We start from the raw sequence: 110,791 nt of genomic DNA on the forward strand, positions 1-110,791 counted from the left end.
CCGGCTTCGACGGGCCGGTCAACTTCGCCGCCGGCGGCTATTATGAGAATAATGACCGCGACTTCTATGTCGGCGGCCACCTGACCTATCTGCCCGCCGATCCGGCGACCAACCAGCGCAACGCGACCGACTTCAAATATCTCAACAAGAGCCACGCCGTCTCGGCCTTCGCCCAGATCAACTGGAAGCTGCTCGACAATCTCGAGGTCGCCGGCGGCGCGCGCTACACGCGGGAGACCAAGAAGGTCGATCTCAGCAGCATCTATATCCACCCGCTGCGCGTGGCCGCCTTCATCCCGGTCGGCAAGCATCTGACCGGCAAGCGCACCGAGGACAATGTCTCCCCCGAAGCGACGGTCAGCTGGCATGTCGATCGCAACCTGATGCTGTTCGGTGCCTACAAGACCGGCTATCTGTCGGGCGGCTTCTCCAACCCGGGCACCATCTCCTCGACGCTGACGATCCAGAGCGACACCTTCGATTCCGAAAAGGCGCGCGGTTTCGAAGGCGGCGTCAAATTCTCCAGCCCGTCGACCGGGTTCAGCGGATCGCTTGTCGCGTTCGACTATAAATATAAGGGCCTGCAGCTCACCTCGTTCGACGCCGTGGCGGTGAGCTTCACCACCAAGAACGCGGCCAACACCCGCTCGCGCGGTGTCGAGCTGGAAGGGCGTTACCGCGCTTCCAACGCGTTCCAGCTGCGCGGCTCGGTCAATTACAACCGCGCCCGTTTCGTCAACTTCTCCGACGCGCAATGCTATGCCGGCCAGACCACGGCGCAGGGCTGCGTGTTCGCGCCGGGCAGCACCACGGTGAAGATCCAGAACCTGTCGGGCAAGCCGGTTTATCGTTCGCCCGAATGGATCCTGACGGGCGGCGCGACCTTCACCCAGCCGGTGGGCGACACCAAGAAGCTGGTGTTCGACATCGACGCGCGCAGTTCGTCGAGCTATTTCGCCGGGCTCAACCTGAACCCGACGTCGTTCCAGAAGGGCTATGTCACCTTCAACGCCAGCGCCCGCCTGGCCGATATCGACGACAGATGGTCGGTCGCCGTGATCGGCCGGAACCTCACCAACCGCCACTATGCGCCGCTGGCGATCGACACGCCGGGCGGCAATGGCGAGGCCGAGACCATCGCCAACGAGCCGCGCGCCGTGATGATCCAGCTCGAACGCCGCTTCTGATCCGAAGCGACCCCAGGACGAAGCGGATGCCGGGACCCCCGCCGGGGGCTTCCCGGCATCCGTGCGTCCGGCAACATGTTAGGATGGCACCGCCATGAAGCTTGCCCGCATCGGACTGGACAACCGCTATTATGCGCTGTTCCTGTTCTTCATCGTCGCCATCTTCAACTATATCGACCGCTCGATCCTCACCGTGCTGCAGGTGCCGATCAAGGCCGAGCTGGGGCTGAGCGATACCCAGCTGGGGCTGCTCACCGGCCTCGGCTTCGCGCTGTTCTACACACTGATGGGGCTGCCGCTGGCGCGGCTCACCGACCGGGCGGTGCGCAAATATATGATCGCCGGGGCACTGGCGACCTGGAGCCTGATGACCGCGCTGTCCAGCCTCGCCACCGGCTTCGGCTCGCTGCTTACGCTCAGGATCGGCGTCGCGGTGGGCGAGGCCGGCAGCGTGCCCGGCACCCATTCGATGATCTCCGATTATTTCCCGCCCGAACGCCGCGCCTCGGCGATCGCGCTGTGGGGGCTGGCGGTTCCGATCGGGACGATGATCGGCATCGCCAGCGGCGGCTGGCTGGCGACCCATGTCGGCTGGCGCCAGGCCTTCCTGATCGTCGGCGTCGCCGGGATGCTGCTCGCCCCGGTCGTGCTGCTGACCCTGCACGAACCGAAGCGCGGCCGCCTCGATCCGCCCGGGCTGACCAATGCCGCACTACCCTCGATGGGGGAGGCGATGCGGCTGCTGTGGCGGCTCAAGGCGTTCCGCTACCTCTCGATCGGCGGCGCGACCCATGTCTTCGCCCAGGCCGCCATGCAGAGCTGGGCCGCGCCCTTCTACACCCGCGTCCATGGCATGGCGATCGGCGAGGCGGCGCTCTATGTCGCGCTGCTCAACGGCCTGTTCGGCGGGGTCGGCATCCTGGCCGGCGGCTGGCTCTCCGAACGCTGGGGGCGGCGCGATCCCGCCGGCTATCTGCTGGTGCCCGGCATCGCCAGCCTGATCGCCGCGCCGACCGTGATCGCCCAGCTGCTTGCCCCCACCCAGCAGATATCGCTGATGATCGGCGTGATTCCGGCGATCGCGGTCGCCTGCTATGTCGCGCCGGTGACGGCGGTCTCCCAGTCGCTGGTGCCGCCGCAGATGCGCGCCCTGACGGCGGCGATGCTGATTCTCACCATCAATCTCGTCGGCATCGGCCTGGGCCCGTCGGTCACCGGCGCGGTCAGCGACGCGCTGTTGCCGCATCTGCCCCAGCCCGGCGCCTCGCTGCGCTACGCGCTGTGCCTAGCGACGGCGGCGGAGCTGATCTCGGTCTTCTTCTTCTTCAAGGCGGCGGGGCATCTGCGGCGCGAGGCGGCGGCCAGGGCGCGATAAGGCCTGGCCTCGCGCCGCGCCTCATCGCGGCGCGAGGGCGAAGTCGACCTGGACGGACACAGCGCTGGGGGTCTGGCCGGGCATGAAGCGCCCCACCGACGCGGCCGCGTTCGACTGCTCGACCGCGACGGCGACTGGTGGCGGCGTGGCGCCGGGGAGATAATGATTGCCCTGCATTCCCCCCGCGTCGCGGATCGTGAGCACGCGGGCGATTTTCATCCCGGCTGCGTCCGCATAGGCCTCGGCGCGGGCGCGGGCCGCCTTATAGGCAGCGGTATAGGCCATGTTCGCCGCCTTTTCCGGATCGGCCAGCCGCAGATCGGGGCCGCCCAATATATTGGCGCCGGCGCTCGTCACCACCGTCACCGCCTCCCCCGCCGCAGCAATGTTCCGCACGGTGACGTTGACGATGTTGCTGGCCTGATACTCACCCTTGTGATCGCCCCAGTCGACCCGCTGGACGGTAACGGCACGGGTCTGAATATCACGCTCGGGAATTCCGGCGCGTTCGAGCGCGCGGACGATCTCGGCGATCTTGGCGGTGTTGGCGGCACTGGCCGCCCGGGCGCTGGCGTTCCAGCTGTTGACGCCGGCCTGGAACTGGGCCTGGTCGGCGCGCGTCTCGGTCTGGCCGGTGGCGCTCACCGAAAGCAGCGTTTCGTCAGGGCGCACGCCACGCGGATCATGGCCCGCCCTGCCGCAGGCGGAGAGGATGAGCAGCAGGGCGGTGGCGAGGGGCAGGCGGATCGCGGACATTCGCATCTCCATAGGCGGTCGATCGACGGCGAGATTGGCGAAGCCGAGGTGAAGGAAAGCTGACCGGGCCTTGCGGGGCGAGGGTCGCGGGAACCATCGGTGCGATCGGCATTTCATTGTGCCGCCGGTTCATCGAAGACGGAGGAAGGCCATGAAGCGCTTAGCGTTACTATTGCTGCTCGGGGCGGCCTTGGCGCCATCGGGCGCCGCCGCCCAGGCCCTGTCGCCGGTGCCGGTGGTCGCTCCGGGCAATGCGGTGCTGACGGTGTCGGTGGAGGGAAAGTCGCTGCAGGCGCCCGATCTCGCGATCTTCAACGCGGGGGTGACGACGCAGGGTAACACCGCTGCGGCCGCGCTCGCGGCGAACTCCGCCGCGATGGAAAGGGTGATCGCCCAGCTTCGCCGCGCGGGCATAGCCGAGCGCGACATCCAGACGAGCAACCTGACCGTCGAGCCCGTCTATTCGGACCCGAACCGCGATGCCGCCCTGGCCGCGCGCTATAGCGGCCAGCCTTATACACCCCCGGCGGCCGACGCAGCGGTTCCCAAGATCATCGGCTATCGCGCGAACAATGCTGTGGCCGTCCGCCAGCGCGACCTGAAGAATTTCGGGCGGGTGATCGACACGCTGGTCACGGCTGGCGCCAACCAGGTCAACGGCCCCTCCTTCACGATGGACAATCCCGAACCCGCGCTGGACCAGGCCCGCACCCAGGCCATCGGGCAGGCGCGGGCCCGGGCCGATCTCTACGCGCGCGCCGGCGGGCTGAAGGTGATTCGCATCCTCTCGATCTCGGAGAGCGGCGGCTTCTACGGACCGCCGCCGGTGATGTTCGCACGCGGCAGCATCGCGGGCGCGCCATCAGCCCCACCGCCCCCTCCGGCGCCGATCCAGCCGGGCGAACTGCAGATGACTGTCAACGTGACGGTGCTGTTCGAGCTGGCGCCGGCCTGAGGGTCAGCCGGCGGGGCTCTGCCGGAACGGCAGGTCGACATGGAAGATCGTCCCCACGCCTTCCTGCGTGTCGACATGGATCTGCCCGCCATGCCCCTCGACAATGCTCTTGCAGATGGCAAGGCCGAGGCCGGTGCCGATCTGGCCATGTTCGGACGAGCGGTTCTCCTGCGCGAAGCGGGTGAACAGGCGGCGGCGGAATTCCTCCGACATGCCGCGCCCCTTGTCGATCACGCTGATCCGCAGATCGGCGGTGCCCGGCGTCAGCCGGACGCGCACCCGGCTGCCCACCACCGAAAATTTCGCCGCGTTGGACAGCAGGTTGCTCATTACCTGGAGCAGCCGGTCGCGGTCCACCTCGGCGGTGACGGGCCGGTCGGGCAGTTCCAGGGCGAGCGCGATGCCCAGCCCGTCGGCATAGGGGCGGTTCTGTTCCACCGCGGCGGTGAGCAGCACCCCCATCTCGTTCGGCTCGAACCGGAAATCGGGTGCGCCCGACTGGAGCTTGTCGATGTCGAGCAGGTCGTTGACCAGCCGGGCGAGCCGCTCGCTATTCTTGTGGGCGACCTCGATCAGCTCGCCGGAATGCGCCTCGCCGGCCGCCGTCCCGGCGCGCAGCAGCGCCAGGGCGCCGCTGATCACGGTCAGCGGGGTGCGCAGTTCGTGGCTGACCGTGGCGATCAGCTCGTCCTTGAAGCGGGATGCGTTGCGCTCGCCGGTCACGTCGCGCAACCGGAACAGGAACCAGCCGCCATCGAGCGGAATCCACTGCGCGGCGATGATGCTGCCATTGGCCATCTGGCGCTCGCCCTGGGCGGCCGTGCGGGCGCGGACGGCGGCGGCGATGCCATCGGCCAGCGCCGCCGGGTCACCGGGGCCGTAATCGCCGCGCTCGGCGAGATGGCGGATCAGCGGCGCAATCACGCCGCCGTCGACGAACATCTCCCGGGGGATGTCGAGCATTTCATGATAGGCCCGGTTCCACAGGCGGATGCGGTCGTCCCGGTCGAGCAGCAGCACGCCTTCGTCGAGCTGGTCGAGCAGCAGCCGGACCAGCGACGGAAAAACCGGCGATGCCGCATCCCGTGCGTTCGCCCGATCGGCCCTGCCATGCTCCGGCACGCACACTCCCCCCGAATCCCTAATATATCCGTCCGGCGCCGGCGACTGTCGATCCGGGCTAATACGGGTGGCCCGCCCCGCGCAACAGGCCGGCAAGGCGGTCGAGCAGCGCCTCCTCGCTGGTGTAGAGGCCGAGCGAGGTCTTGATGCCGCCGACGACGAAGGCGTTGAGCGCCCAGCTCTGATTGTCGACGTCGGCCTTGGCCGGATCGGGCAGGGTCGACAGGCGGATGTCGGTGGCGAGGCCGATCACGCCCAGATATCTGGCCGGGTCCACATGCCGCGCCAGGCAATCCATATAGCCCGCCTCCCACGCCGTGCCCGAATCCTCGGAGAGCTGGCACAGGAAGATGTTGGCGGTCATCAGCTCATCGATGTCGGCCTGGTAGATGCGCTCGCCGGTGATGTCGGTGCGGCTCTTGTCGTTGATCGAGGCATTCTCGTTCGGGCAGTAGACATCGTAGCCGAGCGCGCGGATCTTCGCCGCCAGCGCCAGATTGTAGCGGACATTGGGCAGATCGAACATCGGCCCGCCAAGATAGAGTTTCATCCACCGCCTCCCCGGCGCCGATCGCCGGGACGAAGCTTAAGCCGGCCCGCGCCCGTAGGAAAGGCCGCCCGCATCACGCGGATCGGCGTCTTTACCGCATTGCAGCACCTTGCCAGTCCAGCCCGGTTGGCGTACCGGAACCCCCGTCAGCCCAGGGCCGGATTCAACGCCGGCCGGTGGCGTCGCGCCGGGGCTTCATGCACTTCATAGGGGTGGGAACATTATGAGCGTCTACCTGGATTATCTCGCCGAAATCGAAAGCAGGAGAATTCAGGGGCTCTCGCCCAAACCGATCGACGATGGCGGCCTCATCTTCGAGATCATCGCCATCATCAAGGAAGCCGGCAACGAGCACCGCGCCGACGCGCTCAAATTCTTCATCTACAACACGCTGCCCGGCACCACGAGCGCCGCGGCCGTCAAGGCGGGCTTCCTGAAGCAGATCATCCTGGGCGACGTGACCGTGCCCGAGATCACCCCCGCCTTCGCGCTGGAGCTGTTGTCGCACATGAAGGGCGGCCCCTCGGTCGAGGTGCTGCTCGACATCGCGCTGGGCGATGCCCCTGCGATCGCGCAGGCGGCAGGCGAGGTGCTGAAGACCCAGGTCTTCCTCTACGACGCCGACATGCACCGGCTGAGCGAAGCCTTCAATGCCGGCAACGCCGTCGCCAGGGATGTGCTGGAAAGCTATGCCAAGGCGGAATTCTTCACCAAGCTTCCCGAGGTCGAGGACGAGATCAAGGTCGTCACCTTCGTCGCCGGCGAAGGCGATATCTCGACCGACCTGCTCTCCCCCGGCAACCAGGCGCATTCGCGCTCCGACCGCGAACTGCACGGCCAGTGCATGATCTCGCCCGAGGCCCAGCAGGCGATCGTCGCGCTCAAGGCGCAGCACCCCGACAAGCGCGTGATGCTGGTCGCCGAGAAGGGCACGATGGGCGTGGGCTCGTCGCGCATGTCGGGCGTCAACAATGTGGCGCTGTGGACCGGCAAGCAGCAGAGCCCCTATGTCCCCTTCGTCAACTATGCGCCGGTCGTCGGCGGCACCAACGGCATCTCGCCGATCTTCGCCACCACCGTCGACGTGACCGGCGGCATCGGCATCAACCTGAAGAACTGGGCCAAGCAGACCGGCCCGGACGGCAATCCGATCATCAACAATGACGGCAATCCGGTGCTCGAGGAGAAATTCTCGGTCGAGACCGGCACCGTCCTGAAGATCGACGTGAAGAACAAGAAGCTGCGCAGCGAGGACGGCACCGAACTGGTCGACGTCGCTTCCGCCTTCACCCCGCAGAAGATGGAATTCATGAAGGCGGGCAGCTCCTATGCCATCGTCTTCGGCAAGAAGCTCCAGACCTTCGCCGCGCGCACCCTCGGCATCGAGCCGACCCCGGTCTATGCGCCGAACAAGGAGATCACCGCGGAGGGCGTCGGCCTGACCGCGGTCGAGAAGATCTTCAACCGCAATGCCGTGGGCGTCACCCCGGGCAAGGTGCTGCACGCCGGCTCCGACGTCCGCGTTAAGGTGAACATCGTCGGCTCGCAGGACACCACCGGCCTGATGACCGCGCAGGAGCTGGAAGCGATGGCGGCCACCGTCATTTCGCCGCTGGTCGACGGCGCCTATCAGTCGGGCTGCCACACCGCATCGGTGTGGGACAAGAAGGCCCAGGTGAACATCCCGAAGCTCATGTCCTTCATGAACAATTTCGGCCTGATCACCGCGCGTGACCCGAAGGGCGTCTATCATGCGATGACCGACGTCATCCACAAGGTGCTGAACGACATCACCGTGGACGACTGGGCAATCATCATCGGCGGCGACAGCCACACCCGCATGTCGAAGGGTGTCGCCTTCGGCGCGGACTCGGGCACCGTGGCGCTGGCGCTGGCGACGGGCGAAGCGACCATGCCGATCCCGCAATCGGTCAAGGTCACCTTCAAGGGCGCCATGAAACCCTGGATGGACTTCCGCGACGTCGTCCATGCGACGCAGGCGCAGATGCTGGCCCAGACCGGCGGCGACAACGTCTTCCAGGGCCGGGTGATCGAAGTCCATATCGGCACGCTGCTCGCCGACCAGGCCTTCACCTTCACCGATTGGACGGCCGAAATGAAGGCCAAGGCCTCGATCTGCATCTCGGATGACGAGACGCTGATCGGCTCGCTGGAAATCGCCAAGGCGCGCATCCAGATCATGATCGACAAGGGCATGGACAATGCGGCCGGCACCCTCGCGAACCTGATCGCCAAGGCCGACACCCGCATCGCCGAGATCCGCCTGGGCGAGAAGCCGGCGCTCAAGCCCGACGACAATGCGCAATATTTCGCCGAGATCGTCGTCGACCTCGACGTGATCGACGAGCCGATGATCGCCGACCCCGACGTCAACAACGCCGACGTGTCGAAGCGCTACACCCACGACACGATCCGCCCGGTATCCTATTATGGCGGCGCCAAGAAGGTCGATCTGGGCTTCATCGGCTCGTGCATGGTGCACAAGGGCGACATGAAGATCCTCGCCCAGATGCTCAAGAATGTCGAAGCGGCCCAGGGCAAGGTCGAGTTCAAGGCGCCGCTCGTCGTTGCCCCGCCGACCTACAACATCGTCGACGAGCTCAAGGCCGAGGGCGATTGGGAGATATTGCAGAAATATTCGGGCTTCGAGTTCGACGATGCGAACCCGAAGCAGGCCAACCGCACCGAATATGAGAATATCCTCTATCTCGAGCGGCCGGGCTGCAACCTGTGCATGGGCAATCAGGAGAAGGCCAAGAAGGGCGACACCGTCCTCGCCACCTCCACCCGCCTGTTCCAGGGCCGCGTCGTCGAGGACACCGCCGAGAAGAAGGGCGAGTCGCTGCTCGCCTCGACCCCGGTCGTGGTGCTGTCGACGATCCTGGGCCGCACGCCCAGCGCCGACGAGTATAAGGCGGCTGTCGATGGCATCGACCTGACCAAGTTCGCGCCGCCCAAGGCGGCGTAAAGCGAAAGCAGGCCGGCAGCGTCCGGCCCGACTTCGGCCATAGCTGTTACGAAAAAGGCCGGCCCGCGCTCTGCGGACCGGCCTTTTTTCTCCCCTCCCGCTTGCGGGAGGGGCCGGGGTGCGGCTGCGACCCATGATCAAAGTGGGCGCTCGCGGATAGCGCGAAGCCCACCCCTAACCCCTCCCGCAAGCGGGAGGGGGATTGAAGTCGTTACGCTGCCAGCTTCCTCAGCACGTACTGAAGAATCCCGCCGTTGAGGAAATATTCCAGCTCGTTGACGGTATCGATCCGGCAGCGCGTCTCGAACGTTTCGGTCGATCCGTCGGCGCGGGTCAGCTTCACCGTCACGGGCTGGCGCGGGCGCAGGCTGGCGACGCCCTCGATCGTGAAAGTCTCGCTGTCGTCGAGCTTCAGCGTGTTGCGGTCGACCCCTTCGGCGAACTGGAGCGGCAGCACGCCCATGCCGACGAGGTTCGAGCGGTGGATGCGCTCGAAGCTCTCGGTGATGACCGCGCGGACGCCGAGCAGGTTGGTGCCCTTGGCCGCCCAGTCGCGTGACGATCCGGTGCCATATTCCTTGCCGGCGATGACGACCAGCGGGGTTCCCTCGGCCTTGTACTTCATCGCGGCGTCGTAGATCGCCATCACCTCACCGGAGGGGATGTGCTTCGTCATGCCGCCTTCGATGCCGGGGATCATCTGGTTCTTGATGCGGATGTTGGCGAAGGTGCCGCGCATCATGATGTCGTGATTGCCGCGGCGCGCACCATAGCTGTTGAAGTCGGCCTTCGCCACCTGATGCTCTGTCAGGAAGCGGCCCGCCGGGCTGTCGAGCTTGATCGAGCCCGCCGGGCTGATGTGGTCGGTGGTGATCGAATCGGCAAAGATCGCCAGCGGCCGCGCCTCGATGATGTCCTGGACCGGGGCCGGGGTCATCGACATGCCCTCGAAATAGGGCGGGTTGGCGACATAGGTGGAGCCGGCGCGCCATGTGTAGGTGTCCGAGCCCTCGACGTTGATCGCCTGCCAGTTCTTGTCGCCCTGGTAGACATTGGCGTAGCGGCTCTTGAACATCTCGCTGTCGATCGCGGCGGCGACGGTGTTGGCGACCTCGGCCGTGGTGGGCCAGATGTCCTTCAGATAGACCGGCTTGCCCTCGGCGGACTCCCCGATCGGATCGACGGTGATATCCTTCGCGGTGGTGCCGAACAGCGAATAGGCGACGACCAGCGGCGGCGAGGCCAGATAATTGGCGCGCACGTCAGGCGAGACGCGGCCCTCGAAATTGCGGTTGCCCGATAGCACGGCGCTGGCGACGAGATCATTGCCGTTGATCGCCTTCGAGATCGGATCGGGCAGCGGACCCGAATTGCCGATGCAGGTGGTGCAGCCATAGCCGACCAGATCGAAGCCGATCGCGTTGAGATCCTTCTGGAGCCCGGCCTTTTCGAGATAGTCGGTGACGACCTGGCTGCCGGGGGCGAGCGAGGTCTTGACCCAGGGCTTGGCCTTCAGGCCCAGCGCGTTGGCCTTGCGCGCCACCAGCCCGGCGGCGACCATCACCGACGGATTCGAGGTGTTGGTGCAGCTCGTAATCGCGGCGATCACCACATCGCCATGGCCAAGATCGAAGCTTTCGCCCTCAACGGGCACGCGCTTGTCGGCCTCGTCGCCCTTCTTGTAGCCCGAGGCCAGTTCGCTGTTGAAACCGTCGTCGACCGAGGCGAGCAGGACGCGGTCCTGCGGGCGCTTCGGGCCGGCGAGCGAGGTCTGGACGGTCGACATGTCGAGGTGAAGCGTGTCGGTGAACACCGGATCGGGCGCGGTCGCGTCGCGCCAGAAGCCCTGCTCCTTGGCATAGGCCTCGACCAGCGCGACGCTCTCGGCCGAACGGCCGGTGAGGCGCAGATAGATCAGGGTGGCGTCGTCGATCGGGAAGAAGCCGCAGGTCGCACCATATTCGGGCGCCATGTTGGCGATCGTCGCGCGATCGGCGAGCGACAGCGCGTCGAGGCCGGGGCCATAGAATTCGACGAAGCGGCCGACCACGCCCTTGGCACGCAGCATCTGGGTAACGGTCAGCACCAGATCGGTCGCGGTTATGCCCTCGTTGAGGGTGCCCGACAGCTTGAAGCCGACCACCTCGGGAATCAGCATCGACACCGGCTGGCCGAGCATCGCCGCTTCCGCCTCGATCCCGCCGACGCCCCAGCCCAGCACGCCCAGCGCGTTGACCATCGTGGTGTGGCTGTCGGTGCCGACACAGGTGTCCGGATAGACGACCTCAACCCCCGAGCCATCGGCCGAGGCCCAGACGGTCTGGGCGATATTCTCCAGGTTGACCTGGTGGCAGATGCCGGTGCCCGGGGGCACCACCTTGAAATTGTTGAGCGCCTTCGAGCCCCAGCGCAGGAACTCGTAGCGCTCGCCATTGCGGGCATATTCGAGCGCGACATTCTCGTCGAACGCCTTGGGGGTGCCGAAGCTGTCGACCATCACCGAGTGATCGATGACGAGGTGGACGGGCACCAGCGGATTGATCTTCTGGGCATCGCCGCCAAGCTTGTTCATCGCATCGCGCATCGCGGCGAGATCGACCACGCAGGGGACGCCGGTGAAATCCTGCATCAGCACGCGCGCCGGACGATACTGTATCTCGCGCTCGGAGGTCCGCTCCTTCTGCCAGTCGACGATTGCCTGGACATCCTCGGTGGTGACGGTGGTGCCGTCCTCGAAGCGGAGCAGATTTTCCAGCAGCACCTTCATCGAGAAGGGCAGACGCGAGATGTCGCCGAGCTTCTCCGCCGCCTTGGCGAGCGAATAATAGGCGTAATGCTTGCCATCGACATTGAGGGTGGAACGGGTTTTGAGAGAGTCCTGACCGACGGCCGTCATCGCTATGCCCCTATGCTGCAAATGCGAGAGTATAGGGATCATATAGGAAGCGGCGCCCCTCAGGAAAAGAGACAAGGGGCCGTCGATTCCGCGTCGGCCCCGCGGAAGCCGGGCCGCGGCGGCGGGTGCGGCGAGGATCGTCAGTCGATCTCGACCGGCCGCCCCAGATCGGCGAAGGCCTGCGCCACCGCCTGCGCGCTCGACAGCACCCCGATCGCGGTTTCGATCCCGCAGAGGCGGCAGAGCCGGTCATGCGCCGCGCGCGGATCGCTGTTGGCGCCCGCGACCGCCCGGACCAGCATCGCTTCGGCCATCGTCATCCGGCAGCAGCAGCTCGGCGCGATCATGATCGACCGCGACGAGGCGCGCGCCAGTTCCGCCATCAGCGCGCGGACCAGCACCAGCGGGCGGCGGAAGCCGAGGCCGAAGGCCCCGATCATCTGGCTGGCCGCGTGGGCATCGTTGAGCCCGCCGACGCCGATGCGCCGTACCGAGAGAAGAAGGAGCCGCGCGCCGCTTTCGTCGGGGGCGCTGTGGGGCAACAGTCGTGCAGTCGATGCGGCGGGCTCGGTCATGGCTCTTTCTCCTCTCGGCGGAACCAGAAAGAGCATCTCTGCTATTGCAAGTCAATCTCAATAATATTCCCCTCCCCCGAACTGGGCGATGGGCGCCCCCGCACCACGGCCCGCCGCACTATTGCTTGCGTGCAACGATCAAGCGCCTAGCCTGTCGCTATTGATATGGGAGGGTCCCTCATGGCCAAGACCTTGCTCGGCGGCGTGTTCGCGGGCGTTGCGATGTTCTTCATCGGCTTCATCTTCTGGGGGACGCCGCTCAGCCAGCTCGCCTTCAACCGGATCGAGCAGCCGCAATCGGCGGCGATCCAGCAGGCGCTGGCCGAGAATCTGACGATAACCGGCACGGGCACCTATGCGATCCCGGCGACAGGATCGGCCGCCGGCGACATCCTCTATGCGCGCGGCCCGGTGGCGATGGTGCATTTCAACACCGGGGGCTTCCCGGTGGTCGACAGCGCCTCGCTGCTATCGGGCTTCGTGCTGGCGATCGTGACCGGGCTGATCATCGCGCTGGCGATGGGCGCGGTCGGCTCGCGCGTGCCCGACTTCTTCAGCCGGGCGCGGATCGCGATCCTGTTCGCGCTGGCCGCCACGCTCTACATCGAGATCGGCCAGCCGATCTTCAACCATTTCGGCTATGGTTACTGGGTCTATCTGTTCCTGAGCGACTTTATCGGCCTGGCGGTCGCGGGGCTGATCATCGCCCGCTGGTTCCTGCCGAAGGGGGGAATCCAGAGCTGAGCGCGAGTCTTTTGTTAGGCCCTCAGGCGCCGGGCGCGAGGCATCCGCCTCGCTTGGCTTTCCTCGCATAAGCTCGGGCGGCCGTTCGGCCTTGCGGATCGCCGTGCGATCCGACGCCGGGCTCTAGGTGTGGAGCCTCAACAGGTTATTCATTGGCTGACGTAGTCGGCTGATGGGCGGTTGTGATTGTAAGCTGCCGTGGGGGCGGTGCCAGTTATAATTATGGAGCCATGGACTGAGGGCGCGTTTGCGGTGCTCGGAGGTTGGATAGGCGCGAGCATATGCCCATTCGCGTAAGCTGGTCTGGATGAAGCGTTCGGCCTTGCCGTTAGTCTTGGGCGTGTAGGGTTTGGTGCGGATGTGCTTGAGGCCGAGTGCTTTGCAGGCGTCGCGGAAGGCGAAGCTTTTGTAGCAGGCGCCGTTGTCGGTCATGACGCGCGAGACAGTGATGCCGAGGCTTTGATAATAGGCGATGGCGGCGAAGAGGAAGGCGGTTGCGCTTTCCTTCTTTTCGTCGGGGAGGATCTGGCTGAAGGCGATGCGCGAGGCATCGTCGATGCAGACGTGGACGAACTCCCAGCCCGCGCCGTAGCGCTCGCCAGCACGGCTGCCGCGAGTGCTGCTCTGCTTTGTCCGATTGCCGGTGATGCGATGGCCGACGCGTTCGAAGCGGCCGAGCTTCTTGATGTCGATGTGGATCAGCTCGCCGGGGTGCGCGCGCTCATAGCGACGGATGGGCTCGGGAGGATCGAGATCGCGCATTCGGCTCAAGCGTGCGTTGCGCAGTATCCGGCTGACAGTGGCTGGCGAGAGCTTCAGCGTGGCGGCGATCTGCTTGCCGCAGAGGCGCTGACGGCGCAGGGCGATGACCTGCTCGATGCGGTCGGCGGGCGTGGCGCGGGGCATGGCGTGTGGGCGCGAGCTGCGGTCGACGAGACCGGCTTCGCCTTCGATCCGATAACGTGCCAGCCACTTGGCTACGGTTCGCTCCGAGACGCCCAGGGCGGTCGCGACCGCCCTGGGCGTCTCGCGCAGAACCATCACGCGCCGGACGATCTCGGCTCGACTGAAGGGCGTGGTTCGGGCATTCTTGTGGATGTTCATCCGGTCGTTCCTCCAGACCTGACGTGTCGCAACATCAGTCTGATCCGGTCACGCCGGATGAACAACCTCCTGAAAGCTCACATCTAGGTCGGAATTGCAGAGGTTCGAAGAGGCAAGCGCGTGCAGCGCGTCCGAGCTTATTGCGAGGAAGCCAAGGCCAGCGGAGGCTGGCCGCCCGGCGTCTGAGGGCCAGCCCAGCGGCGCTGGGCTAAACCAACAACGCCAGGAAGCGGGCACCCGCCTTGAAATCCGCCCGCTTGTTCTCGCGCGCCTGGCGGGCCAATTCGTCCTCGCCCCATTGCTCGATCTGCCACAGCTCGTCGAGATGGGCGGCGGCGAAGGCGCTTTCGACGTCGATCTCTCCCTCAGCCAGCGCCAGTGCGATCACCAGCGAGCCCGAGATGGTGACGAGCGGCTGGAGCGCGGCGAGCGCGAACGCATCCCGCTGGTGGATCGCGGCGGCGAGGCGGGCGACCGTCTCGGGCGGCTGGGCGCGGTGGACGATGCCTTCGGCCAGCTCGAAATGGATGTCATAGCGCTGCTGCGCCCAGTCGAGCAGCGGGTCCCACGCCTCGGCCTGGCTGCCGACCAGCTCGGCCGGGCTTTCGGCGCGGTAGCAGAGCAGGTCGGTCTCGGCATAGGCGGCGAGCCCTTGCGTGAAAGCCGCCGGATCGGGCGCGACCCGGTCGATCGCGGCATTGGCGAGACCGGTGAGCGGCATCGATCGCGGATCGATCTCCTCGGCCTGCGCATCCCATTCGGCGGCGACGGCATGGGCCAGCGCCGATGTCGGCAGGACGAGATCGGCCCGCGCCGGGGTCTTCACCGCGCGGCCGTCCAGCCGGATGGCATGGCCGCCCGCGACCGCTTCGGTGGTGACGGTCTTGTAGAAACGCTTCATCTGTCCATCTCAATCGTCATGCTGAACCTGTTTCAGCATCCACCGGGAGCCCTGGTCGGACATCCCGGTTCTGTTTCAAGGGCCGTGTCTCCGCCAAACCAGTCCAGGCGGCCTGGTGGATGCTGAAGCAATTCCGCATGACGAAAAATCAGGAGGCCCGGACTTCCAGCGCTGTCCGCAATATCTCGGGCAACTGCTCGGGCCGGTCGGCGACGAAATGGGCGCCCTCGTCGAACAGCTCGGCCGCGTCATGATAGCCCCAGGCGACGCCGACCGCGGTACAGCCGGCGTTGATGCCCATGCCGATGTCGAAGCTGGTGTCGCCGATCATCACGCTGGTCTCGGGCGCGGCGCCGGCGTCGGCCATCGCCTGCAGCGCCATCGACGGATGCGGCTTCGACGGATGGCGGTCGGCGGTCTGGAGCGAGACGAACAGTGCCTCGATACCATGAGTTTCCAGACAATGCTGGAGGCCGCGGTCGGACTTGCCGGTGGCGACCGCCAGCATCCAGCCCTCGGTATCCAGCGCGCGCAGCACCTCGGCGACGCCGGGGAACAGCGGCTCCTCGACCTGGCCGCGGCCGCGCATCCCCTGGAAGGCGCGCTTGTAGGTCTCGCCGAGCCGGACATGGAGATCATGGTCGGCCTGGGGCAGCAGCGCCGCCACCGCCTGGGTGAGGCTGAGGCCGACGACGCGGCGGATCGCCGGGTCCTCGGGCGGGGTCAGCTTCTCGACCGCAAAGGCCTCCGCCATCGCCCGGCAGATATTGGCCTGGCTGTCGACCAGCGTGCCGTCGCAGTCGAAGATGGCGAGACGGTTCATGCGCGGTTGCGCCCGCGCCGTTCGCCGCGCCGCGCCTTGCGCGCGTCCTTCGCCTTGTGGGCGAGCGCCCGCTTCTTGCCTTCGGGCGTGTCCGCGAACTTCACCTCGTCGATCGGCAGCGCATCACCCCGCGCCTCCTCGAAACCCAGGTTGCGCAGCGTCTCGGCGAAATGCTCGGGCAGCTCGGCCCGCATGTCGATCTGGCCGCCATCGGGATGATCGACCCTCAGGCGCCGCGCGTGGAGATGCATCTTGCGGCTGATCGTGCCCGACAGGAAGGCCTCCGCCCCGCCATATTTGCCGTCGCCGACGATCGGGTGGCCGATCGCCGCCATATGGACGCGCAGCTGGTGGGTACGGCCGGTATAGGGCTGCAGCTCGACCCAGCAGGCGCGGTTGCCGGCGCGCTCGATCACCCGATAGCGGGTGCGGGCGGGGCTGCCTTCCTTCTCGTCGACATGCATCTTCTCGCCGCCGGTGCCGGGCTGCTTGGCGATCGGCAGCTCGATCATCCCGTCCTCGATCGAGGGAACCCCGGTGACGATCGCCCAATAGATCTTGCGCGCCGTGCGGCTGCTGAACGCCTTGGCGAAATGGCCGGCGGCGCGGGCGTTGCGCGCGACCAGCAGCACGCCGGACGTGTCCTTGTCGAGCCGGTGGACCAGCTTCGGCCGACCTTCCGCCTCGAAGGTCAGCGCATCGAGCAGGCGATCGACATGGACCTCGGTCTTGGTGCCGCCTTGCGTCGCGAGGCCGGGGGGCTTGTTGAGGACGATCGCCGCCTTGTCCCGATGGATCACCATCGACTGCGCCAGTTCGGTCTCCTCCGCGCTCAGCGGGGCGCGCGGCTTGGCCGGGCGCTGCGTCTTGGCGGCGGTGGCGGCGGCGGCCACCTCGGCCGGGGGCACGCGGATGATCTGGCCCGCCTCGATCCGGTCGCCGGGCGCGGCCCGCTTGCCGTCGACCCGGAGCTGGCCGGTGCGCGCCCAGCGCGAGACGATGTTGAAGCTGGTATCGGCCATGTGCCGCTTGAACCAGCGGTCGAGCCGGATGCCATCGTCATCGTCGGCGACGGTGAACTGACGGCCCTCGCCGCCGGCTGCCTTGTCGGAAGTCTCGCTCATGCGACGGCCCTGCCGAGCGCGAGGCCGAAGAACAGCATCAGGATCGATCCCGCCACCGACGAGACCGCATAGGCGGTCGCCATCATATATTCGCCGCGCGACAGCATATCGAAGCTTTCGAGGCTGAACGCCGAGAAGGTGGTGAAGCCGCCGAGCACGCCGACGCCGAGGAACAGGCGAAGCGGCTCGCCCTCGAGCGGCGTGCGCGCGATCACCCCGGCCAGCACTCCCATCAGCAGCCCGCCGAGCAGGTTGACGATCCAGGTGCCGAACGGAAAGCCGGGGCCGAGATTCCTCAGCGCGACGGTGCCGATATGATAGCGGAAGCCGGCGCCGATCGCGCCGCCCAGCATGACGAGGAAAAGCGGGGGCATGGCGCCCCTTTAGCGAGTGGGGCGACGGGACGCCACTTTTTCTCCCCCTCCCGCTCAGGGAGGGGAATCATCCTTCACTTGCCGTCCTGTACCCGGATGCGCCCGCTCGATCCGCCGGCCGCCGGGGCGATGCTGATCGTCACCCGGTCATTGTCCTCCTTGATGGCGCTGAAGGTTGCGGCGGCGCCCTGCCGCGTCACCGCGACGTCGCGGAAACCGGCCGCGCGGCCGGCATCGGCATAATAGGCCGCGACCTTGTCGGGCGCGGCGGGGCTGGTGAAGCGCATGTCGACCTGGCCATTGTCGGGGCCCTCCCGGTCGACGACGTTGATCGCGGAAAGCTCGGTGCCGGGATAGAGCTTCATCCCGTCGATCTCCATATTGTCGCTGCCGAGCCGCATGCCCTTGATGTTGATCCGGCCGCCGAAACCAGGGGTGTCGATCGACACCCCCTCCTTGCCGTCATTGGCCGAGACCGCGATATTGCCGTCGGCGCCGATGCTGACCGAGGCCGAATCGCCGCCCTGGTCGTTCCCGTCCTTGCCGACCTTCAGCTCGCAGCCTGCGAGCAGCAGCATCGGAAGCATCCATCCCAGCACCGCCTTGCGCATCGTCCTTCTCCCGGCGTCATCCGAACCCAAGCTGTATTATTAAAATACTACACCAGTTGCAATCCCGCCCGACATGGAGGATGCTGCCGGCCATGTTCAATCTCGTTTCGCTGGTGATCGGTTTCGTCGCGCTGGGCGGCGCCATTCTCGGCTTCTTCCCCTTCCTGGGCTGGATGAACTGGGCGGTGGTGCCGGTGGCGCTGATGGGTGCCGCCTTCGGCATCCTGTCGCGGCAGGATAGCGGGCGCCGGCTCAACAGCTTCGTGCTGGTGGTCGGGATCGTCCGGCTGATCATGGGCGGCGGACTGTTCTGAGCGATCCCCATGCCCTGATCGAACGGCTGGGCCTGGCCCCGCATCCGGAGGGCGGCTGGTATCGCGAGACGTGGAGAGAGGGCACGGAAGGGCGCGGCCATGCCACCGCCATCTATTTTCTGCTGGAGGCCGGGCAGCGTTCGCACTGGCACCGGGTCGACGCGGCCGAGCTGTGGCTGTTCCACGCCGGCACCCCGATCGACCTGAGGATCGCCCGCGACGGGCAGGGCCCGGTGGAGACGATCCGGATCGGGGCCGACGTGCTGGCGGGCGAGCATCCCCAGGGCCTCGTCCCCGCCGGCTGGTGGCAGGCGGCCGAGACGCGGGGCGGCTGGGCGCTGGTCAGCTGCATCGTCGCGCCTGGCTTCGATTTCGCCGGTTTCGAGCTGGCACCGCCCGGCTGGAGCCCTGCTGTCGGAGACTGATACGGTCTCGAAACCTGCGCCTTCTTGCAGAATCGGCCGGTAGCGCGCAGTTTCGCGGTTCGGGCGACGGGGGCGTTGCCTTGGGGGAGCAAGATGACGCCAGCCGAACTCGCCGCGCAGCTGCCCAAGGGCAGCGTCTTTTCCGAATGCGACGACAGCCAGCTGGCCGATCTGCTGTCGATCGGCACGCTCCAGACCACCAAGGCCAATGAGGAGATATTGCGCCAGGGCGACGAGGGCACCTCGCTGATCCTCGTCCTCGACGGCGTCGTCCGCGTCTCGATGGTGACGCCCAACGGACGCGAGATCATCCTCGACTATGCCGAAGCCGGCGCGGTGCTGGGCGAGATCGCGGTGCTCGACGATCAGCCGCGCACGGCATCCGCGATCGCGATGTGGGCGGGGCGGCTGCTGCGCATCTCCCGCACCCATTTCTTCGGCTTCATCGAGCGGCATCCCAAGGTCGCGATCCGCCTGCTGCGCGAGATGGCCCGCCGCCTGCGCGAGAGCGACATGACGATCGAGAGCGACCGTGCCTTCACCACCGGCCCGCGCCTCGCCCGCTATCTCAAGCGGCTGACCGACCAGAAGGTCCACGGCACCCGCCTGACCCGCGACCTCAGCCAGTCCGAGCTGGGCAGCTTTGTCGGCATCAGCCGCGAGAATATCAACCGCCAGCTCGCCGCCTGGGCCAGCGAAGGCGTGATCGAGCTGACCCAGGGCAAAATCCGGATCATCGATCCGGACTATCTGACCCAGATCGCCGAAGCCGCCGACTGACGGGTTGACGAAGCCGGCCCATCGGCCGACATGGCCGCGATGCAGCGCGTAACCGCCAAGATCTGCGGGCTTTCGACGCCGGAGACGGTGGACGCGGCGATCGCCCATGGGGCGAGCCATGCCGGCTTCGTCTTCTTTCCGAAAAGCCCGCGCAACCTCGCCGCCGATCAGGCACGCGCCCTGACCCTGCGGGTGCCGCCCCATGTCGGCAAGGTCGGCGTGTTCGTCGATGCCGAGGACGAGGTGATCGACCGGGCGATCGGCATCGGCGGGGTCGACACGATCCAGCTGCATGGCAAGGAGCCCCCCGAACGCCTTGCCGCGCTGCGCCGCCGCCATCCGGGCATCGCGTTGTGGAAGGCGATATCGATCCGCACCCGCGCCGATCTCGATGCGGCGAAACTCTATCGGCCGGTGGCCGATCTGATCCTCTATGACGCCAAGACCCCCGAGGGGACGCTCCCCGGCGGCATGGGCCTGCGCTTCGACTGGACCCTGCTCGACGGTTTCGCGCACCCGCAGCGCTGGGCACTTTCGGGGGGGATCGACGCGGGCAATGTCGCCGACGCGGCGGGGCGCACCGGGGCGCGGCTGATCGACACGAGTTCGGGCGTCGAAAGCGCCCCCGGCATCAAGGATGTGGACAAGATCGCCGCCTTCCTCCAACGGGTCGCCTCATTATGACCGCCAACAACCAGACCCCTCGACCCAACACGCTGCGCGGCGGCCCCGACGAGGACGGGCTCTTCGGCCCCTATGGCGGCCGCTATGTCAGCGAGACGCTGATGCCGCTGATCCACGACCTGGAGCGCGAATATCGCGCCGCCCGGGCCGATCCGGCCTTCCAGGCCGAGTTCGACGATCTGATGCGGCATTATGTCGGCCGCCCCAGCCCGCTCTATTTCGCGGAGCGGCTGACCGCCGAGGTCGGCGGCGCGAAAATCTATCTGAAGCGCGAGGACCTGAACCACACCGGCGCGCACAAGATCAACAATTGCATCGGCCAGATCCTGCTGGCCCGGCGGATGGGCAAGACCCGGATCATCGCCGAGACCGGCGCGGGATCGCACGGCGTCGCCACCGCCACCGTCGCCGCCCGCTTCGGCCTGCCCTGCACCGTGTTCATGGGCGCGGTCGATGTCGAGCGGCAGCAGCCCAATGTGTTCCGGATGAAGCTGCTCGGCGCGGAGGTGGTGCCGGTCACCTCGGGCGCGCAGACGCTCAAGGACGCGCTGAACGAGGCGCTGCGCGACTGGGTCGCCAACGTCCACGACACCTTCTACATCATCGGCACGGTGGCGGGGCCGCACCCCTATCCCGAGCTGGTACGCGATTTCCAGTCGATCATCGGCCATGAGGCGCGCGGGCAGATATTGGAGGCCGAGGGCCGCCTGCCCGATCTGCTGGTGGCGGCGGTCGGCGGCGGTTCGAACGCGATCGGCCTGTTCCACCCCTTCCTCGACGATCCTGCGGTGAAGATGATCGGCGCCGAGGCGGCGGGCGAAGGCATGGAGGGCCGCCACGCGGCGAGCATCGGCGGCGGTTCGCCGGGGGTGCTGCACGGCAACCGCACCTATCTGCTCCAGGACGAGGACGGCCAGATCACCGAGGCGCATTCGATCTCGGCCGGGCTCGACTATCCGGGCGTCGGCCCGGAACATAGCTGGCTCCACGATATGGGCCGGGTCGACTATGTCCCCGTCACCGACGAGGAGGCGGTCGCCAGCTTCCAGCGGCTGACCAAGCTGGAGGGCATCATCCCCGCGCTCGAATCGGCGCATGCGCTGGCCGCGGCCGAGCGGATCGCGGCGACCATGGACAAGGATCGGATCATCCTCGTCAACCTGTCGGGCCGGGGCGACAAGGACATTCCGACCATCGCCCAGCGGCAGGGGGTGGCGATATGAGCAGCCGCATCGCCGACACCTTCGCCCGCACCCGCGCCGAAGGCCGCGCCGCGCTGGTCACGTTCGTCACCGGGGGCGATCCGAGCCCGGCGGGCACCGCCGCGATCCTGGACGCGCTGGTCGAGGGCGGCGCCGACCTGATCGAGCTGGGCATGCCCTTCACCGATCCGATGGCCGACGGCCCGGCCATCCAGCGCGCCAATCTCCGCGCGCTGGGCGCCGGCACCACCACCGCCGACCTGCTGCGCATCGCCGCGGCTTTCCGCGCCCGCCACCCCTCGGTGCCGCTGGTGCTGATGGGCTATGCCAATCCGATGCTGCGGCGCGGGCCCGAATGGTTCGCGGCGGAAGCGAAGAAGGCGGGCGTCGACGGGGTGATCTGCGTCGATATCCCGCCCGAGCAGGACGCCGCGCTCGGCCCGGCCTTGCGCGCCGCCGGGATCGATCCGATCCGCCTCGCCACCCCCACCACCGATGCCAGGCGGCTGCCGGCGGTGCTCGATGGCGCCTCTGGCTTCCTCTATTATGTCTCGGTCGCCGGCATAACCGGCATGCAGCAGGCGGGCCAGGCCAGCATCGAGGAGGCCGTCGCCCGCTTCAAGGCGGCGACCGATCTGCCCGTCGCGGTCGGCTTCGGCGTGCGCGGGCCGGAGCAGGCCGAGGCGATCGGTCGGGTCGCCGACGGCGTCGTGGTCGGCTCGGCGATCGTCGATCTGGTCGGCGAGCATGGCGTGAACGCCGCCGGTCCGGTACGGGATTTCACCTCCACCCTCAGCGCCGCCGTCCGCAGGGCGGCGAAGGAGAAGGCCGCATGAGCTGGCTGAATCGAGTCGCCCGCAAGATCCCGTTCATCGCCAAGCGCGAAAGCCCGGACAATCTCTGGCACAAATGCCCGGCCTGCCAGCAGATGATCTTCGCCAAGGAATATGAGGCGAACCTGTCGGTCTGCCCGAAATGCGAGCATCATGGCCGGATCGGCCCCGACGCGCGCTTCGACCAGCTGTTCGACAATGGCGTCTTCACCCCGCTGCCGATCCCCCAGGTGCGCGAGGACCCGCTGAAGTTCCGCGATTCGAAGCGCTACACCGACCGGATCAAGGAAGCCCGCGCCAAGACCGGCGAGCAGGACGCCTTCCTCAACGCGCGCGGCACGATCGAGGGCTTCCGAGCCGTGGTCGGCGTGCAGGACTTCGCCTTCATGGGCGGATCGATGGGGCTGGCGGTGGGCGCCGCCTTCGTCGCGGGCGTGCAGGCGGCGATCGCCGACAAATGCCCCTATATCGTCTTCACGGCGGCAGGGGGCGCCCGCATGCAGGAGGGCATATTGTCCCTCATGCAGATGCCCAAGACGACCGTCGCCATCGCCCAGCTGCGCGAGGCGGGGCTGCCCTATATCGTGGTGATGACCGATCCCACCACCGGCGGCGTCACCGCATCCTATGCGATGCTGGGCGACATCCAGATCTCCGAGCCGGGCGCGCTGATCGGCTTCGCCGGCCAGCGGGTGATCGAACAGACCATCCGCGAAAAGCTGCCCGAAGGCTTCCAGCGGGCCGAATATCTGCTGGAGCACGGCATGCTCGACATGGTGGTGAAGCGCCACGACCTGCGCGCCGAACTCGCCCGGCTGATCGACTATCTCTGCCCCGGCACGGGGAAGAAGGCGGCATGACTTCCCCCTCCCTTTCAAGGGAGGGGGCCAGGGGGTGGGTGAGGCGGTATCTTCGTCTTCCATCCTCATTTCGTGCTTCACCCACCCCCCTTCCCCCTCCCTTGAAAGGGAGGGGGAGCTGATGCCCGACCACGCCATCTCCTCGCACCCCGCCGTCCAGGCCCAGCTCGACCGGCTTTCGCTGCTGTCGCCGGGCGCCGACATCCTCGGGCTCGACCGGATCGCGCGGCTTTGCGACCGGCTCGGCAATCCGCAGCTCTCGCTGCCGCCGGTCCTCCATGTCGCGGGAACCAACGGCAAGGGATCGACCTGCGCCTATCTGCGCGCGGCGATCGAGGCGGCGGGGCTCAAGGCGCATGTCTTCACCAGCCCGCACCTCGTCCGCTTCAACGAGCGCATCCGCGTCGCCGGCAGCCTGATCGAGGATGAAGCACTCGCTACATTGCTCGCCGAGGTGCTCGACGTCGGCGGGGATATCGGCGCCAGCTTCTTCGAGGTGACGACCGCCGCCGCGCTGCTCGCCTTCAGCCGCACACCGGCCGATGCCTGCATCGTCGAGGTCGGGCTGGGCGGCCGGCTCGACGCGACCAACATCATCCCCGCCCCCGCCGCCTGCGGCGTCGCCCAGCTCGGGCTCGACCACCAGGCCTTCCTGGGCAACACGATCGAGGCGATCGCCGCCGAGAAGGCCGGCATCGCCAAGCCGGGCGTGCCGGTCGTCACCCTCCATTATCCGCCCGGCGTCGCTGATCGGGTGGGCGCGACGATCGAGGCGGCGGGCGGCATATGGCACGTCAAGGGCGGCAGCTGGGATGCCGCCGCCTATCAGGGCCGGCTCCATTATCGCGACGTGCAGGGCAAGCTCGACCTTCCCCTGCCCGGCCTCGCCGGCGAGCATCAGGCGACCAACGCCGCGCTCGCGGTGGCGATGCTCCGGCATCAGTCGGCGCTCGACATCCCCGCCTCGGCGCTGCGCGCGGCGATGGGCTGGGCCGACTGGCCGGCGCGGCTCCAGCATCTGCGCGGCGGCGATCTGGTCGAGATGCTGCCGCCGGGATCGGAACTGTGGATCGACGGCGGGCACAACCCCTCCGCCGGCCGCGTGATCGGCGATTTCCTGCGCGGCCATGTCGAGGCCGACCGGCCGCTCCACATCGTCATGGGGCTGCTCGAGAACAAGGATGCCGGCGGCTTCCTGGCGGCGATGGGCCGATTGCCCGCCCGGTTTCACATGGTGCCGGTGCCCGGCCACGACCATCATGCCCCCGCCACCCTGGCCGAGATCGCGCGCCTCGCCGGCTTCGAAGCGTCACCGGCGGCGGGCTTCGAAGGCGCGCTGGCGATGATCGCGGCACAATCGACCCTGAAGCCGCCGGTGGTGCTGATCGGCGGCTCGCTCTACCTCGCCGGCCGCGCGCTCGAACGCAACGGGACGGTGCTCGACTGACAGGAGCGCAGCCGCGCATTTCCGCCGGGCCGGGATTGGCGTAGGATCGGCCCATGTCCGACACCCGCACCGAGACCGACAGCTTCGGCCCGATCGAAGTCCCCGCCAGCGCCTATTGGGGCGCGCAGACCCAGCGATCGATCGAGAATTTCCCGTTCGGACCCGAGGAGCGGATGCCGATCGGCATCGTCCACGCGCTGGCGCTGGTGAAGCAGGCCGCCGCCCGGGTGAACCGCGCCCATGGCCTCGACGCGAACCTCGCCGATGCGATCGAGGCGGCATCGGCGGAGGTCGCCGCCGGCAGGCTCGACGCGCATTTCCCGCTGGTGATCTGGCAGACGGGATCGGGCACCCAATCGAACATGAACGTCAACGAGGTGATCGCCGGCCGCGCCAATGAGGCGCTGTCGGGCACGCGCGGCGGCAAGGCGCCGGTCCACCCCAATGATCACGTCAACATGGGCCAGTCGTCGAACGACAGCTTCCCGACCGCGCTGCACATCGCCGCCGCCCTCGCCGTCCACCGCCATCTCTATCCAGCGCTCGACCACATGCTCGCCGCGCTGGCCGGCAAGGCGCAGGCCTGGGACGACATCGTCAAGATCGGCCGCACCCATCTCCAGGATGCGACCCCGCTGACCCTGGGCCACGAATTCTCGGGCTATGCCGCCCAGCTGGTCGCCTGCCGCAGGCGGCTGGAGGGGGCCACCAAGGGCGGCATGATGAAGCTGGCGCAGGGCGGCACCGCGGTCGGCACCGGGCTGAACGCGGCGCCCGGTTTCGCCGAGGCGATCGCGGCGGAGATCGCCGAACTGACCGGCCTGCCCTTCGTCACCGCCCCCAACAAATTCGAGGCGCTCGCCTCCAACGACCCGCTCGTCCACCTCTCGGGCACGCTTTCGACGCTGGCGGTGGCGCTCACCAAGATCGCCAACGACATCCGCCTGCTCGGCTCGGGCCCGCGATCCGGACTCGGCGAGCTGATCCTGCCCGAGAATGAGCCCGGCAGCTCGATCATGCCCGGCAAGGTCAACCCCACCCAGTGCGAGATGCTGACGATGGTCGCGGCGCAGGTGATCGGCAACCATCAGGCGGTGACGGTCGGCGGCCTGCAGGGCCATCTCGAACTCAACGTGTTCAAGCCGCTGATCGGCGCGGCGGTGCTCCGCTCGATCACGCTGCTGGCGACGGGGATGGAGAGCTTCACCGAACGCTGCCTCGACGGGATGGAGCCCGATCGCGCGCGGATCGCCGATCTGGTCGGCCGATCGCTGATGCTGGTCACCGCGCTCGCACCGGAGATCGGCTACGACAATGCGGCGAAGATCGCCAAGCATGCCCATCATGAGGGGCTGACCCTGAAAGAGGCCGGGCTGGCGCTCGGCCTGATCGACGAGGCGACTTTCGACCGGGTGGTGCGGCCCGAGACGATGGTGGGGCGCTGAACCTTAGGAAAGGAACTTCTGTTCTCTCCGCGCGATTCTCCATCAAATCCGTTCAACAGGGAGATTCGACATGATCGGCAAGCTCATCGGCGCGCTGGTTGGCCGCGAGATCGATCGGCGCGATGGCCAGGGCGGGATGAAGGGCGCGCTGCTCGGCGCCGCCTCGGCCGGAATCCTTCGCCGCGCGGGGCCGATCGGCCTGCTGCTCGGCGGCGCCTATGTCGCCAAGAAGGCGCTCGACCGCCGCAAGGCGGACCGGGCCCGGACGAACGCCATGGCGGGCGACGTGCCGCCCTCGATCTAGTTTCCTGCCATCTCGTCGAGCTTGAGCACGGTGCGCCAGTTGCGCATCGTCACCGGCGATCCCGCGCATTTGTTGATGAAGGCGGGAAGCAGCTTTGATTCGCCGACGCCTTCCCGGAAATCGATCCACAGCGCGTCGCCGCGCACCTCGATGATCTCGCCCAGCGCCGCGCGCTCGGCCAGCTTTTGCGCGACATCGCGGTTCAGCGGCTCCTTGGCCAGGCCGAGATGCACCCTGTTGGCGCGCTCGTCCGCATCGGCGAAGGGCGATCCCTTGGCATAGGCCGCCCATTGCCGCGCGGTCCGCGCGATCGCCTCGGAGGTGAAGCCGAAATGCTTCGCGATCAGGGCTTCGATCCGTTTCTCCGCATCGGCGGCGGACTTTGCCGTCAGCACGAGATTGCCGCTCTGGATATAGGTCTGCACATCGTCAAAGCCATCGGCGCGGCACAGGTCGCGCAGTTCCGCCATCGGCAGCTTGCGCCCGCCGACATTGACCGCTCGGAGCAGGACGATCGTCTTTTCCATCGAAGGACATTGACGCGGGAGGGGGTGCCGGGGCAAGTGCCGCCATGGCCGAAAGCTCGACTCCCCACATCAACCTCAAGCGCCGCGGCGTGCTGTTCGTCCTCTCATCGCCCTCGGGCGCGGGCAAATCAACGATCGCGCGGCGGCTGCTCGCCACCGACGACAATCTGAAGATGTCAGTCTCCGCGACGACCCGGCCGATGCGTCCGGGGGAGGTCGACGGGGTCGATTATAATTTCGTCGACCTCGACCATTTCCGGGCGATGGTCGACAACCACGAATTCCTCGAATGGGCGCATGTCTTCAATCATCGCTACGGCAGCCCCAAGCAGCCGATCGACCAGATGCTCGACAGCGGGCTCGACGTGCTGTTCGACATCGACTGGCAGGGCGCGCAGCAACTCCACCAGACCTGCGGCGGCGATGTGGTCCGCGTCTTCATCCTGCCGCCGTCGATGGCCGAGCTGGAGGACCGGCTGCGCAAGCGCGCCACCGACAGCGAGGAGGTGATCGTCGGCCGGATGCAGCGCGCCTCCGCCGAGGTGAGCCACTGGGACGGCTATGACTATGTGCTGATCAACGACGATATCGATCGCTGCTTCGCGGACGTGCAGCACATATTGCTGGCCGAGCGGCTGAAGCGCAGCCGCCAGACCGGGCTGATCGGCTTCATCCGCAAGCTGACCACGCCGGGGCACTGAACGGCTAGCCTTGGTCGTCACCCTGAACTGGTTTCGGGGTCCACCGCGCCACTGGCTCCGGCGCTCGGTGAATGGTGAATCAGGTTCAGCATGGCGGCCCCTGCGGGCAGCCCGCCCTACTTCTTCCGGGTGAAATCCACCGAGACGACGTTCGAGCCATCCTCGACCGGGGCCGGCGGCGGCACGTCATTACCGGCCGAGCTGTGGCCGGTATCCTCGCTGGCGTCGTCGACCTGCGCCTGGAACTGCAGCGCGAAATTCACCGCCGGATCGACGAAGCCGGTTACCGCCGCGAAGGGGATGATCAGCCGGGCCGGGACCTGGTTGAACGAAAGGCCCACCTCGAATCCGTCGCTGCCCACCTTCAGGTCCCAGAAGCGGTTCTGGATGACGATCGTCATCTCGTCGGGGAAGCGCTCGACCAGATGGCGGGGGATGTCGACGCCCTGGCCCTGGGTCTTGAAGGTGATGTAGAAATGGTGCTCGCCGGGCAGTCCGCCGGCCTTCTCGACCTCGCCGAGGACGCGGCCGACCACCGCGCGAAGCGCCTCCTGGACGATCTCGTCATAGGGAATCAGGCTGTCGGGCGCTTGATCGCTCATGAGCCCTCTGGTGAACGCTGGACCCGGCCGGGTCAAGTCGTGCGTTGCAGCGCGGCGCAACCTCGCTATAGCGGCGCCAACTCCTGTGGGGCTTTTGCCACAGGCAAGGGGACAGGCCATGCGGACGGCTGTGACGCGACGCAAGACGAACGAGACCGATATCTCGGTCGAGCTGAACCTGGACGGCACCGGCGCCTATGAGGTGTCGACCGGAATCGGCTTTCTCGACCATATGCTGGAGCAGCTGTCGCGCCATTCGCTGATCGACCTGAAGGTGAAGATCGCGGGCGACCTGCACATCGACCAGCACCACACCACCGAGGACAGCGGCATCGCGATCGGCGAGGCGTTGGCCAAGGCGCTGGGCGACAAGAAGGGCATCACCCGCTATGGCCATGCCTATGCGCCGATGGACGAGACGCTGACCCGCGTCGCGCTCGACATATCGGGCCGGCCCTGGACGGTATGGAAGGTCGAATTGAAGGGCCCGCGCCTCGGCGAGTGGGACACCGAGCTGATCGACCACTGGTTCCAGAGCTTCGCCCAGGCGGCGGGGATCACCCTGCATGTCGAGAATCTCTACGGCAGCAATCAGCACCACATCGTCGAGAGCTGTTACAAGGGCCTCGCCCGCGCGCTGCGCACCGCGATCGAGATCGATCCGCGCAAGGCCGACGCGATCCCCTCGACCAAGGGGATGCTCTAGGTGGCCGAAACCATCGCGCTGATCGATTATGGCGCGGGGAATCTGAGGTCGGTGGAGAATGCGCTGAAGGCGGCGGGCGGCAGCCCCACCGTCACCGCCGATCCCGATCTCGTCGCCCGCGCCGATCGGGTGGTGCTGCCCGGGGTCGGCGCCTTCGCCGCCTGCATGGGCGGGCTGACCGCGATCCCCGGCATGGTGGAGGCGATGGAACGCGCGGTGCGCCAGCGCGGCGCGCCCTTCCTCGGCGTCTGCGTCGGCATGCAGCTGCTCGCCGATGCAGGGCATGAGCATGGCCGCACCCCCGGCCTCGGCTGGATCGGCGGCGACGTGCGGCTGATGACGCCGGGCGCCGACCATAAGGTGCCGCACATGGGCTGGAACGACGTGGTGCCGACCGGCGATCATCCGCTGATCCTGCCCGGCGAGGCCTATTATCTGCACAGCTTCGCCTTCGACGTGGCGAACCCGTCCGAGCAGCTGGCGACCACCGACCATGGCGGCCCGATCACCGGCGCGGTCGGCCGCGACAATATCGTCGGGGTCCAGTTCCATCCCGAGAAGAGCCAGGCCTATGGCCTTGCCTTCCTCGCCCGGTTCCTGGCGTGGCGGCCGTGACGGCTGCCACGCCCTCCGTTCGTGTCGAGCGAAGTCGAGACACGTCCTCCCAGTCCACGTCCCTCGACTTCGCTCGGGACGAACGGAAGCCTTGCCGGATATCATGAGCATCATCGTCTTCCCCGCCATCGATCTGAAGGGCGGCCAGGTCGTCCGCCTCGCCGAGGGCGACATGGACCGCGCCACCGTCTACGGGAACGACCCCGCCGATCAGGCCCGCAAATTCGCCGAGGCCGGGGCCGACTGGCTCCATGTCGTCGATCTCGACGGCGCCTTTGCGGGCAAGGCGGTCAATGCCGAGGCGGTCGAGAGCATCCTCAAGGCCTTTCCCGGCAAGGTCGAGCTGGGCGGCGGCATCCGCGACCGCGCCGGCATCGATCGCTGGCTCGGCCTTGGCGTCGAGCGGGTGATCATCGGCACCGCCGCGCTGCAGAATCCCGATCTGGTGAAGGAAGCTGCGAAGGAACTGCCCGGCCGGATTGTCGTCGGTGTCGATGCGCGCGATGGCTATGTCGCCACCCATGGCTGGGCCGAGGTCTCGACCGTGAGCATCACCGATCTCGCCGATCGCTTCGCCGATGCCGGCGTCGCCTCGCTGCTGTTCACCGATGTCGGCCGCGACGGGCTGCTCAAGGGCTGCAATGTCGAGGCGACCGTCGCGCTCGCCCGCCACGCGACCATCCCGGTGATCGCCAGCGGCGGCGTCGCCAGCATCGACGACATCCATGCGCTCGTCCCCCATGCCAAGGACGGGATCGAAGGCGTGATCAGCGGCCGCGCGCTTTACGACGGCCGGCTCGATCTCGCCGAGGCGCTGAAGGTGGCGAGAGGATGACCGTCCGGGTCCGCGTCATCCCCTGTCTCGACGTCGCCGGCGGCCGGGTGGTCAAGGGCGTCAACTTCGTCGACCTGGCGGACGCCGGCGATCCGGTCGAGCAGGCGCGGGTCTATGACGCGGCCGGCGCCGACGAGCTGTGCTTCCTCGACATCACCGCCAGCCATGAAGGGCGCGGCACCATCCTCGACGTCGTCGCGCGCACGGCATCGGTGTGCTTCATGCCGCTGACCGTCGGCGGCGGGGTGCGAACCCCCGAAGACGCGCGCGCGCTGCTGCTCGCGGGCGCCGACAAGGTCGCGGTCAACTCGGCCGCCGTGGCGCGGCCCGAACTCTGCGCCGAGATGGCCGAGCGGTTCGGCGCGCAGTGCGTGGTCGGCGCGGTCGACGCGCGCAATGTCGGCCCCGGCAGATGGGAAATCTACACCCATGGCGGCCGCAACCCGACCGGTATCGACGCGGTCGAGCATGCGAAACGCCTTGCCTCGCTGGGCGCGGGCGAAATCCTCCTCACGTCGATGGACCGCGACGGCACCCGCGACGGCTATGACCTGGCGCTGACCCGGGCGGTGTCGGATGCGGTATCGGTCCCGGTGATCGCCAGCGGCGGCGTCGGCAATCTCGGCCATCTGGTCGACGGGGTGGTGAAGGGCGGCGCCAGCGCGGTGCTGGCCGCCTCGATCTTCCACTTCGGCCAGCACAGCGTCGCCGAGGCGCATGCGGCGCTGCGCGAAGCGAGGCTGCCGGTCAGAGCGTAAAGGATCCTCCCTATCGCGCAGTGATGGGGAGGGGGACCGTCCGCGCAGCGGATGGTGGAGGGGTTTGCTACCCTTTCACGCGCATCTCGGTCCGAAGTGTCGAAACCCCTCCACCACGCCTTTGGCGCGGTCCCCCTCCCCACCGCTTCGCGGCAGGGAGGATCTGGGACATCACTTCATCAGGACCAGTTCTTCGGACATCGACGGGTGGAGCGCCACCGTCTGGTCGAACTGCGCCTTGGTCAGCCCGGCCTTCACCGCGATCGCGGCGGCCTGCAGGATCTCCGGCGCGTCGGGGCTGATCATGTGGATGCCCAGAACCACGTCGCTCTCGGGATGGACCACCAGCTTGTAGAGCGACCGCTCCGCCTTGCCGGCCAGGACGTTGCGCATCGGCCGGAAGTCCGAGGTGAAGATCTTGGGCGATCCATATTGCTCGCGCGCCTGGCGCTCGGTCAGGCCGACGCCGGCCATTGGCGGGTTGCTGAACACCGCGCTCGGGATCATGTCGTAATCGACGCGGTGCGGCTTGTTGCCGAATACGGTGTCGGCGAAGGCCTGCCCCTCGCGGATCGCGACCGGGGTGAGCTGGACACGGTCGGTGACGTCGCCGACCGCATAGATGGATGGCACGGTCGAGCGGTTGTCCTCGTCGACGATGATCGCGCCCTTCTCGTTGAGCTCGACGCCGACCTTCTCCAGCCCCAGTCCCTCGATCTTCGGGCTGCGGCCGATCGCGAACAGGATCAGGTCGGTGTCACACTTTTCATGGTCCTTGAAGTGGACGCAGAAGCTGCCGTCGTCCTGCTTCTCGATCTTCTCGAAGCTGGCGTTGAAGATGAACTCGATCCCCTTCTGGGTGGAGATCTGGAACAGCCGGTCGCGGATCTGCTCGTCATAGCCGCGCAATATCTGGTCCGAGCGGTTGACCACCGTCACCTTGGAGCCGAGCGCGTGGAAGATGCCGGCGAACTCGTTGGCGATATAGCCCGCGCCCGCGATCACCACCCGCTTGGGCAGTTCGTCGAGATAGAAGACCTCGTTGGAGGTGATGCCATGCTCGGCACCGGGAACCTTGGGGATCACCGGCCAGGCGCCGGTCGCGACCAGGATGAACTTGGCGGTGACGGTGCGGCCGCTGGCCAGCGTCACCTCGTTCGGGCCCGAAATGGTGGCGCGCTCGCGGAACATCTCGACCTTGTTGTTGTCGAGCGTGTTCGTATAGAGCCCCTCCAGCCGGTCCACATCGGCATTGACGTTGTCGCGCAGCACCTTCCAGTCGAAGCTGGTCTCGCCCAGCTGCCAGCCGAAGCGGGCGGCGTCGTGCAGATCCTCGGCGAAGTGCGACCCGTAGACCAGCATCTTCTTGGGCACGCAGCCGCGGATCACGCAGGTCCCGCCGACCCGATGCTCCTCCGCGACCGCCACCTTCGCGCCATGGGCCGCCGCGACGCGCGAGGCGCGCACCCCGCCCGATCCGGCACCGATCACGAACAGATCATAGTCAAACTCGGCCACGGCGCTGATTCTCCTTCAGTACGGCGCCGATATGGCGATGCGGCAGCGATCCTGCAAACCGATGATGCTGATCAGACAGATCGAGATAGTGGATGAAGCTTTCCGAAGGGAAAGCCGGAGCCCCTAGGGGCTCCGCAAGGCCGAACGGCCGTCCGAGCTTATGCGAGGATCGGAGCCGTTCCGAGGACTGCCGGGGGCAGTCCTCAGGCGGAGATCGGCTCGCTATGCGAGCCGTGGACCAGCGGATGCTGGCCGCCCGGCGTCTGAGGCCCCAAACAAACTAAGCCGCCTTCCTGGCCGGCGTCCCGGCCGCCGCGTCGACCACCAGCCGTTCCAGCGTCTTGAGCCGGCTCGCGCTGGTGATCTTGTCGCCGGTCAGGTCGGCCACATAGAAGACGTCGACCGCGCGCTCGCCATAGGTGGCGATGTGCGCCGAGTGGATCATCACCTTCGCCTGGAACAGCGCGTGCGCCAGCGCATAGAGCAGCGCCGGCCGGTCGCGGGCGTTGACCTCGATCACCGTATAGCGGTTCGAGGCACGGTTATCGATCAGCGCGGCGGGCTCGATCGAGAAGGCGTCGGCGCGCGGCCGGGCGTGCGGCTTGGCGAGCAGCCGGTCGACCAGCCGGGCGCGGTTGGCCAGCGCATCCTCGATCGCGATGGACAGACGCTTCATCCGGTCGTCGCCCTCGAAGGGCTGGCCGAACGGATCCTGCACCAGCAGATTGTCGATCGCCATGCCGTCGCGGGTGGTGTGGATGCGCGCGTCGATCACGCTGGCGCCGGCGAGGTGGATCGCGCCGGCGATGCGGTAGAACAGCCCGGGATGGTCGCCGGCATAGATGCTGACCAGGGTCGCGCCGCGATCGGGATCGGGCGCGGCGGTGATCGACAGCGGCTTGGCGGCCGCATCGGACGTCTCGATCAGCCGGGCATTGCCTTCCAGTATGTCGACGCTCTCGGCCACCCAATAGGCCTCGGGGAAGCGGGTGACATATTTGGCGAAGCGCGCCTCGTCCCAGCCCAGCCGGTCGCGCAGCTGGGCCTGCTTGGCATCGATCCGCTCGCGCCGCCCGGTCTGCTTGTGGCCGAGCCGCAGCACCTCCTCCGCCGCTTCGTAGAGGTCGCTGAGCAGCTGGCGCTTCCAGCTGTTCCACACCCCCGGGCCGACCGCGCGGATATCGACGATGGTAAGCGCGAACAGCAGGCGCAGCCGCTCCGGGCTCTGCACCCTCTCTGCGAAGTCGAGAATCGTCTTGAAGTCGGACAGGTCGCGCTTGAAGGCGGTATCCGACATGACGAGATGATAGCGCACCAGCCAGGCGACCGTCTCGGTCTCGGCCGGGCTCAGGCCGAAGCGCGGACAGAGCTTCTCGGCAACCTCGGCACCCAGCACGCTGTGATCGCCGCCGCGCCCCTTGGCGATGTCATGGAGCAGCACCGCCGTGTAGAGCACGCGCCGCTGGACGATGCCGGGCAGCAGCTTGGACGCGAGCGGATGATCGCCGGCCAGCTCGCCCTTCTCGATCTGGTTGAGCAGCCCGATCGCCCGGATCGAATGCTCGTCGACCGTATAATGATGGTACATGTCGAACTGCATCTGCGCCACGACCCGGCCGAAATCGGGCACGAAGCGGCCGAACACCCCCGCTTCGTTCATCCAGCGCAGCACCGTCTCGGGCGTGTTGCGCGAGGTGAGCACGTCCATGAAATAGGCATTGGCCTGGCGGTCGCGGCGGACCACATTGTCGATCAGCCGCGCGTCGCGCCCGGCGGCGCGCATCGCGAGCGGATGGATTTCCAGCCCGTGCCGGTCGGCGATCGCGAACATCTGCAGCAGGCGGACAGGATCCTGGGCGAAGAAATCGTCCGACGGGATCGCCAGCCGCCCGCGTTCGAGCAGGAAGCCGTCGAGCTTGCTGGGCTTGCGCCGCAGCGTCGGCAGGCCGAAGCGCCGGCCGCGCCCCGCGAAGGTCTCGTCGATATGCGCCAGGAAGATGGCGGTGAGGTCGCCGACCTGCTTCGCCATCAGGAAATAATACTGCATGAAGCGCTCGACCGCCGATTTGCCGGGCCGTTCGGCATAGCGCATCCTCCGGGCGATCTCGGGCTGGACGTCGAAGGTCAGCCGCTCCTCGGGCCGCCCCGCGACGATGTGGAGGTGGCAGCGCACCGCCCACAGGAAATTCTCGGCCTTCTGGAACTGGCGCAGTTCGGCCTTGGTCAGCAGCCCCTTGTCGACCAGCTCGGGCACCGAGCGGACCTGATAGACATATTTGCCGATCCAGAAGAGCGTATGGAGATCGCGCAGGCCGCCCTTGCCTTCCTTCAGGTTGGGCTCGACCACATAGCGGCTGTCGCCCATCCGCTTGTGGCGCTCGTTGCGCTCGGCCAGCTTCTCGGTGACGAAGGCGCGCGCGGTGCCGCGCAGCACGTCCCGGTTGAACAGCGCGCTCGCCTCGTCATACAGCGCCTCGTCGCCCCACACGAAGCGGCCTTCGAGCAGCGCGGTGCGGATCGTCAGATCGCCCTTCGCCATGCGGATCATGTCGTCGAGCGACCGGCTCGAATGGCCGACCTTCAGCCCCAGGTCCCACATCGAATAGAGCATCGATTCGATGACCTGCTCGGACCAGCTGGTCTGCTTCCACGGGGTCAGGAAGGCGATGTCGACGTCCGAATGGAGCGCCATCTCACCCCGGCCATAGCCGCCGACCGCCATCAGGGTCAGCCGCTCGGCGGCCGAGGGATTGTTGATCGGATAGAGCCGCTCGACCGTGAAGTCGTAGATCAGCCGGATCATCTGATCGGTCAGGAAGGCATAGGCCGCCGCAATCTCCGAACCGCGCGTCGGCGTACCGGCCAGCCGGCGCGCGATCTCGGCCCGCCCCTCATCGAGCGCCGCTTTCAGGATCACGGTGCCGCCCGCGCGCAGCGCGGCGGTGTCGTTGCTTCCGGGCAGCAGCGCGGCCAGCCCGTCCGCCACCGCCCGCCGATCGATGATCGCGCGACGCTGGGGAAGCAGATCGAACTTCGTGGCCATGCCGCCCACATAGGGAGGAATGCGGCGAAGGGCTAGGCTTCCCAAGAAGCGTCGCCCCGGCGGAGGCCGGGGCCGGCACGACGCCTGCCACACCCTGCGGCAAAAGCCTCTTGCGGCCCCGGCCTCCGCCGGGGCGACGAAGATCTACCGCTTGGGCGGCATCACCCTGGGGCCGCCGGCGCCATAGGGGCTCCACGGCCGGTCGATCCGTCCCTCGCCCGCCTTGAAGAAGAACTGGCTGCACACCAGCCAGCCCTTCAGCGGACGCAGCGGCAGGATGCAGGTGATCAGCAGGATCGGCCCGCTGACCAGAAGCTGGGTGAGCAGCGAGGCGCTGAACCAGATTTCCAGCATCAGCGCGAAGGTGACGGCGGGCACGCAGCCGAAGCAGATCACGAAGAAGGCGGGGCCGTCGGCGGGATCGGCGAAATCATAGCTGAGGCCACAATGGTCGCAGCCGGGGGCGAGCTTCAGCAGCCCCTGGAACAGCCGCCCCTGGCCGCAGCGCGGGCAGCGGCCGCGGATGCCGGTCTGGATCGGTTCGAGCTTCGGCCACTCGGTCTGGGTTTCGGGCATGGATACCTCGGCGAAACAGCTTGCCGATCAGATAAGCCTTTGTATGGTTCGTACAACCATACATAATCGGCACCTCCTCCATGCAAAGCTGGCTCGACCATCTCGGCGATCATTCCGGTCCCAAATATCTGGCGATCGCCGACGCCATCGAACAGGCGGTGCGGACCGGAACGCTGCGCCCGGGCGAGCGGCTGCCGCCGCAGCGCGAACTCGCGGCGCAGCTTGGCGTCGACCTCACCACCGTCACCCGCGCCTATGGGATGGCGCGCGAGGCGGGGCTGATCGAAGGGGCCGGGCGGCTGGGGTCCTATGTCCGCAATGCCGCCGGCCTGCCGCCCGCCGATCTCAGCGGCGATTCGGGCATGATCATGCCGCCCCAGCCCGGCTTCGCGCTGCTCGGCGACGCGATGCACCGGGGGATGGCCGCGCTGCTGCGCGCCGGGGGCCAGTCGCCGCTGCTGCAATATCAGCCGACCGGCGGCGCGCTGCGCGACCGGCAGGAGGCCGCCGCAGCCTATATCGCGCGCGGGATGGCGACCGGGGCGGATCAGGTGGTGATCGCGGCCGGCGGGCAGAATGCGCTGCACGCGATCCTGGCGAGCGCGCTGGAGCGGGGCGACCGCATCGCCGCGCCGCGCATCACCTATCCGGGGCTGATCGCCGCCGCCCGCCAGCTGGGGCTGGGGATCGACCCGGTCGCGGCCGACACCGGCGGGATCGATCCCGACGCGGTCCAGGCGGCGGCGGTCGCGGGGGCGAAGGCGATCTATGTCGTGCCGACCAACGACAATCCGACGACCGCGACGCTGGACCTCGAACGGCGGCTGTGGCTCGCCGCGATCGTGCGCCGGCACGGGCTGACCCTGATCGAGGATGACGCCTATGGCCTGCTGCCGGCCAAGCCTCTGCCGCCACTCGCCGCCTTCGCCCCCGAACGGAGCTGGCACATCGCCAGCGTCTCCAAGATCGTCTCGCCGGCGCTGCGCGTCGCGCATGTCCGCGCGCCCGATGCCGCGCTGGCCGCGCGGCTGGCCGGCGACATCCATGCCGCGACGGTGATGGCGCCGCCGCTGAACGCCGCGCTCGTCACCCACTGGCTGCGCGAGGGCAGCTTCGCCGACCTGATCGCCCAGGTCCGCGCCGAGGGGATCGCCCGGCAGCGGCTGGTCGCGCCGCTATTGGCCGGGCTCGACCATGCCGCCCATCCCGAAGGCTATCATCTCTGGCTGCGCCTGCCCGGCGGCGCGCCCCGCCCGGCCGAACTGACTGCGCGGCTCCGCCCGCTCGGCCTGTCGATCGTCGCGGGCGAGCGCTTCGCGGTCGATCCGGCGGGCATGCAGCCGGCGCTGCGCATCTCGATCGGCGGCGCGATCGGCCATGAACGGCTCAGGCGCGCGATCGAGGGGCTGCGCGCCCTGCTCTGAACCCGGCAGCTATTGCAGGGCCGGCTTCCGGTCGAGCCCCGACAGCGCCCTGTCGATCGCTTCCAGCGCGGCGGCGCGATCGATCTCGGTCATGCCCGTGGCGCCCGCGACCGAGCTGCGCGCGCTGGCCAGCGCGGCGCGCACCTCACGGCGATGGTCCTGCCCGCAGGTGGCAAGCGCGCCGAAATCGGCACCCGCGGGCATCGTCACGCCCCTGGCCGCGCATCGGGCGGCCATCTGGCGCCGGGTCTCGGCAAGCGTCGCCTCGATCCGGGCGGGCAGGTCACGCATCACCCGCGCCCGTTCGGCGAAGGCGGCATTGCGCGCCCGGGCCGCCTCGGCAAAGGCCTGGTTGCGGGCCTGCCCCGCTGCCGCCATCGCCTCGCGCCGCGCCTCGGCTGCCTCCCGCATCGCCTCGCCTCGCGCCTGGGCGGCTTCGTGCATCGCCTCGCGCTGGGCCTGGGCCGCCTCCCGAGCGGCTTCCCGCGCCTCGGCCATCGCTTCGCGCATCTCGGCCCGCTCCTCAGCGCTCAGCCTGTCCTTGTGGATGATCGCGACGCCGCCGGGCGGAGGGGCAGGCATCGCGGGCGGCGCGGGCGCCGCCGGAACCGAGGGCGGCACCGCGACGGTCGCGATCGGCGCGACGGCCGGAGGCGGCGGCGGCGCGACCGGCGGCACGGGCGGCGCCGGCGGGATCGGGGCGACATAGGGCGCGGTCGGCCCGGCGGCCTGCCCGGCGGCGACCACGCCGACGATCAGCGCCATCAGCGCCGCGCCCGCCGCGAGCCGCCCGGCGCGGCCTGTCTGCTTGCTCATCACGGTCCTCCCTGTCGATAGCGGAAGCGGCATCGCGCCGGCACCGCCACCGGCCAAGCCGGCTTCGACCAACGCACCGCAGCGCTGGACCAGCGGCAGCACGAAACGACGAACGACATGGATATGTCCAGAATGGCCCAGATTTCCGTGACGTAACCCTTCCCAGCGAGTCGCCCCGGCCCTAGCGTCGCGCGAAATCGACGAAGGGGGCTTCATGAAATATCTTGTGGCAGCCGCGCTTGTGGCGGCTGGTCTCTCGGCGCCTGCCAGCGCGGCCGACGACAGCGTGACCTATCGGATCGAGGCACATGGCGGCTGGGACCGGGTCACGGTCGGCGGCGGCGGCGAGGACGGAGCGCTCTACGGCATCGGCATCGGCATCGACATACCGGTGAGCGCGACCGCCTTCATCGGCTTCGAGGGCAATGCCGATCTCAGTTCGGTGAAGGAATGCGTCTCCTTCACTAATCCCCCCTTCTTCGGACGTGTCTGCGATCAGGCAAAACGCGACTTGAGCGCGGTGGCAAGGCTGGGCGCCAATATCGGTGGCGGGCTGAAACTCTATGTGCTCGGCGGCTATACCAATGCGCGGATCAGGGAGACCTCGACGGTCATATTCGGCGGCTTCGGAGGTCCGATCACCACCGTGACCAGCGGGTCCGCCAATGGCGACGGTTGGCGTGCCGGCGCGGGCGCCGAGGTCAAGCTGGGCGGATCAGCCTACACCAAGCTCGAATATCGCTACTCGAACTATGAGGGCGGATTTCAGCGCCACCAGATCGTCGCGGGTCTCGGGCTCGGCCTCTGAGGCCCGATTGTAGCACCCGCTTCAGCGGCCGGGGGCTCCGCACCAAAGCCGACGACAGGATCCTGCAGCTCCGGCTTATCCCCCGTCATGCTGGAACAAGTTGAGCATGACCAACCAGCTATGAGGCGTCCCGGGCGATCGCCTTGAGCTTGTACAGCAGGTCGAGTGCGTCCCTCGGCGAAAGCGCGTCGACATCGATCCCCTCGACCGCGCTGCGCAGCGGATCGGGGGGGGCCTCCTCCAGCTGCGCGGCGGCGGCGAACAGCGGCAGGTCGTCCAGCCCGGCGGCAAGGCCCCCGGTCGCGGCGCGCCCGGCCTCCAGCTTCTTGAGCACCTCCTTCGCCCGGCCCAGCACCGGCGGCGGCAGGCCGGCCAGCTTGGCGACGGCGATGCCGTAGCTGCGGTCGGCCGGGCCGTCGGCCAGCTCGTGGAGCAGCACCAGTTCGCCCTTCCACTCCCGCGCGCGGACATGGTGGAGCGACAGCGCGTCCAACCGTTCGGCGAGCCGGGTCAGCTCGTGATAATGGGTCGCGAACAGGCAGCGGCACCGGTTCATGTCGTGCACCGCCTCGACCACCGCCCAGGCGATGGCGAGGCCGTCATAGGTGGAGGTGCCGCGCCCGACCTCGTCGAGGATCACGAAGCTGCGCTCGGTCGCCTGCGCCAGGATCGCGGCGGTCTCGACCATCTCGACCATGAAGGTCGATCGCCCCCGCGCCAGATTGTCCGATGCGCCGACCCGGCTGAACAGCCGGTCGACGATGCCCAGCCGCGCGCTGGTGGCCGGCACCGGGCTGCCCGCCTGCGCCAGGATCGCGATCGCCGCATTCTGGCGCAGGAAGGTCGATTTGCCGCCCATGTTCGGGCCGGTGACGAGCCACAGCCGCTCCTGTTCGCCCAGGCTGCAATCATTGGCGACGAAGCGCTGCCCGCTCGCCGCCACCGCCGCCTCGACCACCGGATGCCGCCCGCCCTTGACGTCGAAGCAGTTGTTGGCGGCTTCGAAATGCGGCCGGGTCCAGCCGCCTTCGGCCGCGCGCTCGGCAAGCCCGGCCGCGACGTCGAGCCGCGCCAGCGCATCGGCGGTGGCGGCGATCTCCGCGGTGCGCGACAGCGCCGCGCCGATCAGCTCCTCCAGATGCGCCGCCTCGGCCGCCAGCGCATGGGCGCCCGACTGGCCGACCATCATCGCCTGCTCGTGCAGGTCGGGCGCGTTGAAGCGCACCACGCCGGCCAGCGTCTGGCGGTGGGTGAAGCCCGAATCCGCCGCCATCAGCGGATCGGCATGCTTGGCCTGCACCTCGATATGATAGCCGAGCACGCCATTGTGGCGGATCTTGAGCGAGGCGATGCCGGTTTCAGCGCGGTAGCGCGCTTCCAGCGCCGCGATCGCCTTGCGCCCCTCGCCACCCTGGCCACGCAGACCGTCCAGCGCGGGGTCATAGCCCTCGGCGATATAGCCGCCCTGCGCCGCGTCGATCGGCGGCGTCGCGACCAGCGCCCGCCTGAGCAGATCGACCAGCGCTTCATGGCCGACCAGCCTCGGCAGAAGATCGCCCAGCAAGGCCGGCATCGGCTCCGCGCGTTCCAGCATCAGATGGAGCGCGCGTGCCTGATCGAGCCCGTCGCGCAGCTGGCCGAGATCGCGGGGAGAGCCGCGCTTCGCCACCAGCCGGCCGAGCGCGCGGCCGATGTCGGGCAGCGCCCTGAGCGCCCCGCGCAGCCGATCGCGCAGGGCGGCGTCGCCCCCGAACAGCGCGACCAGATCGAGCCGCCCCTCGATCGCGGCGATATCGGTGAGCGGCGCGGAAAGATCGGCACCGAGCAGCCGTGCGCCCGCGCCGGTCACCGTCCGGTCGATCGAATCGAGCAGGCTCCCCTTCCGCATGCCCGACTGGGCGAGGGTGATCTCCAGGCTCTCGCGCGTCGCCGCGTCGATCATCATATGATCGGCGACGACCCGGCGGCGTGGCGGCTGGAGGAAGGGCAGGCTCCCCTGCCCGGCCCGCTCCAGATAGGCGATCAGCGCGCCGGCCGCCGCCAGCTCGGCCCGGGTGAAGGCGCCGAAGCCGTCCAGCGTGGCGACGCCCAGCAGCCGCTTCAGCCGCTCCTCGCCCCGCACCGAATCGAAATGGTCGCGCGGCCAGCGCACCGCGCCCGCCGGATCCTCCTCGAACCCCTCGGGGATGATGATCTCGGCGGCGTCCAGTCGCGCCAGTTCGGCATCGAGGCCCGAGGGGGGCAGCGCCGCGATCTCGAAACGCCCGGTCGAAATGTCGGCGGCGGCGATGCCGAGGCGCCTGTCGGCCCCCTGCCCCGCCGATGCCACCGCGACCAGCCAGTTGGCGGCGCGCGCATCGAGCAGCGCCTCCTCGGTCAGGGTTCCCGCCGTCACCACCCGCACGATCGCGCGGCCGACCAGCGCCTTGGAACCCGCGCGCTTCTTCGCCTCGGCCGGGCTCTCGGTCTGCTCGGCGATGGCGACGCGGTGGCCGGCCTTGATCAGCCGCGCCAGATAGCCCTCGGCCGAATGGGCGGGGACGCCGCACATCGGGATCGGCTCGCCCAGATGCTCGCCGCGCGCGGTCAGCGCGATGTCGAGGCAGGCCGAGGCCGCCCTGGCATCGTCGAAGAACAGTTCGAAGAAATCGCCCATCCGGTAGAAGAGCAGGCAATCCTCCGCCTCCGCCTTCAGAGCCAGATATTGTGCCATCATCGGGGTCGGTGCGGTCACGGAACCATCGCTACGGTTTTTTATGCTTGCGGCCATCGATGCTGCTGATAGCGGCTTGTCGACTCTCCGGCCATGCCCCACAAGCGGGCCGGGCACACATCTCAAGGCACCGAGGGGGGCCGGTTCATGAGCGACGACAAGAGCGGCAACAGCAAGATTCAGTTTTCCGATCGGGAGGCGCTGTTCTTCCACTCGACGGGCAGACCCGGCAAGATCGAGATTGTCGCCACCAAGCCGATGGCGACACAGCGCGACCTGAGCCTCGCCTACTCCCCCGGCGTCGCCGTGCCGGTCAAGGCGATCGCGGCCGACCCCGCCACCGCCTATGACTATACCGCCAAGGGCAATCTGGTCGCCGTCATCTCGAACGGCACCGCGATCCTGGGCCTGGGCAATCTCGGCGCGCTCGCCTCGAAGCCGGTTATGGAAGGCAAGGCGGTGCTGTTCAAGCGCTTCGCCGACGTCGACTCGATCGATATCGAGCTCAACACCGAGGATCCCGAAGCCTTCATCAACGCCGTCGCGCTGATGGAGCCGAGCTTCGGCGGCATCAACCTCGAGGACATCAAGGCCCCCGAATGCTTCATCATCGAGCAGGCGCTCAAGGAGAAGATGAACATCCCGGTGATGCATGACGACCAGCACGGAACCGCGATGATCGCGGCCGCCGGCCTGATCAATGCCGCGCATCTCACCGGCCGCGACCTCAAGGACATGAAGGTGGTCGTCAACGGCGCGGGCGCGGCGGCGATCGCCTGCACTGAGCTGATCAAGGCGGTGGGTGTCTCGCCCGACAAGGTGCTGCTGTGCGACTCCAAGGGTGTCGTCTACCAGGGCCGTACCGAGGGCATGAACCAGTGGAAGTCGGGCCACGCGACCGCGACCGACAAGCGCACCCTGGCCGAGGCGGTCGACGGTGCCGACGTGTTCCTGGGCCTGTCGGTCAAGGGCGCGCTGACCCCCGAGATGGTCAAGACGATGGCGCCGAACCCGATCATCTTCGCGATGGCCAACCCCGATCCCGAAATCCTGCCGCCCGACGCCAAGGCGGTGCGCGACGACGTGATCGTCGCCACCGGCCGTTCGGACTTCCCGAACCAGGTCAACAACGTGCTGGGCTTCCCCTTCATCTTCCGCGGCGCGCTCGACGTGCGCGCGACCGGCATCAACCAGGAGATGAAGATCGCCGCCGCCCGCGCGCTGGCCGAACTGGCCCGCGAGCAGGTGCCCGAGGAAGTCGCCGCCGCCTATGGCGGCACCGCGCCGCGCTTCGGCCGCGATTATATCATTCCGGCGCCGTTCGATCCGCGCCTGATGGAGATCATCCCCGCCGCCGTCGCGCAGGCCGCGATGGACACCGGCGTCGCGCGCAAGCCGATCCTCGACATGGAGGCCTACAAGCACAGCCTGAAGGCCCGCCTGAACCCGACCACCTCGGTGCTGACCCTGGCTTCCGAAACCGCGCGCGCCCATCCCAAGCGCGTCGTCTTCGCCGAGGCGGAAGAGGAGGTGGTGCTGCGCGCCGCGATCCAGTTCCAGAATCTCGGCTATGGCACGCCGGTGCTGGTCGGCCGCGACGATGTCGTCGACAAGCTGCGCGAGCTGGGCGTGGACAATCCCGAAGCCTTCGAGATCCACAACAGCCGCACATCCGATCTGATCGAGAAGATGGTCGACTATCTCTACGAGCGTCTCCAGCGCCGGGGCGTGCTCCGCCGCGAGGTGCAGGGCATGGTCAACCAGGACCGCAACATCTTCGGCGCGCTGCTGCTGGCGCTGGGCGAGGCCGACGCGATGGTGACGGGCGTCACTCGCACCTACGGCCAGACCTTCCGCCAGATCCGCCGCGTGCTCGATCCGGTCGAGGGCAAGAAGCCGCTCGGCATCCACCTGTTCGTCGGCCAGAGCCACACCACCTTCCTCGCCGACACCACCGTCACCGAGCGGCCCTCGGCCGAGGAGCTGGCCGACATCGCCGAGGCGACCGCCGCCGTGGCGCGCCGGATGGGCCATGAGCCGCGCGTCGCCTTCCTAAGCTATTCGACCTTCGGCAATCCGCCCGGCAACTATCTGGATCTGGTGCGCGGCGCGGTGGCGCTGCTCGATTCGCGCGGCGTGAGCTTCGAATATGAGGGCGAGATGGCCCCTGACGCGGCGCTCAACACCACCATCCAGAAGCTCTATCCGTTCAGCCGCCTGTCGGGCCCGGCCAATGTGCTGGTGATGCCCGGCCTGCAATCGGCCAACATCTCGGCCAAGCTGCTGCGCGAGCTGGGCAAGGGATCGATGGTCGGCCCGATGCTGGTGGGCATGGAGAAGCCTGTGCAGATCGCGACCATGTCGTCCAACGCGGCCGAGATCATGACCCTGGCGGTGCTGGCCGCCGCGGGCATCGCGCACTAAGCGGCCGGCCGTCTCCCGCTCCCCTGCCGCAAGGCCGGGGAGCGGCGCCCGTCACCTATCCCAAGGGAGATGTTCCACCGCCATGACGGCGGGGATATGGAAGCCATGCGGAAGCACCTCGCTTCGCGCTGGCGGCGTGCCGCCAGGCTGATATGACATCGCACCAGCTTTCCGGGGGCAGCGCCGTCCATGGACCACGAACAGACCGCCGACCGCCCCTATCTGCGCAAGGTCGTCGGCGCGTCGATGGCCGGCACGATCGTCGAATGGTATGAGTTCTTCCTCTACGGAACCGCCGCGACCCTCGTCTTCGGCAAGCTGTTCTTCCCGCAGACCGGCAATCCGCTCGACGGGATCATCGCCGCCTTCGCCACCTATGCGGTGGGCTTCATCGCCCGGCCGCTGGGCGGCGTGGTGTTCGGCCATTTCGGCGACCGGATCGGGCGTAAGGCGCTGCTCCAGTTCAGCCTGGTGCTGATCGGCGTCTCCACCTTCCTGATGGGCTGCCTGCCGACCTTCGATATGATCGGCTATGGCGCGCCGCTGCTGCTGGTGCTGCTGCGCTTCGTCCAGGGCTTCGCGCTGGGCGGCGAATGGGGCGGCGCGGTGCTGCTCGTCGCCGAACACAGCCCGAACCGCAGCCGCGCCTTCTGGACCAGCTTCACCCATGCCGGGGTGCCGCTGGGCAACCTGCTGGCGACGGTGGTTCTGCTGGTCCTGTCCGCCACGCTCAGCGAGGCGCAGTTCCTGTCCTGGGGTTGGCGGATCGGCTTCTGGCTTTCGGTGATCATCGTCGCGGTGGGCTATTATATCCGCACCCAGGTATCGGATTCGCCGATCTTCGAGGCGGCGCGCGCCGAGGCGGAGCAGCGCGCCGAGGCCGGGGCGGGCGCGGTCGAGGTGATCCGCCGCTATCCGCGCGGGCTGCTCACCGCGATGGGGCTGCGGGTAGGCGAGAACATCGTCTATTATATGATCGTCACCTTCTCGATCACCTATCTGGCGCATATCGGCGTCGACACCACCGAGATATTGACGCTGCTGTTCTGCGCGCACCTGCTGCACGCCATGATCATTCCGCCGATCGGCGCGCTGGCGGACCGGATCGGGCGGCGGGCGGTCTACCTGATCGGCGCGGCGGGCACGATGGCCTGGCCCTTCCTGGCCTTCCCGATGTTCGGTGCCGGCGGCGCGCCCCTCATCCTCGCGGCGATCCTGCTCGGCATGCTGGTCCACGCCTTCATGTACGCGCCCCAGCCCGCGATCATGGCCGAGATGTTCCCGACCCGGATGCGCTATTCGGGCGTGTCGCTCGGCTATCAGGTGACGGCGATCGTCGCCGGTTCCTGGGCACCGCTGATCGGCACCGCCCTGCTGCGCGCCTATGACGACTGGCGGCCGATCGCGCTGTACATCCTGGCCGCGGGCGCGGTGAGCCTGATCGCCGCCCTGGTGATGCGCGAGAGCAGGGGCGCGTCGCTGCTGGCGATCGACCGCGCCGACCGCGAGGCGGTGAACGGGGCGGTCTGAGCGGCCCGGCCGAGCCGGCGGCGCAGGCCGCGCAGCAGCCGAACCGCCCTGGCCGCCTGGAACCGAAGCCGGGGCCAGCGATACTCGAACAGCACGGCCCGGTAGAAGGGATCGCGGGGCGCGAGCCGCACGACATGCCGGGCGACCGCCAGCGCCTCGCCGCGCCGGCCCATCGTCCAAAGGATGTGGGCCAGCGCATGATGCAGATGCGCCTCGCCCGGATGGCGCACCGCCAGGCCCCGAAGCCGCGTCAGGGCCGCCTCCCCGTCGCCGGCTCCGGCAAGTGCCAGCGCATGGGGAAGCGCATAGCAGAGGATGTCGCCTGACAGCTCGCATGCCTTGCGGTGGAAACCCAATGCCTCGCCATGGCGGCCGGCTGCCGACAGTTTCGATGCGAGGACATGGAGCATCAGATCGACCCCGGGCGCCCGGTCGACCGCCTGCCGGGCCAGCGCGATGCCGAGGGCGGGCCGCCAGGCCGGCTGGCGCCGCGCCAGTTCGCTGAGATAGACCGGATCGCGCTTGCGCAGCCGGCGCAGCCGGGGGGCGGCCTCGGCGGGGTCGAAGCTGCCCTCCAATATCGCCGGGACAAGCTCGGCAAGCGCGCCGATCGACTGGAGATAGGTGGTCCCCGGATGCGCGATATAGGGCAGCGCGATGGTGTCGCAGGCGATCTCCGCCTCGATCCGCCGCACGTGCAGCCCATCCTCGCCGATCGGATCGTGGATGATCACCGGCCGCGCCTCGCAGCGGATCGGACCGTCGAGTTCGCGCCGCCAGACGATCCGCTGGGCATCATGCCGCCAGCGCCGCTCGAACGGCACCTTGGCCGGATCGATCGAATATTGCGGAGAGATGGCGAGACACGCATGGGCGCCCAGCGCATCGGCGAAGCGGATCGCGGCATAGCCGCCCATGCTCGACCCATATGTCATCACCCGGCCGCGCCCGAGCATCGCCGCGCGCGCCACCGCCAGCGCCGCGCCCATCTCGGGATATTGATACCAGTCATTGCCGCGCCCCAGGAAGGTCAGCATGGACATGCCGCGCGCGGCCAGGAACTCCTCGGCAAAGCCGGGACGGTCGAAACGGCCGGTGATGCCATGATGATCGAAGGTGACCACCCAGTTGCGCGTGTCGCGCGCAGGCCGCTTGCGCACCAGCAGATTGTGGCTGGCGAAGATGATGTCGTGCCGCTGCTCCATCGCGCCCCTCCCCCGCATTCGCGCGAGACCTGACGGGCGTTTCCGGGCCATGCGACCGCTTCTTCGCGAATGGGCGAACGGGCGGGCGGCCAGCCGCGCATCGCCCCTTGCCGACGCACGCGGCTTGGCACAGAAAACGCCGATGGACGTGGACCAACTGCTCGGACGGCCCGAACGCTGGGCCAGCGTGCTCGGCTGGGCGACGCTGGCCGGCATCGAATTCGGCGTGATCGGCCCGTTCGGCAGCTATGCCTCGCACCTGTCCACCCGCCTGACCTACTGGATCGCGCTGTTCTGGGTGGGCAGCCTGCTGCTGTGGCCCTGCGTGGTCGCGGGGCTGATGCTGGGCCCGCGCCGCGGCTTTCCGCCGCTTTTCTCCAGCGTGGCGGTGGTGCTGGTCGCCTGCGTGCCGCTGGCCGCGCTCGGCGCCGCCGGTACCTGGCTGTTCTGGCCGGGACGCGCGGCGGGCATGCACCTGCTCGAATGGTATGGGCTGACGATCGTCGTCGCGCTGCCGGCGATGATGGGGCTGCTCTGGCTGGAGCTGGGGCGCAAGGCCGGGGCACGATCGCTGTTCCGGCTGGGGCCGGCGCGCCGGACGGTGACCGCGCTGCCCGATCATCTGCTCGCCAATGCGCTCTGCCTGCAGATGGAGGATCATCATGTCCGCGTCCACCTGCACGGCCGGTCGAGCCTGCATTTCGGGGTGATGCGCGATGTCGTCGCCGGGCTCGACCCGCGCCGGGGGCTACAGGTCCACCGCAGCTGGTGGGTGGCGCGCAGCGCGGTGCGGCGCTGGCACCAGGACGGCCGCTCGGTCACGCTGGAACTGGTCAACGGGCTGATCGTGCCGGTGGCGCGCAACCGGGTCGCGCTGCTCAGGGCCGAAGGCTGGCTGGACGAGGACGAGGCGCTGCGCGCCTGACCGTCAGGCCTCGGCCAGCCCGGCCTTCATCCAGTCCGGAATCAGTCCGGCGTCGAGGCCGTCCATCTGGCGCCGCTCGACGCTGCCGTCGGGCAGCATCACCAGCCGCCGGTTGACCTTGTTGCGCCAGTTCATCCGCGCGGTATTCTCCTGCCCGACATAACAGCCCTTGGTGAAGCTGACCCCGTTCAGCAGATCGGCATTGCATTCGAGCCACAGGTTCCTGTCCGACCCCAGCTCCTCAACACCTTCGGGCACGCCGAGCGCGCGACGATGCGCGTGCCAGCCCTGCGCCGCGCCATCGGCCGGGCCGATCCAGCGGCGGCCGAGCGCGGGCAGGCGGGGGTCGGGCGTGCCCAGCACGCCGCCCGGCGCCCAGTGAACCGCGATCGAGTCGTCGCGTGCGATCGTGATCGGCTTGCGCAGCCGATAGAGGGTCAGCCGCTTCGCCAGCGCATCGGCCTGGCTCGCCTCGCAGTCGATCAGCAGATCGCCGCCGGCATCGCCGGGATCCGGCCAGACGATGAAGTCGAACAGCGCCTTGCCCTGCGGGGTCAGCAGCGCCGCCCACACCGGAAGATCGCCGGCCACGTCGTTGGTGACGAGGCCCTGGAGGAAATCGCGCACCCCTTCGCCCGAAAGGCGGATCAGGGCGCGGTCGTCAAGGGTGGTATCGGCCATGGCTCGAAGGTAGGAAGCGGTCGACGAAAAGGAAAGCATCAACCCTTCTCGTCGCCCCGGCGGAGGCCGGGGCCGCCACGGGCTCTTGCGGCAACGGCCGATCTGGAGACGATTGCGGCCCCGGCCTCCGTCGGGGCGACGCCGAGCCGAACGGAAAGCGCCATGGCCACCACCTACGATCTGATCCTCAAGAACGGCACCGTCTGGACGGTGGGCGGCCCCGTCCGGACCAGCGTCGGCGTGACGGCGGGCAGGATCGCCGGAATCGGCGTGGACGGCGATGCGGGCGAGACGATCGACTGCACCGGGCTGGACGTGCTGCCCGGCGTGATCGACAGCCAGGTCCATTTCCGCGAGCCGGGGCTGGAGGCGAAGGAGGATCTCGAATCGGGCAGCCGCGCGGCCGTGCTGGGCGGGGTGACGGCGGTGTTCGAGATGCCCAACACCAAGCCGAACACCGATTCGACCGAGGCGGTGAACGACAAGCTGGCCCGCGCTAAGGACCGGATGTGGTGCGACCACGCCTTCTATGTCGGCGCCACCACCGAGAATGCCGAGCAGCTGGCCGAGCTGGAGATGCTGCCCGGCACGGCCGGCGTGAAGATCTTCATGGGCAGCTCGACCGGCAACCTGCTGGTCGCCGAGGACGAGCATCTCGCCCGCGTGCTGCGGTCGGGCAAGCGCCGGGTCGCGATCCATGCCGAGGACGAGCAGCGGATGATTTCGCGCCAGGGCGAGCGGGTCGAGGGCGATCCCGCCAGCCATCCGGTGTGGCGCGACGACGAGAGCGCGCTGCTCGCCACCCGCCGCATCCTGAAGATCGCGCGCGAGACCGGGCGCAAGATCCACATCCTCCACATCACGACGCCCGACGAACTGGCGCTGATCGCCCGGAACAAGGACATCGCCACCTGCGAGGTGACCCCGCAGCACCTGACCCTGGCCGGCGAGGAGGCCTATCCGCGCCTCGGCACCTATGCGCAGATGAACCCGCCGATCCGGTCGGGCGCGCACCGCGACGGGCTGTGGCACTATCTGCGCCAGGGCGTGCCCGACGTGCTCGGCTCGGACCACGCCCCGCACACGATCGAGGAGAAGGCGAAGACCTATCCGGCGTCGCCCAGCGGCATGCCGGGGGTGCAGACGCTGCTGCCGCTGATGCTCAACCATGTCGCCGAAGGGCGGCTGACCCTCCAGCATCTGATCGAGCTGACCTCGGCCGGCCCCCAGCGCGTCTTCGGCCTGCGCACCAAGGGCAGGATCGCGCTCGGCTATGATGCCGACTTCACCCTGGTCGACCTGAAGGCGCGCTGGACGGTCGAGCAGAGCTGGCTCGCCTCGCGCTGCGGCTGGTCCCCCTTCACCGATATGGCGCTGACCGGCAAACCGGTGGGCACGATTATCCGCGGCAACCGGGTGATGTGGGACGGCAGCCTCGCCAACGCCGCCGTCGGCGCGCCGATCAAGTTCGACAGCGTTCCACTTTGATCGTCACCCCAGCGAAGGCTGGGGGTCCATGTCTGTTTTTTCCCCGATGACGATCGATGGTGGAAAGAGACACGGAATCCTGCCTCGCAGGAATGACAGGAGAGGATGAGTTCAGCGAATCGCTTGTGCGACGCAGCATGGCGATTCGTTGCGGATATGGTCCGTAACGCAACGGGCTTTAGACCTTCGTCGAATCGCGCCTGTGGATAAGTTGCAGGTCACCGTGCGACGAAAACGACTCGCCGCTTGTTAGCATTTTGATAACCCTATCCCCCTTTCCTGCGCGTGAATGTGTTGCCTATCACAGGCTCACGGGACGGGTGGGGAACTACCAGATGACGAAAACGATGCGCGCGATGATCGGTTCCATGCTGCTTGCCTGCATGGCTGTCGCGCCCGCCGCTGCCCACGCGCAGACGATCCAGTGCGCGCCCTTCGCCCGCATGTTCTCCGGCATCCAGCTGTTCGGCGCCGCCGCAAGCTGGTGGAATCAGGCGATCGGCAAATATCTGCGCGGCGATACGCCCGCGATCGGCTCGGTCATGGTGTTCAAGGCGATCGGTTCGATGCGCTCGGGCCATGTCGCGACCGTCACCGACATCGTCAGCGATCGGGTTATCAAGATCACCCATGCCAACTGGTCTGTGATCAACGGCCGCCGCGGCCAGGTCGAGCGCAACGTCACCGTCGTCGACGCCTCACCGAACAATGACTGGAGCCAGGTCAAGGTCTGGTTCGCGCCGATCGGCAAGGTCGGCAACAAGGCCTATCCGGTCAACGGTTTCATCTACAAGAAGCCGGGCACCAGCACGGCGGATGCGGTCGAGACCGTCCAGGGCTGAGTTTCAGCGCCTGATGAGGCGTTCCTCGAGCAGAGCCCGAAAGTCCCGACGGGCATCGGCCACGACGACAACCGTCACATATCGCATATCGCCTTCTTCCTGCAGCCGATAGATCAACCGGAAAGGCGGCAGTGAAAGCTGGCGGTACTTGCGGTGGCCGATCGCTTCCAGTTCCGGTGGAATCGGTCCGCGCGTCGGCCACTCGGCGAGCTGTTCGATTGCGCGCATGATCTGACCGAGCAGTGCCTCGGCACCATCGGGTCCGTCAGGTCCGCGCTGCGCCAGGCGACGTCGATAGATGGCCGACAGGTCCCGCTGGGCCCGAACCGTCAGTCGGACCTGCGCCTTTTCCGCCACGTCAGCCCGCGCGGATACGGTCGGCGAGCCCCTCGATCGGCACGAGATCGCCCCGTTCGATATCGTCCTCGCCCATCGCGAGCAGCTTGAGCAACGCCAGCGTTTCCTGGGTCTGCTCCCAAGTGCCCATATCCATCAGCACCGCGCGGGCTTCGCCATTCTGGGTGATGATGAGCGGGGGGGCGCCGTCGTTCAGCTCGCGGAGCACCTCTGCGCTGTTCGCCTTGAGATAGCTGATCGGCTTGATGCGGTCGTGACGACCCATTTTCAGTTCCCGCTCGAATTCAGTCCGAATATAGTCCTGTCCTGCCGGGTGATCAATCCCAGTCGACGATCGTCCAGCCGCGTGCCTTCGCCACTTGGCGGAGGCCCGCATGCGGGTTCGCCGCGATCGCCTCGTCGGCCCATTCGAGCACCGGCACGTCGGAGACATGGTCCGAATAGAAGCGGATGCGGCATTGCGCGCGGTCCAGCTTCGCCAGCCCCATCCACGCCTCGATCATCCGCAGCTTGGCGGGGCCGTAGCAATTCTCGCCATCGACCTTGTGGCTGACATAATCGTCGATGCCCCGGATCGCGCCCGTCGCGACGATATCGTCCATCCCCAGCCTGGCCGCGATCGGCTCGACCCAGATGCGCGACGAGGCGGTGGCAAGCACCAGGCGGCGGCCGGCCGCGCGATTCTCGGCCAGGCTTTCCAGCGCGCCCTGGTAGACATTGTGGCGCACCATTTTCTCGGCGAAGCTTGCGGCGATCGGGGTCAGCCTGTCGGCGTGGATGCGCCGCCCGATCAGCATCGCCTGGTTGAGCTCCTTGACCCGCTTGCGCTCGATCAGCTTGCAGACATAGGCCAGCATCACCAGCGCCGCGAACGGCACGAACACCAGTCGCCATGGCGCCAGCCGCATCGCCGCATGGATCATGAAGGGGGTGAAGGTGCCGGTCCGGGTGATCGTCCGGTCCATGTCGTAGATCGCAAGCTCGGTCATGCCGGTCCCATAGTCCAATCCCGCCGCACCACAAACCGTCGCCCCGGCGGACAAGGGGAACCTTCGCCTTCTGCGCTCATTCATTTCGGATGCTTGCCGATCTTCCGCTTTTCGGTCACGTCTGGACGCGATGAACGCATCCGCCGATTTCCAGCTCGACCAGGGCGTGCTCCGCTTCCGCGGGGAGCTGACTCTCGCGCGGATCGGCGATCTGCCGCAGCGGCTGGCGGGGCTCGGCGAGGTGCCGTCCAAGATCGACCTGGAGGATGTCGACCGGGTCGACACGGTCGGCGCCTGGCTGGTCCACCGCATCGCCCGCGAGAATCATATCGAGGTGGTCGGCGCCGACGAGGATGTCTGCCAGCTGCTCGAACAGATCGGTGAGGCTGACAAGCCGGTCAAGATCCGCCCCGACGCCAGCCCGCCCCTCATCCGGGTGATGCGCGAGATCGGCGACGCGACGGCCGCCGCCTGGGTATCGCTGCTCGGCCTGCTCGGCTTCTTCGGCGCGACGCTGATCGGCCTGTGGGGCCTCGTCACCCATCCGCGCCGCTTCCGCTACAACGCCATGGCGCGCCAGTTCGAGGTGGTCGGCGTCAAGGCGCTGGCGATCATCGGCCTGATGAGCTTCCTGATCGGCATCGTCATCGCCCAGCAGGGCGCGGTGCAGCTGCGCCAGTTCGGGGCGGAGGTGTTCGCGGTCAACCTGATCGGCCGCATCACCCTGCGCGAACTGGGCGTGCTGATGACCGCGATCATGGTCGCCGGACGCTCGGGCAGCGCGTTCGCGGCACAGCTCGGTTCGATGAAGCTGGCCGAGGAGGTCGATGCGATGCGCACCATCGGCGTATCGCCGATGGAGGCCCTGATCCTGCCGCGCGTGCTGGCGACGGTGGTGCTGATGCCGCTGCTCGGTTTCTACGCGGCGGTGATCGCGATCATCGGCGGCGGCATCTTCTGCTGGATCGACCTGGACATCCCGCCCGTCACCTTCATCCAGCGCATCCGCGAGGTTGTGCCGATGACCGACCTGTGGGTGGGGCTGATCAAGGCGCCGGTGTTCGGCATGCTGATCGCGCTGTGCGGCTGCTACCAGGGGATGCAGGTGGAGGGGAATGCCGAGGAGGTCGGCCTGCGCACCACCGCCTCGGTGGTCCAGGCGATCTTCCTGGTGATCGTCCTCGACGCGGTGTTCGCGGTGTTCTTCTCGTCGATCGGGTGGATCTGATGGGCTTCCTGTCCATCGCGACCTTGGATTCCCGCTTTCGCGGGAATGACGGGGAGGGCGCGGCCTGATGGCGCGGCTCAACATCGCCGAGGGCGAGACGATCATCCATGTCTCGGGCCTGAGGAACAGCTTCGGCGAGCAGGTCGTCCATGACGGGCTGGACCTCGATGTGAAGCGCGGCGAGATATTGGGCGTGGTCGGCGGCTCGGGCACCGGAAAATCGGTGCTGATGCGCTCGATCATCGGCCTGCAGCTGCCCGATACCGGCGAGGTCGAGGTGTTCGGCGAACCGATGATCGGCCGCGAGGAATATGAGGCTAAGCAGGTCCGCAAGCGCTGGGGCGTGCTGTTCCAGGGCGGCGCGCTGTTCTCGACCCTGACCGTGGCCGAGAATGTCCAGGTGCCGATCCGCGAATATTATCCGCAGCTCGATAATCAGCTGCTCGACGAGATCGCCGCCTACAAGGTGGCGATGTCGGGGCTCCAGCCCGATGCCGGCCCCAAATATCCGTCCGAGCTGTCAGGCGGAATGCGCAAGCGCGCCGGCCTTGCCCGTGCGCTGGCGCTCGATCCGCAGCTTCTCTTCCTCGATGAGCCGACCGCCGGGCTCGATCCGATCGGCGCCGCCGCCTTCGACGGGCTGATCCGTTCGCTCCAGAAGACGCTCGGCCTCACCGTCTTCCTGATCACCCATGATCTCGACACGCTGTACGCGATCTGTGACCGGGTCGCGGTGCTGGCCGACAAGCGGGTGATAGCGGTTGGAACGATCCCGGAATTATTGGCGTTGGACCATCCATGGATTCAGGAATATTTCAACGGCCCGCGGGGGCGGGTGGCGGCCGCTGCCGCCGAGCGGGCCGGGGCGCAGGGTGAAGGACGACCGGGGATGAAGAACTGATGGAAACCCGGTCGAACCATGTGCTGGTGGGCGGCGTCGTGCTGGCGCTGCTGATCGCCCTGCTCGCCTTCATCGTCTGGCTGGCCGGCTTCAACACCGCGAGCATCCAGCGCTACGATATCTTTTTCAAGACCTCAGTCGATGGCCTTGCCAAGGGATCGCCGGTCAACTTCTCGGGCGTGCCGGTCGGCAAGATCGAGGAGATCAAGCTGCTGCCCGACAGCCCCGAATTCGTCAGGGTCCGCATCGCGGTGGATGACGACACGCCGATCCTGCAGGGCACGACCGCGACGATCGCCGGCGTGGGTTTCACCGGGGTCAGCCAGATCAACCTCGACGGCGCGGTCAAGGGCGCGCCGCCGATCACCGAGCCCGGGCCCTATGGCGCGCCGGTGATCCCGACCAAGCCGGGCGCGCTGGGCGAACTGCTGAATTCCGCGCCCGAACTGCTCCAGCGCATCTCCGCACTGACCGAGCGGCTGACCGAGCTGCTCAACGACAGGAACCAGAAATCGATCAGCGGCATCCTCGCCAATGTCGACCGGCTGTCGGGCGATCTCGCCGATCGCGGGCCGGAGATCGCGGCCGCGGTCGTCCAGCTCAAGGCGACGATGGAACAGGCCGGGCTCGCCGCCGAACGGGTCGGCAATCTCGCCGAAACCACCAACGGGATCATGGCGAGCGACGTGAAGCCCGCCATGGCGAACCTCAACAAGGCGACCACCGCCGCCCAGCACACGATGGAATCGCTCGATCAGGCGATCACCGACGCGCGCCCGGGCATCAAGGCCTTCTCGAGCCAGACGGTGCCGCAGATCAACCAGCTCGCCCGCAACCTCGCCGAGATGTCCGAATCGCTGAACGCCATTTCGGCCAAGCTCGATCGCGGCGGCGCCGGCGCGCTGCTCGGCGGTTCGAAGCTGCCCGACTACAAGCCAGGAAAGTGAAGGCCATGCCGCGCCGTTCCGTTATCGCCCCCGCCTTCGCCCTGGCCGCCGCCGGCCTGCTCGCCGGCTGCATCAGCCTCGGCGACAAGCCGCCCGCGCGGCTGATGAGCCTGACCTCCGACGCCCGCGTGCCCGCCGGCCAGAGCAAGGTGACCCGCGACACCCAGGCGATCAGCGTCGCATTGCCCGCGCTGCCGGCCGCACTGCGCAACAACCGCATCGCGGTGGAGAGCGGCGGCAGTTTCGCCTATCTGCCCAAATCGGCCTGGGTCGACACGCCCTCCCACCTGTTCCGCACCGTGCTGGCCGAGACGATCGAGGCGAAGACCGGCCGCTTCGTCCCCGATCAGCGCAACGGCGCGATCACCCCCGACACGCGGCTGGGCGGCACCCTCGCGGCGTTCCAGCTGCTCGGCGGCCAGGGCAGGGTGGTGGTGATCTTCGACGGCACATTGTCGAAGTCCGGCAGCGACGAGATCCGCGCCCGCCGCTTCGAGGCCACCGCCCCGGTGGCGGAGGAGGATGCCGCGAGCGTCGCCGCCGCCCTCAACCGCGCCGCCAACGCCGTGGCCGGCGATGTCGCGGAGTGGGTGGCGACGAATTGACCCTTCCTAGCCTCACGCTCCGTCAGCCCGGATAGGGCTCCTTGTCGAGCAGCCTGGCCGTGAGATCCAGTACTCGCTCATATCCGCGCAGGCGGCTCTCGTCGGCGATCGCCACCATGAGCTTAAGCCATATCGTCGATGGCGCGGGAAATTTCTGGGCACATTCGCTAGCGAACAGCAATAATTCCTCCTCGCTGCTTCCGATCGCACGCAACCGATCGAGATCGGTCAGCGAGATTTCGGCATCGAGCTGCGTGCTGAAATAAGTCGCGCCATGCGTCGCCAGCCGCTGACGGGACTGGCGGCGATATTCAGACGCTTCCTCCAAGGCCTTTTCGGCATCCTGACGCAGCGTCGCGGCGGTTTTCATCGACGCGGGGTCGCCGCCATGATCCTGTTCGAGATGGCGGGCCTTCGCCTGGAACGCGCGCGACAGGTTGCGTTTTGCATAGCCTAGCCACAAGGCTTTGGTCGTCTCATGCTTCCCGAAAGCATCACAGGCCGCGACGGCTTGGGACAGATTGGCGATGCTCGCGTCGATGTCGCCAGCCTCGAATATCAGATAGCATTTCCGAAGTTCGGAAAGTCCCGCGAAATTATGGGCCAGCACCTGGAAGATCGCGGTTCGCTCGCCGGAATTCTTGGCCAGCCTCGAAAAATTACGGGCGATCACGCTGAGATCGCGATGATATTTGGCGAGTTTGGCTGGGTCTTTCCGGATGGCCTGCTCAGCCCCGTCGGCGGCGATGCGATCGGTGACGTCGTAGAACGACTCGATTCGACCGAGCAGATCGGTGACTTCGGTCATGCGGTCAAGCTTGTTACCGAGCACCCGTACAATGAATTCCAGGCTGGCGCGCTCCTGCCGATAGAAGGTCGGTTGCACGAGGTGCAGCAAGGCATTCTCGACATAGCGTTCGTTCAGCGGCCCCGGGTCCAAGGCTCTGGCGCGTAGATCGGAAAAAATTTCGTCATAGCGACTGAAAGCGCTGAAGCCGTCGAAATCCTCTTCGAGGAATTCGGCCCTGAATCGCGCGCAGATGTCACGCGCCAACGCCGCGCGCTCGGCCGGATCGCGCAGATCGTTTGCGGTTATCTCGGGAACGTTCGATCCGATCAAATTGCTCGGCAGCGCGTCCCTCTTGGCGTTGATCAGGAAGGGGTGGATGGCTTCCGGGCGCAGCGACCGCAGCAAATAGCCCCATTCCATGAAGATATTAGGCCTGAAGGTCTTTGTCGCTGGATCGGGGGGCGCATATTGAAGCAGGATGATAGCATGCGAACATGTGTCCATCTGGCTCATGATTCGCGGGCCAAAATAGATGTCAGAAACCGAACGGACGTCGCCGATACCACCGACGTACACTGTACGGCCGAGTTCGCTGCGAAGCTGGGCGGCGACCTCGTCTGCAAGCTCCCGGTTCGCGCCCCAGGAAATAAAGATTCCGTCCTTCATTTTTTCCCCGAATGACAACCGTCCATCATCCGCACCAGCGGGGTGGCGTCTCGCCGACGCGAACGTTCACCGACGCCGGGGTGGCCAGCGTTGAACTGCCTCTCCTAGAGGTAAAGTCAACGGCACTATGATCCGATTCGAACGAATCGGCGCCGTGGCGTCACCCCAGGCTCTTGCTCACCTGTTCGAACATGTCCTTGGACAGGCCCGGCGTATCGAGCAGCCGCTGGAGCTGTGCCTTCATCAGGCCGGCGCGGCCCTCGTCGAAGCGGCGCCAGCGGCCGAGCGGGGGGACCAGCTTGGCGGCGGTCTGCGGGTTCAGGCCGTCGACCTTGAGCAGCATGTCGGCGAGGAAGCGGTAGCCGCGGCCGCTGGCATCGTGGAAGATCAGCTGGTTGCCCGACATCGCCCCGACCAGCGAGCGCAGCCGGTTCGGATTGGCCAGGGTGAAATCGGGATGCTGCGACAGCTCCTCGACCCGGTCGAGCGTGTCGGGGCGGATGGAGAAGGCCTGGGTCGAGAACCATTTGTCGAGAACCAGGCCATTGTCCCTGAACCGCTCGTAGAAGGCCGCGATCGCCGCGTCGCGCTCGGGCGCCATGCTGTTGGCCAGCGCCCCGAACGCGCCCTGGCGGTCGGTCATGTTGTCGGCGTCGTGGAACTGGCGCAACGCGATCTCCGGCCCGTCGCTGGCGCCGCTCGCCATGATGAAGCCCAGCGCGATCGAGCGCAGCCGGCGCGCGCCCTTGGCCTGGGGCGACAGCTCGAAGCGGTTGGCCCTGGTCCGCTCATAGGCGTCGCGCCATTCGCCCTCCAGCGCCTGGCCGAGATCGCGGCGCAGCGCCTCGCGCGCCTTGTGGATCGCGACCGGATCGACAACCGCCATCTGGTCGCCGATGAACGCCTCCGACGGCAGCAGCATCGTCTCGCCGATGAAGGAGGCGTCGAGCTTGGGATCGGTCAGCGTATTGCGCACCGCATCGATCACCGGGCCATGATCGGCCTGGCCGGTCGCGACCGCGCCGGTCAGCGTGTCGACCATCAGCTGCTGCATCGCCTCGTAGCGGGCGAAGGGATCGTCATCATGCGCCGACAGGAAGGCGAGGTCGGCGGCCGACCGGTCCGAATCGATCACCACCGGGGCAGAGAAGCCGCGGTTGATCGAGAGGACGGGGCGCTCGGCGATCCCCTCGAACAATATCTCGCAGCGCTCGCCATCGAGGACGACCAGCCGTTCCTCCTCGAACTTGCGCTGCGAACGCTCGCCGAACAGGGCGATCCGCAGCGGCAGCGGCATCGGCTTCTTCTCGGGCTGCCCCGGCGTCGGCGGCACCGTCTGCTCGAGCGTCAGCAGCGCGCGGCCGCCGGCCGGCTCATGGCTTAGCGTGGCGCGGACGCGCGGCGTGCCGGCCTGCGAATACCACAGGCGGAACTGCGACAGGTCGACCCCGCTCGCATCCTCCATCGCCACGACGAAATCCTCGCAGGTCGCCGCCGTCCCGTCATGGCGCGCGAAATAGAGATCGCTGCCGGCCCGGAATTTCTGCGGGCCCAGCATGGTGTGGAGCATGCGGACCACCTCGGCGCCCTTGTTGTAGACGGTCGCGGTGTAGAAGTTCGAGACCTCCATATAGGATTCGGGGCGGATCGGATGGGCCAGCGGCCCGGCGTCCTCCTGGAACTGGGCGGCTCGCAGCAGGCGCACATCCTCGATCCGCTTGACCGCGGCCGATCCCTGGTCGGCGGTGAAGCACTGGTCGCGAAAGACGGTGAAGCCCTCCTTCAGCGAGAGCTGGAACCAGTCTCGGCAGGTGACGCGATTGCCCGACCAGTTGTGGAAATATTCATGCGCCACGACGCCCGAGACGCCGTCATAATCGATATCGGTGGCGGTGTCGGGGTCCGCCAATATGTAGCGCGAGTTGAAGATGTTGAGGCTCTTGTTCTCCATCGCGCCGAAGTTGAAGTCGTGCACCGCGACGATGTTGTACTCGCCCAGATCATATTCGAGGCCATAGACCTTCTCGTCCCAGGCCATCGACGCCTTGAGCGCGGCCATGGCATGGCCGGTCTTGGGCAGGTCGCTCTCCACCACCCAGATGGCGAGCTTCACCTCGCGGCCGCTCTTGGTGGTGAAATGATCGACATTGGCCGACAGGTTGGCCGCGACCAGCGCGAACAGATAGCTGGGCTTGGGGAAGGGATCGGTCCACTCCGCCCAGTGGCGGCCATGCTCCAGATCGCCGCTGCCGGTCAGGTCCCCGTTGGACAGCAGCACCGGGAAGCGCGCCTTGTCCGCATCCATCCGCACCCTGTAGCGGCTCAGCACGTCGGGCCGGTCGAGGAAGAAGACCATGCGGCGGAAGCCCTCGGGCTCGCACTGGCTGCACAGATTGCCGCCCGAGGCGTAGAGGCCCATCAGCTGCGAATTGGCCTCTGGGCTGATCGCCACCTGGGTCTCCACGACATGCGCGTCGCCGGGCAGGTCGATGACGAGGTCCGGGCCGTCCATCCGCCAGGCGTCGGCCTGTGCCTCACCGTCGATCAGCACCTTGAGCGGTACCAGGCCGTCGCCATGGAGACGCAGCGGGCGATTGTGCGCCCCGTTGCGGGTGACGTCCAATCGTCCCGTGACCAGGGCGCGCGCCGGATCGAGCGCGAAATCGAGGAACACGTCGGGCATCAGCCAGTCGGGCTTGCGGTAGTCCTCGCGCCGAATGACGGGCGGATTGGCGGCGGCGGCCTGAACGTCGAGCATTGCCCTTCTATGTCCTCTCGCTGAAGCGGCGATCAAAGGGTGGCAGCGGACCCGAAAGGCCCTAAACACTTGCTATGGCACGCCTTCTGATCTTCGGCCCTGGATATACAGCATCGCATATCGCGGGCGCCTTGCAAGCCCGTGAATTCGTCGTCGAAACGATCGGCCGTGCGACGATCGCGGACGAACGCCGGGTCGCCGACGCGATCGCTTGGGCGACCCATATATTGTCCTCGGTTCCGCCCGAGGCGGATGCCGATCCGGTGCTGGCACGCTACGGCCCGCAGCTGGCGGCCTGCCATGCCGATTGGATCGGCTATCTCTCCTCGACCGGGGTCTATGGTGATACGGGCGGCGCCTGGGTCGACGAAGGCGCGCCGGTCGGCACCGGCCGCCGCACCGCACGGGCGGCGGCGGACGCGATGTGGCAGGCGCTGCATCCGGCGGTCCGCGTCTTCCGCCTGCCCGGCATATACGGCCCCGGCCGCTCGCCGCTCGATCGGGTGCGGGCCGGGCAGGCACATCGCATCGACCTGCCGGGCCAGGTGTTCAGCCGCGTCCATGTCGACGATATCGCCGGCGGGGTGATCGCCAGCATCGATCGCGGCCCGGCCGGCGTCTTCAACCTTGCCGACGATCGCCCCGCCAGCCAGAACCGCGTGATCGAGGCGGCCTGCGAGCTGCTCGGCATCGCGCCACCGCCGCTGGTGCCCCTGGAGGAAGCCGGCCTGTCGCCCGCCGCCCGCGCCTTCTATGCCGAGAATCGCCGGGTCGCGAACGGCAAGGCGAAGCGGCTGCTCGGCTGGGCACCACGCTATCCCGATTATCGCGCGGGGCTGCGGGCGCTGCTCGGCAAGTGACGCGGCTATAACCCCGCGATCGCCCTGGCCAGCGCCTCGACCTCGGCGGCCGGCTGATCCCAGCTGCACACCAGCCGCGCGACGCCGGGCACCCAGTCGTGGAAGAGGAAGCCCTGCGCCCTCAGCGCGGCCGATTCGGCGGCGGTGACGCGCAGGAAGATCTCGTTCGCCTCGACCGGATGGAGCAGCCTTTCGCCCGCCGCATTGGCGATATGGGCGGCGGCAGCGTTGGCGGCGCGGGCATTGCGCAGCCACAGATCGCCTTCGAGCATCGCCAGGATCTGGGCAGCGGCGAAGCGGCCCTTGGACAGCAGGTGGCCGGCGCGCTTGCGGCGATAGCGGGTGGCGTCGGCCAGCTCCGGCCGGAAGAAGACCAGCGCCTCGGCGAACATGCCGCCATTTTTGACGAAGCCGAAGCTCAGCGCGTCGACCCCGCCCTTCCATGTCAGGTCGGCGGGCGAGCAGCCGAGCGTCGCCACCGCATTGGCGAAGCGCGCCCCGTCCATGTGCAGGCCCCAGCCCCGCGCATTGGCGAGCGCACCAAGGGCGGCAACCTCGTCCGGGGCGTAGACCAGCCCATATTCGGTGGCGTTGGTGATCGACAGCGCCGCCGGCTGGGTCTGGTGGACGTCGGTGCGGATCGTGTCGGCAAAGGCGGCGATGCCGGCGGGGTCGAGCTTGGCGCCCGATCCCTTCGCCAGCATCAGCTTGGCGCCGCCGGTGTAGAATTCGGGCGCGCCGCATTCGTCGACCTGGATATGCGCCTCCTCATGGCAGATCACCGCCTGGTGGCCCTGCACCATCGCCGCCAGCGCCAGCGCATTTGCGGCGGTGCCGCTCGATACCCAGAGCGCCGCGCACGGGGTGTCGAACAGATCGGAGAAGGCCGCGTCGAGCCGCTGGCTCAGCGCATCGCCGTCATAGGCGCCGTCGGGCTGGTTGGCGTCGGCCAGCGCCGCCATCACCTCGGGGCAGACGCGGGCGGCATTGTCGGACAGGAAGCGCATAGCGGCGATAGTGGAGCGGCCGCCCGCCAAGTCAATCAGCCTGCATCGCCCAGCAGCGGGATTCCCGCGCCCTCGCCGCCATCGAGCGGCATCACCACCAGATCGAGGGCGCGGCCGGCCAGGTCAGCGTCGCGGAAGACCGGCTCCAGCCGCCGCTCGATCTCGCCCCGACCCAGCGTGGTGCGGACGTCGAGATACCAGGCCAGCTCCTCCCGCCCGGGCCATTGCGCCAGCCCGAGCCAGGCGCGGGCGATGGCGGGATCGCCCGCCAGCGCTTCCCGCAGGGCGGCGATCAGCGCATCGGGCGGGTCGGACGGAGCGCCGACCAGAAGCTGGACATCCTCGGCCCGGCGGCGCTCGGCGGGCCGGCCCAGCAGCGCCGCGATGTCGGTCGGGGTCCACTGGACGCCATAGCCGAGCCCCGGATTGAGCCAGGCGCCACGATCGGCAGCGATTGCCAGCAGCCGCGCGCCATCGGCGGCGAAATAGCCCAGGCCGTTGCCGATCGTGGCGAACAGCCTGGCCTGCGAGGTGAACAGCGCCGGCAGGCCGTGGCCCTCCGCGCTTCCCACCTGGATCAGCCGGGGCGCGTCGACCGCCAGTGGCAGCGCCATGCCACGCGAGGCCGGCAGATCGGGGCTCGCCGCGAACAGGGTCGATTCGAGCAGCGCGCGGTTGAAGGCGGTACGCCGCTCGGGATCGTGCGCCGCCGCGACCAGCAGTTCCTCAAGCCGGTTCTGCGGTTCGAAGCCCGGGAGCGGGGCGGCGGCCGGGACCGGGGGCCGCGCATCGCCAACCTCGTCCGCCTGAATCGGGGCCGGCGCGTCGTCGGGATCGCGACCGAACAGGCGGGAGAGGAAGCGGATCATTGCGCCTGTTTGGCGGCTGGGCGGGCCTGCTGCAAGGCGGCTGTCACGATCGACATCCGCCGGCACCAGGCCTTCCTAGCCGCCCGGGCGCAGGAAGGCGGGCGGTTTGCTGCCGAAGCTTTCGCGACCGGCGAACAGGGCGTCGAGCCGCCTGCGCAGCGACGCTTCATATTCGACCGCGTCGGCCGAAGGCGGCTTGGACAGCATGATGTCGCCGAGCATCGCGTCCTTGATCCGCTCCATCGCCGCCTCGTCGAGCACCCCAGCACGGCGCAGCTCGATGGCGATCTGGATCATCCCCACCGCGGTCGCATGCGCGCGGATGCCGAGCAGGTCGATCGATTCGCGCAGCTTGCGGGTTTCGGTGGGTTCCATGGCGATCCTCCCTCGACTCTGGCGGGGATGGTAAGGCCACAATCAGCCCGCCGCCACCCGTCCCGATCGCTCCAGCTTGCCCCAGCCGACCCGGGGGCCGCGCAGCGCCTGGGCAAGCGCCTTCAGCACGACATAATACATGATCTGGCGATAGCCGATCCGCTGCGGGATCAGCAGCCACAGCAGCCACCATCTCTCGCGCCGCTCCAGCGCGAAGGCGATGAAGCCGGCGAGCAGGTCGATCGCGGTGAAGACCAGCCAGAAGCCCAGCATCCGGTCGACATCGCCGCTCGACGCCGCCCAGCCATGCGCCTGCACTTCCAGCCAGGTCGCCGCCAGGCTGACGACCAGCGCGAGATCGATGACCGGGGAGATGGCGGCGAGCAGGATCTGGAACAGCACCGCCTGGGGCAGGCCGATCCGGGCAAGCCCGTTCGGGCTGCCCGTCCGCATCACCCGGCGATGCTTCCACAGGCATTGCAATGTGCCATAGGCCCAGCGGAAGCGCTGCTTGGCCAGCGCGGCGACGCTTTCGGGCGCCTCGGTCCAGGCGACGGCATATTGGTCGTAATGGACCTTCCAGCCGGCGCGCTGGATGGCGATGGTCAGATCCTGGTCCTCGGCCAGCGTATCGGGCGGATAGCCGCCGACCTGCCGGATCGCCGCCAGCCGCCACGCGCCGACCGCCCCCGGTACCACCGTGATCGCGTCGAGCCGCGCCAGCGCCCGCCGCTCCAGATTCTGCGCGGTGATATATTCGAGCGCCTGCCAGCGGGTGACGAGGTTGACCCGGTTGCCGACCTTGGCGTTGCCCGCCACCGCGCCCAGCCCATCGTCGGCGAACCAGCGGGCGAGCCGGACGATGGTGGTCGGCTCGAACTGGGTATCGGCGTCCAGCGCGATGACGATTTCGCCGGTCACCAGCTCCAGCGCCCGGTTGAGCGCGCGCGCCTTGCCGCCATTTTCGAGGGTCAGCAGCCGCACCCGAGGCTCGTCGGCGAAGGCGGCGCGGACGATCTCGCTGGTGCGGTCCTTCGACCCGTCGTCGATCACGATCACCTCGATCGCCGCGTCGCGGCTCTCCAGCACGCGGCGAACCGAGCGCTCGATCACCCGCTCCTCGTTGAAAGCGGGGATCAGCACGGTGACGAAACGCGCGGGATCGACCGGCGGAAAGACGGTGCGCGATTCGCGCCGGGCCTGGACCAGCGCCAGCCCCGACAGCAGGATCGCGCGGGCGATGCCCAGGGTGATGGCGACGAGGAAGATCCACTTGATCGCGATCACGCTCCAGCCGAGCGCGCTGAACAGGGCGAGGTCGGTCTCGGCGGCGAGCCGGTCGCCCTTGGAGATGGGCGGGTTGACCGCCGCGCGCGGAAGGCCCGCCAGCTCGGACACCGGCACCAGCCGGTAACCCCGCGCGCGCAGCTCACGAATGATGATCGGCAGCGCCGCGACAGTCTGCGCGCGGTCGCCGCCCGAATCGTGGAGCAGCACGACATTGCCCGAGACGCCCTCGTCGCCATTCTCGACCCCCTCGATGGTGCGGCGGACGATCTCGGCGACGCCGGGGCGCTTCCAGTCGTCGGGGTCGACATGCAGGCCGACCGACAGATAGCCGCGCTTCTGCGCCTCCTCGACCGGTACGATCTCGTCGCTGGTGGTCGGCTCGGCATCGCCGAAATAGGGCGCGCGGAACAGCCGCAGCGATCGGCCGGTATAGGCCTGGAACAGCCGCTGTGTGGCGTTGAGCTCCAGCGCCGTCTCGCGCGGCGACGCCTGGGCGAGATTGGGATGGGTATAGGTATGGCTGCCCACCTCATGCCCCTCGCGGACCAGCCGTTCGAGCAGGGGCCGCTGGGTCAGGGCGTTTTCGCCGACCATGAAGAAGGTGGCGGGGGCCTTCTCGTCCCTGAGGATGTCGAGGATCTTCGGGGTCCAGACCGGATCGGGCCCGTCATCGAAGGTGAGCGCGACGAGGCCGGGGCGATAGCCGGTGCGCTGGATCTGATAGGGGGTGGGGAGCCGGTCGAAGCGGACCCCGGTGATCGCGCCCCGCCGGTCGGTGGTGACGGTGCGGTGGCCCGGCACCGGCACCGCGCCGATCCGCAATATCTCGCCCGATCCCTCGATATCGACATTGGTGCCGGCGGGAATGTCCTCGATCGCGGACGCCGCGGGCAGGCTGCGCTTGTGGCCGAACATCGTCCAGATCGACGGATCCTCGGTCCCGAGCCGCCATAGCGCGACCGCATTGAGGCCGAGCGTCCTCAAGGTGGCGAGCTGGCCGTGCATCGCGGCGGCATCGAGCAGCCAGACGTCGTGGCGAACCCCGCCTTCCAGATAGGCGAAGCTGCTGTTGCCGCTGACGGGATCGAAGCGCGGGCCGACCCCGCTCTCCTGCGCGGCGAGCCAGGCATCCTCGACCGAATGGGCGACGGTATCGCCGCCCTTCTGCCAGTCATAGGCATAGGAGCCGAGCGCCACGACCACCTTGCCGGGCGGCAGGCCGCGCACCGCGCGCGCCACCGAATCGGCGAACCAGGGGCGCGATGCGATCGGCCCCGGATCGCCGGGCTCGCTATGCTCGTCATAGGCCATCAGGAACAGTCTGTCGGCGACCCTGGCATAGGCCTTCAGGTCCCAGTCACCGTCGGCGACGGGCACCGCGATGGCGATCTCCATGCCCGGCAGCCGGCGGCGCGCCTCGGCCAGGAAGGCGCGGTAGGCGGGGTGGGCATCGGCCGGCAGCGCCTCGAAATCGAAGAACACCCCGCTCGCCTGATTGGCGCTCAGCAAGGCGCCGATCCGATCGAGCGCCGCCGCACCCGCCTTCGGGTCCTTCAGCAGGGCGGCGATGCCGGGCCCGTCCCAGCCGCCGTCGAAGGCGTTCTGGATCATCGGCATCAGCTTCGGCCGGCGATGGGCATGGCTGACGATCGCCTTGCCGCGCGGATCGGGGAAGCTCGTCAGCTTGTGGTCGGGGCCGGTGATCGAGAGCCAGCCGGGGATCAGCCAGTCGATATCGTCGACATGCCGCGCCAGCGACGCGGCCGAGGCATCGTCCCACGGCGCGTGAAAGGCGTAGGATGTCGGCGGCAGGCCATGCGCGGGCCGGCCGCTCGACAGCAGATGGCGGAAGTCGCGCCACATATGGCGGACCTTGCGCGCGCTGGTGCCGACCAGCCCGTGATCATGGCCGTGCAGCGGGGCGAACGCCGGCCGCTCGACCTCGAAGGGCAAAGGCGGCTGCGGCGCCACCGCGACGATCGATCCGAAGAAGGCCGCCGCCGACAGCAGCAGCAGCAGCATGAAGGCCGCGACCGCCAGCGCGAAGCGCCGCCTCCGCCGTCCCGATGCGTCGAAGAAGACCGGCCGTCCGTCCATGCCCGAAGTCCGCCAACAATTCTGGAACGCGACCGCAACGCCGGGGTTATGCCCCCGCCGGCCCATGGCGGAAGGAAGCTTTCTATATGCTGACTATATGTTGACCGATATCCTGCAGTGGTATGGCGCGATCGCGGGCGCCATCGCCGCGCTGATCGTCTCGCTCGATCTGGGCCGCCGCTGGACCGGCTTCGGCTTCGTCATCTTCGTCACCTCCTCGATCGCGCTGATCGGCTGGGGCTTCCTCAATCCCGAGGCAAAGGGGATCGGCACGCAGAACATCATCCTGCTCGTGATCAACCTGATCGGGGTGTACCGCTATCTGATCCGCAAGAAGGCGACGTGATAGCGCTGGCAACGGCACCGCCGGGCCGAGCTTTGGATGGTCGCGTATGGCGCCGCGCGCGGGAGCAGCTTCAGCCTGATCCATTATCCGCCGGTGCCCGAAACCTAGCTGTGCCTCCGCGGAGTGGGAAGGTTGATAGGGAGGGTGGGCTATATGCTAGCGCCGCGGGCGACCCATTGGGTGTGTTCACGCGAGAAGGCGAGTTCAGCATCGTTGACGAAGGCGGAAAAGCCTTTTTCGTCTTGCGCATCCTGACTTTTGCCCTGGATGATGCCGATCTCGTGACTGGTCAGCGTGTAGCTGGACACTAGCTCATTATGTTTGCGAATCTGCACCCAACCGAGCATCGACGAAGCCATGACCACAAGAATGCCCACCACAGGGCTCTCGCGCGATTCTCGGAAACCCGCGAGGACCAGCAGCAATATCACCCCGTACGTCGCGACCCCCAGACCGAACCACCACCGGCTCGCCATTTTGCTCCGGCGTGCCTTGGCCGTATACCAGCCGCGCTGTTCGCGGATGCGATGCTCGAGGTAGAAGGACTTGCGCTGATCGAAATCGAGCGCGCGGACCTTGTCCATTGACGCTGTGATCTGGTCGGCCATCCCCGCATCGGGATGAAGCCGCTCGCCCACCGCCCGGTTGTTGACGAGGATGGTATGGAGATAGCTGCTGAACTCCGCTCGGCGGATTGCCACTCGATCAACGTCCCCAAATGGCTCGGCGCGCATACAGTAGCGCCAGGACGAAGTCTTGACCGACTCTGCCAGCGCGCGGGCGCGATACCAATCCTGCTCGGGCTTCTTCAGACTGCGCGTCAGTAACAATACCAGCGAGACCAGGAAGGCGAATACATAGGCGACATAGAGATAGACTGCCGCAGGAGAGCGGGTGCCGTCCAGTGCGGGAGGAACCTCGGCGAGTGTACAGGCAAGGCCGGCGGCAGATAGCAGCAGCAGATACTCGCCCCGGACCAGCCACAGATAGAGCCGTTGCGCATGCCCCGACAACAGATCGGCGGCTACGAAAATCGCGGGATAGTCGAAACTCTCGATCGGCGAGGTGGAGGCGTCAGTCGCCATGGGTATGTCCTTATGCCTGTCATTCCGAGAAAAGGCCGCCTTCGCTTGCCCGGGAGCGTGGAACTTCGACCATATTATGCAGTTCGGCCAGCCAGGCCCTGGTCTTACGTGAAGGCGCGCCTTTGCCGGCCGCCAGCACCGTGCCGAAATCCTTGGGCATGAAATCCTTCTCTGCCCGCATCATGTCACGCATGTCCTGCAAGGAATTAAGCGTGAGCTGGAGATAGGTATATATCTGGTCTCCATAAATATTCTTGCCCTGCAACATGATTACCACCTTCTCGTTGAGAAGATCGTCATCAATCTCGGCCTGCGTGCGGTCGGCCTTAAAGGCACTTGTCCTCCACGTGACCCCGGCAGACGGGGCCGAATCAGATGGCGCTGGGGCCGTCGTTGCGGAAGCGGCGGGTGTGGCCGCACTCTCCGGCGTTATCACGATACGCTCGCGCCGTATGTCGACAGAAACGGGTGCTGGCTCACCCGATCTGGTCAGCAACAGCTTCACCATCGTCCCTGGCGGTCCCTGTATCCGCGCAATGGTTGCCTCCAGCTCGATACCGTAGGTGGGTTCATCGCTGACCTTGACGATACGATCCCCGATCTTGAGGCCCGCACGCATCGCCGGCCCGTCCTTTTCCACCCTCACCACCGTCGGTGTCCCGTTTCGCAGCTCTATGCCCAGGCCAATCCGGCCGCGTTCGGAATTTGTGGGAGCGGCGATCGGCTCAACGGGCGTGGCGAGAGGCACCGGATCCGGCGCCATGGGCGAAGCCTTCTTAGGCCGCTTAGCGACCTGTGCGGCGGCCTCGGGCGTATCCCCTTCTCCGAAGCGATACAGGCGATAGGCCCTGCGCGCACTCATCCCGACATCCACCATGCGCTGCACATGGCTATCAACCTCGGCGCGCATCCGATGTTGCCTCTCAAGGGTTCCCGGATCCAGCGCCCCTCGCGCATAGTCGATATCGTCCAACCCGATGACGCGTCCCTTTTCGACAGTGAGGATTTCGACCGGCGGGTGCTGCATCATCAGCCCTGCTTCCAGGCTGTTTGGCCGTCCGTTCGCATAGGGCGGGCCGACCCAGCCTAGCAGATATTGCGGCGCGCGTGGATCTGGACGGATCAGCTTGGCGAGCGCCGCCCCATACAGGCCGCGCGCTACCTCCTGGTCCAGCGCGGCGCAGACGATGTGCTGCCGCAGGGAGTTCGCTTGGCAGGCCACGCTTTCCATCAGGTGCCGGCCCAGATCGGCCTTACCCTCCTCAATAGCCACCCGCGCCGCGCCCGCCACCAGCACATAATTGGCCGCGACGGGCCGCAAAGCATCTGGAAATCTCTTCGCCTCGGCGCGGTAATGCTCGACAAGCGAAAATACCCGTCGCCTGTCCACCGCGCGTGACATGATCATGTCGGTCGTATCGTCTAGCAGCCCCATTCTCAACGTCGATTGCTCGGTGCCGAAGCCGGCGATCAGCGTGGCGGAAGCGGCATCGATCTTTTCGATCATATCAGAGTAGCGCTGCCGCAGATCGTCCCGCTGCGGATAATCGCTCACCAACGTGCCCATACAGCGATAGCTGCTGACGAGCAGGCGCTGCGCGACATAGGCTTCCGGAAACGAGCGGCTGAGCTGCTCGGCACGCGCGATCCGCTGGTCGCAACCGGCGATCCTCGCGTTGGGATCTGATGTGGGCGGAAGAAATCCGGTGATCTGCGACAGCGCCTCGGCGATGGCACGCGACCCGGGATCACGCGAGATCAGCGTCTCGGCTGTCACAAGCCAGGCTGGATCGAGCAACTGCTTGTCGAAGCCGGAGCGTATCTCGGCGCTCTGCACGAGGAACTTGGCCTCCAGCAGCCTTCGATTGCCCGGCGCGGTCTGCTCTGCGGCGGCAATCTCTTTGTCGAGCTCCTCGTACTCGCGCCTTAGATAGGCCTCTCGCTCAGTCGCCGGCGGCATCTGTCGTCGCGCCGGTACGTCGGATGGCTGGCCAGCCGCCTTGGGCGGCGTGATGGTGCTTGCATCGTGCACCAGATCGATATCGGCAAGCCGGCGGCGGATCGACAGCACCGAAAGCGTCGGGCTCGACGTATAACGTGATTGCAGCCGCTCTATCTCCCGCGCCGCCATTCCAGTCAGGTTGAAGGCATCGTCATATTCGTTGTTCATCGCGTAGCTCGCCGCGGCTGCCAGCTCGCATTCGATCTTCCAGGCGCCAGTGTCGAAATCATCGCCTGTGGCCAGAAGCACCGCGTCACGTGCATCGTCTCGCTGCTCGCGTACGTCGAGCGGTGAGCCATCGAGCAACGTCTGGCCGCGGAAAGTCAGGCAACGGGCTTCGGCGGTCTGGCGCGCCGCGGCGCTCATCGTCGACAGCTGCGCGCGCGCGCGCTGGCCATCGCCATAAGAGATAAGTAAGGCGGTGTGCCGCATAACGATCCGGTCGCGCAACGCCGCGATCATCGGGTCGGCTGCAAGATCCTGCGACGAGAGAGCCAGCATCAGACGGCTATAATCAGTATTGGCTTGCTCGATCGACACCCAGTCCGCCTGCAGGCCGGCAAGCCCGTCCAGCGCCCTGCCGTAACTTGCCACGGCGCTGGCGTCGCGACCGGGCTCGCCCAGTAGGCGAGTATAGACCGGCATTAGATCGCCCAGCACGTCGCGCTGCATCGCCGCCAGCGCCGGATTTTCGCGATAGCGGTCGTCGGCCAGCCGGGTAGCGGTTCTATTAAGCGCGTCGAGCGCGGCTTCACGGGCGCGCACCGCCGCCGCTTGCTCGCGGCGCGCCTCTTCGGCGCTCTTCAGCGCGCGGGCCTCGCTTTGGCGGGCGGCGTCCGCGCTGTGTTGGGCGCGGCCGGCATTATCCTGGGCAAGCCGCTCGGCGGTGACCGATCGCCTGAGCAGCTTGACCGCCTTGTCGCGTTCGCCAGCGGCGATCTGCTCGTTGCGGGCCGCGACTTTCTCGTTCAGCGCCGCTCTGTTGGCATTACGCTGCGCCAGCCGCGCTTGGGAAAAGGCAACGACGGCAAGCACGCCTAGAATGACGGCGACGGTGCTAGCGATACCCGCCAGCAGGGCCAGCCGTTGACTCGATCGGCGACGTTCGCGCTGATAGAGCCGATCGAAATCGGTGCCGAGGATGCCCGAGACCAGCTTGAGAAACGCCATGCTGCGATCGAGCGTGGTGAAATCGACCGCAAGTGGCTCCTCGCCCATGAGCGATCCCGAATTCTCGGACAGCGAAACCGGCAGCAACAGTGAGTCATCGGTGCCACGCTCCACGATCACTGCGAAGATCGGCCGGTCGGGATGGAACTCCCGGAACTGTCGTATCTCCCGATCAACCCATCGAGATGCCACAGCGGCAGGAGAGCAAAGAACGAGCAGCGAAGAGGACTGCCGGAGCGCTCCCTCGATCCTTTCCCCCAGATGATGGGCAGCACCCAGTTCCTCGTCATCGCGAAACACCCGGCCGATCGATGCCGAGATAGGCCCGAACAGTCCGTCGCTACCGACCAGCGAGCGCGGCGTGCGAAAGGTCTCCAGCCGCCGGCTCAACCAGCGCGCCCAGCGCGAATCATCGTGCGAGTAGCTCACGAAGACCCCGAACCTCTCACCTGTCACATCGGTCATGGTTCTGCCCCCTAGGCTGGCTTCGCTGCTATGCAGCGAAGCCAGCCTAGGGGGCAGAACCGTTCATCACAACGGCCGGGTTGATACGGACAGAAAAAGCCCGCCGGATCGCTCCGGACGGGCTCCTTTCGCACGATGCGGACGGGTCAGGTCACATCGCGTGGGCCAGCGCCGCGAGCAGCAGCAGCGCGACGATATTGGTGATCTTGATCATCGGGTTCACGGCGGGGCCGGCAGTGTCCTTGTAGGGATCGCCGACGGTGTCGCCGGTCACGGCCGCCTTATGGGCTTCCGATCCCTTGCCGCCATGATTGCCGTCCTCGATATATTTCTTCGCATTGTCCCATGCGCCGCCGCCCGAGGTCATCGAGATGGCGACGAACAGGCCCGACACGATCACGCCCAGCAGCAGCGCGCCGAGCGCGGCGAAGCCGTTGGCCTGCCCTGCCACTGCCGCGATGACGAAATAGACGACGATCGGCGCCAGCACCGGCAGCAGCGAGGGGACGATCATCTCCTTGATCGCCGCCTTGGTGACGAGGTCCACGGTGCGGGCATAGTTGGGACGGCTGGTGCCTTCCATGATGCCCGGATTCTCGCGGAACTGCGCACGCACCTCCTCGACCACCGAGCCCGCCGCGCGGCCGACTGCGGTCATGCCGAACGCCCCGAAGATATAGGGCAGCAGCGCGCCGAGCAGCAGGCCGACGATGACGTACGGATTGCTCAGCGAGAAATCGACCGCGAGGTCCGGGAAGTAGATGCCCAGATCGGTGGTATAGGCGCCGAACAGGACCAGCGCGGCGAGGCCGGCCGATCCGATGGCATAGCCCTTGGTCACCGCCTTGGTGGTGTTGCCCACGGCATCGAGCGCGTCGGTCTTGACGCGGACGCTGTCGTCGAGGCCCGCCATCTCGGCGATGCCGCCGGCATTGTCCGTCACCGGACCATAGGCATCGAGCGCGACGACCATGCCGGCCAGCGCCAGCATCGCGGTGGCCGCGAAGGCGATGCCGATCAGCCCGGCGAGCTGATAGGACACGATGATGCCGATGCAGATCACGATCGTCGGCAGCGCGGTCGATTCCAGGCTGATCGCCAGACCCTGGATGACGTTGGTGCCATGGCCGGTCTCTGACGACTTGGCGATCGAGCGGACCGGGCGATAGTTGGTGCCGGTATAATATTCGGTGATCCAGACGAGCAGGCCGGTGACGGCCAGGCCGACAAGGGCCGAATAGAAGAGGTGCATCGCCGGGAAGCTCGTCGCCCCGACCGCGATCGGCGCGGTGAGATCGCCGAGCACCTGCTGCGTGGCCAGATAGATCGCCGGGATCGACAGGATCGCCGTGGTCCAGAAGCCCTTGTACAGCGCGCCCATGATCGACTGGTTGGAACCCAGGCGGACCATATAGGTGCCGATGATCGAGGTGACTATGCAGACGCCGCCGATCAGCAGCGGCAGCGACATCAGCTTGCCGATCCAGGCTGCGTCGCCCACGACGAGCAGGGCGGTCAGCACCATGGTGGCGCCGACGGTGACGACATAGGTCTCGAACAGGTCGGCGGCCATGCCCGCGCAGTCGCCGACATTGTCGCCGACATTGTCGGCGATCGTCGCCGGGTTGCGGGGATCGTCCTCGGGAATGCCGGCCTCGACCTTGCCCACCAGATCGGCGCCGACATCGGCGGCCTTGGTGAAGATGCCGCCGCCGAGACGCGCGAAGATCGAGATCAGCGAGGCGCCGAAGGCCAGCGCGACCAGCGCGTCGATCACGAGCCGGTCATTGGGCGCGTGGCCGCGCGGACCGGTCAGATACCAGTAGAAGACCGCGATCGCGAGCAGCGCCAGGCCGGCGACGAGAACGCCGGTCACGGCACCCGCGCGGAAGGCGACGGTCAGGCCGCTCTGCAGGCTGGTGCGCGCGGCCTCCGCGGTCCGGACATTGGCGCGAACCGAGATGTTCATGCCGACATAGCCCGCGACGCCCGACAGCAACGCGCCGATGATGAAGCCCACCGCCGAGGTGAGGCCGAGGAAATAGAAGACCAGCGCGGCGACGATCACGCCGACGATCGCGATGGTGCGATATTGCCGGCCGAGATAGGCGCTGGCGCCTTCCTGGATCGCGGCGGCGATGTCCTGCATCTTCTCGTTGCCGGCCGACGCGGCCAGAACCTGACGGCTGGTAAACAGGCCGTATAATATCGCGAGCAGGCCGCAGCCTATCGCTACCTGTGTGATGAGCATCCTAACTCCCTTCGCTTCCCGGAGCGATCCGTGCGGACCTGGCCCCGGAGATGAGGCCGTGACATGAGCTGGCGGCTCCCCCGAACCGCGCCCCCCAAAACCACCGCAACAGCGCCGAGATCGAGCTTTTCCGCCCTTTTTGTCCCCCGACACGCGGGACAATGTATGTCCGGGATGTGGGCGGGCCGCAAGAGCCCGTTTTTCCGGCGCTTTGAGCCGCCGATCAGGCCACCCCGTGCTCGAAGCCGAGTGCGGCCGGCAGGGGCACGGGCCCACCCGCATCGTGGAGCCGCAGCCCAGTGCCGGCCTCGAACCGGCCAATCTCGACGGCATGGGCCGAGGCCGCCTCGCGCAGCGCGGGCGGGACGGCGGCGATCAGCTGATAGTCATCGCCGGCGGTGGCGGCGGCAAGCCGGGCGGCCCGGTCCGCGCCGAAGCCGCGGGCCTCGTCCGACAGCGGGACGGCATCGAGGTCGATCGCCACCGCCAGCCCGGAGGCGGCGGCAATCCGGGCCGCGTCGATCAGCAGCCCGTCCGAGACGTCGGCCATGGCATGGGCGAGCGGGGCCAGCGCGCGGCCCTCTGCGAGGCGCGGCATCGGCAGGCGATAGGCCTTGAGCAGCCGGCGCGGCCCTTCCAGCGCCCCGCGCGCGATGCGCAGGCCCAGCCCGGCGTCGCCGACCGGGCCGGTCAGGAACACCAGGTCGCCCGCCCGCGCCGCGCGCCGATCCGGCGCGCCGCCGGGCGCGACCTGGCCGATCGCGGTAAGGCCCAGCACGCGGCCGTCGCCCCGGGGCTGGGCGACGGTGTCTCCGCCCAGCAGCGGCACCGCGAAATGGTCGAGCGCGCGGGCCAGCCCCGCGACGAAGGCGGCGTCCCAATCGCCGTCGCCGGTCAGCCCGAAGCCCATCAACACGCCGATCGGTTCGGCCCCCTTGGCGGCGAGATCGGACAGGTTGACCGCGAGCAGCTTCCAGGCGACGTCGCCGGGCGGATCGCCGGGGAGATAATGGACGCCTTCGACAAGCATGTCGTGGGTCAGGACCAGATCGCGCCCCAGCGGCGCCGGCAGCACCGCCGCATCGTCGGCCAGCCCGCGCGCCGCCGGATGGCGGGCAAGGCTGCGGAGCCGATCGATCAGGTGGCGTTCCTCACTCATTTCTTCCCGTCACCCCGCCCTTCGACTGCCTGCAAGGCAGGCGCAGGGCTGGCATGACAAGAATAGATCAGAGGATCAACAATCCCACCGCATCCCACAGCAGCTTCAGGCCCACCATCAGGGTCAGCCAGTAGATCAGGGCATAGAAGCGGTCGGGTGAGACGCGGCGGACCAGGCGGACCCCCGCGAAGGTGGAGAGGATGGCGACCGGCATCAACGCCGCCGACACCGTGAGGTTGGCGGCGGTGAACTGGCCGAGCCCGATATAGGCCGGTACCTTCAGGCAATTGACCGCGCCGAAGAAGATCGCGCTGGTGCCGACCAGCACGTCGCGCGGCAGGCGCTGCGGATAGACCCAGATCTGGAAGGGCGGCGCGCCGGCATGGGCGATCTGGCTGGTCAGCCCCGCTCCCACGCCGCAGACCAGCCCCACCGCGTCGGGCAGCTTGCGCGAGGGCACCGTCCGCCCGCCACGCGCGATCCACAGCTGGTGCGACGCGAAGATGACGGTGATCGCCCCCAGCGCGAGCAGCATCCAGTCCTCGCGCAGGCTGGCCGCGAACAGATAGCCGAGCAGCACGCCGAACACCGCGCCGGACAACATGACGCGCATGACGTGCCGGTCCCAGCTGCGCCGGAAGGCCCAGATGCCGACCGCGTCCTGCACGACCAGCAACGGCAGCAGGATCGCCGCCGCCTGCACGGGCGAAACCGCCAGCGCCATCAGCGGCATGCCGAGCATGCCGATCCCGGAAAATCCCCCCTTGGCGAGTCCGATCAGGGTAACGGCCAGCAGGCCGAGCAGCCAGAACCAGGGATCGTGAAGGACCGGCGGGTCGGGAATCACCCGCGTATGGCGCGGGCCACGGCGTCGAGCAGCCCGTTGACGAAGCCCTTCTCGCGCTTGTCGTAGAAGGCGTCGGCGACATCGACATATTCGCTGATCACGGTCGCGGTGGGCACGTCGGGCCGGGCGATCAGCTCATAGGTGCCGACGCGCAATATCTGCCGCATCGGCTTGTCGAGACGCTCCAGGGTCCAGCCGCTGGCCAGCTTGGCGGTGATCGCGGCGTCGATCTCGGCGCGGCGGGCGTCGACGCCCCTCACCAGATCGTCGAAGAAATCGACCTCGGCGGCGGCATATTCGACATCCTCGATCGTCGCGCCCAGCCGATGCTGGTGGAACTCGTCGAGCAGGCTGGCCAGCGGCGTGCCCTCCATCTCCTGCTGGTAGAGTGCCTGGGCAGCGGCAAGGCGGGCGGCGCTGCGGGAGCGCGATCGTTCGTTCTTCTTGGTCATCGTCAATCCAGTCTCGCCGCGACCGAGGCAGCATGGGCGGGCAGTCCCTCGGCGCGGGCCAGCGCGACGGCGGCGGGGCCGATCGCGGCGATCGCCTGCGCATCGAGGGCGATGAAGCTGGTGCGCTTCATGAAATCGAGCACCGACAGGCCGGAGGCGAAGCGCGCCCGGCGCCCGGTCGGCAGCACATGGTTCGGCCCGGCGACATAATCGCCCACCGCCTCTGGCGCGTGGCGGCCGAGGAACACCGAGCCGGCATGGCGCACCCTGTCGAACAGCGCCTGCGGATCGGCGACCGCGAGTTCGAGATGCTCGGGCGCGAGCCGATCGGACAGGGCCGGCACCTCGTCGAGGCTGGCGACGGTGACGATCGCCCCGTTCGCCTCCCAGCTCGTCCGGGCGGTCGCCTCGGTCTGGAGGCGCGAAAGCTGCGCCTCGACCTCGGCGGCCACCTTGTCCGCGAAGCCGGCATCGTCGGTGAACAGGATCGACTGGCTGGTGGGATCATGCTCGGCCTGGCTGAGCAGGTCGGCGGCGATCCAGGCCGGATCATTGTCCCCATCGGCGACGACGACGATCTCGGACGGTCCCGCCACCATGTCGATCCCGACCACGCCGTAGAGCTGGCGCTTGGCCTCGGCGACCCACGCATTGCCGGGGCCGACGATCACGTCGACCTTGCCGATGCGATCGGTGCCATAAGCGAGCGCGGCGATCGCCTGCGCGCCGCCGATCCGCCACACCTCGTCCACGCCGGCCAGCGCGGCGGCGGCGAGCACCAGCGGATTGACCACGCCGTCGGGCGTCGGCGTCACCATCACCAGCCGGTCGACCCCGGCGACCTTGGCGGGAATCGCGTTCATCAGCACCGAGGAGGGATAGGCCGCCCGTCCGCCCGGCACATAGAGGCCGGCAGCCTCGACCGCGCCCCAGCGCGCGCCCATGCGGACGCCGGCATCATCGGTGCGGGCGCTGTCGGCGGGGCGCTGCCCTGCATGATAGGCCTCGATCCGCCCGGCGGCGAGTTCGAGCGCGGCGCGCAGATCGGCATCGAGCGCGGCGAGCGCATCCTCACATTCGGCCTGCGGGATGCGCCAGCCTGACGCGTCCAGGTCGTGCCGGTCGAAGCGGCGCGTATAGTCGGCGAGCGCGGCGTCACCCCGCGCGCGGACCTCGGCGACGATCGCGGCGACGTCGCGCGATACATCCGCATCGGCATCGCGCCGTCCATCGACCAGCGCGGTGAAGGCAGCGCCGAATCCGGGGTCGCGGCTGTCGAGCCTAAGCGGCATCGCGCCCCGCCCCCTTCGCCTCAACCGCGCGGCGGAAGCCCTCGACCAGCGGGCCGATATCGGTGGCGCGGGTCTTGAAGGCGGCGCGGTTGACGATCAGCCGCGACGATATCTCGGCGATCGTCTCCACCTCGGCCAGCCCGTTGGCCTTCAGGGTGCTGCCGGTCGAGACGAGATCGACGATCCGGCTCGACAGGCCCAGCACCGGGGCGATCTCCATCGCGCCGTTGAGCTTGACGCACTCGGCCTGGACGCCCCGCGCCTCGAAATGGCGGCGGGTGATATTGGGATATTTGGTGGCGACGCGGACATGGCTCCACTCGCGCGGATCATCGCCCTCGGCCATCGCCACCGGCTCGGCGACCGAGATGCGGCAATGGCCGATGTGGAGATCGACGGGCGCGTAGAGCTCCGAATAGTCGAACTCCATCAGCACGTCCGACCCGACGATACCGAGCTGCGCCGCGCCATGGGCGACGAAGGTGGCGACGTCGAAGGCACGCACCCGGATCAGCCCGATATCGGGGCGGTTGGTGGCGAAGCGCAGCAGCCGGCTGTCCTCGTCGCGGAACGCGGCCTCGGGCTCGATGCCGATGGCGGCGAACAGCGGCAGCACTTCCTTCAGGATGCGCCCCTTCGGCACGGCGATGATGATCTGGTCGGTCATTGCGCGGGCGCCTTACCCCACCAATTCCCGAATCGCCAGTATGCCGAGGATCGCGAAGATCGTGGCGGCGGCGATCCGCATCCAGCGGAGCGGCACGATACGGGTGATCCGGTCGCCGAGGAACACCGCCGGCACATTGGCGATCATCATGCCCAGCGTGGTGCCGAGCGCCACCAACCCGACATCATGATAGCGCGCGCCGAGCGCGATCGTGGCGATCTGGGTCTTGTCGCCCATCTCCGCCATGAAGAAGGCGATGGCCGTGGTCAGGAAGACGCCGTAGCGCGCGGGCTTCGCACCATCCTCCTCCTCGTCGAGCTTGTCGGGCACCAGGGTCCACGCGGCCATGGCGAGAAAACCGAGCGCGACCGCAAGCCGGAAGCCGAAGCTGTCGAGCAGCCCCGCCACCGTCGATCCGGCGAGCGCCGCCAGCGCGTGGTTGACGATGGTCGCGGCGAATATGCCCAGGATGATGGGGGTGGGCGCGCGGAAACGGCAGGCGAGGACGATCGCCAGCAGCATCGTCTTGTCGCCGATCTCGGCAAGGGCGACCAGCAGGGTCGAGGCGAGGATGATGTCCATCAGTGATTCCAGGCCGGGCGGACGGTTCGACGGACGACACCACGCCCCCCGCCCGGCAGGCGAGGTCGCGGTGTCATCGGTCTTGCCAGGATTCTTTGGAACCCTGATCGCGCCATGGGCTCTCACCCAAGCATGTTGACGCGATTCCCACCCCGGAGGACGGCCGGCTACTCCCCGGATGACGGGGGTCGGGTAGGGGAGGCGATCGCCACCGTCAACATCATTGCCCCCTCCCGGCTAGGGAGGGAGAACGGACTCACCCGTTGCGCGCGGTCTCGAACAGGAACCAGGCACGCTGCTCGGCCTCGTCGGTCCAGTCGTCCAGGACGCCGCTCGTGGCATTGTCCTTGGCGTTGTCGACGATCTCCTTGGCTTCGCGCAGCTTGGCGACGAGCGCGAGATTGTCGTCGCGCAGCTCCTTCAGCATGTCCTGGGCGCTGACGAACTCGGCATCATTGTCGCGAATCGTCTGACGGCGCGCGATATCACCGACCGAGCGGAGCGTGGTGTTGCCGGTCTTGCGCACCCGCTCGGCGATCACATCCGTCGTCGCCAGGATCTGCGCGGCCTGGTCGTCAAGCAGCAGGTGATAGTCGCGGAAGTGCGGGCCCGAGACGTGCCAGTGGAAGTTCTTGGTCTTGAAATAGAGCGCGAAGCTGTCGGCCAATATGCCGTTCAGCGCGTCGGCGACGCTCATCGCGCTGTTGCTGGACAGGTCTGTGGGTGTGGCCAGCGCGGGCTTTGGTTTCTTCGCCATCGAGGATTCTCCCTTGTCGATTCGGCTCTCCAACGACCAATGTGGCAAAAGGTGGCGCCGGGGTCGCCTGATTTGTCTCGGTCTTACAGATCGATGTTTTCGATCAACTCCGTGGCGACCCGACTTGACTCGGGGCCGCTTCCGCCATTAAGGGCCGCATCCGAACAGCGGCGCGCCGACGCCGCTTTATTTTTTGATATCGATAAGGGTTTCGGGTCATGGCCAAGCCGACCACCGTCAAGATCAAGCTCGTGAGCACCGCTGACACCGGCTTCTTCTACGTCACCAAGAAGAATCCGCGCACCCAGACCGAGAAGCTGAGCTTCCGCAAGTACGACCCGGTCGTGCGCAAGCATGTCGACTTCAAGGAAGCCAAGATCAAGTAAGTTGGCGCGGGCCACAAGGTCCGCCCGCTTGCCTGAAGGCCCAGCGCCCGCCCGTCAAACGGCGGGCGTTTGCGTTTGAGTGCGAAAGATCCTCCCTATGCGCAGCATGGGGAGGGGGACCGCGGCGCAGCCGTGGTGGAGGGGTTTCCCGATGGGGTCTGGCGGTGCCGGGAGGTTGAACACCCCTCCACCATTCGCTACGCGAACGGTCCCCCTCCCCGCGCTACGCGCAGGGAGGATCTTTCAGCCTGCTCTTTTAAACCCGCCGCCCAGCGGCCCGGCCAGCCCCTCGACCGCCGATACGAATCGCGCGACCGAGATCGGCTTCGACACATAGGCGTCGGCCCCGGCCTGGCGCACCCGGCCCTCGTCGCCCTTGCCGGCATAGGCGGTCACCGCCATCACCGGGATCGCATCGAGCAGCGGATCGCCCTTCATCATCCGGATCAGCTCGACCCCGCTGATGTGCGGCAGCTGGATGTCCATGATCACGAGCTGGGGGATGAAGGCCCGTATCGCGTCGAGCGCCTCGCGCGCGTCGCGGATGGTGCGCACCTCGGCGCCATGCGCTTCCAACAGGTCGCGGAAGAGCCGGAGGTTCAGCTCATTATCCTCGACAATCAGGACTTTTTTCGCCACGGCTACACCACCTAAACGAGCTTCGAGCGTAAGTCATGCCCCCCGGCGAATCCAACCCCGCGAATCTACGGGGCGTTCAGCAAGAATCCAGCATCGTCACGGGGCTCACCGCCCTGGCGTGGACGCTTGCCGATCCGGCGCGGGCGCAGCGCCTGCTCGACCTCACCGGGCTGACGCCCGAGGCGCTGCGCGCCGGGGCGGGCGACGCTTCGGTCCTTGCCGCGCTGCTCGATTTCCTTGCCGGCCATGAGCCCGACCTGATCGCCTGCGCCGAGGCGATCGGCCTGGCCCCCACCGAACTGGTCCGCGCCCGGGACGTGCTTCAGCCGGACAGAGGGGCCGCATGAGCCGCCCGCTGCTGATCACCGATTGCGACGAGGTGCTGCTCCACATGGTGGGGCCGTTCGGCGCCTGGCTGGACGAGGCCCACGACATCGACTTCGCGATGGACAAGCCCGAGTTCGTCAATGCGTTGACCCGCCGTGCCGACAGCAGCATCGTCGAGGCCGAGCATATCTGGCCGCTGCTCGATGCCTTCTTCACCACCGAGATGCATCGCCAGACGCTGGTTCCCCATGCACGCCAGGCGCTGGCGACGATCGCCGAGCTGGCCGACATCGTCGTGCTCACCAACCTGACCGACCAGTTCCACGGGTCGCGCGTCGCCCAGCTCGACGCGGTCGGCATCCGCCACGCGGTCCAGTGCAACCAGGGCGGCAAGGGTCAGCCGGTCGCCGACCTCGTCGCGCGATACCAGCCCAGCGTCACCGTGTTCGTGGACGATCTGGAGCATCACCATGCCTCGGTCGCCCGCCACGCGCCCGATGTGTGGCGGGTCCATATGGTCGCGGAACCCAGGGTGGCGCGGCATCGCGCGCCGGCCGAACATGCCCATGTCCGCATCGACGACTGGGCAGAGGCACTGCCCTGGATCGTCGCCCGATTCGCCGGGGCTGCTTGACGCTGCCCCGGCACTACAGGAAAGAGACTTCATGAGCATCGAAGCGCGTCTCGCCGAACTTGGAATCACCCTGCCGGCCCCGGCCGCCCCGGTCGCGGCCTATGTTCCCGCGGTCGAGGCCAATGGGCTGCTCCATATCTCGGGCCAGCTGCCGTTCCGCGAGGACGGTTCGCTGATCACCGGCCGGCTGGGCCAGGATGTCGACGTCGCGGCCGGAGCCGAAGCCGCGAAGCGCTGCGGCGTGATGCTGATCGCGCAGATGAAGGCGGCGCTGGGCGGCGATCTCGATCGGGTCGAGCGGATCGTCAAGCTCGGCGCCTTCATCTCGTCGACCCCCGACTTCACCGACCAGCCCAAGGTCGCCAACGGCGCGTCGGAGCTGATGCAGGCGGTGTTCGGCGATGCCGGGCGCCACGCCCGCAGCGCGGTGGGGGTGCCGGTGCTGCCGCTGGGCGCCGCCGTGGAGATCGACGCCATTGTCGCTGTTCGGCCTCTTTGACCGCTGGCGCTTCCCGGTACCCGACGCCCGGCGCGTCGGGTTCCTGACCCGTACCCCTTTCGCGAACAAGGGCCTTCACGGCGCCCGTCATGTCGAGAACAGCCGCGCCGCGATCGAGGCGGCGGTGTCGATGGGCTATGGCGTCAAGATCGACGTCCAGTTCAGCCTCGACGGCCATGCCTATGCGATCGCCGACCCGACGATCGAGCGGCTGACCGACCAGCAGGGGCAGGTCCGCCACCTCACCAGCAAGCTGCTGGCCGAGATCAGGTTGCGAGGCAGCGAGGAGACCATTCCCCCGCTCAAGGAACTGCTCGGCATCGTCGCCGGCCGCGCGCCGGTGCTGGTCGAGCTCAGGACGATCGAGGGGCATGTCTCGCAGCTGTGCGTCGCGGTGCGCCATGCGATCGAAAGCTATCGCGGCGAGGCGGCGGTGATGTCGCTCCATCCCGAAGTGCCGCGCTGGTTCGCCTCGCACGGCAGCCGCATCGCACGCGGGTTGATGCTGTCCGATAACAGCGCCTATGCGAAGGAAGCGGGCAATGAGCGGGTCAAGACGCTCTGGCGCGCCCAGCCCGAATTCCTGGCGATCGACATCAACGACCTGCCCGATCGCTTCGCCCAGCGCCAGCGCAGGCGCGGCATTCCCATCCTGGCCTGGACCGTGACCTCGGCCGAGCAACAGGCGATCGCCGCCGACTGCGCCGACCAGATCATCTTCGAGGCGCCCGGATGGTGACCGCCCGGACGGCGGAGGGGGTTGCCAGTTTCAGCAAAGAGGATTGGGACGCCTGCGCGGGTGATGCCAATCCCTTCGTCTCCTGGGACTTCCTTTCCGCGCTGGAGGAATCGGGCAGCGCCACCGCGCGGACCGGCTGGCAGCCGGTGCCGATCGCGATCGACGGGGCGGACGGGCGCCCGGCCGCGATCCTGCCGGCCTATGCCAAGAGCCACAGCCAGGGCGAATATGTGTTCGACCATGGCTGGGCCGACGCCTGGCATCGCGCGGGCGGCCAATATTATCCCAAGCTCCAGATCGCGGTGCCGTTCAGCCCGGTGCCGGGCCCCCGGCTGCTGCTGCGCGACCCGGCACTGGCGCCGGCGCTGATCGCCGCGGCCGAGGCGCTGACGGTCGAGAACGACCTGTCCTCGGCGCACGCCACCTTCGTCGAGCCGGAGCAGATTCCGCTGTTCGAGGCGGCCGACTGGCTGATCCGCACCGATCGCCAGTTCCACTGGGCCAATCGCGGCTATGCGAGCTTCGACGATTTCCTGGGCGCTCTCGCCTCGCGCAAGCGCAAGGCGATCCGCAAGGAGCGCGCGGCGGCGGTCGCGGGGCTGGAGATCGTCCGGCTGACCGGCACCGCGATCGAGGAGCGGCACTGGGACGCCTTCTGGCATTTCTACCAGGACACCGGATCGCGCAAATGGGGCCGGCCCTATCTGACCCGCGCCTTCTTCTCGCTGCTGGGGCAGCGGATGGCGGACAAGGTGGTGCTGGTCCTGGCGCTGCGGGAGGGGACACCGATCGCCGGCGCGCTCAACCTGATTGGGGCGGACACGCTCTATGGCCGCTATTGGGGCTGTACCGAGGAAGTCCCCTTCCTCCATTTCGAGCTCTGCTATTATCAGGCGATCGATATCGCGATCGAACGCGGCCTGGCGCGGGTCGAGGCGGGCGCGCAGGGCGAGCACAAGCTGGCGCGCGGCTATGAGCCGGTGGCGACCTGGTCGGCGCACTTCATCCCCCATCCGGGCTTCCGCCGCGCGGTGGCCGACTATCTGGAGCAGGAACGCCGCGCCATCGCCGCGAATATCGAGGGATTGGGCGAATATACGCCGTTTAGAAAGGTTTGAGGTCTTTTGCTTGCGCCCTCAGGCGCCGGGCGCGAGCCATCCGGCTCGCTTGGCTTTCCTCGCAATAAGCTCGGACGCGCTTTTCGCGCTTGCCTCTTCGAGCCTCTCTTATTTCTACGATAAGATCATCGTCGGAGCCCGCAGGGCTCCGCAAGGCCAAAGGCCGTCCGAGCTTATGCGAGGAAAGCCAAGCAGCGCGGATGCGCTGCGCCCGGCGCTTGAGGGCCAATCAAACTACGCAGCCAGCCGGTTGCCGAAGCCCAGCATCGCCCTGGCCTGGCGCTGCGCCTCGATGATCTCGCGGGCGGTCATCTCTTCCGAGATTTCCGCGCGGCACTCCATCGCGCGGGCGTTGCCGCCCAGCGCCGCGATGTTGAACCATTTGTGCGCGGCGACGAGATCGAGCGGGCAGCCGTCCGCCCCCGCCGAATAGGAGACGCCAAGCTGGAAGCAGGCGTCGATATCCCCCCGCATCGCATCGCTAAGGCGCGATTCGGTCAGGAACTGCTGCGATCTGAGACTATGGCCCATGTCACGCTCCACTGTTTCCCCGGGAGCGGCATGGTCTCTTGCTGGCCGACCGGTACCGTTCCCCAACAGGGTTAACGGCGCGGTGACGGCATTGTTTAGGCGGGAATGGAGGTGGCGGGTCGCATGCCCGATCCGGTCCGCCGGTTCAGGCCTCGCGGCCGAGCCAGTAAAGCTCGCGTCCATGGACGCGCAGCCAGGCGCGCTCGGCCGCCGGATCGCGGCCCAGCAGCCGCTCGACCGCGGCGTGGAAATCGGCGCTGTGGTCCATGTGCAGCCGGTGCGCCACCTCATGCGCGACGGTCGCCTCCAGCACCGTCGGTGGGGCCAGGATCAGCCGCCAGCTATAGCGTATGTCGCCATTGGCCGAGCAGCTTCCCCAGCGCGCGCGCGGATCGCCGATCGACACCCGGCCGATCGTCACGCCGGCCCGCTCGGCATAGCGCAGCGTCTCCGCCTCCAGCCGCCGCAGCGCCTGCGCCTTGAGCCAGCGGATCACCCGCGCGCTCAACAGGTCGGCGGGTTCGGGCACCACCAGCCGGTCGCCGGTCCGGCGGACGATGCGCCCGGTGGCGGCAAGCTCGATGGTCAGCCGCTCGCCCGCCACCTCGACCGCCATGCCCGGCACGATCGGGCGGGCATGGGGCAGGGCGTCGAGCGCCTGTTCGATCCAGTCGCGCTTGGTCTCCACCCATTTCAGCGCGGCCTTGAGCGAGGCGCGCGCGGGCAGGATCAACCGCACCCCGCCGTCGCGCGGATCGACGCTCAGCCGCATGCTGCGCGCCTGCGCCATGCGCCTTACCTGCAACGGCCGGATCCGCCCGCCTGCCGCGAAATGCATATCGGGCGCGGCGGGGGCCGGGGCCGGGTTGGGCTTGCGGCGGAAGATCATCGCATCCTCTTGTCGACAGACGCTAGCACCGCCATCTTACAATTCCCGGTCGACGAGGTGATGTTCGAGATCGCCCGCCTCGTCCTCCGAAACCGTCCAGCCGCGCACCGAGACACCCGCCTTGTGGACCGATTCCGGATCGCCGCTGACCAGCGGATGCCAGTCCGGCAGCGGCTGCCCCTCGTCGAGCAGGCGATAGGCACAGGTCGAGGGCAGCCAGTCGATCTCGCGCAGGACCCGGGGCGTCAGCCGCACGCATTCGGGGACGAAGGTGCGCCGATGCTTGTAATCCTTGCAGAGCCCGGTGCGCCGGTCGAGCAGCCGGCAGGCGACGTTGGTCGCCATCAGTTCGCCGGTCTCCTCATCCTCCAGCTTGTGGAGGCAGCATTTGCCGCAGCCGTCGCACAGCGACTCCCATTCGGCCCGGCTCATCTCGTCGAGCCGCTTGGTTTCCCAGAAGCGGGGCTGATCGGTCATATCCCATCATAGTCCGTTTTCGGGACACCGTCGTCCCGGATGTAATTCGGAGCCCCGATGGACTCCGCAAGCGCGAACGCACGCCCGAGCTTATGCGAGGCAAGCCAAGGCGGACACATGTCCGCCGCCCGGCGCTTGAGGGCTAACCGATCAACGCGCCCAGCGCTCGATGTCGCCGGCCACCGCCTCGGCGCCCTTGTCCTGGGCGACGAGAGCGAGCGGCTCGCCCCCGGGGCCGAAGAGCATCGCCGTGCGGCTATGGTCCATCAGATAGTTGTTCTTCTCTTCGGCCGCGAACTGCTCGGGCGGGCGCGGGTCCTTCTTGTCCTGCTTGGCGGGGATCTTCTGGTAATAGACCGCGAAGGCCTTGGCGGTGGCGGCGATCTGGGCCGGCGTCCCGGTCAGCGCGACGAGGCCGGGGAAGGCGTTGGTATAGGCCTTGAGCGCGGCGGGGGTGTCGCGTTCGGGATCGACGGTGATGAAGATCGGCTGCACCCGCGCGGCTAGATCGGGGTTGCGCTGCCGGAGCAGGCGATAGCCCTTCATGATCGTCTGCACGTCGACCGGGCAGACATCGGGGCAGAAGGTGTAGCCGAAATAGATCAGCCGGTATTTGCCGGCGAAATCGCTGTCCTTCACCGCCTTGCCGTCCTGGTCGACCAGCGTGAGGGGGCCGCCGATCCGGGCATCGGCCAGGGGGGGAGTCTCGGGCGGGCCGCCGCAGCCCGACAGCGGCAGCGCGGCCATCGCCAGCAGGGCGGCGACCAGCGGTCGAAGGGTGGGATTGTTCATGGTGCCGCCAGCCATGCTTTGCTATTGGCCCACAAGCAAGAGCCTGATCGGTGAGGTGACGGCTCGCCCACCGGTTGAGCGTTTCGTAACAGGGACATGACCCACAAGATGATCCGCCGCCTTATCCTGCCGAGCTTCGCCGCCGTGGCGCTGGCGCTCGCCGCCACCCCCGCCGCCGCGCAATTTTCCGACAGCTATAATTTCCTCAACGCAGTCCGCCAGTCGGACGGCGACAAGGCGACCAAGGCGCTGCAGGGGAACGGCGCGACCCTGATCAACACGCGCGACTACACCACCGGCGAGACCGCGCTGATCATCACCATCAAGCGGCGCGACCTGACCTGGTCGAACTTCATGCTGAGCCGGGGCGCCAACCCCAATGTCAAGGACGGCAAGGGCAACACCGCGCTGCATTTCACGGCGCTGCTCGGCTTTCCCGAAGGGGCGGAACTGCTGCTGTCGCGCGGCGCGCAGGTCAATCTCGGCAACAGCAGCGGGGAAACGCCGCTGATCATCGCGGTGCAGCAGCGCAACGTGCCGCTGGTCCGCATCCTGCTGGCCAACGGCGCCGACGCGAAGATCGCCGATCGCATCGCCGGCAAGTCGGCGCGCGACTATGCCGCCGAGGATCCGCGCGGCGCGGCGGTGCTCAAGCTGATCGACGAGAACAAGACCGTCGCCAAGCCCAAGCCCAAGATGTCGGGCCCCGGCCTCTGACCGGCCACCGCTCCGGCACGGGCCGGGGGCGCGCCAGATGGAACGCGACGGGCCGGTCCACCGCACCATCCACCCGGCGATCCCGCCCCATGTCGACTATCGGCTGACCGCGCCGGGCGAGACACTGAGCGAGGCATTTGGCGGGGTGTGACTATGGGCCGAGGCGAATCTGGAGAGCATCGAGGCGGCACGGACGGCGTTCGATGAGAGAAGGAAGCCCTGTTCTTTCATCGTCACCCCAGCGCAGGCTGGGGTCCATGTCTCTCAAAGACCGGATGCCGTCGTGAGCGAAGACAGACATGGACGCCAGCCTTTCGCCTTCGGCGAAAGTTTATCCCGAGCGCCTGCCTTGCAGGCAGTCGAGGGGCGGGCATGACGATTCAGGGATTGTCGCGGACCAGGAGAGCAACCTTCTGCCACTGGGACTCTATCATCCCCCAGAAGAAGAACTTCCTCAGCATCGATCCGAACCATGGCCGGTTTCCTGCCATCGATCGGGTCACGATCTCGCGAACTTCCGCCTCATCCCAGGGTATCCATTCGCCAGCGACCGGATGCATCGCGCCGACGAAAGCCGGAAACACTTCGCTGCGCAGGATGATTTCAACGTCGTGCAAAGCGAATCCCGACATGCGGACGGCGTCGGCAAGGCGCCGGTAATCCACTTCCGTATCCAGAAACAGTTCCGACAACGCAGTCCACAGCGGCAATCTGTTTTCGATCTCGGCCGCCGACAGCGTCACACACAGCTCTCCGGAAACGGATCGAGCTCCCCCCACAGCCGCCGGGCCGCGCGTCTTGCGAAGCGCAGCGTCTCCGCCTTGCGCCGCGCGCCCGGCAGCGGGCGGTGGAGCGGCTCGCGCAGGATCGCGGCGTCGTAGCGGTCGGCGACGATCAGGCCGCAGCAGCCGGGCTGGAACGCCTCGGTCTCGAACGGGCTGAGGTCGAACCCGCCGGGCACCGCCCAGAAGAAGCGGTCGCAATAGTCGAGATAGAAGGGCCATTTCGCATCGCCGAGCAGATCGGCGCGCGACACCTTGATCTCGACGATGGTGATGCAGCCCCTGGCATCGATCGCCATGATGTCGGCGCGGCGGCCATTGCCGAGCGGAACCTCCGGCAGCGGCGTCATCTCCGCCTGGAGGAACAGCCGCGCCACGCCGCGCGCGACATCGGCGGCGATCATCGGGGCGAGGGACTCGGGGGCGCTGGCCATGGCGGGAGGATAGAACAAGGCGGGAACGAAGGAAAGGGACCGATCAAGATCCTCCCTGGCAAAGCCGGGGAGGGTGGTGAAAGAGTAAGCCGTCGAAGACGGCGCCAGGGCGCCGCCCTTCCACCATGCTGCGCATGGTCCCCCTCCCCATCGCTACGCGATAGGGAGGACCTTCATCACAGCAGCACCTCGCCCGCGATCCGCTCCGCTTCCGGATGATCGATCTCGACCGCCCACAGGTCGGGGTCGGACTTGCGGCGGCGGGCGATATAGTCGGCGGCGACCCCCGGTTTGTCCGGATCGGTGGGCCCTACAAAGTCCAGCCCATAGCCGCCGTCGAAGCGCCACATGCGTTCCGCGATTCCAGACAGCACGCCGCGGTCCGCCAGCAGCAGCAGCAGCGCGCCCGCGATCGCGTCACCCCTGGCGAGCACCATCGCAGAGCCGCCCTCGGCCTCAATCCGGCGGATCAGCGCCGAGACGAGCAGCCCGGTGGCGGGCCGCGGCTCGGTCATCTTTCGGGTACGGTGCCGGCCCGCCGTTTCAGCTTCGCTGAAACCGTCACGAGCGGGCGTAACCGGGCAGCGAGGCCAGGCGGATGCGCGATCGCATGAAGGTGCCGGTGCCGCGCGCCACCTCCTCCCCCTCGGCATCGATCAGCCGCGCATCGGCGACCAGCACCCGGCGGCGGCCGTTGACCCAGCGGCCCTCGGCGGTGATCGGCCCGGCCTTCAGCGGGCGGGTCAGCAGCAGGTTGAAGGCGGTGGTCAGCAGGAAGAAATCATTGACCAGGCTGTTCGCCGCATAGAAGGCGGCATCGTCGAGCATCTTGAAATAGGTGGTGCCATGGGCCGCGCCGGCGGCGTGATAATGGCTCGGCTCGATCTCGAAGTGGATGCGCGACTCCCCTTCGCGCGGAATCTCCAGCCGGGATGTGAACAGCCGGTTGATCGGCGCCGCCGCATAGAGCGACTCGAGTGCGCGATAATGCGCTTCGGCGCCGGTCTCGCCGGTCATCGGTGGGCCTCAGGCGGCGTCGCGGGCCTCGCCGGTGGCAAACAGCGCATAGAGCGCGTCGTCCGATCCGGCACCCCGCAACTTGGCGACGAAGGCCTTGTCGCGCAGCCGGCGGCTGACCCGGGCGAGCGCCTTCAGATGCTCGACGCCGGCATCGACCGGCGACAGCAGCAGGAACACCAGATCGACCGGCAGATCGTCGATCGCGGCGAAGTCGATCGGGGTGCCGAGTCGGGCGAACAGGCCCACGACTCGATCGAGCCCCTCGATCTTCCCATGCGGGATGGCGATGCCGCCGCCGAAGCCGGTAGAGCCCAGCCGCTCGCGTTCGACGAGGCGATCGACGATCATCCGCGCATCGGCATCCACCAGCTTCGTGGCATGACCGGCAAGCTGCTGGAACAGCGCCTTTTTGTTCGGGACGACCAACGCGGCCTGTATCGCCTGAGGCGACAACAGGTCGCTCAGGTCGTCCATCGATTTGCTGTCAGTCATTCGACGGGGTTCGCTGTCCTTATCCGGCTGCCCGGCTCGGCTCCACCCAGCCGATCGTGCCGTCACTGCGCCGATACACCATATTGAAGGCGCCGGTACCAGAATTTCGGAAAAGAAGCGCGGTGGTATTTCGCAAATCCAGCATCATCACCGCATCCGAAACGGAGGCATCGGGAACATCGACGCGGGTCTCCGCGATGATCACCGGGCTGTCGCCGCTTTCCTCCTCTTCCTCGCGCGGCGCTTCGAACACCGTATAGCCGGCATTGTCATCAATCGCCTCGAGCGAAGGCATGACACTGGCGCCGTTGCGCGATTTCAGCCGGTTCATGTAGCGGCGCAGCTGGGTCTCGACCCGATCGGCGGCCTGGTCGAAGCTCGGATGCGCCTCCATCGCATGGCCCGATCCCTTCAGGATCACGCCGTGCATGACGTGGGCCACGATGTCGCAGGAGAAGCCGTTGCCGTGCTGGCCCCGGCCGAAGGTCACATGGGCGGAGAGACTTCGCGAGAAATATTTGTCGGCGATCGCGTGGAGCCGGTCCTCGACATGGGTGCGAAGGGCGTCGCCCGTGTTGACCTGATGTCCCGAAACACGAATTTCCATAGCAATTCTCCAACCATATGCAGCCGATGATGGGGTATCCGACCGCCCGATGTCATCCGCATCTTAACGGATCGATCAGGCAGCGGCACCTTCCAGCCAGAGCGGCGAATCCAGCTTCTCGATAAACGCCTTGTGTCTCTCCAGTTCCTCCTCGCTGGCATGATGGGGGCGGATCGCCCTGATGGTGCGGGCGGCGACAGCCGCGCGCGTGGTGGCGACGATGATCGTCTCCTCGACGATCACCTCTCCGATCGACAGGCCGATCTGGCGGCCGCCGGTCAGTTCGACATAGAGTTGCGCCAGCAGCTGCGCGTCGAGCAGCGCGCCATGCTTGACGCGATGGCTGCGATCGATCCCGTAGCGGGTGCACAGCGCGTCCAGCGTGTGCTTGGCACCGGGGTGGACCTTGCGGGCGATCGCGACGGTGTCGATCATCCGCGTCAGGCAGATTGCCTCGCGGCTGCACAGCCCCAGCTCTGCGTTGAGGAAGCCGAAGTCGAAGCCGGCATTGTGCGCGACGAGCGGCGAATCGCCGATGAACTCCAGCAGCTCCTCCACCTTGTCGGCGAACAGGGGCTTGTCGCTCAGGAAGCGTTCGGACAGGCCGTGGACATTCTCCGCCTCGATCGGCATCGAACGCTGCGGGTTGAAATAGCAATGATAGGTGCGCCCGGTCTCGACCCGGTTGATCAGTTCGATACAGCCTATTTCGACCAGCCGGTCGCCCGTTGCGGGGTTGAGGCCGGTCGTTTCGGTATCAAAGACGATCTCGCGCATGCCGACAATATCGGACTCCATGCGCCGAGAGGCAAGTGACGAGATGACGGATCGAGCGCCGCGTCCGATCGATCGTGCCGCCATTGTCTATCACGAAATCGGCACGCGCCCGCTTCTTGTGATCGGGCAGCTGCAGCGATCGGATATGCTTGAGTTTCAAGGGGTTCATGCCCGGCCTTGCCAGTACGCGGCGGGCCTGTTTCCAGGCCGGGGCTGAGACCACGGCGATGGCGTCGACCTGGCGCCAGCCCTTCTTCTCGAACAGCAGCGGGATATCGAGCACGACCAGCGGCCGGGAGCGGTGCCGGCGCAGGAAGATACGGCGCGACTCGGCCACGGCGGGATGGACGATGCGTTCGAGCCGGCGCAGCGCCTCGCGGTCGCCGAGCACATATTTGGAGAGCACCGCGCGATCGATGCCGTGGGGGCTGGCGGTGCCGGGGAAGGCCTGCTCGATCGCCGCCACCAGCCGTCCGTTCCGGCCCTGCAGCCGGTGGACCTCGGCATCGGCGTCGAACAGCGGCACGCCCGAGCGGACGAACATCTTCGCCACCGTCGACTTGCCCATGCCGATCGATCCGGTGAGGCCGAGGACGATCATGCGGGACCCATGATCATGCGATCAGCATCGCCCGCAGCCGATCGTCGGCATCGCGCGGGGCCGGGCGGCCGAAGAAGCGCTCGAACGCCGCCGCCGCCTGGCCGACCAGCATGTGCAGCCCGTCGATCGCGCGCAGCCCCCGCGCCCGGCCCTCGGCGAGCAGCGGCGTCTCCAGCGGCGCATAGACGATGTCGTAGATCACCGAATTGGGCGGGACATGGCTGAAGTCGAGCAGCAGCGGCGGCTGGCCCTTCATGCCCAGCGACGTGGTATTGACGACGAGGTCGAGTATCCCCTCGCGGTCGTCGAACGGGAAGTCGGTCGGCTCGGCGAAGATGTCGAGCGGGGCGACCAGCCGGTCGTCGGGCTCGAAGCTCTCGCGCAGTGCCTTCGCCTTCTCGATGTCGCGGGCGATGATCACGCAGGTGAAACCATGGTCGTGCAGCGCCAGGGCCACCGCCTTGGCCGCCCCGCCCGAGCCGATGATCCGCGCCATGCGGAACAGGTGGTTCTGCGCCAGCAACGGCTGAAGCGGTTCGAGAAAGCCAATATAATCCGTATTATAGCCGACGAGCTTGCCATCCTCGGGAACCACCGTGTTGACCGCGCCGATCCGCTCGGCGGCAGGATCGATCCGGTCGAGCAGTTTCATCACCGCCTGCTTGTGCGGAATCGTGACATTGCAGCCGCGCCACAAAGGGTTTCGGCGGCGATCCTCGAAAAACGTCCAAAGATCTTCAGGCTTCACATGAGAAGCGCGATATTCCGCCTGGATTCCAGCACGTTCGAGCCAGAAATTGTGGATCATCGGCGATTTGGAATGGCTGATCGGATCGCCGATCACCTCGGCAAATGGCACGTCGCTCATGACTCGATCACTCCCCGCGTCCGGAGATAGTCGAGCAGGGGGAGGAGCGGCAGCCCTAATATGGTGAACTGGCTGCCCTCGATCCGCGCGAAGAGCTGCGCGCCCAGCCCCTCGATCCGGTAACCGCCGACGCAATGGCCGATCGCCGGCCATTCGGCCTCCATATAGCCATCGATGAAGGCGTCGCTGAGGGCCCGGACATGCAGGGTCGCGCTATCGACATGGCGCCACACCGGCACCCCGCCCTCGCAGATCACCGCCGCGCTGTGCAGCTTGTGGCGGGTGCCGCTCAGCCGCCTGAGCAGATCGCGCTGTTCCTCGCGGCTCGCTGCCTTGTCGATCATCGTGCCGTCCTCGAAGGCGACCGTGGAATCGCAGCCGAGGACGAGATCGGTCGGGTGGCGATGCGACAGCTTGGTCGCCTTGAGCTCGGCCAGCGCGTCGGCGAGGTTGCGGGGCGAGACCCCTTCGGCGCGCAGCCCGGCCTTCATCGACTCCTCGTCGACGGCGGCGGCCATCGCCTCATGCGGCACTCCGGCGGCGGCGAGCATCGCCCGGCGGGATGCGGATTGCGAGGCGAGGATCAACCTCACAGCCCCTCACCCTCGTTTTTCGCCGCGCGCTCGTTGACGAGGTTGATGATCGCCGCGGCGGTCTCCTCGATCGAGCGGCGGGTGACGTCGATCACCGGCCAGCCATGGTCGGAGAAGATGCGCCGCGCGAAGGTCAGTTCGGCAACCACCTTCTCCTGGTCGACATAGGCGGTCTCGGGCGACTGGTTGAGCGAGAGCAGCCGGTTGCGACGGATCTGGATCAGCCGGTCGGGGCTGGTCGTCAGCCCGACGATCAGCGGATGGACCAGCGTATAGAAGGACGCGGGCGGCGGCGATTCGACGACCAGCGGCACGTTCGCAACCTTGTAACCGCGATTGGCGAGGTAGATCGAGGTCGGCGTCTTGGACGAGCGCGACACGCCGGTCAGGATGATGTCGGCTTCTTCCCAGTCCTCCGAGGCGATGCCGTCGTCATGCGCGATCGTGTACTGGATCGCCTCGACCCGGGCATAATAGGCGGCGTCCAACATATGCTGCCGCCCGGGCCGGGCAAGGGCCTGCTGGCCCAGCAGCTGCGACAGCGCGTCGATCACCGGATCGAGCGCCGAAACGCTGGGCAGGCCCAGCGCGTGGCAGCGCGATTCCAGCCGGGTGCGGATCTCGTTGTTGACCAGGGTGAAGATCACCAGGCCCGGCCGCTGCGCGATTTCCAGCAATATCCGGTCGAGATGGCCCTGGCTGCGGACCATCGGCCAGAAATGCTTGATCGTCTCCACGCCTTCGAACTGGGCGAGCCCGGCCTTGGCGATATTCTCCAGCGTCTCGCCGGTCGAATCCGACAGCAGATGAAGGTGGAGGCGGATCATGATGCGACCTCAGCCGTCATTCGAAACATTTGGGGAAGGACCTGTGGAAAAACATAGGGACGGGGCTAGCGGAACGGTGGGCATGGTTTCAAGCCGCGCTTTCATCCCCGCTGACGGCCGTACCGTTCCATGACTCATCCACAGGGGACGATATCCGTCCACAGCCTGTGGATAATGGGAATGGAGCAAAAGACTCGTGGCGGCGGCGCCGTTTTGCATGAGTCAAGCTGTTGGCAATCGCGCCAACTGTGAATAAACCCCGGCTCCCAACCCCCCTACAACCTCTTCAGTTCCTTTTTAAAGAATCTAGATAAGGAAGATAATGGCAGCCCTGTCCGCCGAGACGCGCCCCCTGCTTGCCGTGCTCCGGGGCGAGCGCCGCGATCCCCCGCCGGTCTGGCTGATGCGCCAGGCGGGGCGCTACCTGCCCGAATATCGCGCGCTCCGGGCCAGCAAGGGCGGCTTCCTCGAACTGGCCTATGACAGCGACGCCGCCTGCGAGATCACGATGCAGCCGATCCGCCGCTTCGGCTTCGACGGGGCGATCCTGTTCTCCGACATCCTCGTCATCCCCCATGCGCTGGGCCAGGACCTGCGCTTCGAGGCGGGCGAGGGGCCGCGGCTGTCGCCGACGCTGGTCGATCGCACGCTCGACAGCCTGACGCCGGCGCCCGAGCTGCTCGAACCGATCTACGGCACGATCCGCAAGGTCCGCGAGCAGCTTCCGGCGACGACCACCTTCCTGGGCTTCGCGGGAAGCCCGTGGACGGTCGCGACCTACATGGTCGCCGGGCAGGGCAGCAAGGAACAGGCCGAGACGCGGCGCATGGCCTATCGCGATCCGGCCGCCTTCCAGGCGATCATCGATGCGCTGGTCGACGCGACCGCCGATTATCTGTCGAGGCAGGTCGAGGCCGGGGTCGACGCGGTGCAGCTGTTCGACAGCTGGTCGGGCAGCCTCGCCCCTCGCGAGTTCGAGCGCTGGGTGGTGGCGCCCACCGCCGAGCTGGCGAAACGGCTCCACGCCCGCCATCCGGGCACGCCGATCATCGGTTTCCCCAAGGGCGCGGGCGGCAAGCTGCCCGCCTATGCGCGGGAGACGGGGGTGGACGCGGTCGGGCTGGACGAGACGGTCGATCCGGTCTGGGCCGATGCCAGCCTGCCGGAGGGGCTGCCGGTGCAAGGCAATCTCGATCCGCTCGCGCTGATCACGGGCGGAGCGCGGCTCGACGAGGCGATCGATGCGATCAGGGGGGCTTTCGCGGAGCGCCCGCATGTGTTCAACCTGGGCCATGGCATCCAGCTCGACACGCCGATCGCGCATGTCGAGCAGTTGCTCGGCCGGCTAAGGGGCTAGGGGCGAACCGCATGTTCATGGGATTTCTCGGCAATGCCTATCCCTGGGTGAAGGCGGCCCACCTCATCTTCGTGATCTTCTGGATGGCGGGGCTGTTCATGCTGCCGCGCTTCTTCATCTACCACAGCGCGAGCGCGCCGGGCTCGGCCGAGGACCGTGCCTGGGTGGAGCGCGAGCGGCGGCTGCGCGCGATCATCATCACGCCGGCGATGATCCTGGTCTGGCTGTTCGGGCTCGCGCTTGCCTTCGATCAGGATCTTTGGGGGGTCCACTGGTTCCAGGCGAAGTTCGCCACGGTCTTCCTGCTGTCGGGCTATCATGGCTGGATGATCGGCTATGGCAGGCGCATGGCTTCGGGCTATCGGCCCGCGTCCGATACCGCGTTGCGCTTCATGAACGAGGCCCCCGCCATCGCCACCGCGATCGTCGTCATCCTGGTGATCGTCCGCCCCTTCTGATCGCACGCCGCTTGACTTGATCCCGCCGCGCGCTTACCTCGCGCGTAGAACAGGCCCGCCGTTCGAGCAGGGACCCTTTCCACCTTCACACTGTCGAAGCAGCGCGCTTTCCCGCCGCCCGATCCCTCCCAGAATACGCCCAGGATTTCTCCAGATGCACCTCAAGGACCTCAAGAAGAAGAGCCCCGCCGACCTCGTCTCCATGGCCGAGGAGCTGGGCGTCGAGGGCGCGTCGACGATGCGCAAGCAGGACCTGATGTTCGGCATCCTCAAGGTCGAGGCCGAGAATGGCGAGCAGATCATGGGCGAGGGCACGATCGAGGTGCTGCCCGACGGCTTCGGCTTCCTGCGCAGCCCGGAAGCCAATTATCTGGCCGGGCCCGACGACATCTATGTCTCGCCGAACCAGGTCCGCAAATTCGGCCTGCGCACCGGCGACACGGTCGAGGGCGAGATCCGGGCACCCAAGGATGGCGAGCGCTATTTCGCGTTGACCCGGCTGATCTCGATCAACTTCGACGATCCCGACGTCGTCCGCCACCGCGTCAATTTCGACAATCTCACGCCGCTCTATCCCGAAGAGAAGCTGACCCTCGACAACCATGATCCGACGATCAAGGACAAGTCCTCGCGGGTGATCGACATCATCGCGCCGCAGGGCAAGGGCCAGCGCGCGCTGATCGTCGCGCCGCCGCGCGTCGGCAAGACGGTGCTGCTCCAGAACATGGCGCGCGCCATCACCGACAACCATCCCGAGGTGTTCCTGATCGTACTGCTGATCGACGAGCGGCCCGAGGAAGTCACCGACATGCAGCGCTCGGTGAAGGGCGAGGTCATCAGTTCGACCTTCGACGAGCCGGCCCAGCGCCACGTCCAGGTCGCCGAGATGGTGATCGAGAAGGCCAAGCGCCTCGTCGAGCACAAGAAGGATGTCGTCATCCTGCTCGACTCCATCACCCGTCTCGGCCGTGCCTACAACACCGTTGTCCCCTCGTCGGGCAAGGTGCTGACCGGCGGTGTCGACGCCAATGCGCTGCAGCGGCCGAAGCGCTTCTTCGGCGCCGCGCGCAACATCGAGGAGGGCGGCTCGCTTTCGATCATCGCCACCGCCCTGATCGACACCGGCAGCCGCATGGACGAGGTGATCTTCGAGGAGTTCAAGGGCACCGGCAATTCGGAGATCGTGCTCGACCGCAAGGTGGCGGACAAGCGCATCTTCCCGGCGATGGACGTCGGCAAGTCCGGCACCCGCAAGGAAGAGCTGCTGGTCGACAAGGGCAAGCTCAGCAAGATGTGGGTGCTGCGTCGTATCCTGATGCAGATGGGCACGATCGACGCTATGGAGTTCCTGCTCGACAAGATGAAGGACTCGAAGACCAACGAGGACTTCTTCGATTCGATGAATCAGTAAGCGCGGCGGAGGAGGCTGGGCTTGGGGGGCCTCACCGACTGGACCTACGACCGTTTCTGGCGGGATGTGGAGCATCCCTATCGCCGCCTGAAACGCCGGCTGCTCGAACTGGCCGGGCCGGGGATGACGATCCTCGATGCCGGCTGCGGCCACACCGCCCCCAATCTCCAGGAACTGCGCGAGAGCGGCGCCACCCTGATCGGCGCCGACCTCGTCCATCTCGAGCCCCAGCCCGGCATGGAGCTGATCGAGGCCGATCTGGCGAAGCTGCCGCTGCCCGACGCCAGCGCCGACCTGGTCTATTCGCGTTCGGTGATGGAGCATGTCGTCGATCCGCACGCCGTATATGCTGAGACGGCGCGGCTGCTGAAGCCCGGCGGCCGCTGGATATTCCTCACCGCCAACCGCTGGGACTATGTCTCGCTGGTGTCGCGGATGACGCCGAACCGCTTCCACGCCGCGATCGTCCGCCGCTTCGAGGGCCGGGAGGAGATCGACGTCTTCCCGACCGCCTACCGGACCAACGATCGCGGCCAGATCGCGCACCATGCGGCGGCGCACGGCTTCACGATCGAGCGGTTCGAGCGGCACGGCCAATATCCGGCCATGTTCTACCGGGTCGGCCCGCTGTTCCTGCTGGCGACCTTCTATGAGAAGCTGATCATGAAGGTCGGCCTGCTCGCCCCGCTGCGCGGCTGGCTCTATGTCGAACTGGTGAAGAGATAGGCGAATCCTCCGCCCGGTCCTGTCCGGGCGATCAGCGGGCGTAGCAATCGCGTCTTGCGGTCTCCGAATATTTCGATATTTGCCGAACTATCGAATCGGGGAGCGAACATGCTGTTACCTTTGGCGGTCGAGGCGCTGTCCGCGCTGGCGCAGGGACATCGGCTGGCGGTGTTCCGACTGCTGGTCCGCGCCGGGCCGGACGGGCTGGCGGCGGGGGAGATCGCGCGGGAGGTCGGCATCAGGCCCAACACCCTGTCGACCCATCTGACGCTGCTCAACCGGGCGGGGCTGGTCTGCGCGCGGCGGGAAGGGCGCTCGATCATCTATACGGCGGATTATGCGGGCATGCGGGCGCTGCTCACCTTCCTCATCGACGATTGCTGCGGCGGACGGCCCGAGCTGTGCGGGGACCTGGCGGGGCTGGCGCAAGGGGATATATGCACGCCGCCCCGTCGATGACCCGGCGGCTGGCCGCCGAGGCGATCGGCACGGCGCTGCTGCTTGCCGTCGTGGTCGGCTCGGGGATCATGGCCGAGCGGCTGGCCGGCGGGAATGCGGCGATAGCGCTGATCGGCAATTCGATCGCGACCGGGGCCGGCCTGATCGTACTGATCCACATGTTCGGCCCGGTGTCGGGCGCGCATTTCAACCCGGCCGTGACCATCGTGATGCTGCTGAAGCGCGATATCGGGGCAGGGCCGGCAGCGGCCTATGTGGCGGCGCAGGGCGTGGGGGCGGTCGCCGGGGTGTGGATCGCGCATCTGATGTTCGCCGAACCGGTGCTGCAGCGGTCGGCCCATCTGCGCGACGGCTGGCCGCAGGGGCTGGCGGAGGCGGTGGCGACCCTCGGCCTGATCGGCACGATCATCAGCACCGGCCGGACCAGGCCGGGCTTCACCCCGGTCGCGGTCGGTCTCTACATCACCGCCGCCTACTGGTTCACCGCCTCGACCAGCTTCGCCAATCCGGCGGTCACCATCGCCCGCGCGCTGACCGACAGCTTCGCCGGCATCGCGCCCGCATCGGTGCCGCTGTTCCTGGCCGGGCAGCTGGCCGGTGCGCTGGCCGGCCTTTTCCTGTTCGAATGGCTCTACGGGGATCACGCGACATGACCGGATCTTTTCCCATCATCATCTACCATAATCCCGACTGCGGCACCTCCCGGAACGCGCTGGCGATGATCGAGGCGGCCGGCTACGCTCCTGATATCGTCGACTATCGCCAGGCCGGCTGGACCCGCCCGCTGCTCGAAGACCTGCTGGCGAAGATGGGTATCGGCGCCCGCGCCCTGCTGCGCGAAAAGGGGACGTCCGCCGCCGAACTGGGGCTGCTGGGCGAGGGCGTGGCCGATGCGGCGCTGCTCGAAGCGATGGTGGAGCATCCGATCCTGGTCAACCGCCCGATCGTCGTGACGCCCAGGGGCACCAGACTCTGCCGGCCGTCGGAACAGGTTCTGTCGCTGCTCGATCGCCTGCCCGACGGCTTCGTCAAGGAGGATGGCGAAAGGGTCGATATCCCGCGCTGATCCGGTGCGATCGGCGGCCCGATTAACCCCGCGCCACGGTAACAGGCTCGACAGGCGCCGGGGTTTCGGTAGGGAGGGTGGATGCTCGACCTCTGGAATCACATCGTCGCCGATTTCTCGAACATCGGCAGCCCGGCCGCGATGGCGGCCTTCGCCCAGGTGCTGATGATCGACATCATGCTCGCCGGGGACAATGCGATCGTCGTCGGCGCGCTCGCCGCCGGCCTGCCGCCGGACCAGCGGCGCAAGGTGATCCTGATCGGCATCGTCGCCGCGCTGGTGCTGCGGATCGTCTTCGCGGTCAGCGTCAGCCTGCTGATGAGCATCATCGGGCTGGTCTTCGCGGGCGGGCTGCTGCTGCTGTGGGTGTCGTGGAAGATGTTCCGCGAGATCCGCCATGCCGGCATGGTGCCCGGCGACGACCCGACCGAGCATGACGGCATCCCCCAGAGCAAGACCTTCCTGGGCGCCGCCTGGGCGGTCGCGGTGGCTGACGTGTCGATGAGCCTGGACAATGTCCTGGCGGTCGCTGGCGCGGCGCGCGACCATCCGGGCATCCTCGTCATCGGCCTGCTGCTGTCGGTCGCGCTGATGGGCGTCGCCGCCAATTTCATCGCGCGCTATATCGAGCGCTATCGCTGGATCGCCTATGTCGGCCTGGTGGTGATCCTCTATGTCGCCCTCAAGATGATCTGGGAAGGTGGGCATCAGCTCCTGCCCCTGATCGTCTGATCGGACGATCCGCCGCCTGACCGGGGTGATTCGGCCCCGGATCGGGCTTTTCGACGGTCGTGGGATTCGATCCGGCGCGGAAATTCCGCGCTGGCGGACGGCGGTCATGTTACAGTCTTTTAACAATCTATATTGGCGTTTCCGAATCTATACTTGATGATGACTTGGCGGAGTGATCCGCAACGCGTGGGTGTCGGAAATTCTTACAGTCATCGTGTAGGGCGATAAGGCCTATCGAAAGGATTTGTTCAAACTTTACTGGATAAATCGTCCCGGCTTTGTTAAGGAGTACCGCAATCATACCGGAGCTGGGCCCGTAGGGGAGCCGTTGGAGCCGGTGTCAGTGGGGTAATGCGATGCGTCTGTTCCGTCCCTTTCCGCTTGTTGCCGCCGGGTTGATCGCCCTCGCGGCCGCCGTGCCGGCCTCCGCCGCGCTGGTCGGCCAGTCCGTGTCGACCGGGATCGCCGCGCTCAAGGAATGGAACGTCGTCTCGTTCAACAATTTCCAGTCGTACAACCATGTCGACGGCCGCGTCTTCGTCGGTGGCGATTTCACCGCCGGCGGCAATTTCGGCATCCTCAACAACGGCATCCCGTCCACCCAATATGGCACCCCGGCGCTCACCGTCGGCGGCAATGCCGCGATGGCGGGCAGCGTCAACGCGGGCGGCGGCATCAGCGTCGGCGGCAATATCAGCGGCAATTTCAACAATAACGGCAACAATGCCGTCAACTATGGCGGCACCAGCACCGCCTTTGCCAACAACACCACCTTCACCGATCTGGGCCCCAGCTTCACCAACACGCTGATCAGCCAGAAGAACGACATCAAGGCGTCGCTGACCAGCCTGAGCTCCAATCTCGCCGCGCTGGCCAACACCGGCGGCGTCACGGTCGGCGGTGACAGCAACAACCAGACGATCAACGTCACCGGCTCGGGGCTCAAGGTGCTCAACTGGTCGGAAGCGATGTTCGAGGGCAACCAGAACCAGCAACTGCTCGTCACCCTGCCGAGCGATGCCACGCTGGTGATCAACGTCGCCGGCACCGACATCGATTTCAACCGCAACTTCAACACCTTCGCCAATGACGAGCGGGTGTTGTTCAACTTCTACGAAGCGACCACGGTCGACATCGGCCGTCAGTTCTCGGGCTCGATCCTCGGCGTGTTCGCCGACATCACCGGCGGCAACAGCGGCAATATCGACGGCACCGTGATCGGCAACAATGTCCGCCAGAACGCCAATGGCGAGATCCACAACAATTATTTCCAGGGCGATCTGTCGAGCATCGGCAGCGGATCCTCGGTCGTGGTGGCGCCCGAACCGTCGACCTGGGGCCTGCTGATCCTCGGTTTCGGCCTGGTCGGCGGGATGCTGCGCACGCGCCGCCGCACTCTTGCACCGGCGTCGCTTCAGGCCGCCTGAGGCCTTCGTCGCTACGGCTCAATCGGAAAAGGCCCGCTTCGGCGGGCTTTTTTCTTGGGCAGAGCCACTTTCAGAGCCCATCGGGTCTTGGGCCTATCCGAGGCGCCACCGGATCGCGAACCGCTCACGCCCGCCACCAGGTGACCGGGGCATCAGGGGATCAGGACGATCGACCCCGTGGTTTGCCGTCCCTCCAGCGCACGATGGGCCTCGGCGGCATCGGACAGCGGCAGGGTGAGGCCGATCGCGACATCGAGCTTGCCGTCGGCGATCATCGCGAACAAGGCCGCCGCGGCGGCGTCCAGCTCCGCCCGGCTGTCAATATAATCATGGACTTTGGGGCGTGTCAGGAACAGCGAGCCACGCTTGGTCAGGTCAAGCGGGATGAAAGGCGGAACCGGGCCCGATGCATTGCCGAAGCTGATCATCAGGCCGCGCGGCCGCAGCGAATCGAGCGATGCGTTCCAGCTCGCCGCGCCGACCCCGTCGAATACGACGTCGACCCCCGCGCCGCCGTTCGCCGCGCGCACCGCCTCCGCCAGCGTCTCGAACGGGCCGTGCAGCGCCTCGCTGGCGCCGAGCCCCCTGGCGATGGCGGCCTTTTCCGCCGATCCGGCATGGGCGATCACCCGGACGCCGATCGCCGATAGCCATTGCACCAGCATCCGCCCGACCCCGCCCGCGGCGGCGAGGACCAGCGCGCTCTGCTCCGGCTCGATCCGGGCACAGCCGGCGATCATGGTCTGGACGGTCAGCCCCTTGAGCAGCACCGCCGCCGCGGTCCGGTCGTCGATCGTATCGGGCAGCCGGATCAGCCGGTCGGCGGGGAGATCGGCCCAGCTTGCATAGCTGCGGGGCGTCGCGCTGACATAGCCGACCCGGTCACCGGGCAGGAAACCGCCGACGCCTTCGCCCGCCGCTTCGACGATGCCCGCCGCCTCGACCCCGAGTGCTGCGGGAAGCGGAAAGGGATAGAGGCCGCTGCGATGGTAGGTGTCGATGAAATTGACCCCGATCGCACGGTGGCGGACCCGCACCTGGCCCGCCGCCACCGGCCCGCCCACCAGCGGCTCGCTCTCGATCAACTCGGGGCCGCCGAACTGGCGGACGACAAGCCGGTAGTCCTTCATCGGGTCTCTCCGATGGCCTTCTTCGGCCCGCGAAGTTTGCCACCCAAAAAAAGATGTTGATATACAGTGGCTTATGACAGATTCTGGGCGAAGAAGGCTTCGGTGCGGCCGTCGGCGAGCATGGCTGCGTCCTCCACCCGGCGGTTGCCCATCGTCGCCGCGAAGCCATGATCGACGCCCGGATAATCCCACAGCGTCACCTTGGGGTGGCCGTCCAGCCCTTCATGCATCTTCGCCTGGATGTCCTTGGGCACGAAGCCGTCATTGCCGGCGATATGGAGCGCGAGCGGATGGGCGATGGCGTGGCTCTCGCCGAGCAGCCCGTCGAGCCCGACGGCATAATAGCCGACGCTCGCGTTGATGTCGGTCCGCGCGGCGGTCATGTATGCGAGCCGGCCGCCCAGGCAGTAGCCGACCGCGCCGACCTTGCCGCCGCCCACCATCTTGCGGGCTTCGCGGATCGTCGCCTCGATGTCGCGGATGCCCTGTTCCTGGTCGAAGGCGTTATAATGGCCGAAGGCTTCCTGCATCTGCTCGGGCACATCGGGGTCGAGTTCGATGCCGGGCCGGATGCGCCAGAACAGATCGGGCGCGATCGCCAGATAGCCTTTGGCGGCCCATTGGTCGCACTTGATGCGGATGCCCTCATTGACCCCGAAAATCTCCTGGATGACGATGATCGCCGCCTTGGGCGGGGTGGTGGGCTGCGAGGTATAGGCCAGGAATTCCTCCGCGCCACCGCCGAAGGTGTTGATTTCCGTATAGCTTTTCACAGCAGGCCTCCTTGTTTCTCTGGGCGTCGTTCATGGTCGAGCAGCCATGTCTTGGTGATGATTCCGCGTCCGCCCGAATAATGGCCGATCGTGCCGCCGCTGCCTACCACCCGATGGCAGGGAATGACGATCGGAAACGGATTGCGCGCGCAGGCCTGGCCGATCGCGCGGGGCGCGGAGCCGGCGATGCGGGCGAGCGCGCCGTAGCTCAGCGTCTCGCCGATCGGGATCGCCGCCATCGCGTCGCGCAGCGCCTGGCCGCGCGGCGAGGCGGCGGGGGCGAGCGGCAGCGAGAATCGTTCGAGCGTCCCGTCGAAATAGGCGGCAAGCTGGGCCGCGGCCTCGGCAGCCGGCGATCCCGGCGGGGGCGCCCCCAACCCGTCGGGCACCGCGCCCGACAGGATCGATACGGCGTGCAGCATCGCGTCGTCGGCCGCGATCAGGATCGGGCCGATGGGCGAGGACAGCAGGCTTTTCGTCATGGTCATGGACATGTCGTGCGCCAGACTCTAGCCATGGGAGCGAAGCTTTCAACCGGGCCGGAGGCGTGCATGAAGATCAGCGTCGATGTCGATTGCACCCCAGAGGAAGCGCGCCGCTTCATGGGCCTGCCAGATATGACGGCGGTGCACGACGCCTATATCGATAAGATGAAGAAGACGATCGAGGAAGGCGTCACGCCCGACGCGCTCGAGACGATGATGCGCAACTGGATGCCGATGGGCGAGGCCGGCATGAACATGTGGCGCACGATGTTCGACCAGATCGGCCGTGCCGGCGGCTCCACCAGCAAATAATCCCGCGACGATCTTCGCCCTGTCGAGCGGTGCCCCGCCGGCCGGGGTCGCGGTCGTCCGGATCAGCGGGCCGGCGGCGGGCGAGACGCTGGACCGGCTGACCGGCCGCGCCCGGCCTGAAGCGCGCCGCGCGGTGTTGCGGACATTGACCGATCCCACCGATGGACATGCGCTCGACCGCGCGCTGCTGCTGTGGCTTCCGGGGCCCGCCAGCGCGACCGGCGAGGACATGGCCGAGCTTCACCTTCATGGCGGCAGGGCAGTGACGGCGTCGGTGCTTGGGTCGCTGGCGCGCCTGCCGGGGCTGCGGCCCGCCGAACCGGGCGAGTTCACCCGCCGGGCCTTCGAGAACGGGCGGATCGACCTCAACGAAGCCGAGGCGCTTGCCGACCTGCTCGCCGCCGAGACCGAGAGCCAGCGCCGCAATGCGATGATGCTGGCGGGCGGGGCGCTCAGCCGCGCATTGGAGGATTGGCAGGGCAGGGTGCTCGCGATGTCCGCCCGGCTGGAGGCCGAGATCGATTTTTCCGACGAGGATGATGTCGCCCCGCTCGATCCGGGCTTTGCCGCCGAGCTGGCGGCGCTGGCCGGCGAGGTGGCGCGCTGGCGCGGCCGCGTGCCGGTCGAGCGGCTGCGCGATGGTATCCGCGTCGTGCTGGCCGGCCCGCCCAATGCCGGTAAGTCGACCCTGCTCAACGCGCTCGCGGGGCGCGAGGCGGCAATCGTCACCCCCATCGCCGGCACCACCCGCGACCTGATCGAGGCGCCGGTATCGGTCGGCGGCATCCCCTTCCTGCTGATCGACACGGCTGGGCTGCACGAAGGCAGCGGCGACGCCGTCGAGGCGATCGGCATCGATCGCGCCACCCAGGCGATGATGGCGGCGGACCTGCTGCTCTGGCTCGGCGACCCCGCCGAAGCGCCGGCGGGCGCGATCCGGGTCGGGGCCCAGGCCGATCGGCTCGGGCGCGATCCGGCGGCCTATGATCTCCTGCTGTCTGCCCGGACCGGGGAGGGGCTCGACGAGCTGATCGCCCTGCTCGTCGAATGCGCCCGCGTGCTGCTGCCGGCGGAAGGCGAAGCCGCGCTGTCGGCTCGCCAGCGAATTGCCCTCGATCGGTTGGGAGATGCGCTCGAGCTTGGCCGGACCGAGCGCGACCCGATCCTTATCGCCGAGGCGCTGCGCCTTGCCCGTGTCGCGATCGACGCTCTCACTGGCCGGGCGGGGACGGAGGACATGCTCGACGGTCTGTTCGGGCGCTTCTGTATCGGCAAATAGCCGTGTTTCACGTGGAACATTTTTGACTCGCGGCGTCCGCTCGGATAGCGGCGGAGGCATGGCGGACAGCTTTGATGTGATCGTGGTCGGTGGCGGCCATGCCGGCTGTGAAGCGGCGGCGGCGGCGGCGCGAATGGGCGCGCGCACCGCACTGGTCTCGATGCGGCGCGACATGATCGGGGCGATGTCGTGCAACCCGGCGATCGGAGGACTTGGCAAGGGCCATCTGGTTCGCGAGGTCGACGCCTGCGATGGGATCATCGCCCGCGCTGCCGATCGCGCCGCGATCCACTATCGCATGCTCAACAGCAGCAAGGGTGCCGCCGTCCAGGGCCCCCGGGTGCAGGCCGACCGCCGCCTGTTCAAGGCGGCGATCCACGATCTACTCGATCAGCAGTCCAATCTCGACATCATCGAAGGCGCCGCCGAGAACCTGCTGCTCGGCGATGTTTCACGTGGAACAGAGGGGCTGGTCCTCGCCGACGGCCGAACCCTGAGGGCGAAAGCCGTCGTGCTGGCGACCGGTACCTTCCTCAATGCGAAGCTCCATTTCGGGATGGACTGCCGCGAAGGCGGGCGGGTCGGCGAGGCGCCGGCCATCGGTCTGGCGGAGCAGCTTCGGGCGCTCGATCTGCCAATAGCCCGACTCAAGACAGGGACCCCACCGCGCCTCGACGGGCGCACGATCGACTGGGCTGGCCTAGACCGGCAGCCCTCGGACGGGGAGGGCTGGACCTTCTCGGCGATGAGCGCGGGGCGGAGCGTGCCTCAGCTCGCCTGTGCGATCACCCGCACCAACCAGCGAACCCATGACGTGATCCGCGCCGGCCTCGATCGCTCGCCGCTCTTTTCCGGGGCGATCACCGGGGTCGGCCCGCGCTATTGTCCCTCGATCGAGGATAAGGTCCATCGCTTCGGCGACCGTGACGGCCACCAGATTTTCCTCGAACCCGAGGGGCTGGATGATCATCTCGTCTATCCCAATGGCGTCTCGACCTCGCTGCCCGAGGATGTCCAGCTAGAGATGCTGCGCACGGTTCCGGGTCTCGAAAAGGTGGCGATCGTCCAGCCCGGCTATGCCGTCGAATATGATCATATCGATCCGCGCGCGCTGACCGCGGGGCTGGGGCTGCGGGCAATGCCGGGGCTTTATTGCGCCGGGCAGATCAACGGCACGACCGGCTATGAAGAGGCGGCCGCGCAGGGGCTTGCCGCCGGCATGAATGCGGCGGCGTTCGCGGCGGGGCGCGATCCGATCCATTTCGACCGCGCCACCTCCTATATCGGGGTGATGATCGACGACCTCACCCTGCAGGGGGTGTCGGAGCCCTATCGAATGCTCACCGCCCGCGCCGAATATCGGCTGCGGCTGCGTGCCGACAATGCGGGTGCCCGCCTTACTGGATGGGCAGACGATCATGGCGCTGTGTCGGCCGCGCGGCGAGCATTCCACGTGGAACAGGAGGCGGCGCGAGCCAGCTTGCGCTCCGCGATCGACGGCCGTCTCGTCACCGCGTCGGAGCTGATCGCGGCCGGCGCGAACGTCACGGCCGATCATGCCCGTCGCTCGCTCGGGGAGTGGCTTCGTTATGCCGAGGTCGGCGACGAGCAGCTGCTGGCGCTCGAACCGGCGGCAGGGTCGGTGCCGGCCTCGATCCGCGCCGAGGTTATCCAGGACTGCCGCTATGCGCCCTATCTGGTCCGGCAGGATCTGGAGATAGCCCGGCTGCGCAGTGACGAACGGGTCGGGCTCGGTGCGATCGCCGACTATGGCGCGATCGCCGGCCTGTCCAACGAGATGGTCGAGCGGCTTAACGCCGCGCGTCCCGCCGACCTCGCGGCGGCGGGGCGGGTGCGGGGGGTGACGCCGGCTGCGCTCGCAGCGATCATGGTCCACGCCCGGCGGCTCGCGGCATGACCGAGGCGGAGGCGCGCGCCTGGGTCGAGGCGCTTGTTCCACGTGAAACAGTCGAGCAGCTTGAGCGGCTGGTCGCGATCGTCCTCGATGAGATGGGCCGCCAGAACCTTATCGCCGCGTCGACCGCCGAACATATCTGGGCGCGCCATATCGTCGATTCGGCGCAGCTGCTGCCGATGGCGCCGGACGAGGCGGCAAGCTGGATCGACCTCGGTTCGGGCGCCGGCTTTCCGGGAATGGTGGTCGCGGCAATGCGGCCGGGCCTGCACATCACCCTGGTCGAATCCCGGCGCAAGCGGATCGATTTCCTGTCCGGGATGGCGGACGCCCTCGGCCTGGCCGATCGCGTGACGGTGGCCGGCTGCCGACTCGAAATGCTCGATAGCGCCGCGCAGGATGTGATCAGCGCGCGCGCCTTCGCGCCGATGGACCGGCTGCTGCCGCTCGCACACCGCTTCTCGCATCCCGGCACCGTCTGGCTGCTTCCCAAGGGGCGAAGTGCAGCTTCCGAACTGGATGCGGCCCGCGCTTCATGGCAGGGTGATTTCCGGATCGAGCCGAGCCTGACCGATCCCGATTCGGCGATCATTGTCGCCACCAAGGTTCAACCCAGGGGCAGGGGGCCCAAGCAGCGATGATCCGCCCATGATCCGAATTGCGATCGCGAACCAGAAGGGCGGGGTGGGCAAGACGACCACCGCGATCAACCTCGCCACCGCGCTGGCCGCTACCGGCTGGCGGGTGCTGCTCGTCGATTTCGACCCGCAGGGCAATGCCTCGACCGGCCTCGGCGTCGGCCAGGCGGCGCGCGGCCGCTCCAGCTATGAACTGCTTCGGCACGACTGCACCGTCGAGGAAGCGGTGATCGCGACCCAGGTTCCCCGGCTTGACCTGATTCCGGCGACCCAGGATCTGACCGGTGCCGAGATCGAGCTGATCGATGTCGAGAAGCGCACCCATCGCCTCCACCATGCGCTGGAGCAGCAGGAGGATCGCTGGGACGTCTGCCTGATCGACTGTCCGCCGTCGCTCGGCCTGCTGACGGTCAACGCGCTGGTCGCGGCGAACATGCTGCTGGTGCCGCTGCAATGCGAGTTCTTCGCGCTGGAAGGGCTGACCCAGCTGCTGCAGACGATCGAGCGGGTGCGCGCGCGCTTTAACCCGCAGCTGGCGATCCTCGGGGTCGCGCTGACCATGTATGACCGGCGCAACCGGCTGTCCGAGCAGGTTGCCGCCGATGTCCGCGACGTATTGGGGGATGTGGTGTTCGAAACGGTGATCCCGCGCAATGTGCGCCTGTCCGAGGCGCCGAGCCATGGCGTCCCCGCCCTGATCTACGATCATCGCTGCCCGGGCTCCGAGGCCTATATCGGCCTGGCCCGTGAATGCATCGCCCGGCTGACCCGAAAGGCGCAGGCGGCATGAGCGCCGATACCCCTCGCCGCGGCCTCGGCCGGGGCCTGTCCGCGCTGCTGGGCGAAACCGTCGCCGAACAGCCGATCGATCCGGGCGCGCCGCGCGCCGCCGGTGTCCGGATGATGTCGGTCGGACATATCTATGCCAATCCGCACCAGCCGCGCCGCCATTTCGACGATGCCGCGCTCGACGAGCTCGCCGCATCGATCGGGCAGCGCGGGCTGATCCAGCCGATCGTGGTGCGGCCCAATCCGCACAACAGCGCCTATCAGATCGTCGCCGGCGAACGGCGCTGGCGCGCGGCGCAGCGGGCGCGCCTGCATGAGGTGCCGGTCATCGTCCGCGAGCTGTCGGACGCCGACACGCTGGAGTTCGCAATCGTTGAGAACATCCAGAGACAGGATCTCAACGCGGTCGAGGAAGCCGTGTCCTATCAAAGGCTTATCAAGGAATTTGGGCATACGCAGGAGGAGCTGGGCAAGCTCGTTGCCAAATCGCGCAGCCATGTCGCCAACATGCTCCGGCTGCTCGACCTGCCCGACGAGGTGCAGGCGATGGTCGCCGACGGCCGGCTGTCGATGGGCCACGCCCGCGCGCTGATCACGGCGCCCGATCCCCACGCTTTGGCGCTCCAGGTGATCAGCCGCGAGCTTTCGGTGCGCGAGACCGAGAAGCTGGCCAAGGGCAGCAAGGCACCCGGCAAGGCGGCGGCGCCCAGGACCAACGCGGCGCCCGGAGTCCCCAGCGCCGACATCGAGGCGCTCGAACGGCAGATCGGCGATATCCTCGGGCTCAAGGTGACGATCGCGCATGGCGACAAGGGTGGGACGATCTCGGTTGCCTACACGACCCTCGATCAGCTCGATCTGGTCTGCCAGCGGCTGAGCGGCGAGCCGATCTGAGGATCGGATGTTAGCTCGAGCGTCTTTGGAGTCCAATCTAAGCTATTGATTTTTCGTCACTCCAGCGAAGGCTGGAGTCCATGTCTCTCCACGCCTCAGAGGACATCTGAGAAGAAAGCAGACATGGATGCCAGCCTTCGCTGGCATGACGGGCTGGTTCGTGTGACGCCTGAACAAGCTGAGACGCCGTCTCAGCGGCGCGGAGCCGCCGCCGCTCGCGCGATCGTCAGAAGTTCCTCGCCGATCAACAACATGCCGGG

General features: G+C 67.5%; 114 protein-coding genes, 1 pseudogene and 1 riboswitch (2 of these 116 running past the window's edge). Of the genes and pseudogenes, 56 read left to right on the forward strand and 59 right to left on the reverse strand.

Annotated elements, in window-relative coordinates:
* Together CMV14_RS01270 and CMV14_RS01275 are read left to right on the forward strand one after the other, a co-directional pair.
* Positions 1-1,187, forward strand: the end of a protein-coding gene (locus CMV14_RS01270; protein WP_066965486.1) for a TonB-dependent receptor. Its footprint begins 1,228 nt before the window's first position; the window shows 1,187 of its 2,415 coding nt (coding positions 1,229-2,415); its start codon lies beyond the left edge, outside the window; the stop codon is at positions 1,185-1,187.
* A gap of 94 nt (positions 1,188-1,281) precedes the next feature.
* Positions 1,282-2,562 carry a spinster family MFS transporter gene (locus CMV14_RS01275; RefSeq protein WP_066965489.1) on the forward strand — a complete coding sequence of 427 codons (1,281 nt, stop codon included), beginning with the start codon at positions 1,282-1,284 and terminating at the stop codon, positions 2,560-2,562.
* A gap of 21 nt (positions 2,563-2,583) precedes the next feature.
* On the opposite strand, the gene CMV14_RS01280 is transcribed toward CMV14_RS01275, so the two are convergent.
* A complete protein-coding gene (locus tag CMV14_RS01280; RefSeq protein WP_066965564.1) occupies positions 2,584-3,318 on the reverse strand; it encodes an SIMPL domain-containing protein in 735 nt (244 codons plus the stop codon).
* A 151-nt stretch (positions 3,319-3,469) separates the two neighbouring features.
* Between CMV14_RS01280 and CMV14_RS01285 the strand changes: the two genes are divergently transcribed.
* Complete coding sequence (locus CMV14_RS01285) at positions 3,470-4,273, forward strand: SIMPL domain-containing protein (protein WP_066965492.1); 804 nt, start codon at positions 3,470-3,472, stop codon at positions 4,271-4,273.
* Positions 4,274-4,276: 3 nt separating this feature from the next.
* On the opposite strand, the gene CMV14_RS01290 is transcribed toward CMV14_RS01285, so the two are convergent.
* Together CMV14_RS01290 and CMV14_RS01295 are read right to left on the reverse strand one after the other, a co-directional pair.
* Positions 4,277-5,395: a sensor histidine kinase gene (locus tag CMV14_RS01290; protein WP_066965496.1), complete on the reverse strand. Its 1,119-nt coding sequence runs from the start codon at positions 5,393-5,395 to the stop codon at positions 4,277-4,279.
* Positions 5,396-5,453: 58 nt separating this feature from the next.
* Positions 5,454-5,945, reverse strand: coding sequence for a nucleoside 2-deoxyribosyltransferase (locus tag CMV14_RS01295; protein ID WP_083215946.1), 492 nt, complete (start codon positions 5,943-5,945; stop codon positions 5,454-5,456).
* 223 nt (positions 5,946-6,168) lie between these two features.
* Here CMV14_RS01295 and CMV14_RS01300 point away from each other — a divergent pair, with 223 nt between their 5' ends.
* Entirely contained in the window at positions 6,169-8,934 is a 2,766-nt protein-coding gene (locus CMV14_RS01300; RefSeq protein WP_066965504.1) for a bifunctional aconitate hydratase 2/2-methylisocitrate dehydratase, read from the forward strand.
* 211 nt (positions 8,935-9,145) lie between these two features.
* Here the strand turns inward: CMV14_RS01300 and acnA are convergent, their stop codons facing one another.
* On the reverse strand, positions 9,146-11,830 hold the full coding sequence (acnA, locus tag CMV14_RS01305) for an aconitate hydratase AcnA (RefSeq protein WP_066965512.1): 2,685 nt from the start codon (positions 11,828-11,830) through the stop codon (positions 9,146-9,148).
* Positions 11,831-11,970: 140 nt separating this feature from the next.
* A complete protein-coding gene (locus CMV14_RS01310; protein WP_066965520.1) occupies positions 11,971-12,405 on the reverse strand; it encodes a DUF6628 family protein in 435 nt (144 codons plus the stop codon).
* Positions 12,406-12,585: 180 nt separating this feature from the next.
* On the opposite strand from CMV14_RS01310, the gene CMV14_RS01315 reads away from it, so the two are divergent.
* A complete protein-coding gene (locus CMV14_RS01315; RefSeq protein ID WP_066965528.1) occupies positions 12,586-13,149 on the forward strand; it encodes a hypothetical protein in 564 nt (187 codons plus the stop codon).
* Positions 13,150-13,272: 123 nt separating this feature from the next.
* On the opposite strand, the gene CMV14_RS01320 is transcribed toward CMV14_RS01315, so the two are convergent.
* The 6 genes from CMV14_RS01320 to CMV14_RS01345 all read right to left on the reverse strand — a co-directional run bounded on the left by CMV14_RS01320 (position 13,273) and on the right by CMV14_RS01345 (position 18,086).
* Entirely contained in the window at positions 13,273-14,253 is a 981-nt protein-coding gene (locus CMV14_RS01320; RefSeq protein ID WP_096367656.1) for an IS481 family transposase, read from the reverse strand.
* Between the two features lie 208 nt (positions 14,254-14,461).
* Positions 14,462-15,154 carry an ATP12 family chaperone protein gene (locus CMV14_RS01325; protein ID WP_066959803.1) on the reverse strand — a complete coding sequence of 231 codons (693 nt, stop codon included), beginning with the start codon at positions 15,152-15,154 and terminating at the stop codon, positions 14,462-14,464.
* A 148-nt stretch (positions 15,155-15,302) separates the two neighbouring features.
* A complete protein-coding gene (locus CMV14_RS01330; protein WP_066959806.1) occupies positions 15,303-15,977 on the reverse strand; it encodes an HAD-IA family hydrolase in 675 nt (224 codons plus the stop codon).
* Positions 15,974-17,101 carry an RluA family pseudouridine synthase gene (locus tag CMV14_RS01335; protein ID WP_066959809.1) on the reverse strand — a complete coding sequence of 376 codons (1,128 nt, stop codon included), beginning with the start codon at positions 17,099-17,101 and terminating at the stop codon, positions 15,974-15,976. The genes CMV14_RS01330 and CMV14_RS01335 overlap by 4 nt, the downstream gene beginning before the upstream one ends.
* A complete protein-coding gene (crcB, locus tag CMV14_RS01340) occupies positions 17,098-17,475 on the reverse strand; it encodes a fluoride efflux transporter CrcB (RefSeq protein WP_066959812.1) in 378 nt (125 codons plus the stop codon). The genes CMV14_RS01335 and crcB overlap by 4 nt, the downstream gene beginning before the upstream one ends.
* A 74-nt stretch (positions 17,476-17,549) precedes the next feature.
* Positions 17,550-18,086, reverse strand: a complete 537-nt coding sequence (locus tag CMV14_RS01345) for a hypothetical protein (protein WP_066959815.1) — start codon at positions 18,084-18,086, stop codon at positions 17,550-17,552.
* Between the two features lie 92 nt (positions 18,087-18,178).
* Between CMV14_RS01345 and CMV14_RS01350 the strand changes: the two genes are divergently transcribed.
* The 10 genes from CMV14_RS01350 to CMV14_RS01395 all read left to right on the forward strand — a co-directional run bounded on the left by CMV14_RS01350 (position 18,179) and on the right by CMV14_RS01395 (position 26,380).
* The gene (locus CMV14_RS01350) at positions 18,179-18,400 is read left to right on the forward strand and encodes a hypothetical protein (RefSeq protein ID WP_066960385.1); all 222 of its coding nucleotides are present in this window, start codon (positions 18,179-18,181) and stop codon (positions 18,398-18,400) included.
* Entirely contained in the window at positions 18,397-18,825 is a 429-nt protein-coding gene (locus CMV14_RS01355) for a cupin domain-containing protein (RefSeq protein ID WP_066959818.1), read from the forward strand. Before CMV14_RS01350 ends, CMV14_RS01355 begins: the two co-directional genes overlap by 4 nt.
* 93 nt (positions 18,826-18,918) lie before the next feature.
* Entirely contained in the window at positions 18,919-19,605 is a 687-nt protein-coding gene (locus CMV14_RS01360; RefSeq protein ID WP_066959821.1) for a Crp/Fnr family transcriptional regulator, read from the forward strand.
* Positions 19,606-19,644: 39 nt separating this feature from the next.
* A complete protein-coding gene (locus CMV14_RS01365) occupies positions 19,645-20,289 on the forward strand; it encodes a phosphoribosylanthranilate isomerase (protein ID WP_066960388.1) in 645 nt (214 codons plus the stop codon).
* Positions 20,286-21,512, forward strand: coding sequence for a tryptophan synthase subunit beta (trpB, locus tag CMV14_RS01370; RefSeq protein ID WP_066959824.1), 1,227 nt, complete (start codon positions 20,286-20,288; stop codon positions 21,510-21,512). Before CMV14_RS01365 ends, trpB begins: the two co-directional genes overlap by 4 nt.
* The gene (gene trpA / locus CMV14_RS01375; protein WP_066959827.1) at positions 21,509-22,327 is read left to right on the forward strand and encodes a tryptophan synthase subunit alpha; all 819 of its coding nucleotides are present in this window, start codon (positions 21,509-21,511) and stop codon (positions 22,325-22,327) included. Before trpB ends, trpA begins: the two co-directional genes overlap by 4 nt.
* Positions 22,324-23,184: an acetyl-CoA carboxylase, carboxyltransferase subunit beta gene (gene accD / locus CMV14_RS01380; protein WP_066959830.1), complete on the forward strand. Its 861-nt coding sequence runs from the start codon at positions 22,324-22,326 to the stop codon at positions 23,182-23,184. The genes trpA and accD overlap by 4 nt, the downstream gene beginning before the upstream one ends.
* A 121-nt stretch (positions 23,185-23,305) precedes the next feature.
* Positions 23,306-24,631, forward strand: coding sequence for a bifunctional folylpolyglutamate synthase/dihydrofolate synthase (locus CMV14_RS01385; RefSeq protein WP_066959833.1), 1,326 nt, complete (start codon positions 23,306-23,308; stop codon positions 24,629-24,631).
* Between the two features lie 53 nt (positions 24,632-24,684).
* Positions 24,685-26,076, forward strand: a complete 1,392-nt coding sequence (gene fumC, locus CMV14_RS01390) for a class II fumarate hydratase (protein ID WP_066959836.1) — start codon at positions 24,685-24,687, stop codon at positions 26,074-26,076.
* A 70-nt stretch (positions 26,077-26,146) separates the two neighbouring features.
* A complete protein-coding gene (locus tag CMV14_RS01395; RefSeq protein ID WP_066959839.1) occupies positions 26,147-26,380 on the forward strand; it encodes a hypothetical protein in 234 nt (77 codons plus the stop codon).
* Here the strand turns inward: CMV14_RS01395 and CMV14_RS01400 are convergent.
* Positions 26,377-26,907 carry a DUF1697 domain-containing protein gene (locus CMV14_RS01400; protein ID WP_066959841.1) on the reverse strand — a complete coding sequence of 177 codons (531 nt, stop codon included), beginning with the start codon at positions 26,905-26,907 and terminating at the stop codon, positions 26,377-26,379. The two genes, CMV14_RS01395 and CMV14_RS01400, sit on opposite strands and share 4 nt — an antisense overlap.
* 44 nt (positions 26,908-26,951) lie before the next feature.
* Here CMV14_RS01400 and gmk point away from each other — a divergent pair, with 44 nt between their 5' ends.
* Positions 26,952-27,608 carry a guanylate kinase gene (gene gmk, locus CMV14_RS01405; RefSeq protein ID WP_066959845.1) on the forward strand — a complete coding sequence of 219 codons (657 nt, stop codon included), beginning with the start codon at positions 26,952-26,954 and terminating at the stop codon, positions 27,606-27,608.
* A gap of 116 nt (positions 27,609-27,724) precedes the next feature.
* Here the strand turns inward: gmk and CMV14_RS01410 are convergent, their stop codons facing one another.
* Positions 27,725-28,210 (reverse strand): SspB family protein, encoded by a 486-nt coding sequence (locus CMV14_RS01410; protein ID WP_066959849.1) that lies wholly within the window; start codon positions 28,208-28,210, stop codon positions 27,725-27,727.
* Between the two features lie 118 nt (positions 28,211-28,328).
* On the opposite strand from CMV14_RS01410, the gene hisB reads away from it, so the two are divergent.
* The 4 genes from hisB to hisF all read left to right on the forward strand — a co-directional run bounded on the left by hisB (position 28,329) and on the right by hisF (position 31,124).
* Positions 28,329-28,916 carry an imidazoleglycerol-phosphate dehydratase HisB gene (hisB, locus tag CMV14_RS01415; protein ID WP_066959852.1) on the forward strand — a complete coding sequence of 196 codons (588 nt, stop codon included), beginning with the start codon at positions 28,329-28,331 and terminating at the stop codon, positions 28,914-28,916.
* Entirely contained in the window at positions 28,917-29,531 is a 615-nt protein-coding gene (hisH, locus tag CMV14_RS01420) for an imidazole glycerol phosphate synthase subunit HisH (RefSeq protein ID WP_066959855.1), read from the forward strand.
* A 103-nt stretch (positions 29,532-29,634) separates the two neighbouring features.
* Entirely contained in the window at positions 29,635-30,366 is a 732-nt protein-coding gene (hisA, locus tag CMV14_RS01425) for a 1-(5-phosphoribosyl)-5-[(5-phosphoribosylamino)methylideneamino]imidazole-4-carboxamide isomerase (protein WP_066959857.1), read from the forward strand.
* Positions 30,363-31,124: an imidazole glycerol phosphate synthase subunit HisF gene (gene hisF, locus CMV14_RS01430; RefSeq protein ID WP_066959860.1), complete on the forward strand. Its 762-nt coding sequence runs from the start codon at positions 30,363-30,365 to the stop codon at positions 31,122-31,124. The genes hisA and hisF overlap by 4 nt, the downstream gene beginning before the upstream one ends.
* A 171-nt stretch (positions 31,125-31,295) precedes the next feature.
* Here the strand turns inward: hisF and gor are convergent, their stop codons facing one another.
* From gor to CMV14_RS01445, 3 genes are all read right to left on the reverse strand, one after another.
* The gene (gene gor, locus CMV14_RS01435) at positions 31,296-32,642 is read right to left on the reverse strand and encodes a glutathione-disulfide reductase (protein ID WP_066959862.1); all 1,347 of its coding nucleotides are present in this window, start codon (positions 32,640-32,642) and stop codon (positions 31,296-31,298) included.
* A 280-nt stretch (positions 32,643-32,922) separates the two neighbouring features.
* Positions 32,923-35,685, reverse strand: a complete 2,763-nt coding sequence (locus CMV14_RS01440; protein ID WP_066959864.1) for a [protein-PII] uridylyltransferase — start codon at positions 35,683-35,685, stop codon at positions 32,923-32,925.
* Positions 35,686-35,829: 144 nt separating this feature from the next.
* The gene (locus tag CMV14_RS01445) at positions 35,830-36,261 is read right to left on the reverse strand and encodes a DUF983 domain-containing protein (protein WP_066959867.1); all 432 of its coding nucleotides are present in this window, start codon (positions 36,259-36,261) and stop codon (positions 35,830-35,832) included.
* Between the two features lie 80 nt (positions 36,262-36,341).
* Here CMV14_RS01445 and CMV14_RS01450 point away from each other — a divergent pair, with 80 nt between their 5' ends.
* Positions 36,342-37,685 (forward strand): aminotransferase-like domain-containing protein, encoded by a 1,344-nt coding sequence (locus CMV14_RS01450; protein WP_066959870.1) that lies wholly within the window; start codon positions 36,342-36,344, stop codon positions 37,683-37,685.
* Positions 37,686-37,694: 9 nt separating this feature from the next.
* Here the strand turns inward: CMV14_RS01450 and CMV14_RS01455 are convergent, their stop codons facing one another.
* Positions 37,695-38,501 (reverse strand): hypothetical protein, encoded by an 807-nt coding sequence (locus CMV14_RS01455; protein ID WP_139114676.1) that lies wholly within the window; start codon positions 38,499-38,501, stop codon positions 37,695-37,697.
* 214 nt (positions 38,502-38,715) lie between these two features.
* On the opposite strand from CMV14_RS01455, the gene CMV14_RS01460 reads away from it, so the two are divergent.
* Positions 38,716-39,309 (forward strand): outer membrane protein, encoded by a 594-nt coding sequence (locus CMV14_RS01460; RefSeq protein WP_066959876.1) that lies wholly within the window; start codon positions 38,716-38,718, stop codon positions 39,307-39,309.
* 118 nt (positions 39,310-39,427) lie between these two features.
* Here CMV14_RS01460 and mutS read toward each other — a convergent pair whose 3' ends face one another.
* A complete protein-coding gene (gene mutS / locus CMV14_RS01465; protein ID WP_066959880.1) occupies positions 39,428-42,025 on the reverse strand; it encodes a DNA mismatch repair protein MutS in 2,598 nt (865 codons plus the stop codon).
* A 144-nt stretch (positions 42,026-42,169) separates the two neighbouring features.
* Here mutS and CMV14_RS01470 point away from each other — a divergent pair, with 144 nt between their 5' ends.
* The 3 genes from CMV14_RS01470 (at position 42,170) to CMV14_RS01480 (ending at position 48,106) form a co-directional block, all read left to right on the forward strand.
* Complete coding sequence (locus CMV14_RS01470) at positions 42,170-44,446, forward strand: NADP-dependent malic enzyme (protein ID WP_066959883.1); 2,277 nt, start codon at positions 42,170-42,172, stop codon at positions 44,444-44,446.
* Between the two features lie 189 nt (positions 44,447-44,635).
* The gene (locus CMV14_RS01475) at positions 44,636-45,976 is read left to right on the forward strand and encodes an MFS transporter (RefSeq protein WP_066959887.1); all 1,341 of its coding nucleotides are present in this window, start codon (positions 44,636-44,638) and stop codon (positions 45,974-45,976) included.
* A gap of 1,347 nt (positions 45,977-47,323) precedes the next feature.
* A complete protein-coding gene (locus CMV14_RS01480; RefSeq protein WP_176488964.1) occupies positions 47,324-48,106 on the forward strand; it encodes a LytTR family DNA-binding domain-containing protein in 783 nt (260 codons plus the stop codon).
* A gap of 3 nt (positions 48,107-48,109) precedes the next feature.
* Here the strand turns inward: CMV14_RS01480 and ygfZ are convergent, their stop codons facing one another.
* The gene (gene ygfZ / locus CMV14_RS01485) at positions 48,110-48,787 is read right to left on the reverse strand and encodes a CAF17-like 4Fe-4S cluster assembly/insertion protein YgfZ (RefSeq protein ID WP_066959893.1); all 678 of its coding nucleotides are present in this window, start codon (positions 48,785-48,787) and stop codon (positions 48,110-48,112) included.
* A 162-nt stretch (positions 48,788-48,949) separates the two neighbouring features.
* On the opposite strand from ygfZ, the gene CMV14_RS01490 reads away from it, so the two are divergent.
* Both CMV14_RS01490 and CMV14_RS01495 read left to right on the forward strand, forming a co-directional pair.
* Entirely contained in the window at positions 48,950-50,275 is a 1,326-nt protein-coding gene (locus CMV14_RS01490; protein ID WP_066959895.1) for a dihydroorotase, read from the forward strand.
* Positions 50,276-50,610: 335 nt separating this feature from the next.
* The gene (locus CMV14_RS01495; protein ID WP_083215692.1) at positions 50,611-51,117 is read left to right on the forward strand and encodes a CHAP domain-containing protein; all 507 of its coding nucleotides are present in this window, start codon (positions 50,611-50,613) and stop codon (positions 51,115-51,117) included.
* 3 nt (positions 51,118-51,120) lie between these two features.
* On the opposite strand, the gene CMV14_RS01500 is transcribed toward CMV14_RS01495, so the two are convergent.
* From CMV14_RS01500 to CMV14_RS01510, 3 genes are read right to left on the reverse strand one after another with little or no spacing between them, the layout of a single operon-like run.
* Entirely contained in the window at positions 51,121-51,474 is a 354-nt protein-coding gene (locus CMV14_RS01500) for a type II toxin-antitoxin system RelE/ParE family toxin (RefSeq protein ID WP_066959898.1), read from the reverse strand.
* A 1-nt stretch (position 51,475) separates the two neighbouring features.
* Positions 51,476-51,739 (reverse strand): type II toxin-antitoxin system Phd/YefM family antitoxin, encoded by a 264-nt coding sequence (locus CMV14_RS01505; protein ID WP_066959901.1) that lies wholly within the window; start codon positions 51,737-51,739, stop codon positions 51,476-51,478.
* 52 nt (positions 51,740-51,791) lie between these two features.
* Positions 51,792-52,463, reverse strand: coding sequence for an HAD family hydrolase (locus CMV14_RS01510; protein ID WP_066960393.1), 672 nt, complete (start codon positions 52,461-52,463; stop codon positions 51,792-51,794).
* Positions 52,464-52,593: 130 nt separating this feature from the next.
* On the opposite strand from CMV14_RS01510, the gene CMV14_RS01515 reads away from it, so the two are divergent.
* The 4 genes from CMV14_RS01515 (at position 52,594) to CMV14_RS01530 (ending at position 56,144) form a co-directional block, all read left to right on the forward strand.
* Positions 52,594-53,691, forward strand: a complete 1,098-nt coding sequence (locus CMV14_RS01515) for an ABC transporter permease (RefSeq protein ID WP_066959904.1) — start codon at positions 52,594-52,596, stop codon at positions 53,689-53,691.
* Positions 53,692-53,758: 67 nt separating this feature from the next.
* Positions 53,759-54,592, forward strand: coding sequence for an ABC transporter ATP-binding protein (locus tag CMV14_RS01520; protein ID WP_066959906.1), 834 nt, complete (start codon positions 53,759-53,761; stop codon positions 54,590-54,592).
* Positions 54,592-55,539 carry an MlaD family protein gene (locus CMV14_RS01525; RefSeq protein ID WP_066959909.1) on the forward strand — a complete coding sequence of 316 codons (948 nt, stop codon included), beginning with the start codon at positions 54,592-54,594 and terminating at the stop codon, positions 55,537-55,539. Before CMV14_RS01520 ends, CMV14_RS01525 begins: the two co-directional genes overlap by 1 nt.
* Positions 55,540-55,544: 5 nt before the next feature.
* Complete coding sequence (locus CMV14_RS01530; RefSeq protein WP_066960396.1) at positions 55,545-56,144, forward strand: ABC-type transport auxiliary lipoprotein family protein; 600 nt, start codon at positions 55,545-55,547, stop codon at positions 56,142-56,144.
* Between the two features lie 22 nt (positions 56,145-56,166).
* Here the strand turns inward: CMV14_RS01530 and CMV14_RS01535 are convergent, their stop codons facing one another.
* Both CMV14_RS01535 and pepN read right to left on the reverse strand, forming a co-directional pair.
* The gene (locus CMV14_RS01535; RefSeq protein WP_066959913.1) at positions 56,167-57,600 is read right to left on the reverse strand and encodes a hypothetical protein; all 1,434 of its coding nucleotides are present in this window, start codon (positions 57,598-57,600) and stop codon (positions 56,167-56,169) included.
* 160 nt (positions 57,601-57,760) lie between these two features.
* Positions 57,761-60,358: an aminopeptidase N gene (pepN, locus tag CMV14_RS01540; RefSeq protein ID WP_066959916.1), complete on the reverse strand. Its 2,598-nt coding sequence runs from the start codon at positions 60,356-60,358 to the stop codon at positions 57,761-57,763.
* 74 nt (positions 60,359-60,432) lie between these two features.
* Between pepN and CMV14_RS01545 the strand changes: the two genes are divergently transcribed.
* Positions 60,433-61,218 (forward strand): Rossmann-fold NAD(P)-binding domain-containing protein, encoded by a 786-nt coding sequence (locus CMV14_RS01545; RefSeq protein WP_066959919.1) that lies wholly within the window; start codon positions 60,433-60,435, stop codon positions 61,216-61,218.
* Between the two features lie 5 nt (positions 61,219-61,223).
* Here the strand turns inward: CMV14_RS01545 and CMV14_RS01550 are convergent, their stop codons facing one another.
* The 4 genes from CMV14_RS01550 to CMV14_RS01565 all read right to left on the reverse strand — a co-directional run bounded on the left by CMV14_RS01550 (position 61,224) and on the right by CMV14_RS01565 (position 66,856).
* On the reverse strand, positions 61,224-62,225 hold the full coding sequence (locus CMV14_RS01550; RefSeq protein ID WP_066959922.1) for a threonine aldolase family protein: 1,002 nt from the start codon (positions 62,223-62,225) through the stop codon (positions 61,224-61,226).
* A 35-nt stretch (positions 62,226-62,260) separates the two neighbouring features.
* A complete protein-coding gene (locus CMV14_RS01555; RefSeq protein ID WP_066959925.1) occupies positions 62,261-63,094 on the reverse strand; it encodes an enhanced serine sensitivity protein SseB C-terminal domain-containing protein in 834 nt (277 codons plus the stop codon).
* Between the two features lie 75 nt (positions 63,095-63,169).
* Positions 63,170-63,469: a hypothetical protein gene (locus tag CMV14_RS01560; RefSeq protein ID WP_066959928.1), complete on the reverse strand. Its 300-nt coding sequence runs from the start codon at positions 63,467-63,469 to the stop codon at positions 63,170-63,172.
* Positions 63,470-63,511: 42 nt separating this feature from the next.
* Complete coding sequence (locus CMV14_RS01565) at positions 63,512-66,856, reverse strand: glycosyltransferase (RefSeq protein ID WP_066959931.1); 3,345 nt, start codon at positions 66,854-66,856, stop codon at positions 63,512-63,514.
* A gap of 97 nt (positions 66,857-66,953) precedes the next feature.
* On the opposite strand from CMV14_RS01565, the gene CMV14_RS01570 reads away from it, so the two are divergent.
* Entirely contained in the window at positions 66,954-67,202 is a 249-nt protein-coding gene (locus CMV14_RS01570) for a hypothetical protein (RefSeq protein WP_066960399.1), read from the forward strand.
* Positions 67,203-67,351: 149 nt separating this feature from the next.
* Here CMV14_RS01570 and CMV14_RS01575 read toward each other — a convergent pair whose 3' ends face one another.
* From CMV14_RS01575 to CMV14_RS01620, 11 genes and pseudogenes are all read right to left on the reverse strand, one after another.
* The gene (locus tag CMV14_RS01575; protein WP_083215693.1) at positions 67,352-68,287 is read right to left on the reverse strand and encodes a DUF4231 domain-containing protein; all 936 of its coding nucleotides are present in this window, start codon (positions 68,285-68,287) and stop codon (positions 67,352-67,354) included.
* Positions 68,288-68,306: 19 nt separating this feature from the next.
* Positions 68,307-71,459, reverse strand: coding sequence for a PDZ domain-containing protein (locus CMV14_RS01580; RefSeq protein WP_331251132.1), 3,153 nt, complete (start codon positions 71,457-71,459; stop codon positions 68,307-68,309).
* 162 nt (positions 71,460-71,621) lie between these two features.
* Positions 71,622-71,924: pseudogene (locus tag CMV14_RS27525) on the reverse strand (TIR domain-containing protein); the annotation flags it as partial.
* Positions 71,925-72,075: 151 nt separating this feature from the next.
* Positions 72,076-74,175: a sodium-translocating pyrophosphatase gene (locus tag CMV14_RS01585; RefSeq protein ID WP_066959937.1), complete on the reverse strand. Its 2,100-nt coding sequence runs from the start codon at positions 74,173-74,175 to the stop codon at positions 72,076-72,078.
* A gap of 223 nt (positions 74,176-74,398) precedes the next feature.
* Positions 74,399-75,334 (reverse strand): thiamine-phosphate kinase, encoded by a 936-nt coding sequence (gene thiL, locus CMV14_RS01590; RefSeq protein ID WP_066959940.1) that lies wholly within the window; start codon positions 75,332-75,334, stop codon positions 74,399-74,401.
* A 67-nt stretch (positions 75,335-75,401) separates the two neighbouring features.
* On the reverse strand, positions 75,402-76,181 hold the full coding sequence (locus tag CMV14_RS01595; RefSeq protein ID WP_083215694.1) for a sulfite exporter TauE/SafE family protein: 780 nt from the start codon (positions 76,179-76,181) through the stop codon (positions 75,402-75,404).
* A complete protein-coding gene (nusB, locus tag CMV14_RS01600) occupies positions 76,178-76,633 on the reverse strand; it encodes a transcription antitermination factor NusB (RefSeq protein WP_066959943.1) in 456 nt (151 codons plus the stop codon). Before nusB ends, CMV14_RS01595 begins: the two co-directional genes overlap by 4 nt.
* Before the next feature lie 2 nt (positions 76,634-76,635).
* Positions 76,636-77,925 (reverse strand): histidinol dehydrogenase, encoded by a 1,290-nt coding sequence (gene hisD, locus CMV14_RS01605; RefSeq protein WP_066959946.1) that lies wholly within the window; start codon positions 77,923-77,925, stop codon positions 76,636-76,638.
* Complete coding sequence (gene hisG / locus CMV14_RS01610) at positions 77,915-78,592, reverse strand: ATP phosphoribosyltransferase (protein WP_066959948.1); 678 nt, start codon at positions 78,590-78,592, stop codon at positions 77,915-77,917. The genes hisD and hisG overlap by 11 nt, the downstream gene beginning before the upstream one ends.
* Before the next feature lie 12 nt (positions 78,593-78,604).
* Positions 78,605-79,174 (reverse strand): TMEM165/GDT1 family protein, encoded by a 570-nt coding sequence (locus CMV14_RS01615; protein ID WP_066959951.1) that lies wholly within the window; start codon positions 79,172-79,174, stop codon positions 78,605-78,607.
* Positions 79,175-79,177: 3 nt separating this feature from the next.
* A riboswitch (yybP-ykoY riboswitch) is annotated at positions 79,178-79,363 on the reverse strand.
* A 67-nt stretch (positions 79,364-79,430) separates the two neighbouring features.
* On the reverse strand, positions 79,431-79,931 hold the full coding sequence (locus CMV14_RS01620; RefSeq protein ID WP_066959954.1) for a Dps family protein: 501 nt from the start codon (positions 79,929-79,931) through the stop codon (positions 79,431-79,433).
* 218 nt (positions 79,932-80,149) lie between these two features.
* Between CMV14_RS01620 and rpmG the strand changes: the two genes are divergently transcribed.
* Positions 80,150-80,317, forward strand: a complete 168-nt coding sequence (gene rpmG / locus CMV14_RS01625; RefSeq protein ID WP_010125625.1) for a 50S ribosomal protein L33 — start codon at positions 80,150-80,152, stop codon at positions 80,315-80,317.
* Positions 80,318-80,560: 243 nt separating this feature from the next.
* Here the strand turns inward: rpmG and CMV14_RS01630 are convergent, their stop codons facing one another.
* Entirely contained in the window at positions 80,561-80,956 is a 396-nt protein-coding gene (locus CMV14_RS01630) for a response regulator (RefSeq protein ID WP_066959958.1), read from the reverse strand.
* A 35-nt stretch (positions 80,957-80,991) separates the two neighbouring features.
* Between CMV14_RS01630 and CMV14_RS01635 the strand changes: the two genes are divergently transcribed.
* From CMV14_RS01635 to CMV14_RS01655, 5 genes are read left to right on the forward strand one after another with little or no spacing between them, the layout of a single operon-like run.
* A complete protein-coding gene (locus CMV14_RS01635) occupies positions 80,992-81,303 on the forward strand; it encodes a DUF3572 domain-containing protein (protein WP_083215695.1) in 312 nt (103 codons plus the stop codon).
* Positions 81,300-81,917 carry a hypothetical protein gene (locus tag CMV14_RS01640; protein WP_066959961.1) on the forward strand — a complete coding sequence of 206 codons (618 nt, stop codon included), beginning with the start codon at positions 81,300-81,302 and terminating at the stop codon, positions 81,915-81,917. The genes CMV14_RS01635 and CMV14_RS01640 overlap by 4 nt, the downstream gene beginning before the upstream one ends.
* Before the next feature lie 31 nt (positions 81,918-81,948).
* On the forward strand, positions 81,949-82,416 hold the full coding sequence (locus tag CMV14_RS01645) for a RidA family protein (protein ID WP_066959963.1): 468 nt from the start codon (positions 81,949-81,951) through the stop codon (positions 82,414-82,416).
* A complete protein-coding gene (locus CMV14_RS01650) occupies positions 82,394-83,155 on the forward strand; it encodes a glycerophosphodiester phosphodiesterase family protein (RefSeq protein ID WP_066959966.1) in 762 nt (253 codons plus the stop codon). The genes CMV14_RS01645 and CMV14_RS01650 overlap by 23 nt, the downstream gene beginning before the upstream one ends.
* Positions 83,149-84,273, forward strand: a complete 1,125-nt coding sequence (locus CMV14_RS01655) for a GNAT family N-acetyltransferase (RefSeq protein WP_066959968.1) — start codon at positions 83,149-83,151, stop codon at positions 84,271-84,273. Before CMV14_RS01650 ends, CMV14_RS01655 begins: the two co-directional genes overlap by 7 nt.
* 234 nt (positions 84,274-84,507) lie before the next feature.
* Here the strand turns inward: CMV14_RS01655 and CMV14_RS01660 are convergent, their stop codons facing one another.
* From CMV14_RS01660 to CMV14_RS01675, 4 genes are all read right to left on the reverse strand, one after another.
* Positions 84,508-84,804 (reverse strand): sel1 repeat family protein, encoded by a 297-nt coding sequence (locus CMV14_RS01660; protein WP_066959971.1) that lies wholly within the window; start codon positions 84,802-84,804, stop codon positions 84,508-84,510.
* Positions 84,805-84,949: 145 nt separating this feature from the next.
* Positions 84,950-85,693 (reverse strand): M48 family metallopeptidase, encoded by a 744-nt coding sequence (locus CMV14_RS01665; protein ID WP_066959974.1) that lies wholly within the window; start codon positions 85,691-85,693, stop codon positions 84,950-84,952.
* A gap of 36 nt (positions 85,694-85,729) precedes the next feature.
* Entirely contained in the window at positions 85,730-86,170 is a 441-nt protein-coding gene (locus tag CMV14_RS01670; protein ID WP_066959977.1) for a YcgN family cysteine cluster protein, read from the reverse strand.
* A gap of 150 nt (positions 86,171-86,320) precedes the next feature.
* Complete coding sequence (locus tag CMV14_RS01675) at positions 86,321-86,962, reverse strand: SCO family protein (RefSeq protein ID WP_408014365.1); 642 nt, start codon at positions 86,960-86,962, stop codon at positions 86,321-86,323.
* Between the two features lie 96 nt (positions 86,963-87,058).
* Between CMV14_RS01675 and CMV14_RS01680 the strand changes: the two genes are divergently transcribed.
* Both CMV14_RS01680 and CMV14_RS27530 read left to right on the forward strand, forming a co-directional pair.
* On the forward strand, positions 87,059-87,679 hold the full coding sequence (locus CMV14_RS01680; RefSeq protein WP_066959983.1) for an ankyrin repeat domain-containing protein: 621 nt from the start codon (positions 87,059-87,061) through the stop codon (positions 87,677-87,679).
* Positions 87,680-87,716: 37 nt separating this feature from the next.
* On the forward strand, positions 87,717-87,830 hold the full coding sequence (locus CMV14_RS27530) for a winged helix-turn-helix transcriptional regulator (protein ID WP_083215696.1): 114 nt from the start codon (positions 87,717-87,719) through the stop codon (positions 87,828-87,830).
* Positions 87,831-88,059: 229 nt separating this feature from the next.
* On the opposite strand, the gene CMV14_RS01690 is transcribed toward CMV14_RS27530, so the two are convergent.
* The 11 genes from CMV14_RS01690 to CMV14_RS01740 form a co-directional block, all read right to left on the reverse strand.
* Positions 88,060-88,422 (reverse strand): DUF7079 family protein, encoded by a 363-nt coding sequence (locus CMV14_RS01690; RefSeq protein ID WP_066959986.1) that lies wholly within the window; start codon positions 88,420-88,422, stop codon positions 88,060-88,062.
* The gene (locus tag CMV14_RS01695) at positions 88,419-88,895 is read right to left on the reverse strand and encodes an MmcB family DNA repair protein (RefSeq protein ID WP_176488966.1); all 477 of its coding nucleotides are present in this window, start codon (positions 88,893-88,895) and stop codon (positions 88,419-88,421) included. Before CMV14_RS01695 ends, CMV14_RS01690 begins: the two co-directional genes overlap by 4 nt.
* A gap of 176 nt (positions 88,896-89,071) precedes the next feature.
* Positions 89,072-89,410, reverse strand: coding sequence for a DUF1491 family protein (locus CMV14_RS01700; RefSeq protein WP_066959992.1), 339 nt, complete (start codon positions 89,408-89,410; stop codon positions 89,072-89,074).
* Positions 89,411-89,456: 46 nt separating this feature from the next.
* Positions 89,457-89,912: a PaaI family thioesterase gene (locus CMV14_RS01705; protein WP_066959996.1), complete on the reverse strand. Its 456-nt coding sequence runs from the start codon at positions 89,910-89,912 to the stop codon at positions 89,457-89,459.
* A gap of 9 nt (positions 89,913-89,921) precedes the next feature.
* Positions 89,922-90,407 carry a PTS sugar transporter subunit IIA gene (locus CMV14_RS01710; RefSeq protein ID WP_083215697.1) on the reverse strand — a complete coding sequence of 162 codons (486 nt, stop codon included), beginning with the start codon at positions 90,405-90,407 and terminating at the stop codon, positions 89,922-89,924.
* Between the two features lie 19 nt (positions 90,408-90,426).
* On the reverse strand, positions 90,427-91,014 hold the full coding sequence (gene hpf, locus CMV14_RS01715; protein ID WP_066960002.1) for a ribosome hibernation-promoting factor, HPF/YfiA family: 588 nt from the start codon (positions 91,012-91,014) through the stop codon (positions 90,427-90,429).
* Positions 91,015-91,089: 75 nt separating this feature from the next.
* Positions 91,090-91,791 (reverse strand): DNA polymerase III subunit epsilon, encoded by a 702-nt coding sequence (dnaQ, locus tag CMV14_RS01720; protein ID WP_066960005.1) that lies wholly within the window; start codon positions 91,789-91,791, stop codon positions 91,090-91,092.
* Positions 91,772-92,392, reverse strand: coding sequence for a dephospho-CoA kinase (gene coaE, locus CMV14_RS01725; protein ID WP_066960006.1), 621 nt, complete (start codon positions 92,390-92,392; stop codon positions 91,772-91,774). The genes dnaQ and coaE overlap by 20 nt, the downstream gene beginning before the upstream one ends.
* A 13-nt stretch (positions 92,393-92,405) precedes the next feature.
* On the reverse strand, positions 92,406-93,260 hold the full coding sequence (aroE, locus tag CMV14_RS01730; RefSeq protein WP_066960008.1) for a shikimate dehydrogenase: 855 nt from the start codon (positions 93,258-93,260) through the stop codon (positions 92,406-92,408).
* Entirely contained in the window at positions 93,257-93,811 is a 555-nt protein-coding gene (locus CMV14_RS01735) for a Maf family protein (RefSeq protein WP_066960011.1), read from the reverse strand. The genes aroE and CMV14_RS01735 overlap by 4 nt, the downstream gene beginning before the upstream one ends.
* 38 nt (positions 93,812-93,849) lie before the next feature.
* The gene (locus CMV14_RS01740) at positions 93,850-94,680 is read right to left on the reverse strand and encodes a pyruvate, water dikinase regulatory protein (protein ID WP_066960014.1); all 831 of its coding nucleotides are present in this window, start codon (positions 94,678-94,680) and stop codon (positions 93,850-93,852) included.
* Between the two features lie 322 nt (positions 94,681-95,002).
* Between CMV14_RS01740 and hemE the strand changes: the two genes are divergently transcribed.
* The 9 genes from hemE (at position 95,003) to CMV14_RS01785 (ending at position 102,316) form a co-directional block, all read left to right on the forward strand.
* On the forward strand, positions 95,003-96,037 hold the full coding sequence (gene hemE, locus CMV14_RS01745) for a uroporphyrinogen decarboxylase (RefSeq protein WP_066960017.1): 1,035 nt from the start codon (positions 95,003-95,005) through the stop codon (positions 96,035-96,037).
* An 11-nt stretch (positions 96,038-96,048) separates the two neighbouring features.
* The gene (locus tag CMV14_RS01750; protein WP_066960020.1) at positions 96,049-96,495 is read left to right on the forward strand and encodes a CopD family protein; all 447 of its coding nucleotides are present in this window, start codon (positions 96,049-96,051) and stop codon (positions 96,493-96,495) included.
* A gap of 154 nt (positions 96,496-96,649) precedes the next feature.
* The gene (rho, locus tag CMV14_RS01755) at positions 96,650-97,906 is read left to right on the forward strand and encodes a transcription termination factor Rho (RefSeq protein WP_066960023.1); all 1,257 of its coding nucleotides are present in this window, start codon (positions 96,650-96,652) and stop codon (positions 97,904-97,906) included.
* 21 nt (positions 97,907-97,927) lie between these two features.
* Positions 97,928-98,632 (forward strand): class I SAM-dependent methyltransferase, encoded by a 705-nt coding sequence (locus CMV14_RS01760; protein ID WP_066960026.1) that lies wholly within the window; start codon positions 97,928-97,930, stop codon positions 98,630-98,632.
* A gap of 108 nt (positions 98,633-98,740) precedes the next feature.
* Positions 98,741-99,091 carry an ArsR/SmtB family transcription factor gene (locus CMV14_RS01765; RefSeq protein WP_066960029.1) on the forward strand — a complete coding sequence of 117 codons (351 nt, stop codon included), beginning with the start codon at positions 98,741-98,743 and terminating at the stop codon, positions 99,089-99,091.
* Entirely contained in the window at positions 99,070-99,744 is a 675-nt protein-coding gene (locus tag CMV14_RS01770) for an aquaporin (RefSeq protein WP_408014367.1), read from the forward strand. The genes CMV14_RS01765 and CMV14_RS01770 overlap by 22 nt, the downstream gene beginning before the upstream one ends.
* Positions 99,741-100,157: an arsenate reductase (glutaredoxin) gene (arsC, locus tag CMV14_RS01775; protein WP_066960036.1), complete on the forward strand. Its 417-nt coding sequence runs from the start codon at positions 99,741-99,743 to the stop codon at positions 100,155-100,157. The genes CMV14_RS01770 and arsC overlap by 4 nt, the downstream gene beginning before the upstream one ends.
* 81 nt (positions 100,158-100,238) lie before the next feature.
* Positions 100,239-100,889 (forward strand): YjbE family putative metal transport protein, encoded by a 651-nt coding sequence (locus CMV14_RS01780; RefSeq protein WP_066960039.1) that lies wholly within the window; start codon positions 100,239-100,241, stop codon positions 100,887-100,889.
* A gap of 356 nt (positions 100,890-101,245) precedes the next feature.
* Positions 101,246-102,316 carry a choice-of-anchor A family protein gene (locus tag CMV14_RS01785; RefSeq protein ID WP_066960042.1) on the forward strand — a complete coding sequence of 357 codons (1,071 nt, stop codon included), beginning with the start codon at positions 101,246-101,248 and terminating at the stop codon, positions 102,314-102,316.
* 152 nt (positions 102,317-102,468) lie between these two features.
* On the opposite strand, the gene CMV14_RS01790 is transcribed toward CMV14_RS01785, so the two are convergent.
* The 3 genes from CMV14_RS01790 to CMV14_RS01800 all read right to left on the reverse strand — a co-directional run bounded on the left by CMV14_RS01790 (position 102,469) and on the right by CMV14_RS01800 (position 104,701).
* Positions 102,469-103,446 carry a quinone oxidoreductase family protein gene (locus CMV14_RS01790; protein ID WP_066960045.1) on the reverse strand — a complete coding sequence of 326 codons (978 nt, stop codon included), beginning with the start codon at positions 103,444-103,446 and terminating at the stop codon, positions 102,469-102,471.
* A gap of 71 nt (positions 103,447-103,517) precedes the next feature.
* Positions 103,518-104,219 carry a dienelactone hydrolase family protein gene (locus CMV14_RS01795; RefSeq protein ID WP_066960047.1) on the reverse strand — a complete coding sequence of 234 codons (702 nt, stop codon included), beginning with the start codon at positions 104,217-104,219 and terminating at the stop codon, positions 103,518-103,520.
* Positions 104,216-104,701 carry a methylated-DNA--[protein]-cysteine S-methyltransferase gene (locus CMV14_RS01800; RefSeq protein ID WP_066960410.1) on the reverse strand — a complete coding sequence of 162 codons (486 nt, stop codon included), beginning with the start codon at positions 104,699-104,701 and terminating at the stop codon, positions 104,216-104,218. The genes CMV14_RS01795 and CMV14_RS01800 overlap by 4 nt, the downstream gene beginning before the upstream one ends.
* Before the next feature lie 69 nt (positions 104,702-104,770).
* On the opposite strand from CMV14_RS01800, the gene CMV14_RS01805 reads away from it, so the two are divergent.
* The 6 genes from CMV14_RS01805 to CMV14_RS01830 are packed head-to-tail and all read left to right on the forward strand — an operon-like array spanning position 104,771 to position 110,531.
* Positions 104,771-105,016, forward strand: a complete 246-nt coding sequence (locus tag CMV14_RS01805) for a DUF6489 family protein (protein ID WP_066960050.1) — start codon at positions 104,771-104,773, stop codon at positions 105,014-105,016.
* Positions 104,991-106,295, forward strand: a complete 1,305-nt coding sequence (gene mnmE / locus CMV14_RS01810; RefSeq protein ID WP_066960053.1) for a tRNA uridine-5-carboxymethylaminomethyl(34) synthesis GTPase MnmE — start codon at positions 104,991-104,993, stop codon at positions 106,293-106,295. The genes CMV14_RS01805 and mnmE overlap by 26 nt, the downstream gene beginning before the upstream one ends.
* Before the next feature lie 58 nt (positions 106,296-106,353).
* Positions 106,354-108,213, forward strand: a complete 1,860-nt coding sequence (mnmG, locus tag CMV14_RS01815) for a tRNA uridine-5-carboxymethylaminomethyl(34) synthesis enzyme MnmG (protein ID WP_066960056.1) — start codon at positions 106,354-106,356, stop codon at positions 108,211-108,213.
* Complete coding sequence (gene rsmG / locus CMV14_RS01820) at positions 108,210-108,851, forward strand: 16S rRNA (guanine(527)-N(7))-methyltransferase RsmG (RefSeq protein WP_066960059.1); 642 nt, start codon at positions 108,210-108,212, stop codon at positions 108,849-108,851. Before mnmG ends, rsmG begins: the two co-directional genes overlap by 4 nt.
* A gap of 7 nt (positions 108,852-108,858) precedes the next feature.
* Positions 108,859-109,638, forward strand: coding sequence for a ParA family protein (locus CMV14_RS01825; RefSeq protein WP_066960062.1), 780 nt, complete (start codon positions 108,859-108,861; stop codon positions 109,636-109,638).
* Positions 109,635-110,531: a ParB/RepB/Spo0J family partition protein gene (locus CMV14_RS01830; RefSeq protein WP_066960065.1), complete on the forward strand. Its 897-nt coding sequence runs from the start codon at positions 109,635-109,637 to the stop codon at positions 110,529-110,531. Before CMV14_RS01825 ends, CMV14_RS01830 begins: the two co-directional genes overlap by 4 nt.
* Positions 110,532-110,722: 191 nt before the next feature.
* On the opposite strand, the gene holA is transcribed toward CMV14_RS01830, so the two are convergent.
* Positions 110,723-110,791, reverse strand: the 3' portion of a protein-coding gene (gene holA, locus CMV14_RS01835) for a DNA polymerase III subunit delta (RefSeq protein WP_066960068.1). 954 nt of this gene lie beyond the right edge of the window; the window shows 69 of its 1,023 coding nt (coding positions 955-1,023); its start codon lies beyond the right edge, outside the window; the stop codon is at positions 110,723-110,725.

The sequence above is a fragment of the Rhizorhabdus dicambivorans genome (assembly GCF_002355275.1).
GTDB classification, from domain to species: Bacteria; Pseudomonadota; Alphaproteobacteria; order Sphingomonadales; family Sphingomonadaceae; genus Rhizorhabdus; species Rhizorhabdus dicambivorans.

Bases quoted from the DNA above. Each gene is read 5' to 3' on its own strand.
- CMV14_RS01275 (WP_066965489.1), top strand. From the start codon at position 1,282: ATGAAGCTTGCCCGCATCGGACTGGACAACCGCTATTATGCGCTGTTC.
- CMV14_RS01280 (WP_066965564.1), bottom strand. From the start codon at position 3,318: ATGTCCGCGATCCGCCTGCCCCTCGCCACCGCCCTGCTGCTCATCCTC.
- CMV14_RS01285 (WP_066965492.1), top strand. From the start codon at position 3,470: ATGAAGCGCTTAGCGTTACTATTGCTGCTCGGGGCGGCCTTGGCGCCA.
- CMV14_RS01295 (WP_083215946.1), bottom strand. From the start codon at position 5,945: ATGAAACTCTATCTTGGCGGGCCGATGTTCGATCTGCCCAATGTCCGC.
- CMV14_RS01300 (WP_066965504.1), top strand. From the start codon at position 6,169: ATGAGCGTCTACCTGGATTATCTCGCCGAAATCGAAAGCAGGAGAATT.
- acnA (WP_066965512.1), bottom strand. From the start codon at position 11,830: ATGACGGCCGTCGGTCAGGACTCTCTCAAAACCCGTTCCACCCTCAAT.
- CMV14_RS01310 (WP_066965520.1), bottom strand. From the start codon at position 12,405: ATGACCGAGCCCGCCGCATCGACTGCACGACTGTTGCCCCACAGCGCC.
- CMV14_RS01315 (WP_066965528.1), top strand. From the start codon at position 12,586: ATGGCCAAGACCTTGCTCGGCGGCGTGTTCGCGGGCGTTGCGATGTTC.
- CMV14_RS01320 (WP_096367656.1), bottom strand. From the start codon at position 14,253: ATGAACATCCACAAGAATGCCCGAACCACGCCCTTCAGTCGAGCCGAG.
- CMV14_RS01325 (WP_066959803.1), bottom strand. From the start codon at position 15,154: ATGAAGCGTTTCTACAAGACCGTCACCACCGAAGCGGTCGCGGGCGGC.
- CMV14_RS01330 (WP_066959806.1), bottom strand. From the start codon at position 15,977: ATGAACCGTCTCGCCATCTTCGACTGCGACGGCACGCTGGTCGACAGC.
- CMV14_RS01335 (WP_066959809.1), bottom strand. From the start codon at position 17,101: ATGAGCGAGACTTCCGACAAGGCAGCCGGCGGCGAGGGCCGTCAGTTC.
- crcB (WP_066959812.1), bottom strand. From the start codon at position 17,475: ATGCCCCCGCTTTTCCTCGTCATGCTGGGCGGCGCGATCGGCGCCGGC.
- CMV14_RS01345 (WP_066959815.1), bottom strand. From the start codon at position 18,086: ATGCGCAAGGCGGTGCTGGGATGGATGCTTCCGATGCTGCTGCTCGCA.
- CMV14_RS01350 (WP_066960385.1), top strand. From the start codon at position 18,179: ATGTTCAATCTCGTTTCGCTGGTGATCGGTTTCGTCGCGCTGGGCGGC.
- CMV14_RS01360 (WP_066959821.1), top strand. From the start codon at position 18,919: ATGACGCCAGCCGAACTCGCCGCGCAGCTGCCCAAGGGCAGCGTCTTT.
- CMV14_RS01365 (WP_066960388.1), top strand. From the start codon at position 19,645: ATGCAGCGCGTAACCGCCAAGATCTGCGGGCTTTCGACGCCGGAGACG.
- trpB (WP_066959824.1), top strand. From the start codon at position 20,286: ATGACCGCCAACAACCAGACCCCTCGACCCAACACGCTGCGCGGCGGC.
- trpA (WP_066959827.1), top strand. From the start codon at position 21,509: ATGAGCAGCCGCATCGCCGACACCTTCGCCCGCACCCGCGCCGAAGGC.
- accD (WP_066959830.1), top strand. From the start codon at position 22,324: ATGAGCTGGCTGAATCGAGTCGCCCGCAAGATCCCGTTCATCGCCAAG.
- CMV14_RS01385 (WP_066959833.1), top strand. From the start codon at position 23,306: ATGCCCGACCACGCCATCTCCTCGCACCCCGCCGTCCAGGCCCAGCTC.
- fumC (WP_066959836.1), top strand. From the start codon at position 24,685: ATGTCCGACACCCGCACCGAGACCGACAGCTTCGGCCCGATCGAAGTC.
- CMV14_RS01395 (WP_066959839.1), top strand. From the start codon at position 26,147: ATGATCGGCAAGCTCATCGGCGCGCTGGTTGGCCGCGAGATCGATCGG.
- CMV14_RS01400 (WP_066959841.1), bottom strand. From the start codon at position 26,907: ATGGAAAAGACGATCGTCCTGCTCCGAGCGGTCAATGTCGGCGGGCGC.
- gmk (WP_066959845.1), top strand. From the start codon at position 26,952: ATGGCCGAAAGCTCGACTCCCCACATCAACCTCAAGCGCCGCGGCGTG.
- CMV14_RS01410 (WP_066959849.1), bottom strand. From the start codon at position 28,210: ATGAGCGATCAAGCGCCCGACAGCCTGATTCCCTATGACGAGATCGTC.
- hisB (WP_066959852.1), top strand. From the start codon at position 28,329: ATGCGGACGGCTGTGACGCGACGCAAGACGAACGAGACCGATATCTCG.
- hisA (WP_066959857.1), top strand. From the start codon at position 29,635: ATGAGCATCATCGTCTTCCCCGCCATCGATCTGAAGGGCGGCCAGGTC.
- hisF (WP_066959860.1), top strand. From the start codon at position 30,363: ATGACCGTCCGGGTCCGCGTCATCCCCTGTCTCGACGTCGCCGGCGGC.
- CMV14_RS01440 (WP_066959864.1), bottom strand. From the start codon at position 35,685: ATGGCCACGAAGTTCGATCTGCTTCCCCAGCGTCGCGCGATCATCGAT.
- CMV14_RS01445 (WP_066959867.1), bottom strand. From the start codon at position 36,261: ATGCCCGAAACCCAGACCGAGTGGCCGAAGCTCGAACCGATCCAGACC.
- CMV14_RS01450 (WP_066959870.1), top strand. From the start codon at position 36,342: ATGCAAAGCTGGCTCGACCATCTCGGCGATCATTCCGGTCCCAAATAT.
- CMV14_RS01455 (WP_139114676.1), bottom strand. From the start codon at position 38,501: ATGAGCAAGCAGACAGGCCGCGCCGGGCGGCTCGCGGCGGGCGCGGCG.
- CMV14_RS01460 (WP_066959876.1), top strand. From the start codon at position 38,716: ATGAAATATCTTGTGGCAGCCGCGCTTGTGGCGGCTGGTCTCTCGGCG.
- mutS (WP_066959880.1), bottom strand. From the start codon at position 42,025: ATGATGGCACAATATCTGGCTCTGAAGGCGGAGGCGGAGGATTGCCTG.
- CMV14_RS01470 (WP_066959883.1), top strand. From the start codon at position 42,170: ATGAGCGACGACAAGAGCGGCAACAGCAAGATTCAGTTTTCCGATCGG.
- CMV14_RS01475 (WP_066959887.1), top strand. From the start codon at position 44,636: ATGGACCACGAACAGACCGCCGACCGCCCCTATCTGCGCAAGGTCGTC.
- CMV14_RS01480 (WP_176488964.1), top strand. From the start codon at position 47,324: ATGGACGTGGACCAACTGCTCGGACGGCCCGAACGCTGGGCCAGCGTG.
- ygfZ (WP_066959893.1), bottom strand. From the start codon at position 48,787: ATGGCCGATACCACCCTTGACGACCGCGCCCTGATCCGCCTTTCGGGC.
- CMV14_RS01490 (WP_066959895.1), top strand. From the start codon at position 48,950: ATGGCCACCACCTACGATCTGATCCTCAAGAACGGCACCGTCTGGACG.
- CMV14_RS01495 (WP_083215692.1), top strand. From the start codon at position 50,611: ATGACGAAAACGATGCGCGCGATGATCGGTTCCATGCTGCTTGCCTGC.
- CMV14_RS01505 (WP_066959901.1), bottom strand. From the start codon at position 51,739: ATGGGTCGTCACGACCGCATCAAGCCGATCAGCTATCTCAAGGCGAAC.
- CMV14_RS01510 (WP_066960393.1), bottom strand. From the start codon at position 52,463: ATGACCGAGCTTGCGATCTACGACATGGACCGGACGATCACCCGGACC.
- CMV14_RS01515 (WP_066959904.1), top strand. From the start codon at position 52,594: ATGAACGCATCCGCCGATTTCCAGCTCGACCAGGGCGTGCTCCGCTTC.
- CMV14_RS01520 (WP_066959906.1), top strand. From the start codon at position 53,759: ATGGCGCGGCTCAACATCGCCGAGGGCGAGACGATCATCCATGTCTCG.
- CMV14_RS01525 (WP_066959909.1), top strand. From the start codon at position 54,592: ATGGAAACCCGGTCGAACCATGTGCTGGTGGGCGGCGTCGTGCTGGCG.
- CMV14_RS01530 (WP_066960396.1), top strand. From the start codon at position 55,545: ATGCCGCGCCGTTCCGTTATCGCCCCCGCCTTCGCCCTGGCCGCCGCC.
- CMV14_RS01535 (WP_066959913.1), bottom strand. From the start codon at position 57,600: ATGAAGGACGGAATCTTTATTTCCTGGGGCGCGAACCGGGAGCTTGCA.
- pepN (WP_066959916.1), bottom strand. From the start codon at position 60,358: ATGCTCGACGTTCAGGCCGCCGCCGCCAATCCGCCCGTCATTCGGCGC.
- CMV14_RS01545 (WP_066959919.1), top strand. From the start codon at position 60,433: ATGGCACGCCTTCTGATCTTCGGCCCTGGATATACAGCATCGCATATC.
- CMV14_RS01550 (WP_066959922.1), bottom strand. From the start codon at position 62,225: ATGCGCTTCCTGTCCGACAATGCCGCCCGCGTCTGCCCCGAGGTGATG.
- CMV14_RS01555 (WP_066959925.1), bottom strand. From the start codon at position 63,094: ATGATCCGCTTCCTCTCCCGCCTGTTCGGTCGCGATCCCGACGACGCG.
- CMV14_RS01560 (WP_066959928.1), bottom strand. From the start codon at position 63,469: ATGGAACCCACCGAAACCCGCAAGCTGCGCGAATCGATCGACCTGCTC.
- CMV14_RS01565 (WP_066959931.1), bottom strand. From the start codon at position 66,856: ATGGACGGACGGCCGGTCTTCTTCGACGCATCGGGACGGCGGAGGCGG.
- CMV14_RS01570 (WP_066960399.1), top strand. From the start codon at position 66,954: ATGTTGACCGATATCCTGCAGTGGTATGGCGCGATCGCGGGCGCCATC.
- CMV14_RS01575 (WP_083215693.1), bottom strand. From the start codon at position 68,287: ATGGCGACTGACGCCTCCACCTCGCCGATCGAGAGTTTCGACTATCCC.
- CMV14_RS01580 (WP_331251132.1), bottom strand. From the start codon at position 71,459: ATGGCGTTTCTCAAGCTGGTCTCGGGCATCCTCGGCACCGATTTCGAT.
- CMV14_RS01585 (WP_066959937.1), bottom strand. From the start codon at position 74,175: ATGCTCATCACACAGGTAGCGATAGGCTGCGGCCTGCTCGCGATATTA.
- thiL (WP_066959940.1), bottom strand. From the start codon at position 75,334: ATGAGTGAGGAACGCCACCTGATCGATCGGCTCCGCAGCCTTGCCCGC.
- nusB (WP_066959943.1), bottom strand. From the start codon at position 76,633: ATGACCAAGAAGAACGAACGATCGCGCTCCCGCAGCGCCGCCCGCCTT.
- hisD (WP_066959946.1), bottom strand. From the start codon at position 77,925: ATGCCGCTTAGGCTCGACAGCCGCGACCCCGGATTCGGCGCTGCCTTC.
- hisG (WP_066959948.1), bottom strand. From the start codon at position 78,592: ATGACCGACCAGATCATCATCGCCGTGCCGAAGGGGCGCATCCTGAAG.
- CMV14_RS01615 (WP_066959951.1), bottom strand. From the start codon at position 79,174: ATGGACATCATCCTCGCCTCGACCCTGCTGGTCGCCCTTGCCGAGATC.
- CMV14_RS01620 (WP_066959954.1), bottom strand. From the start codon at position 79,931: ATGGCGAAGAAACCAAAGCCCGCGCTGGCCACACCCACAGACCTGTCC.
- rpmG (WP_010125625.1), top strand. From the start codon at position 80,150: ATGGCCAAGCCGACCACCGTCAAGATCAAGCTCGTGAGCACCGCTGAC.
- CMV14_RS01635 (WP_083215695.1), top strand. From the start codon at position 80,992: ATGCCCCCCGGCGAATCCAACCCCGCGAATCTACGGGGCGTTCAGCAA.
- CMV14_RS01640 (WP_066959961.1), top strand. From the start codon at position 81,300: ATGAGCCGCCCGCTGCTGATCACCGATTGCGACGAGGTGCTGCTCCAC.
- CMV14_RS01645 (WP_066959963.1), top strand. From the start codon at position 81,949: ATGAGCATCGAAGCGCGTCTCGCCGAACTTGGAATCACCCTGCCGGCC.
- CMV14_RS01655 (WP_066959968.1), top strand. From the start codon at position 83,149: ATGGTGACCGCCCGGACGGCGGAGGGGGTTGCCAGTTTCAGCAAAGAG.
- CMV14_RS01660 (WP_066959971.1), bottom strand. From the start codon at position 84,804: ATGGGCCATAGTCTCAGATCGCAGCAGTTCCTGACCGAATCGCGCCTT.
- CMV14_RS01665 (WP_066959974.1), bottom strand. From the start codon at position 85,693: ATGATCTTCCGCCGCAAGCCCAACCCGGCCCCGGCCCCCGCCGCGCCC.
- CMV14_RS01670 (WP_066959977.1), bottom strand. From the start codon at position 86,170: ATGACCGATCAGCCCCGCTTCTGGGAAACCAAGCGGCTCGACGAGATG.
- CMV14_RS01675 (WP_408014365.1), bottom strand. From the start codon at position 86,962: ATGAACAATCCCACCCTTCGACCGCTGGTCGCCGCCCTGCTGGCGATG.
- CMV14_RS01680 (WP_066959983.1), top strand. From the start codon at position 87,059: ATGACCCACAAGATGATCCGCCGCCTTATCCTGCCGAGCTTCGCCGCC.
- CMV14_RS27530 (WP_083215696.1), top strand. From the start codon at position 87,717: ATGGAACGCGACGGGCCGGTCCACCGCACCATCCACCCGGCGATCCCG.
- CMV14_RS01695 (WP_176488966.1), bottom strand. From the start codon at position 88,895: ATGGCCAGCGCCCCCGAGTCCCTCGCCCCGATGATCGCCGCCGATGTC.
- CMV14_RS01700 (WP_066959992.1), bottom strand. From the start codon at position 89,410: ATGACCGAGCCGCGGCCCGCCACCGGGCTGCTCGTCTCGGCGCTGATC.
- CMV14_RS01705 (WP_066959996.1), bottom strand. From the start codon at position 89,912: ATGACCGGCGAGACCGGCGCCGAAGCGCATTATCGCGCACTCGAGTCG.
- CMV14_RS01710 (WP_083215697.1), bottom strand. From the start codon at position 90,407: ATGACTGACAGCAAATCGATGGACGACCTGAGCGACCTGTTGTCGCCT.
- hpf (WP_066960002.1), bottom strand. From the start codon at position 91,014: ATGGAAATTCGTGTTTCGGGACATCAGGTCAACACGGGCGACGCCCTT.
- dnaQ (WP_066960005.1), bottom strand. From the start codon at position 91,791: ATGCGCGAGATCGTCTTTGATACCGAAACGACCGGCCTCAACCCCGCA.
- coaE (WP_066960006.1), bottom strand. From the start codon at position 92,392: ATGATCGTCCTCGGCCTCACCGGATCGATCGGCATGGGCAAGTCGACG.
- aroE (WP_066960008.1), bottom strand. From the start codon at position 93,260: ATGAGCGACGTGCCATTTGCCGAGGTGATCGGCGATCCGATCAGCCAT.
- CMV14_RS01735 (WP_066960011.1), bottom strand. From the start codon at position 93,811: ATGCTCGCCGCCGCCGGAGTGCCGCATGAGGCGATGGCCGCCGCCGTC.
- CMV14_RS01740 (WP_066960014.1), bottom strand. From the start codon at position 94,680: ATGATCCGCCTCCACCTTCATCTGCTGTCGGATTCGACCGGCGAGACG.
- hemE (WP_066960017.1), top strand. From the start codon at position 95,003: ATGGCAGCCCTGTCCGCCGAGACGCGCCCCCTGCTTGCCGTGCTCCGG.
- CMV14_RS01750 (WP_066960020.1), top strand. From the start codon at position 96,049: ATGTTCATGGGATTTCTCGGCAATGCCTATCCCTGGGTGAAGGCGGCC.
- rho (WP_066960023.1), top strand. From the start codon at position 96,650: ATGCACCTCAAGGACCTCAAGAAGAAGAGCCCCGCCGACCTCGTCTCC.
- CMV14_RS01765 (WP_066960029.1), top strand. From the start codon at position 98,741: ATGCTGTTACCTTTGGCGGTCGAGGCGCTGTCCGCGCTGGCGCAGGGA.
- CMV14_RS01770 (WP_408014367.1), top strand. From the start codon at position 99,070: ATGCACGCCGCCCCGTCGATGACCCGGCGGCTGGCCGCCGAGGCGATC.
- arsC (WP_066960036.1), top strand. From the start codon at position 99,741: ATGACCGGATCTTTTCCCATCATCATCTACCATAATCCCGACTGCGGC.
- CMV14_RS01780 (WP_066960039.1), top strand. From the start codon at position 100,239: ATGCTCGACCTCTGGAATCACATCGTCGCCGATTTCTCGAACATCGGC.
- CMV14_RS01785 (WP_066960042.1), top strand. From the start codon at position 101,246: ATGCGTCTGTTCCGTCCCTTTCCGCTTGTTGCCGCCGGGTTGATCGCC.
- CMV14_RS01790 (WP_066960045.1), bottom strand. From the start codon at position 103,446: ATGAAGGACTACCGGCTTGTCGTCCGCCAGTTCGGCGGCCCCGAGTTG.
- CMV14_RS01800 (WP_066960410.1), bottom strand. From the start codon at position 104,701: ATGACGAAAAGCCTGCTGTCCTCGCCCATCGGCCCGATCCTGATCGCG.
- CMV14_RS01805 (WP_066960050.1), top strand. From the start codon at position 104,771: ATGAAGATCAGCGTCGATGTCGATTGCACCCCAGAGGAAGCGCGCCGC.
- mnmG (WP_066960056.1), top strand. From the start codon at position 106,354: ATGGCGGACAGCTTTGATGTGATCGTGGTCGGTGGCGGCCATGCCGGC.
- rsmG (WP_066960059.1), top strand. From the start codon at position 108,210: ATGACCGAGGCGGAGGCGCGCGCCTGGGTCGAGGCGCTTGTTCCACGT.
- CMV14_RS01825 (WP_066960062.1), top strand. From the start codon at position 108,859: ATGATCCGAATTGCGATCGCGAACCAGAAGGGCGGGGTGGGCAAGACG.
- CMV14_RS01830 (WP_066960065.1), top strand. From the start codon at position 109,635: ATGAGCGCCGATACCCCTCGCCGCGGCCTCGGCCGGGGCCTGTCCGCG.